This window comes from Pseudomonas sp. NPDC089752 (assembly GCF_044748725.1).
GTDB lineage: Bacteria > Pseudomonadota > Gammaproteobacteria > Pseudomonadales > Pseudomonadaceae > Aquipseudomonas.
In genome coordinates, this window is sequence record NZ_JBIVGP010000001.1 from 438,413 (window position 1) to 549,251 (window position 110,839).

Here is a 110,839-nt window from a genome sequence, read left to right on the forward strand (position 1 = left end):
GTCTGCGCCAATTTCGCCGAAGCCTCGTTGCGCGCCAGTGGCGGCCGGCCTTTTTCGAGCGTGACAGTGGCTTGGGTATTGGCCACCAACTGCTTCTTCACGATGCGCTTGGCATCGGCCTGTACCCGGTCGGTCTCGCCCAGATCCGAATAACGCATGTCCGCTTCGGCCGTGGCCAGGGCCGGGATGATATTGGCTTTCTCACCCGCCTTGGCCAGGGTCCAGTTCACCGTGGTGCCCTTGCTGGCATCGCCCAGGTCGTTGAGCTGGAGCAACTGATGGGCCAGTTCGGTCAGCGCATTGCGCCCTTGCTCAGGCGCAGAGCCCGCGTGTGAGGCACGGCCCTTGACCTCCAGCTTCAGGCGGTTGATGCCGTTGGTGGCGACCGTCACGGCGTCCTTGTCCGGTGGTTCGTAGGAGAACACGTAGTCATGCTGGCGGGCCAGTTCGGCGATGATCTGCTTCGAGCCGGCCGAACCCATTTCCTCGTCCGGGTTGAACAGCACGGTGAGGGTGCGATAACCCTTGAATTCCTGGGCCTGCAGCAGCTTGAGCGCGTGCAGGATCATAGCCACGCCCCCCTTGGCATCGGCCACACCCGGCCCATAGGCGCGTGGGCCGTCGACGCGGAACGGACGTTTAGCCACGGTGCCGGGCACGAACACGGTGTCGTAGTGCACCATGAGCAGGAAATCCTTGCTGCCTGTGCCTTTGAAAGTGCCGACGATGTTGTCGCCCACGGAGGGTTTGGCGGGATGGGTCTGAACCTCGGCATCCAGCGCTTTCAGGCGTTTGACCAGCTCGGCGCTGACCTGCGTCAGGCCAGGTTCGGTACCAGTGCCGGTATCGACGGACACCAGAGTCTTGAGGGTTTCAAGGTAGGCCGTTTGTTCGCCCTGGGCCTGTTGGAGCAGGTCCTGGGGAGAGGGTTCGGCGGCGGTTGCCTGGGTACAGGCGATCAATAGCGCCAGGGCAATGGCGTGGGGAGGGCGGGGCAAAAGCATGGGTTCTTCCTTGTAGGGCTGAACCGTTGAGCCTAGTCCTTCAGACGTAACCCTGCAGCTTCAGTGCAGCCCTTGGCGTAGGCAGGCCTGCGCCAAGGGCCACAACGGGCATCAATGGTGGGCCACTGGGTCATCCTGGGACAGTATCGCCCGGGCCAGCTCTTCATCACTGGCCTGCAGGCCAGGGTTGTCCTTGCGAGCCTGTTCCAGCGCCGACTCCACATAGGCGCCACGGATCGCACCGCCGCTAGCGACGAACGCTGACAGCTCGTCACGGGCGGGGATGATCCGTTTGTCATCCTTGAAGGTCGAATACAGCGAGGCGGAGACACCCGCCGAGGTGGCGACGTCGCCCGCATCGACGCGGGCCAGGGCGGCACCGGCAGGCAGCAGGAGCAGCAGCGCAGGGGCGAGGAATAGGTGGCGCATATCGTGATCTCCAGTAGCGTGAAGCCCAAGGGAATTACCACTCAGTGATTAAGAGGGCACGCGTGGGGTGGTAGTTCCCTTGGGGTGATCAAGCCAACTGGTAAGTGGTCTTCACGCGGGTGAAGAACTGCCGCGCATGCGTGCCTTGTTCACGCGAGCCCAGGCTCGACGCGCCATTGCCGCCAAACGGCACGTGATAGTCCACCCCCGCGGTCGGCAGGTTGACCATCACCATCCCCGCCGAGCTGTTGCGCTTGAAGTGCTCGGCGTGGCGCAGCGAGGTGGTGACGATGCCGGCAGACAGGCCAAACGCGGTGTCCTCGGCGGCGGCGAAGGCCTGCTCGTAGTCGCGCACCTTGAGCACACTCAGCACCGGCCCGAAGATCTCTTCGCGGTAGATGCGCATGTCGGGTGTCACCTCAGTGAACAGCGCTGGGGTGAAGAAGTACCCACCCAGATCATCTTCGATGCGCTCGCCACCACACACCAGAGTTGCCCCCTGTTCGCGACCGCTGGCGACGTACGACAGGTTCTGCTCCAGCTGCCGGCTGTCGACCACCGGGCCGATGTCGGTGCTGGCCTGCAAGGCATCGCCTACCTGCAACGCGCGGGTGCGCTCAGCCAGGCGCGCGACGAAGGCATCAAAGATGCCTTCGGTGACGATCACCCGCGAACTGGCCGTGCAACGTTGGCCGGTACTGAAGAACGAGCCATTGAGGGCCACGTCCACCGCCTGTTCCAGGTCGGCGTCGTCGAGGACGATCAGCGGGTTCTTGCCGCCCATCTCAAGCTGCACTTTCTTCATGCCTTCAGCCGCCAGCCTGGCAATCTGCCGGCCAGTGTTTTCCGAGCCGGTGAAGCTGATGCCATCGACCAGCGGCGAGCGGATGAGGGTATCGCCGACACTGCGCCCCGGCCCGATCAGCAGGTTGAACACGCCGGCCGGCAAACCGGCGCGCGAAATGATCTCGGCCAGCGCCCAGGCAGAGGAAGGCACCAGTTCGGCCGGCTTGAACACCACGCAGTTGCCGAAGCACAGCGCCGGAGCGATCTTCCATGCCGGAATGGCGATGGGGAAGTTCCATGGCGCGATGATGCCGACCACGCCCAGTGGCTGGGTGAACACGTCGATGCCGACGTCCTGGCGCACCGATTGGTACTTTTCTCCTTCCGCACGCAGCGCTTCCTGGGCATAGAACTTGAACGAGCGACCAGCGCGGTCCACTTCCCCCAAGGCTTCGCGAACGATCTTGCCTTCTTCGCGGGCCAACAGGGTGGCCAGTTCCTGGCGGCGGGCGAGGATTTCGCTGCCGATGAAGTCCAGCGCGTCTGCACGCTGCTGCGGGTTGCTGCGCGCCCACGCCGGCTGCGCCCGGCGAGCGGCGGCGATGGCCTGTTCGGTCAGGGCCTGGTCGGCGCGCTCGAAGCGCTCGACCACCTCTGCCGGGTTGGACGGGTTACGGTTTTCCAGTACATCGCTGCAATTGGTCAGCGCGACGAAGGCACCGTCGACGTAACTGCTCTTGGTCACGAGGGTCATGCGCTACGAATCCTTTGCTGGGCACCCTGGCGGGCGACGAAATCGGTGATGTTGTCCACGGCGCTGTCCATCAGCTGTTGCATGGCGTCCTCGCTGCTCCAGGCGATGTGTGGGTTGAGCAGGAAGTCGTCGCGGTCGATAAGTTGGAACAGCGGGTTGCTCGGGTGCAGCGGCTCGTGCTCGACCACATCCAGCGCCACGCCACCGAGGCGGCCGTTGCCCAGGGCGTCGATCAGCGCTGCTTCATTGACGATGCCGCCACGGCCGGTGTTGATCACCAGTGCGTCGGGCTTCATCAGCGCCAGTTGCGCGGCGTCGATCAGGTTGTGGGTGTGCGGCGTCAGCGGGCAGTTGATCGACAGCACGTCGCAGCTGCGCAGCAACTCGGCCAGCGGCCGGCAGTCGGCACCGCGGCGCAGGCCGCCGCGGTCTTCGAACCACACCTGCATGCCGAAGGCGCGCGCAAGTTCCGCAAGGCGCAGGGCAATCGGGCCGCTGCCGATGATCGCCAGTTGCTTGCCGCGCACGTCGCGGATGCGGTGGTCGAAGTAGATGTTCTTGTACTCGGCCTCACCGGCATGCACCTGGCGCATCAGCCGGGTGAAGGCGGCCGGGCGGCGGAACAGTTCGAGGATCATCGCCAGGCTGTGCTCGGCCACGGTATTGGCGGCATAGCCCGGCACGCTGGCGACCTCGATGCCGTGCGCATCACAGTAGTCGACGTCGACGATGTCTCGGCCGGTCAAGGCCAGCGAGATCATCTTCAGGCGCGGCAACTGGCGCAGGTGTTCCTCGCGCAGCGGCACGCTGCAGGTCAACGCCACGGTGGCGTCCTTCAGGTGTTCCAGCACCTGGTCGGGCTGGGTATAGGCGAACTGCTGCCAGCTGTGCTGGCAGTCAGGGCGTTTGAGTCGCGTGGAAGGCGCGAGGCCTTCGTCGTCGAGAAATACGATCTGTTCGCTCACGCTGTCGTCCTTATTTTTTCTGGGCCGGGACGTAACCGGCGGGCGCCATGCCGACCAGCTGGCGGGTGATGAAACCGGCGTTCTGGTCGTGGTCTTCGAGCGATTCCTTGCGTACCAGGGCATCGCGCACCAGATGCGCGCCGAAGAAGCGGAACGGCTCAGGGGGCAGCAGTTTCATCTTCTGGTTGACCAGGCCGCAGTTGGCCCACTCGTCGTTGGCATGGGTGGCCAACGACTTGATGATGCGGCTGGCGAATACCGTGGTGGCCACGCCATTGCCCGAGAAGCCGATGCCGTAGCTGACCGTCTGATGCTGGTCGAGGTAGCCGAAGTTCGGCAAACCTTTCATGGCCCGGTCGATCGGCCCGGTCCAGCTGCTGACCACCGGCACGTCCTGCAGCTGCGGGTACAGGCGGCGCAGCTCGGCGGCGACTTTGTCGGCAGCCGGCGAGGTTTTTTCATACAGGTTGCCGATGCGCCCGGCATAGGCGAACTGCCCCAGCGGCTTGCCGAACACCACCCGGCCATCCGGGGTGTTGCGCCAGTAGTTGAGCACGGTGCGCGAGTCGGTCATGCATTCGCCGCCGCTGAAGCCGATGGCGTCGAGCTTGGCCTTGACCGGCGCTGTGGCGACCATGTCGCTGGACATGATTGCGATCATCCGACGCAACTCGGGGAACTGAGCGCCCCAAGCGTTCAGGGCCAGCACCACATGGTTGGCTTTCACGTGGCCTTTGGCGGTGTGTACCACCGGATGCTTGCCGCGCTGCAAGTGGGTAAAGGGCGACTTTTCGAAAATCTGCACGCCGAGTTTCAGCGCCACTCGACGAAGGCCGCGGGCCAGCATGGCGGGCTGCACAGTGGCGGCGTTAGGGTCGAAGATACCGCCCAACACCAGCGGCGAGCCGACGCGACCGCGGATGGTCTGGCGGTCCAGTTCCTGAAACGGGTTGACGTCGAGCTTTTGCAGGCCGTCAGTGAGCACGCGCCAGGAGTTCATCTGCCGCTGGTTGGTGGCCGTCCATAGCCAGCCATCCTTGCGGTACTGCGCATCGATGCCGTGCTCCTGGCAGAAGCTGCCGATCTCATCGATGGCCGACTCGGCGGCCTCGCAGATGCGCCGCGCTTCAACGTCACCGCAGATGGTGCGCACCGACAAGTACTTGCCCCACCAGTTGGTGGCCACGCCGCCGTTGCGGCCGCTGGCGCCCGAGCCACAGCGGTCGCGCTCGACGATCACGATGGTCTGTTCCGGGTGCGCCTGTTTCAGGCGGATGGCCGACCACAGGCCAAGGAAGCCACCGCCGACGATGCACACATCGGCTTGAATCGAGTCCTGCAGGGCAGGGGCGAGGTCGCTGTCCAGGTCCAGCGCCTGGGCATACCAGAATCCACGGTACATGAGGGGTGCCTCTGAGCATGTTGTTTTGTGTCTACATGATGCTCAGCGCTGCCTGGGGGCCGATATTACAGTCATGACAATTGATAGAACGGCCACGCCTTTTGTCATGGATTTACTATTTGTCGTGCCGCATATGATATGCCGGACGTCGGGCACGCCCTACAATGGCGCTATTCAGCAGGTCATGAGGCCCACGTCCATGGTTGCCCAACAACAATTACAACCGCCGCAAGCGCCCCAGTTACCGCCCCAGGTCAAACCTGAACTGCGCGTCGGTTTCGTGCTGATGAACCAGTTCACTCTGGTGCCGGTGGCCGGGCTGGTCGACTCCCTGCGCTTTGCCGCCGACAAGTCGTTCCGCAGCCAGCAGGTGTACTGCCAGTGGGACTGGATGACCCTCGACGACCAGCCGATCAGCGCCAGCTGCGGCATGCCGGTTTTGCCGACCAAACCGCTCAACCTGTTCGCTCAGTACGACTACATCGTGCTGGCGGGCGGCCTGTTGGGCGAAACCCGCAACCCGCCGGACTGGTTGCTCGATGCGCTGCGGGATGTTCACGCCGCCAACATCCCGATCATCGCCTTGTGTTCAGGGTCGTTCGTGCTCGGCAAGGCCGGCCTGCTCGACGGACGGCGCTGTGCGGTGCACTTCACCTTGCGCGACGAGTTCCGCGAGCGCTTCCCGCAGTCGACCATGGTCATCGACAAGAGCTACGTGGATGACCGCGGTATCATCACCTGCCCGGGCGGCACCGCCATCGACCTGGCCGCCAACCTGATCCGCCGCCACTGCGGCGCGGTGCGGGCACAGAAAGGCCTGGAATACCTGCTGGTGGAAGAACGCGCCGAAGCCGAGGGCCAGCAGGCCGCCAGCGACAGCGTGTACCAGAATGACCGGGTGCAGCGGGCGATCGCATTCATGCGAGCCAACCTCGATGCCTCCATGACCCTCAAGGCAGTGGCCGAGGCGGTGGGTACTCACCCCCGGCAGTTGCACCGCGAGTTCGTCGCCAATACTCAGGAGCCTCCAGCCAACTACTGGCGCAAGCTGCGCCTGGACCATGCGCGCAGGCTATTGGTGAACACCAGCCAGAACATCACCACCATTGCCCTGGCGTGTGGGTTTTCCGACGCGTCGCATTTCATCTTGTGGTTCCGCAAGCAGTATGGCGAGACGCCGTACAGCTTCAGGAAGCGGCGGCATGAGGTGGAGCGCTTTGACTGGCATGGCGACAAGGTGGGCCTTGACCCCGAGTTGTAGTTTTTGCCGGCCCATTCGCGGGCGGTCCGACGTCTCGGCAAGCCCGCTCCCACAAGATTTGCAGCGCTGCAGAACCTGTGGGAGCGGGCTTCCCCCGCGAATGGGCTGCAAAGCAGCCCCAGCGATCTCAGAGCTGCCCGAACGCCTGAATCTCGATGCGATATTCCGCTGCGGCCAATGCAGCCCCCACACACGCCCGCACTGGTGGCTGGTCACCCACCCAGGCGTCATACACCTCATTCATCGCCGCAAATTCGCCCATGTCCGCCAGCCAGATCTGCATCCGAGTAAGGTTGCTTTTGCCAGCACCAATCTGCGCCAGCCATTGCTCCAGCTGAGCCAGTACGCAGCGCGTCTGGACGGCAATATCACCGGGCTCCAGGGCAACGATCCCCGAGGTTTCGATGCGGCCCTCCACGAGCACCATCTGGCTGGCCCGTGGGCCGGGGTTGATACGTTCGATCATCACCGGCCCCTTAGAACAGCACGTAGGTTTTGCGCAGGGTCTCGCGGATTTCCCACACGCCTTCGCAGTTTTCCGGGAACAGCACCGCATCGCCGGCACGCAGTTCCACCGGCTGGCCGCCGTCGGGGGTGAAGGTGCAGTTGCCGCTGACGATGTGACTGAACTCGCGGTTCTTCAGGTGGCGGCGGAACGTGCCAGGGCTGCTTTCCCACACGCCGATGCTGGCGCCCACGGTTTCATCGGTCTGGTCCTGGGCGGTGGCGGCCTGGGCCACCGGTTCACCTATCGGCAGGCGGGCGGGGGCCGGCGTGCCCAGTTGCGAGTCGGCGGCGTTGCGGACAACGGTCAGTACTTGGCTCATGAATTAGCTCCTTCAGGCTTTGCGGGTAACAGGTTTGTATTCGCTAGACGGCGCCGGGGCCTTGTTGCCCAAGGCAGCCGCCTGCTGCAAGTCGAGCTGGCTGGTTTCAGGCGCCAGCCACCAGGAAATCAACGCACCGAACAGCGAGATGATCGCGGCGGCGAACATGGTGTTGGCAACGCCATAGGCGGCCAGCGAGATAGGCACCAGGTAGGTGCCCACCGCAGCGCCGATACGTGACAGCGAGGTGGCCAGGCCCACGGCCGAGGCGCGGATTTCGGTGGGGAACAGCTCGTTGGGATAAACGTACTCGAGCACCTGGGCACCGCCGATCAACACCGCATAGGCGCCGAACAGCACCAGCACAGTGGTGGGCGAGGCGTCGGGGAACACGCCCAGCAGCACCAGCGACAGGCCCGACCAGAGGAAGCTGTGGATCAACATCTTGCGCCGCCCCAGGCGGTTGATCAGCTTGGTCGCCAGCAGGCAGCCGAGGGTGAACAGGAAGGTGATGGCGATCGAGCCGTAGGCCGCCCAGTCACCGGTCAGTTTCAGCGCCAGCAGCACTTTCGGGGCGAATGCATAGATGGCGAACAGCGGCACGATGGCGCAGGTCCAGAACAGCGTGACGAAGGCCATGCGCTTGCCGTAGCCGGAGTGGAACAGCGACCACACCGACACCGGTTTCTGGTTGGCAGGCTCCGGCAGGTCGGCGATGGAATAATCCGGGCCGTAGACCTTCTTGATCACAGCGTCCGCTTCAGCTGTCCGGCCCTTGCTCAGCAGCCAGCGTGGCGATTCCGGTGTGCCGCTGCGGGCAATCAGGAACAGCGCACCCGGCACCAGTGCACTGGCCAGCACCCAGCGCCAGCCTTCTTCGCCACCCACGCGCAGCAACAGTTCACCCACCAGGTAAGCCACGGCGGCGCCGGCGAACCACATCAGCACCATCGCGGCTAGCAGAGGCCCACGCTGTTTGCGTGGCAGGAACTCGGCCAGCAGCGAGGTGGCGATCGGGTAGTCGGCGCCCACGGCGATACCGATCAGCAAGCGCCAGGCGAACAGCGCCCAGGCCGACTCTACCCAGAACTGCGCGACCGAGAAACCGACGATGGCGATCAGGTCGACCAGGTAAAGCACCTTGCGTCCGTACTTGTCGGTGAACCAGCCACCGAGAAAACCACCCAGGAACACGCCGATCAGGGCGGATGCTGCGATCAGGCCTTCCCAGAAGGCCGACAGTTGCAGGGCGTTGGTGATTTGCAGCATGGCCACGCCGATGATGCTCAGCACGTAGCCGTCAAGGAACGGACCGCCAGCGGAATAGACAGTGAGCTTGCGATGGAAAGCGTTGAGCGGGGCATCTTCGACAGAGCGTTTTGCAGTGGACATTCGGCTTACCTCTTGTTGTTATCTGGCGCTTGGGCGCTGCGGCACTATTGCACCGCTTGGATGGGGCTCCCTATAACGGTTGGGACGGGATGTGGAATGCGCTGGCAGGCTGTGCCGAAGGCTTATGCAAGTTGTCATGGGCGTTCTAGGGTGGGGCGGCGAAGCGGCGCGACCATCTGCAGAACAATCACAACAAAGGACCTTTCGCATGCCCCGCCCCTCCCTGGAAACCCTCGACGGCGATCACTACGATGTCGTGGTCATCGGCGCTGGCGCGGTCGGTTGCGCCGCCGCCCGGCAATTGGCCGCGCGCAACTTCCGAACCCTGCTGGTGGACCGTGGTGACATCGGTGCCGGTACGTCGTCACGCTCCAGCCGCATGCTTTATTCGGGACTGGGCTACCTGGCGGCGCGCTACCCGTTGTGGCAAATACCTCTGCGCCCGTTCGACATGTGGCAGCGCCTGCGCTACACCCGCCAGGTGATGCGTTGCCGTGCCGAGCTGGTCAAGGAGATGCCCGGCCATCTGAGCAAACACCGCTTCCACTACCCGTTCCGCAAAGCTGATCGCTACCCGCCATGGCTGGTGGACATGGGCTTTCGCCTGGTCGAGGCGCTGGGTGGCTGGAAAGTGCCGCTGGCCTATCGGCGCCAGTCGGCGCAGCAGGCGGCGGGCGACAGCGCCCTGGCGGCGGGGCTGGGCGGCCCGTTGCGTGGGGTAGGTGTGTTCGAGGAGTACATGTACGCCTGGCCCGAACGCATTTGCGTCGATACGGCGCTGGACGCGCAATGGCGCGGCGCGACGCTGCGTACCTATACCCGGGTCAGCCAGTTGCAGCGTACGCAAGATCAGTGGCAGCTGACGCTCGACGAGCAAGCGCCCGAAGCGCTGGGTCAGGCACAGGTCACGGCGAAGGTGGTGATCAATGCGGCTGGGCCTTGGGTCGATCGTATTTCCGGTGCTAGTGACAGCGGACCGCGAGTACTCGGCATCAAGGGTGTCAACGTGATGGTGCGCCTGCCCGAGGGCTACCGTGGTCAAGGCCTGGAGGCGTTTTCCAGCAAGGGTGAGCCTTACTACGTCTTCCCCTGGCGCGAGTTCCACTTCATCGGCCCGACCGAGTCGCACTTCACGGATGATCCGGACACCGTGCGAGTGGAGGATGGCGAGATCGACTACATCCTCGCCGAGGCCAACCAGCTGTTTCCCGACCTGCATCTGACCCGTGCCGATGTTCAGCACTGTTGGTGCGGCGTACGTCCGACCTCGACCCTGGACGGGCGCAACAGCCACTTGCCGGTGCGATTGAGCGAGGCGGCCGGCAAGCCGGGCCTGCTGACCCTGACGGGCTCGACCATCATGCTGCACCGACACGCGGCGCGGGTCATCGCCCGTGGCGTGGAAGCGCGGCTGGGCAAGCGTGGCCAAGGGCCGAAAGGCATGATCGAGCGCGAAGGTATCGAAGGTGAGGATATTGCGAGGATCATCGCGCGGGAGCATGTGGTGCGGCTGGTGGACCTGGTGCGACGGCGCTTGCCCTGGGGGCTGGACCCGGACCTGGGGCGCGAGCGGGTGGAGCAATTGTCACATCGGGTGGCGGCGGTGATGGGGTGGTCGGAGGTGCGGCGGCAGGAAGAATTGCAGCATTTTGAGGAGGACACTGCTCGGGTGTATCGGCGACCTTAGTTTGATGTTGTGACGACTGGCCCTTTCGCGGGGCAAGCCCGCTCCCACAGAGTATGCGGTGAACCCTATCCTGTGGGAGCGGGCTTGCCCCGCGAAAGGGCCGGAACTGGCGAAAACTACCGCGACCGGTTCAACAACGCATCCAGCACCACCTCGCACGCCGCCCCCCAACTGGCACCCACGGGCTGATGATTGAGCACCGCCAAGCCATCGGCGGTAAACGTCCCCGGTGTGGCAATCGCCTGTCCCAGCGCTTTCAACGTGTACTCCGGCTGCTGCTGCGCACTGGCCACACAATCCTGCAGATTGCCCAGCACCAGGGCGCGCGCCTCGGCAGCCGGCAGGCCCTTGTCGGTCAGCCATTGCTGCAGGTCGTGCAACAGGAAGTAGAACCAGCCATTCATGCACGCCGCCACCGTGGCCAGCTCGAACGCGGCCTCATCCTCAAGCACCACCAGAGTACCCAGCGGCCCCAGGCTCTGCTCAGTCAGCGGATCCGGGGGGCAAACCACTATGGTGGACTGGTTGTACTGCGCCGCATACGACAGCATCACGCGCACGCACTGGGCGCCTGGGAAGGCTGTTTGCAACTGCTCCAGACCCACCCCGGCGGCCAACGACACCAAGCGCTGGCCAGGCCGCACCTTTACCTCGCCCGCCAGCTGCGCCAGTGATTCCGGCCTCACGCCAACTATCACCAGATCAGCTTGGTCAACGACCGCCTGATTGCTCTCCAGCACCACGCAACGCTGCCCAGCCGCCAACGCCTCGGCGCGCTCGGCATTGCGTGGCGACAGCATGATCGCGCCGTCAAAACCGCTACGGCGCAGGCCGATCACTACTTTTTCGGTCAGCTCGCCAACCCCGAGAATACCCAGGCTTTGCATGATGTCTCCTTGTCAGCTTTCCAGGCCGGCGCGACGCTGGCCCCAGTGCAGGTTGAGATTGACCCCCACGCTCAGCAGCGGTTCCGGCGGGTTGCGGTTGGGCCCATCGGAGCCGAGCAGAAAGTCGATCAGTTCGTCACGCTCACCGCTCAGCCAGTCGGCCAGCAACGTGCCGGTAGCGGTGCCGCGGGTGATGCCCAGGCCGTTGCAGCACAGCGCTGCATGCACATTGGACGCAAGGGTGCCGAAGTGCGAGAGGTGGTTGCGTGACAGGCACATCGAACCGCCCCAGGTGAATTCGAATGGTAGGCCCGAGAGCATCGGGAAGCGCCGCTCGAACGACGCGCGGTGCTGTCGCCCGGCGCGCTGCAGGTGGCGTGGGTTGGCACGGCCGTCGGCATTGAAGCTGAAGCTGTTGCGCACTAGAAGGCGCTGATCCGGAGTGCGGCGCAAGGTGCTGCCGAACGGATCGGCCGGGATGATGCCCCAGGTCGCCTTGCCACCCAGGCGTGCCTGTTCTTCCTCAGTCAGGGGACGGGTCATGCTGGCGTAAGTGAAGATCGGCAGCAGCCGGCCTGGGAGGAAGCCGAAGTACGAGGCGAAGGCGTTGTTGGTCAGCAACAGCTGGTCGGCGACGACCTCACCGTTGGCGTGCTTGAGGGTGATGCGCTTGCCCTGTTCGATGCCGGTGATGGTGGTGTGCTCGTACAGCGTGACATTGCCCGGCAGGCTGTCGGCCAGGCCCTTGGCCAGTGCGGCCGGCTGCAGCAACTGGGTGCCCGGGGTGTACAGCGCCTTGCGGTAGAACGAGGTTCCGAAATGCTCGGGCAGGTCGCGGGTGTCGATCATCTGGTAGGGCTGGCCGAGTTTTTCCAGGCCGCTGCGGTAGGCTTCGAGCACCGCCAGGCCCTTGTCTTCGACGGCAGCCTGATACTTGCCATCGGGGCGGATCTGGCAGTCGATGCCATGCTGGCTGATCAGCCCGCGCAGGATGGATTGCGCGCGCAGGTTCAACTTGAGGTTCATCCGCGCCGTGGCCAGATCGCCGATGTAATCGGGGGCGCCGATATCGTGCGGCAGATCGATGGCAAAACCGGAATTGCGCCCGGACGCACCGAACCCGACCTCCTGCGCCTCGACCAGGATCACCTCGTCGTCAGGGTGATGCAGCGCCAGTTGCCGCGCGGCGGCAAGGCCGGTGAAGCCCGCCCCAAGCACCACCCAGCCGGCCTCGCTCCGCCCCCGGTGCGGTGCACGTGGCTGGCGCTTGGGGCTGAGGTGGAACCAGCCGCAACCGTTGTCGTCCGCGGGGGTGGAGGTGTGTCTGTACATGGGGTTTTATCCGTGTTGTTTTCTCCACTGTCGCATGGGGCCTGTGCTGGGCATATAACAACAGGGACAGGTTATGGGAACTTCAGTCCACGCTGTCGCGCAGAAGCCTCGATTCTGGCGCAGTTTCAAGTCGCCCTCACTGACATTTCTACCAGTTTCGCTTGCCCATGTTTGTGCATACGCTTCCTGCTATTACGGGGGGGGGCAGCAATGGCGGACCAGGTATGGGGAGAACTACACGGCGGGACGCCGACAGTTGTAGTCAAGGCCAGCACTGCGCGGACGGCGCTGACCCTTGGTTTCCTTCGTCATCCGAATGAGGTATTTGACGGCATCCCAGCACGGATCCTGCCCGAGCGAAATGAAGCCGATATGGCGGCGCGGACTGAGCGTCTGTTCGGTCCACGACCTCTCGAAAACGATGAGGGTGACCTGATTGCTGACGCAATTTCCATCAGTGCGCTAAGCGGTCAGCCCCTGTCGCTACGGACCGTGGATGGTGATACCAGCTTGACCTTGAATGATGTTGCCGGACGCCCGTTGTGGGGGTGCAATGCTCAAGGGACTGCCACTCGCACACTGTACGAGCCATCCGAGCGTGGTGGTCGCCCGCTGTCCGTCATCGAGCAACCGTGTTCCGGCCAGGCTCGAACTCGGGAATGCTTCCTCTACGGCGCTTGCGATGTTGCTCATGTCCAGCGCAATCTCGTTGGCGTTGTCATTGTGCATCACGACAACGGAGGAAAACTTCGGACGTTATCGGCAGCCTTGACTGGGCAGGTGCTGGAGACCCAGCTGAGGTTGCTTTGTCCCGACGCGCAGCTGCCGGATTGGGACGCAGAAGGCGAGCAGGATCTGGAGGCTCAGGTACTGACTGTGACAGCGTCTCGTGATGCAGTGGGCGCGCAGCTGAAGCAGACCAATGCTGCCAATGTCATTACCATTACAGCCTATGACATCAGCGGCGCGGTGGCACAGACCCAACTGGGAGGCTTCACTGTGCTCGAAGCTGTCGTGCGCCTGGCGAGCGGCGAACCTCTGTCTCAGGTCGCCGGCAACGGCGTGGTCGACACTTATGTCTATGCCCCGCGAACTCACCGCCTGACACAGCACCGCACGGCACGTCCGACCGGTCACCGGCTAGGTGCGCTGATAATCTGCGACTTGCACTACGCCTACGATCCGGTGGGCAACATCCTCGCGCTCAACGATCATAGCGTCGATCCCACCTGGTACCGCAATGCAGTCACCAGCGGCCAACGTGAGTATACGTACGACACCCTCTACCGGCTGGCTTCAGCGACTGGGCGAGAGCGTAGTCCGGTAACACTTGATCCGATGCAATACGCTGGGCGAGCGGGCGCAAGTGTCTGGCGCAGGTACACGGAATGTTATACCTACGATGACGGTAACAACCTCACCTCCCTTAGGCATAACGGCGGGTCAGGTATTCGCACCCGTAATCTCGTCGTGTCGGCGCGCAGTAATCGGGCGATGGTGCAAGGTCACGAGCTGACGCCGGACATGGGCTTTTTGCCGGGTGGGTTGCAGAAACAGTTGGCTGACGGCAGGCAACTAAGTTGGCTGGCGGATAACCAATTGCAACAGGTGCGGTTGGTCAGCCGTGATGTGGAAGAAGTTGATGACACAGAGCGCTATCACTATGCCAACGGAGGTACCCGCACCCGCAAGATCCATTCGGTGAAGAACCTGAGTGGTATGCAGAAGACGGTCACCACCTATGCTGGAGCCTGTGAAATACGCCAGCGGTGGTTGGGAGACCAGCAGCGTCCGCAGAAACATGTCGTCATTACGGAAACGGAGACTGTGCGCTGGTTACAAGACCGTCTAAGCGGCGACGACAATCTGCGCTTCCTGTTCTGCGATCATCTACGAAGTAGCGGCGGGGAAACGGATTGCGATGGCAAAATTATCGCACGCGAAGAGTATGCACCGTATGGCGAGACCACGGGTGTTGATGAAGAGGCGGTGGAAGCCTCGAGCTTGAGCCAACGCACCTTTCGTCATGCGGGCAAAGAGCGAGATGCCACGGGGTTGTATTACTACGGGTGGCGCTATTTCCAGCCCGCTGAAGGGCGTTGGCTGAGTGCGGATCCAGGTGGGTTGATTGATGGCAGTAACTTGTATCGGATGGTGAAAAACAATCCACTAGGTTTTCGTGATTCAGATGGGCTGAGTCCAGATGGTACATTGAGTTCGACAGATAAGCTGGCGCATGATTCAGCAGCGTTGGAAGGAGAACGCGTAGTTGGTATTGGTTTGAACGCTATACGGGAAAAAGATGTTGAGTTTGCCAACGGCCTGTCCCAAGCATGGTCAGAAGCAATGATGGGGATTCTTTATACATTGGAAGTATTGAGGCAGATTAAGGATGGGGTGGCGGAGAAAGAGACCAGTGATGTCGTTGACAAGTATTTTTTTCAAAGGCCTGGAGAAACCTTGTCGCCTGGGCATTTAAGTGATCTGGTAAAGGGATTTGAAAGCATGTTGCATGTGCTTAACGAACTTCCTGATCAGGGAATTGTAGGCGTGACATCAACGGGTTCGCCTGCTGCAGCTTGGACCAATGAGGAGGATGTAACGCCGAGAATCTATATAAAAAACAGACACAGGGACGATGTTTATATGATGAGGTGGCTCATTGTTCATGAGGTTTCCCATCTTGCAATTGGTACAAAAGACATGTGGTACGTAAATGGTCCTGTGCGTGACAGTGATATTGGAAATCTCGCCTTTGAAAATAGTCTGGATGGTATGGTTTCCGGTCAACAGTTATTGGTGCAGCATGGGGCGGTGAGGCGTGGCGCGAAATGGAGTGAGGTTGATGAAATGCGATTTATTTTGGGTGATGCTGATTATATCGTTGATAGGCACTTGAACAATGCAGACTCCGTGACGTTATTTAATCAATATGTCAATCAAAGGTTAGGCGGCCCGTTGAAGTACGGGTCTGCGACTTCCACCTCGGGCCGCTCAAAAAGAGTCAGAGGAGAAGTTTTTTGATCCCTATGAAATGACTCAAAACAGCGGCGCGACGATAAAGCGGTCTAGGTGTGCTGGGATCGAGTTCGGTCAATTTACTCCCTGCGTGCTGAAAACCCGCTCGCTCGGCCAGGCGCTGGCTGGCCTGATTGTCGATACCAGTGGTCAGCCAAACCGGCGTTGCGATGGCATCGAGCAGATGCGTCAATGCCTCACGCAGCAGGCCTTTGCCGCTGAAGGCCTGGCTAGCCCAATAGCCCACTTCGTATTCATCATTGCCTGGACGCAGGCCGATGCATCCAATCACGGCATCACTGTCCGGCTGCAGCACGAAAAAGCGCTTTTCGGCAGCGGGATCAACGAACTCGCTGGCGCTCAGTTGCAGGCTTTCGCGCACTTCGTCCAACGTCCAGTCGGGCTTGGCCCACGCCAGGAAAGGCTGGTGCAGAGCGTAACTGTCGAGCAAGGCTTGGCGTAACTGCTCGGCAATTGCCGGGTCAGGGCGGACCAGTCGCGTGCGCGCAGTGGTCAGGGTCTGGGGCAGAGTGGGGTAGGGCATGGGGGGCCATCCTGGCTGAGTTGTAGGTGCATCATAACCCTGTTTTGCCCGCGGTGAGGTTTGAGTTGACCGTGCTCTGCCAGGCGTGATCTGCTCGGTTTCACAGCCACCCCAGGGAAATGAAGGACCACCATGCCCGACTACAAACTGCATTGCTTCGCCGAATCCGGCAACGCCTACAAAGCCGCGCTGATGCTCGAACTCACCGGCCAGGACTGGCAACCGGTGTTCGTCGATTTCTTCAACGGCCAGACCCGCGATCCGCAATGGCGCGACGAGGTCAATGAGCAGGGAGAAGTGCCGGTGTTGGAACATGCCGGCCAGACACTGAGCCAATCGGCGCTGATCCTCGAGTACCTGGCTGAACGCACCGGGCAGTTCGGCCCGCGCGATGAGCAGGAGAAGCGCGAAATCTGGCGCTGGATGCTGTTCGACAACCACAAGTTCACGGCCTACTACGCGGCGCTGCGGTTCATCTTCTGTTTGAAAGATTCCGGCGAAACGCCTGTGACCCAATTCCTGCGCGAGCGTGCCACGGCAGCCTATCGCATCGTCGATGCGCACCTGGCGAAGACGCCCTACATGGTTGGCGGGCGCCTGACCATTGCCGACCTGTCGCTGGCAGGCTATGTATTCATGCCGGAAGACACTGGCATCCCGCTGGCTGAATTCACCCACATCGAAGCGTGGAAAGCTCGTCTTCAGGCGCAACCCGGCTGGAAGCACCCGTACGACCTGATGCCTCGGGCATAATCAAGGCAGGAGTAACCCATGAACATCATCAACGCACGCTTGCGTGGCAAGGCCGGCCTGTTCCGCATCGAGCTGAGCGGTGATCGTATCGCTGCCATTACGCCCCAGGCTCAGGTGGTGACCCTGACCAAGGCCGACGATCTGGACGCCCAGCAAAACCTGGTGGTGCCACCTTTCGTCGAGCCGCATATCCACCTCGACGCCACCCTGACCGCTGGCGAGCCGAAGTGGAACATGAGCGGTACGTTGTTCGAGGGCATCGAGCGCTGGGCCGAGCGCAAGGCCATCACCACCCACGACGACATCAAGACGCGGTCCAAGAAGACCATCGGCATGCTGGTGGAGCATGGCATCCAGCATGTGCGTACCCACGTCGACGTCACCGACCCCACGCTCACCGCGCTCAAGGCGATGGTCGAAGTGCGTGACGAAGTGCGCGATCTGATCGACCTGCAGATCGTCGCCTTCCCCCAGGAAGGCATCGAGTCGTACGCCAATGGCCGGGCGCTGATGACCGAGGCGGTGGCCATCGGCGCCGATGTGGTCGGTGGCATTCCGCACTTTGAAAACACTCGCGACCAGGGTGTGTCGTCGGTCAAGTTCCTGATGGAGTTGGCCGAGCGCAGCGGTTGCCTGGTGGATGTGCATTGCGACGAAACCGACGACCCGCAATCGCGCTTTCTCGAAGTGCTGGCGGAAGAAGCGCGCGTGCGTGGCATGGGCGCGCGGGTGACGGCGAGCCATACCACGGCCATGGGTTCGTATGACAATGCCTACTGCTCCAAGCTGTTCCGCTTGCTGAAGATGTCGGGGATCAATTTCGTTTCGTGCCCGACCGAGAGCATTCATCTGCAGGGGCGTTTCGACACCTACCCGAAACGCCGTGGCCTGACCCGCGTGGCCGAAATCGACCGGGCGGGGATGAACGTGTGCTTCGGCCAGGACTCGATTGTCGACCCGTGGTACCCGCTGGGCAACGGCAATATCCTGCGCATCCTCGAAGCCGGGCTGCACATCTGCCACATGCTGGGGTACGAAGACCTGCAGCGCTGCCTGGACCTGATCACCGACAACAGTGCGCGCACCTTGAACCTTGGCGAGCGATATGGCATCGCGGTGGGACGCCCGGCAAACCTGTTGTTGCTGTCGGCGCCGGATGATTACGAGATGGTCCGCAGTCAGGGGCATGCGCTGGTGTCGGTGCGCAATGGCAAAGTACTGATGCGACGTACGCCGGCGCAGGTCGAGCGTTTTGCCTGAAGCGTCAAGGCAGACATTGCTGATCAGCTCTGGCATGGTACAGCGCTGATCAAACCACGCCGGCAAGGACCCTCATGGACCCGCTATACCTCATCGCCCTCGGCGCCGTCGTCGCCGGTTTCGTCCAGGGTCTTTCAGGTTTCGCCTTTGGCATGGTCGCCATGTCGTTCTGGGCGTGGGGGCTGGAACCACGCCTGGCCGCGTCGCTGACCGTGTTCGGCAGCCTTGCCGGCCAGCTGATCGCAGTGTTCAGCGTTCGCCGCGGCTTCAGTTGGCCATTGCTGTGGCCGTTCGTGCTCGGGGGCCTGGCCGGCATTCCGCTGGGGGTGTGGGTGCTGCCGTACCTGAACATGCTCTGGTTCAAGGCCGTTTTCGGCACGCTGCTGGTGCTGTGGTGCCCACTGATGCTGCTGGCTCCGCGTCTACCGCGGCTGCCGGGCAACCGTCTGGCCGATGGTGCGGTGGGCATGCTCGGCGGGGCGTTGGGCGGCATCGGCGGCTTCACCGGCACGGTGCCTACCCTCTGGTGCACCCTGCGTGGTTTTGAACGCGATACCCAGCGCGCGGTGATTCAGAACTTCAACCTGTCGATGCTGTTGGTGACCATGCTCACTTACCTGGGCACTGGAGTGGTCACCCGCGACATGCTGCCGTCGTTCGGCGTGGTGCTGCTGGCCATGGCGCTGCCGGCCTTGTTCGGCACACGGGTGTATCTGGGAATCAGCGAGCTGGCATTTCGCCGGGTGGTGCTGGGTTTGCTGACGTTATCCGGCATCGCCATGCTGCTGGCATCGATCCCGGCTTTGCTGAGCCGCTGAACGCTTGCCTGTCGGCGTTGAACTTGGCACCCTTTGGGGCCCTTGAAATCGCCCGTGCAGTGACAGAAGGAAACACACCGTTGAGCTGGGATAAAGTCGGGAAACTTCTTGTAGCCCTGTTGCTTGGCCTGATGATCACGCTGGTGGCCTATGTGGCGCTCAAGGACAACGCGCGCCTCGAGGCCTCCCTGACCTACGCCTACCTCACCTACCCAAGCCAGTTCAGCGAGCGCGTCAGCAAGGCCAGCGAGCAGCTCAAGTACGAGCGCCTGCAGCCGCGGATCAGCGGCATCGGTCAAGGCGCTTTGAATCAGGACCAGGTCGACAGGCTTGTCGACCTGGCTCAGGCACCCTACGTCCAGCTGTTCGCCAAACCGTTCGAGGCCGGCCTGGTGGACCACCGCACTGGCTTGCTGATCGACCTGCGCAACCCCGGGGATGTCGACGTACGCGAGGTCAAGATCCGCTTGCCGATCAAAGGCCTGGTGCAGGTGCGCGACGCTTCCGGCAATGACACGATCATCCAGGCCCCTACGGCCATCGTCGAAATCCCCTCGATCGAGCCGGGCGGGGAGTGCAAGGTCTGGGTCTATTTCGATGCCGACTATTCGCAGATCCGTCAGGGCGGCATCAGCATCAGTCATGCCGATGGCACCACGGATGTGCAGGTTTATCGCGAGTTCGTGGGCTTCCCGGCCTGGGTGGCGCGGTACAGCCGAGCGCTGATGGTTGTACTGGGTGTGCTAGGGCTCTGCGTGCTGGGCCTGGGCTATGCCTGTATCACGCGGCGCCGTGCCTAGGCTATTTCGTACACAGCCTAGGCAACACTGTCGTGCAGGGCCAGGCTCTCGCGCAATTGCTCGACCATGGCCGTGCGCAGGTCTTCAGGTGCCTGCACACGAATCGACCCTGCCTGAGACAACAACCAGCCCATCAGTGCGCGGCTGTCGTCGACCGTGGCATCCAGCGTCGCACCCCCTGCGCCGTGTGGGGCCAGGCGCATGTCATCGGACAGCGGCTGCTGCTCCAGCCGTCGCGCGAGGGCGTCGTCCACCCAGGCGCGCAGTTCGATCTGCTGCGCGGGGGACAACGCATCCGGCTGCAACTGCTGGGCTTCACCCAGGCTCAGCCCCGGCTGCCAGTACCAGCCGTAGGGCATGCCTTTGTTGTTGCAGCGCAGCGGGAATAGCCCCGCGAGCTCGTTGAGGTCGCGTTCGACCGTACGTTTACTGGTCTTGTGACCCGCGCGCGCCAGTGCGGCCTGCAGCTGCGTCGAGCTCAGCCCGGGGTGGCGGTCGGGTAACAGTTTCAGCAATTGCCACTGGCGGGCAATGGTGTGGCGGGTAGGGTGGCTGGGCAAGGGGCTCGTCCTTGAGGTTCATGCGCTGGGTGCACTTGGATGGTGGCAATTGGCTATTGCTGTGAGCATACCCTTTCATCGGATCGGATCCAAGTTCCAGCCGTCTGATACCGTCCCTGTGTTCGCTGGATGGGCGGCAACTATCGGTCCAGACTAGCCTGCAGCGCTTCTATGAACACTTCCTCAGCCCGACTCAACCGCTGTTCCCGGTTCCACAGCAAATGAATATCAACATCCGCAATCCCTTCCTGCGGCGGCAGCTTCCACAACAGGCCTTTCGCCACATCCTCTGCCACGACGTGCTCGGGAAGGCAGCCGATACCAAACCCGGCGATGACCAGTCGGCGTACTTCCTCAAGGCTGGGCGAGGATGCGACGATCCTGCCGGAAAAACCTTGCTGATCGCGGAAGATGGTCAGTGGTGAAAGCATCCCGCCAATCTGGTCGCTGGTGAAACTGACGAAATTCTCCCGCTGCAGATCGCTTTGCGTCTGGCCGAACAGGGCGTGGTGCTTGCCACAGAAAAACGCATAGCGTTGGCGCAGGAACAGGCGTTGCTCCAGGCGGGGTTGCGCCCGACGGTTCAAGCTAAGGCCCGCGGTGGCGGTCTTTTCCTGCAGTGCGGCGACGATATCGGAGCTGCGCATCACGTCTATCTCCACATCCACCCTGGGGTGCTCGCGGTGAAAGTCGGCTAGAAAGTCGTCGAAGCGCTCGCTGACGATACGGCTGATCATCAGCAAGCGCACTTTGCCCACCAGTTCGTCCGCCGGTTGCTCCAGCAGGCCGCCAATCTGAGACATTTGCCCATATACCTCGCCGGCCAGCAGAAACAGTTGCTCGCCCATGTCGGTGAGCACGAAACGCGGCCCGCGCCGGGCGATCAGTTGGCGCCCAAGCTGCTCTTCCAGACGCTTGAGCGCCTGGCTCACGGCCGGTTGGGTCAAGTGCAGGCGCGCTGCGGCGCGGCTGATGGACAACTCCTGGCCGATCACCCGGAAGGTGCGCAGCAGGTTCCAGTCGAGGCGGTCGTTGAGCAGACGGTCGGACATGGCGAGGCTCGATGATAAGCGTGGCTAATAGTGCGAATAATAAATAGAAAATTGACTAATCATAGCCCTGAGACGATAAATCTCAGCCAGGCGCCCCCAGAGCGTCACCGTGTCCCGATCAACTCCTGCCAAAAAAACAAGCAAAGGAGCCCCCATGAAGCCCACCGCTTCGCCCCAACCGCGCCGTGCCGCCGCCGCCGCGTTCATCGGCACCATGATCGAATGGTATGACTTCTACATCTACGCCACCGCCGCCGCGCTGGTGTTCGGTGGGTTGTTCTTCCCTTCCGACAACAGCCTGTTCAGCACCATGGCCGCGTTCGGCACCTTCGCCGTGGGCTTCTTCGCCCGGCCGTTGGGTGGCATCGTCTTCGGCCATGTGGGCGACCGCATCGGGCGCAAGAAGTCGCTGGTCATCACCTTGCTGATGATGGGCATCGTCACCGTGTGCATCGGCCTGTTGCCGACCCATGCGCAGATTGGCGCCGCTGCGCCGGTGCTGTTGATCATCCTACGTGTCATCCAGGGCATTGCCGTGGGCGGCGAGTGGGGCGGCGCGGTGTTGATGGCGGGCGAACATGCGCCCAAGGGGCGACGCAACTTCTTTGCCTCGTTCGCCCAGTTGGGCAGCCCGGCGGGCCTGATTCTTTCGTTGCTGGCGTTCGGCGCGGTCACTCGGTTGCCCGAGGAAGACCTGATGAGCTGGGGCTGGCGCGTGCCGTTCCTGGCCAGCGCACTGTTGCTGCTGGTGGGCCTGGCGATCCGTCTGGGCGTCAACGAATCGCCCGAGTTCATCGCCAGCCGCGAGCAGGCGGCCAAGGCCCAGCGCAAGGAGCAGGCGCCTGTGCTTGAGGTGTTGCGCAGCGCATGGCGCCCGCTGCTGCTGTGCATCGGCGCCAATACCCTGGGCATCGCCGGGGTGTATTTCACCAACACCTTCATGATCAGCTACACCACTCAGCAACTGCACCTGGAGCGTTCACTGATCCTGGAATGCCTGTTCTTCGTGGCGATTATCCAGTTCTGCGTGCAGCCGCTGGCCGCCTGGCTGTCGGAAAAGATCGGCGCCACGCGCTTTTTGGCCCTGGTCGCCGTGCTGGCGATGGCTTCGCCGTACCCGATGTTCGTGCTGGTCAGCTCTGGCCAAGGCCCGCTGATCGTGCTCGGCATCGCCCTGGCGGCGGCGTGCATGGCCTCGTTCTACGCGGTGATCGCCGGTTACGTCAGCGGCATGTTCGAAACCCGCGTGCGCTACACCGCGATCTCCATGGCCTACCAGGTCTGCGGTGCCATCGCAGGCGGCCTGACGCCGCTGATTGGCACCTGGCTGGCCCACACCTTCACCGGCCAGTGGTGGCCGATGGCGGTGTTCTACACCTTGATCGCCACCATTTCGCTGGTCTGCGTGCTCGCCCTGGCGCGCCAGTACGCCCACAGCCAGCACCTGGAACTGGCCTGAATTTTCTGGAGCAATTACACATGTTGAAAAGCAATGGCGAACGCCTGTGGGCGAGCCTGATGGCCATGGCCGAAATCGGCGCCACCGCCCGCGGCGGCAGCTGCCGCCTGGCCCTGAGCGACGAGGACAAGGCCGGCCGTGAATTGTTCAGCCACTGGTGCCGCGAGGCTGGCCTGAGCCTGAGCGTGGATGCCATCGGCAACCTGTTCGCCCGTCGTGCCGGCAGCGACCCGGATGCCGCACCGGTGATGATGGGCAGCCACCTCGACACCCAGCCCGAAGGTGGCCGTTTCGATGGCGTGTACGGTGTTCTGGCGGGCCTCGAGGTGGTGCGCCGCCTCAACGATCTGGGCATTCAGACCTGTAAGCCTGTGGAAATCGCGGTGTGGACCAACGAGGAGGGCGCCCGCTTCACGCCGGCCATGTTCGGCTCGGCGGTGTTCACCGGTTCCCTGGCCCTGGACCAGGCGCTGGCCATACGCGATGCCGACGGCATCAGTGTGGCCGATGAACTTCGGCGCACGGGTTACGCCGGTCAGCGCCCCTTGGGCGGCAAGGTCGATGCCTATTTCGAAGCGCACATCGAGCAAGGCCCGATCCTCGAAGACAACGCCAAGGCCATCGGCGTGGTCAGCGGTGGTCAGGCGATTCGCTGGCTGGACGTAACTGTCGAAGGCATGGCGGCCCACGCCGGCACCACGCCGATGCCGCTGCGCAAGGATGCCCTGTATGGCGCCGCGCAGATGATTCAGGCTGTCGAACAACTCGCCGCCGACTTCACCCCCGAAGGGCTGACCACCGTGGGCGAGCTGTCGATTGCCAAGTCGTCACGCAACACCATCCCTGGTGTGTTGCGCTTCACTGTCGACCTGCGCCACCACCGTGACGCGGCCATCGAAGCCATGGAACGCGAACTCGGCCAGAAACTGCAGGCCATTGCCAGCCAGCGCGGCCTGCAGGTGCGCATCGAGCGCCACTGGGTCAGCCCGGCCACTCCATTCGACGCCGAGTGCGTGGCCGCCGTGCAACAGGCGGTGGACGGCCTTGGCTATGCCCAGCAATCCATCGTCAGCGGCGCCGGTCACGACGCCATCTTGCTGGCCCGTTACTGCCCGACGGCGATGGTGTTCATCCCCTGCGTCGGCGGCCTGAGCCACAACGAAGCCGAAGACGTACTGCCCGAGGACGCCCGCCAGGGTGCCGATGTACTGCTCAACGCCGTGCTTGCCCGTGCCGGCCGTGTAAAAGGAGAAGCCTGATGCGTTGCTATTTCCACCCCGAACAGCTGTTGCACCACCCGCGTAGCTACTACTCGCGAGGTGCCATGCGCACGCCGCAAGAGGTCCCCGAGCGCGCCCAGCGTTTGTTGCAGGCGGCCAAGGATCTTGGTTTCGATATCCGTCAGCCCTCCGACGCTGGTCTCGATCCGCTCAAGGCGGTGCATGGTGAAGCCTACCTGGCGTTCCTCGAAGAAGCCCACACTCGCTGGAAAGAAGTCCCCGAAGATTGGGGCGATGAAGTCATGTCGAATATCTTCGTGCGAGAGCCTAATGCCCTGCGCGGCATCCTCGCCCAGGCCGGACGCTATTTGGCCGACGGCAGTTGCCCGGTGGGTGAGCACACCTGGCATTCGGCGTACTGGTCGGCGCAAAGCGCAGTAGCTGCTGCTCAGGCCATCCTCGACGGCGAACCTGCGGCCTATGCTCTGTGCCGTCCGCCTGGGCACCATGCGCGCTTCGATGCTGCAGGTGGTTTCTGCTACGTCAACAACGCCGCCGTCGCCGCCCAGGCGCTGCGCAGCCGTTATCGCCGAGTGGCGGTTCTCGACACCGACATGCACCACGGTCAGGGAATTCAAGAGATTTTCTATGAGCGCAACGATGTGCTGTATGTGTCGACCCATGGTGATCCGACCAACTTCTACCCGGGTGTTGCTGGGTTCGAGGATGAGCGTGGGAGCGGTGCGGGGGAGGGATACAACCTCAACCTGCCGATGGCGCATGGGGCCAGCGAGGCGGATTTCATGACGCAGTTGGATATTGCCCTGGATGCGGTGAAGGACTTCGGCGCCGAGGTGCTGGTGCTTTCGCTCGGGTTCGATATTTATGAGCTGGACCCGCAGAGCAAGGTGGCGGTGACGACTGAGGGGTTTGCCGAATTGGGTGAGCGGATTCGGGCGTTGCGCTTGCCGTGTGTGATTGTGCAGGAGGGTGGGTATCACTTGGAGAGTCTGGAGGCGAATGCGCAGGCGTTTTTTGCAGATAAGGCGGTTTGGCGGTAAGCGGGAGTTGGGCCGAGACGAGCTAGTCTCACGTTCTTAAGCGATCGTGAAATCGAGCGCCGCCTGCGCGGCGCATCGCGGATAAATCCGCTCCTACAACCCCGCACGCCGCACGTGTTTCACCAGCACCTTCTCGAGCAGCTCCCACATCGCCGGATCGGTGCTGAACGCCACATTGAAGCGCATCCACCCGGTCGGTTTGGCATCGACCATGAACAACTGGCCAGGCCCGAGCATGATGCCTTTCTCCAGCGCATCGTCGAGCAACGCTGCGCTGTCAGGAATCGCCGGGTGCCGGGTCCAGATATACATTCCCTCGTCGGACTCGATGAACAACTCGAACCCCAATCGGTGCAAATGCCGGCCAACTTCCTGATGCGCCTCGGCCAACCGCTGGCGCAAACGCTTCAGGTGCTTGCGCCAGCGCCCGTCGATGATCGCGGCATACACCACGCGCTCCATCACCTGCGAGGTGGTCAGGCCCGAGCGCATCTTCAACTGCAGGAGCTTTTGCATCAGCTCCGGGTTGGCCAGCAGGTAGCCGACCCGTACATTGGGCGAAATGCTCTTGGAATAGCTGCCGACGTAAACCACCTGTTGCAGGTGGTCGAGGCTGGCCAGGCACGGTTGCGGTTCGGCCACCATGTCGGCGTACAGGTTGTTTTCCACCAGGCGGAAGCCATGCTGGCTGGCCAGTTGCAGCAGGCGGTGCAACTGCGGCAGCGGAGTGCGTGAACAGGTCGGGCTGTGCAGGTGCGGCTGGGTGAAGAATGCCGTCGGCCGGTGGTGCGCCAGCAGGTGTTCCAGGTGGTTGAGGTCGTAGCCGTTGGGGGTGCGCGGCACGCCGATCAGGGTGGCGCCCTGGGTGCGCAGGATGCTCATCAGGTTGGGGTAACCGGGGTCGTCCACCAGCACCACGTCACCGGGGCGCACCAGAGTGCGTACGGCCAAGTCCAAGGCTTGGCTGGCGCCGTGGGTGAGCATCAACTGCGCCGTATTGGCGACGATCGACAACTCTTGCTGCAGGTTCTGCGCAGTCAGGGCGCGCAATTCCGGCAGGCCCATCGGGTCGCCGTAGCCTGAAAGCTCCAGCGGGCTGCCCGCCACCTGGCGCAAGCCCCGGCGCAATCCGTCTTCGTACATCCAGTCGTTGGGCAGCCAGCCGCAACCGGGCTTGAACGGCAGCTGGCGGGTCTCGAAGATCTGCTGCAGGTACCACTCGGAGTTGAACGATGGTCGGCTGGTGTCGGCCTCGGCGGTGTGCGTGTCCAGCAGTTCGGCCGCCGCGCGATTGACGAAGAACCCGGCATTGCCCTTGCTCACCAGCAGCCCCTGGGCGACCAGGCGGTCGTAGGCCTCGACCACGGTGAAGGTACTCACCGAGTACGTCGAGGCGAACGCGCGGATCGACGGCACTTTAGCGCCTGGCTTGAGGGTCTGGTTGTCGATCAGCTCGCGCAGCCCGTCGATGATCTGGTTGACCAGCGGCGTCGAGGAGTCTGGATGTAATTCAAGCATTCGGGGGCCTTGAGAGGTGCGTAACGTCAAGCGCCTGCAGGGTGTATTGCATCGTCGACCTGTACAGTGCAGTGCGAGATTCATGCCACTGTGCATGGCTCTATCTGTCGGACATTTTTACATTAGGTGTCAGATATCGCCACATAAAGCATGTTCAGTTCGCCCGAGGGGCAAACCCTGGGGCGCGTCAGCAGGCCGCCACGGAAGGCCTGCGTGTGTAACCGCACACCTCCTGCCCGCATTAGCACTGATGTACAGGTGAAGCCGAGAGCCATCGGGGCTTCACAGTTTTCCTTGGATAAAAAGAAGCACGGGGTACACAACTGATGGACGCAACATCCACAACCACCACCGCGAACAGCGGGCACGAGAGCAAACTCAGTGCCTCGCTCAAGTCGCGCCACCTGACGATGATGTCGATCGCCGGGGTTATCGGCGGCGCCTTGTTCGTCGGCTCCGGCAGCGTGATCCACAGCGCCGGCCCGGCTGCGGTCCTGGCCTACCTGGCCGGCGGCATCCTGGTGGTACTGATCATGCGCATGCTGGGTGAAATGGCGACGTCCTCGCCTGACACCGGCTCGTTCTCCACCTACGCCGACCGCGCCATTGGCCGTTGGGCCGGGTTCACCATCGGCTGGCTGTACTGGTGGTACTGGGTCATCCTCATGGCCTGGGAAGCCTACGTGGCGGGCAAGATCCTGCATGGCTTCTTCCCGGATGTGAGCGTCAACGTGTTCGTGCTGGCCACGACCCTGTTGCTGATCACCGTGAACTTCTTCAACGTCAAGCATTACGGTGAGTTCGAATTCTGGTTCGCGCTGATCAAGGTGATTGCGATCGTCTGTTTCCTGATCGTGTGTACCGCAGCGGTGATGAACGTCTGGCAGTTCGGTGAAGTGCGTGGCATCAGCCACCTGACCGCCGAAGGCTTCATGCCCAACGGCATCACCACGGTGATCGGTGCGCTGCTTGGGGTGATGTTCGCCTTCCTCGGTGCCGAGATCGTCACCATCGCGGCGTCCGAAGCCAAGGACCCAGCTACCCAGATCGTCAAGGCCACCAACTCGGTGGTATGGCGTGTGTGCCTGTTCTACGTCGGTTCGATCTTCCTGATCGTCTGCCTGGTACCGTGGAACGACCCGCACCTGGGCGTCTCCGGCTATGGCGCCTACCGTCGTACCCTGGAGCTGCTGGGCGTGCCTTATGCCGAGTTGCTGATGAACTTCGTGGTGCTGACCTCGGTGAGCAGCTGCCTGATCTCGGGCCACTACACCGCATCGCGCATGCTGTTCTCCCTGGCCCAGCGTGGCGACGCGCCGTCGTTCTTCAAGATCACCCGCGCCGGCACCGGTGTGCCGGTGTACGCGATCATGGGCTCGTGCGCCGTGGCGGTGGTCTGCGCGCTGATCAACTTCAGCGAGACCCTGCGCCCGAAAGACGTGCTGGACACCTTGATGAACACCACCGGCATGATCGCTCTGCTGGTGTACCTGGTGATCGCCTTCTCGCAGCTGCGCATGCGCCGCAAGCTGATTGCCGAGGGCAAGGAAGTACGCCTGAAGATGTGGCTGTTCCCGTGGCTGACCTACCTGGTGATCGCGTTCATCGTCGCCGCGCTGGTGACCATGGCGTTCATGCCTGACTACCAGATCCTGGTGATCTCCACCGGTATCGCCGCCGCCGTGGTGGTGGCCATGGGTGTGGTGCATCAGATTCGCAGTGCCAAGAAACACTAAGCACTAGTGATCGTTGAAAACGGCCGGCTCCTTCGTGGACCCGGCCGTTTCGCGTTGTTGGGTGGGGGAATTCTCCGCAGGCATGTGGAAACGTCCCTTCATCCACGGTGAGCCGAGGAGGGCGGCGGCGGCGATCAGAGCCAGCAAAGCGAGGGCCAGGAATTTTTTCATGGGCATCCGCAGAATGAGACTGACTCGAAGCATAGACTGATGCTGACAGCCTCCTGACGGGCATATGGCTTATGCTGAGCACATTGCCTGCCCAAAGGAGCCCTCCATGGCCTGGTCCGCCACCCAGTATTCCCTCTTCGAAGACGAGCGCACCCGCGCCGTACGCGACCTGCTCGCCGCCGTGCCGCCACGCCCGGTGCGCCATGCCACCGACCTGGGCTGTGGCCCCGGCAACTCCACCGAAGTGTTGCTGCAACGCTGCCCGGATGCCCAGGTGACGGCACTGGACAGCGACAAGGACATGATCGACAAGGCTCGCGAACGCAAACGCCTGAATATCCCAAGGGTCAGCTGCAGGATCGCCAACATCAGCGACTGGGCCGCCCCTGAGCCGCAGGACCTGATCCTGGCCAATGCCTCGCTGCAGTGGGTGCCCGACCACGGCTCGCTGTACCCGCACCTGGTGCGCCAGCTGAGCGAAGGGGGAAGCCTGGCCGTGCAAACCCCGGACAACCTCGACGAGCCGGCCCACCGCCAGTTGCGCGATATCGCCGGTCGCGGCCCGTGGGCCGACAAATTCGCCGACTTCAGCCTGCCGCCACGGCACAACGCGGCGTTCTACTACGACCTGCTGAGCCCGCTGTGCACGCGGGTGGATGTCTGGCGCACCACCTATCACCATCCGCTACCCGGTGGCGCCGAGGCGGTGGTGGAATGGTTCAAGGGGTCGGCCTTGAGGCCTTACCTGGCCAAGCTGGATGAGCAGGAGCAAACGGACTTCCTGCAGATGTACCTGCAGGCCATGCAGCGCGACTACCCCCCGGCCACTGACGGCAAAGTGCTGCTGCCGTTCCCACGGCTGTTTGTGATCGCTACGCGTTAGGCGCGGCGCCAGCGCCAGATCACATACCCGTAGATGCCGAGATTGAGCAGCAGTACGAAGGCGCCCAGCAACCATTGGATCTGCGGCGTCAATCCGGCCGGGTAGATCAGCGGCCAGATGTAGTGCTCGACGAAGCCGCCAGGGTAGCCGGCATCGCCCGCAGCAATGCGCATGCGGTTTTCCCAGTCGGTCAGCGGGCACTCCAGGTGCAGTCCTTCCACCGCCAGGCCCCAGGCCAGGACGGGCAGGTGGATGAGCAGGGCGAGGCGCCACTTGAGCACCAGCAGGCCGCCGAACAGCACCAACAGGATGAAGGCCAGGTGCAGCAGCACCAGGGCGTCGGCGGCTAGACGGAAGAACATGGCAAGGCTTCCTGAACCATCTGCAAGAATGTCGCTACCACCCGCCGCGTACGCTGCTCGCTCAAGCACACCAGCGTCTCGGTCAAATGCCGCTGGCAATCGGTGATCGGCAGCGCACACACCCGCGCATCCGCGCCAAACTCGGCAGCCGATACCACGCCCACGCCAATCCCCACCACCACCGCTTCGCGCGCCGCTTCCCGGCCCTCTACCTGGATGGCTGGGCGAATCCGCAGGCCGGCGCGCTGCATTTCTTCTTCCAGCGTCTGGCGGGTGACCGAACCCGGCTCGCGCAGCACCAGCGGCGTGTCGTCGAGGTCAGCCAGGCTGATCGAGCCACGGCTGGCCCACGGGTGGTTGTGCGACACGAAGGCCACCATCGGGTCGCGGCGCAATGGCACGCAGTGCAGCCGCTCATCGTCGACGTCGCGCCCCAGCAGCGCCAGGTCTGCCTGATAGCTGAACAGCCGGGCCAGCGATTCGTCGGTATTGCCGGTTTCCACCTTGACCTGAATGCCCGGATAGCGCTGGCAGAACCGCGCGATCTGCGGCAGCACGTGCACCGGGGCATCCACTGCCAGCACCAGGCTGCCGGTGTGCAGGGCGCGGGAGTCATGCAGCAGTTCGTGGGCCTCGGCCTCGCAGGCGAACAGGCGCTGGCTGATGCCCAGCAGGCGCTCGCCCAGGTCGGTCAACTGCACCGAGCGCTTGTTGCGGTGGAACAGCAACACGCCAAAGCGCTCCTCCAGCTTGCGTACCTGGTCGGATATCGCCGGCTGGGTGAGGAACAGCTTTTCCGCCGCGCGGGTGAAGCTGCCGTGCACGGCCACCGCGTGGAAGGCCTTGAGTTGCGCGTGGGACACCGACATGGACACTCCAGTAACAAGCTGAGCTTATGTGTGAAATACGATAAATCGATTTTATTTATCAGTCAGCAACTGTTTCCATAGCTTTCAACCCAGGGCCGCCGCTACAAGCGACAGCCGGGCCATGGCGCGTATACCTGCGCCATCTGACCAATGACGCGCCCACGTCATGCAGTGCGCAACACAACAACAAGACAGGCGTTTTTTAACAATCTGCCGGCACACTTGAGCAAGAGGTCAGAATCAACATGAACCAATCCCTAGCCGCGTTCAAACGCTGGCGTATCCAGATTTTCGCAATTACCTGGCTGGCTTACGCCGCCTTCTACTTCACCCGCAAGGCCTTCTCGGTGGCCAAGCTCGGCATCGGTGAAGACCCCACATTCATGCTCGACAAGGCTGCCATGGCCAACCTCGATGCCATCTACCTGGCGGCGTATGCGGTGGGCCAGTTCACCTGGGGCATGCTGGCCGACCGTTTCGGCCCGCGCGTGGTGGTGCTCGGTGGCTTGCTGATTTCAGCAGCGGCGGCGGTGGTGATGGGCAGCTACGCGACCTTCCCGATCTTTGCCACCTGCATGCTGATCCAGGGCCTGGCGCAGTCCACCGGCTGGGCCGGGCTGTGCAAGAACATCGGCAGTTTCTTCCCGGCTTCGCAGCGCGGGCGAGTGCTGGGGCTGTGGAGTTCGTGCTATGCCTTCGGCGGTCTGGTTGCCTCGCCGTTCGCCGGCTGGTGGGCCTACACCCTGGTCGGTACCTGGCACGCGGCGTTCTTCTCCAGCGCCGAAGTGGTAGCCGCGGTGGCGGTGCTGTTCTTCTTCCTGCAGCGCAACAAGCCAGAGGACGTTGGCTTGCCAGCGGTCGAGCCCGAGCCGCAGAGCATGGCACCCGCCGGCAACCTGTGCAGCATCTGGGCGCCGCTGCGCGAAATACTGCGCAATCGCACGGTGCTGACCCTGGGCCTGGCGTACTTTCTGCTCAAGCCGGCACGCTACGCCATCCTGCTATGGGGCCCGGTAATCGTCTTCGAGCAGATGCCCTCGGTGGGCAAGGTCGGCGCAGCGATCATCCCCACGGCGTTCGAACTGGCCGGCCTGCTCGGCCCGATCATCATCGGCCTGGCCTCGGACAAGCTGTTCGGTGCCCGGCGCATGCCCGCCTGCGTGATCAGCCTGCTGTTACTCACCGTGACCCTGGCGCTGTTCATGGCGGCAATGCACAGCGGCAGCATCGTCATGGTGGTGGGCCTGCTGTTCGTCATGGGCCTGACCCTGTACGGGCCGGACTCGATGATCAGCGGCGCGGCGGCCATCGACTTCGGCACGGCCAAGGCCGGTGCCACGGCGGCTGGCTTCGTCAACGGCTGCGGTTCGGTGGGCGCGGTGCTCGGCGGTTTGCTGCCTGGTTACTTCGACAGCGTCACGGTGTTCATCGTGTTCGCCGGCTGTGCGCTGTTCTCGGCCCTTGTGCTGCTGCCGCACTGGAACAGCCGCCCGACCAGCGTGCCCCAGGCCAATGACGTGGCACCCAATACCAGCATGGCGATCAAGCCACTGCGTACCTAAAGGAAAGCGAGCGAATGAGACCCTTCTGGCTGCAACAGGCCCTGGATTCGGAACAGGAGGCGGTGTGCCCGCCGCTGCAGGGCGATGCCCGTTGCGACGTTTGCATCGTCGGCGGTGGCTACACGGGCCTGTGGACCGCGCTGATGCTCAAGGAGGCGGTGCCGGCGCTGGACGTGCTGCTGATCGAGGCGGATATCTGCGGCGCGGGTGCCAGTGGCCGCAACGGCGGTTGTGCATTGTCCTGGTCGGCCAAGTATTTCACCCTCGAACGCTTGTTCGGCGCTGCCGAAGCGGTGCGTCTGGTGCGCGAGTCGGAACGCAGCATCGGTGAGATTGGCGCGTTCTGCGCCGCCAATGGCATCGACTGCGACTATCGCCTGGACGGTACTTTGTACACGGCCACCAACCAGGCCCAGGTCGGCGCCACCGATGCAGTGATCGCGGCGCTGGAACAGAGAGGCATCAATTCGTTCGAGCGCCTGGCGCTCGATGATGTGCAACGCCTGGCAGGTTCCGCTCGGCATCTGGAAGGCTGGTTCTCGCCAGCCGCCGCCACCGTGCAGCCGGGCCGCCTGGTGCGCGGCTTGCGCCGGGTGGCCTTGCAGCGAGGGGTACGCATTCATGAAGGCACGGCCATGACCGGCCTGGAGCACGGCGCCCCGGCGCAGGTGCGCACGGCCCATGGCACGGTGCGTGCCGACCGCGTGGTACTGGGCCTGAATGCCTGGATGGCGCGCGCCTTCCCGCAGTTCGAGCGCAGCGTGGCGATCGTCTCCAGCGACATGGTCATCACCGAGCCGTGCCCAGAATTGCTGCGCGAGATCGGCCTGAACAATGGCATCAGCGTGCTCGACTCGCGCATCTTCGTGCACTACTACCACAACACCTCCGATGGCCGCCTGATGCTCGGCAAGGGCGGCAACACTTTCGCCTATGGCGGGCGCATGCTGCCGGTGTTCGACCAGCCGTCGCCGTATCGGCCGTTGCTGGGCGAAACCCTGGGCGAATTCTTCCCGGCGCTGGCCGAGGTACCGCTTGCAGCCAGCTGGAACGGCCCGTCGGACCGCTCGGTGACCGGGCTGCCGTTCTTTGGCCGGCTGGATGGGCAGGGCAACGTGTTTTACGGTTTTGGCTATTCCGGCAGTGGGGTGGGGCCGTGCCACATGGGCGGGCAGATTCTCTCGTCGCTGGCGCTGGGGCTGGACAACCCGTGGACACGCTCGCCACTGGTCAAGGGCCCGCTGGGCCTGTTTCCGCCGGAGCCGATCCGCTACCTGGGCTCGCTGATGGTGCGCAATGCCATCCGCCGCAAGGAGCGGGCCGAAGACCGCGGCCTGCGGCCACGCCACCTGGACGTGCGCCTGGCGCGCTTCGCGGCGGCGGCGGGCAAGGCCGACAAGGCGTGAGATTTGTTGTCGATCACAGGCGCGAGGGCGTATAAACTGCTCCCACTTTTGGCCGGTCGCTTCCTGAACTGGCCGCTGAAACAAGAGAGTCGACATGGGCGCACAGTGGAAAGCCAAACATAGAGAAACAGCTGCCAATGCCAAGGGCAAGATCATGGGCAAGCTGTCCAAGGAAATCCAGATCGCGGCAAAATCGGGCGCCGACCCCGACATGAACCCGCGCCTGCGCCTGGCCATCGTCCAGGCCAAGAAGGCCTCGATGACCCGCGAGACCCTGGACCGGGCGATCCGCAAGGGTGCCGGCCTGGACGGTGATGCCGTGCAGTACCACGCGGTGAGCTACGAAGGTTTCGCGCCGCACCAGGTGCCGCTGATCGTCGAGTGCCTGACCGACAACGTCAACCGCACCGTCGCGCAGATCCGCGTGCTGTTCCGCAAGGGCCAGCTGGGTGCCAGCGGTTCGGTGGCCTGGGACTTCAACCATGTCGGCCTGATCGAAGCCACCCCTGCCAGCGACGACGCCGACCCGGAAATGGCTGCGATCGAAGCCGGTGCGCAGGACTTCGAGGAAGGTGAAGAAGAGGGCTCGACCCTGTTCATCACCGACACTACCGACCTGGATGCAGTGCAGAAGGCGCTGCCGGAGCAGGGTTTCACTGTGACCTCGGCGAAAATCGGCTACATCCCGAAAAACCCGGTGAGCGCGGCGAGCCTGAGTGCTGAGGCGCTGGCTGAGGTGGAAGCCTTCCTCGAAGCGATTGACGAGAACGATGACGTACAGAACGTTTACGTAGGTCTGACTGCTTAATAAGCGGGGGCCGCTTTGCGGCCCAGTCGCGGGCAAGCCCGCTCCCACAGATACACCACTGGTCTCAATAACTGTGGTGTACCTGTGGGAGCGGGCTTGCCCGCGAATGGGCCAGTGAAATTTCAGCAGGAATGGCAGATGAACCCAACCTTCGCCTCCCTTAGCCTCGCCCACCTGCGCACCCTCGACTGCCTCCTGCAGCTGAAAAACCTCAGCCACGCCGCCGAACGCCTGGGCGTCAGCCAGTCGGCCCTGAGCCGTCAATTGGCCCACCTGCGCGAAGCCTTCGACGACCCGTTACTGGTGCGCCAGGGCCGTGGTTACGTGCTCAGCGAATACGCCGAAGCCCTGGTCGAACCCCTGCGCCAGGTGCTCGAAGAACTCCAGGCCCTGCGCCAACCCGCCGCCTTCGACCCGGCCCGCTGTGAGCGGCGCTTCTGCCTGGCCGCCTCCGACTACGTCGCCGAGCACATGCTGCCGCTGCTGGTGGCCGCGCTGGAGCAGGAAGCCCCGGGCGTGTGCATCGACTACCGCTCCTGGCAGGCCGGCCAGTACGCCTTGCTCGCCAGCGGCGAGATCGACCTGGCCACCACGCTGTTCGACGAATCGCCACCCAACCTGCACGGGCGCCTGCTTGGCGAAGACCGGGCGGTGTGCCTGATGCGCCGGGAACATCCGCTCGCGGCCTGCGACGTGCTGAGTCAGGACGATTACCTGGCCTTCAAGCACGTGCGCATCTCCGGGGGCGGCGACAAGGACAGCTTCATCGACCGCCACCTGCGCGCCCAGGGCCTGCAGCGGCGGGTCAGCCTGGAGGTGCCGTTTTTCTCGGCCACCGTGCAGGTGATCGCCAACAGCCAGGCGCTGGCCACCGTACCCGAGCATATCGCCCGCCAGCTGTGCCGCCTGCATGACCTGGCCTGGCGGCCGTTGGGCTTTGTCGAGCATACCCAGCGCTACTGGGTGGTGTGGCACCAGCGCCTGCAGGCGTCGGCCGAGCACCGCTGGTTGCGCAACCGGGTGTTCGAGCTGTGGCGCCAATCGCAGTTCGGCGTGCAGGGTGGGCATGCGGGTTTGCCATAGCAGGTATGCGCGAAGCGGGGTTATTCGATAGTCGGCAAGCGTCTAGAGTGTCGGAATTGCGGCGCATATGCCGGCCTCTTCGCGGGCAAGCCCGCTCCCACAAGTACTGCGCAGGTCTTGATGTTGCACTTAACCTGTGGGAGCGGGCTTGCCCGCGAAATGGCCGGTACAGGCACTGGACACCCCACAGGAGATCGCGCGTGACCCCCGAACAATTTCGCCAGTACGGCCACCAACTGATCGACCTGATCGCCGACTACCGCCAGACCGTCGGCGAGCGCCCGGTCATGGCCCAGGTCGAGCCCGGCTATCTCAAGGCTGCCTTGCCGACGGGCGCCCCCAAGCAGGGCGAACCGTTCGAGGCGATTCTCGACGATATCAACAAACTGGTCATGCCGGGCCTGTCGCACTGGCAGCACCCTGACTTCTACGGCTACTTCCCGTCCAACGGCACTTTGTCGTCGGTGCTCGGTGACTTCCTCAGCACGGGCCTTGGCGTGCTCGGCCTGTCGTGGCAATCCAGCCCGGCACTGAGCGAGCTTGAGGAAACCACCCTCGACTGGCTGCGCCAACTGCTGGGCCTGTCGGCGCAGTGGAGCGGGGTGATCCAGGACACCGCCTCGACCAGCACCCTGGTCGCGCTGATCAGTGCCCGTGAACGCACCACCGACTACGCGTTGGTGCGTGGTGGCCTGCAGGCGGAGGCAAAACCCCTCATCGTCTATGTCAGCGCCCACGCTCACAGCTCGGTGGACAAGGCCGCGCTGCTCGCGGGTTTCGGCCGAGCCAACATCCGCCTGATCGCTACCGACGAACAGTTCGCCATGCGCCCCGACGCCTTGCAGGCCGCTATCGAGCAGGACCTCGCCGTTGGCAATCAGCCTTGCGCGGTGGTCGCCACCACAGGCACCACGACCACCACGGCGCTGGACCCGCTGCGCCCGATCGGCGAGATCGCCCAGGCTCAGGGTTTGTGGCTGCACGTCGACTCGGCCATGGCCGGTTCGGCGATGATCCTGCCTGAGTGTCGTTGGATGTGGGACGGTATCGAGTTGGCCGATTCGGTGGTGGTCAATGCGCATAAATGGCTGGGCGTGGCCTTCGACTGTTCGATCTATTACGTGCGCGATCCGCAGCACCTGATCCGGGTAATGAGTACCAACCCGAGCTACCTGCAATCGGCGGTGGATGCTGAGGTGAAGAACCTGCGCGACTGGGGCATTCCGCTGGGCCGCCGCTTCCGTGCGTTGAAGCTGTGGTTCATGTTGCGTAGCGAAGGGGTTGAGGCGCTGCAGCAGCGTTTGCGTCGTGACCTGGACAATGCCCGTTGGCTGGCCGAGCAGGTGGAGGCGGCTGCAGAGTGGGAACTGTTGGCGCCGGTCCAGCTGCAGACGCTGTGTATTCAGCACCGGCCAGCAGGGTTGGAAGGGGAGGCGTTGGATGTGCATACCAAGGCTTGGGCGCAGCGGCTTAATGCTTCAGGCGATGCTTATGTGACCCCGGCGACCCTGAATGGGCGGTGGATGGTCCGGGTGTCGGTGGGGGCGTTGCCGACCGAGCGCGAGCATGTCGAGAAGCTCTGGCTGCGGCTGCAGGAAGTGATCAAAGGCTGAAATCGTTGGGGCCGCTGTGCGGCCCATTCGCGGGGCAAGCCCGCTCCCACAGGTTAACTGCAGCGCGCTATCTGTGGGAGCGGGCTTGCCCCGCGAATGGGCTGCGCAGCAGCCCCATGCGATCTATCAGTTGCTCACCGCCTCAAAACTCCCCTTGCGGCTCGCCTCAAAGGCTTCCTTCTCCATCGGCTTGGCCTGGGGATTACCCAGGTCGTCCATCGCCAGACGATGCGTCTCCGGCGCGATGTACGCCGCCAGCGCACACACGCAGGTGATGAAGAACGCCAGGCCACCCACCACCAGCGGAATGTTATCCGAGCCAGGCGGCGCCACCAGGGCGAACAGCGCCGGCAGCATGGCGGTCATCATGGTGCCGATGTTCTGCGCGATGGCCATGGCCGAGACGCGGTAGCGGGTGTGGAACAGCTCTGGGTAAAAGCTTGGGAACACGGCGTTGTAACCCTGGTAGACCATGCCCCACATGACGATCGATGCGGCAAAGGCCAGCGGCACGTTCTGGATGCTGATCGCATACAGATACACGAACGCCAGCAGGCCCGAGCCCAGGCAGCCGGCGATCATGGTCGGGCGACGGCCGATCTTGTCGGAAAGACTGCCGACGAACGGGATCACCAGCACGGCGACGATGTTGCCCACCACCGGAATCCACAAGTACACGCTCTTGTCGAAGCCGATGCCATAGGCCGGCTGTACCGCGTAGGCTGCGCCGAAGATGGTCGCGACCACCGGGATCACGTTCATCAGGGCCATGAACATCACCAGCACCATGTGCTTCCAGCTGTGGCGGAAAGCTTCGCTGATCGGCGACTTGGCCACCTTGTCCTGCTTTTCTTCCTTCACGAACGCCGGGGTTTCGTGCACTTCCTTACGGATGATGAAGCCTGCGATCAGCACCACCGCACTCATCAGGAACGGAATGCGCCAGCCCCAGTCGTTGAACGCTTCGCTCGGCATGAAGTAGGCCAGCGGCAGGAACACCGCAGCCGCCAGCACCTGGCCGGCCTGCACGCCCTGCAAGGTGAAGCTGGCGTAATAGCCGCGCCGACCGAACGGCGCGTGTTCCATGATCATCGAACTGGCACCGGAAATTTCACCGGCCACCGCGAAGCCCTGGACCAGGCGCAGCAGCACCAGCAAGGCCGGGGCGAGCAGGCCGATGTCGTGGTAGGTCGGCAGCAGGCCGACGGCCATGGTCGACACGCCCATCAGGAACATGCACAGCAGCAGCACGTTCTTGCGCCCACGGGTATCACCCCAGTGGCCGAGCACGAACGCGCCGACTGGCCGCGCCAGGTAGCCCACGCCGTAGGTGGCCAGCGAGGCGATGATGGCCATTTTCGGGTCGGTGTTGGGGAAGAAGATCTGCGGGAAAATCAGCGCCGCAGCCTGGGCATAGATGAAAAAGTCGTAGTACTCGAGTGCTGAGCCTATCCAACCGCTGGCGGTCGCTTTCTTGGCTTGAGAGCTAGAGTGGGCCATTGTTGTCTCCGTTGTTTTTGTTGGTGACCGCACAGTTGGCGTTGCCTGGAGGCAGGCGCTGGGAGAGCGATCGCTATCGGGAGTATTTGCTGCGCTGGGTGGCTGTCGAAGTGCCTGCGTGCGATCACATGGTTGTTCAGCGGTGGCAGTGAATCAATTCGCCTAAACGGGTTTTGTGCGGTAATCGAACGCAAAACTAACCGTTCCGTACAAAGTGATTGCTGCCGCGACTTTACCTGCGAATAATCGATCGTGCCAGGAACCCGTCGAGGTTCGGTTTGTTGTCTTTTCAAATAACAAGGAACTCCACCATGCAGCGTTCGATAGCCACCGTGTCCTTGAGCGGCACTCTGCCGGAAAAGCTCGAAGCCATCGCCGCCGCCGGTTTCGACGGCGTCGAGATCTTCGAGAATGATTTGCTCTACTACGCCGGTAGCCCGCGCGAAGTGCGGCAGATGTGCGCCGACCTCGGCATCGCCATCACCCTGTTCCAGCCGTTCCGCGATTTCGAAGGCTGCCGCCGCGACCGCCTGCAGAAAAACATCGACCGTGCCGAACGCAAGTTCGACCTGATGCAAGAGCTGGGTACCGACCTGGTGCTGGTGTGCAGTAACGTGCAGGTCGACGCGCTGGGTGAAGAACAGCTACTGGTGGACGACCTCCGGCTGCTAGCCGAGCACGCCGGTAAACGCGACCTGCGCATCGGCTACGAAGCTCTGGCCTGGGGCCGCCACGTCAGCACCTACCAGCAAGTCTGGAACCTGGTGCGTCAGGCCGACCATCCGGCGCTGGGGGTGATCCTCGACAGCTTCCACACCCTGTCGCTCAAGGGCGACCCGGCCGCGATCCGCGACATCCCCGGCGACAAGATCTTCTTCGTGCAGATGGCCGACGCGCCGATCCTGGCCATGGACGTGCTGGAGTGGAGCCGCCATTTCCGCTGCTTCCCGGGCCAGGGCGAAATGGACCTGGCCGGCTTCCTCGCGCCGATTCTTGCCACCGGCTATCGCGGCCCGCTGTCGCTGGAAATCTTCAACGATGGCTTCCGTGCCGCGCCGCCCCGGCAGAACGCCGCCGATGGCCTGCGTTCGCTGCTGTACCTCGAAGAGCAGACTCGCCTGCGCCTGCAGCAGGAAGGCACCGCCATCGAACCGGGCGTACTGTTCGCGCCGCCCGCCGCCAGTACCTATAACGGTGTGGAGTTCCTCGAGTTTGCCGTCGACGAAGCCGTCGGCGCGCGCCTGGGTGGCTGGCTCAAGCGTCTGGGCTTTGCCGAAGCCGGCAAGCACCGCAGCAAGGACGTGCACTTGCTGCGCCAGAACGACATCAACATCGTGCTCAATGCAGAACCGTATTCATTCGGCCACAACTTCTTCGAGGCCCACGGCCCGTCGCTGTGCGCCACCGCCCTGCGGGTCAAGGACGAGCACGCCGCGCTGCAGCGCGCCACCGATTTTCGCGGCCAGCCATTCCGTGGCCTGGTCGGCCCGAATGAATGCGAAGTGCCCGCCGTGCGCGCCCCGGACGGCAGCCTGATCTACCTGGTGGAGCAGGGCAAGGAAGGCCCTTCGCTGTACGACACCGACTTCCGCCTGGACCCGGCCGCCACCTCCACCGGCGGTTTGCAGCGCATCGACCACATGGCCCTGGCCCTGCCAGCCGAGTCGCTGGACAGCTGGGTGCTGTTCTACAAGAGCCTGTTCGACTTTGCCGCCGATGACGAAGTGGTGTTGCCCGACCCCTACGGCCTGGTAAAAAGCCGCGCTCTGCGTAGCCAGTGTGGCAGCCTGCGTTTGCCGCTGAACATCTCGGAAAACCGCAACACCGCGATTGCCCACGCGCTGTCCAGCTATCGCGGCTCGGGTGTGCATCATATTGCCTTCGATTGCGCGGATATCTTCAAGGAAGTGGCGCGGGCCAAGGAAGCCGGCGTGCCATTGCTGGAGATCCCGCTGAACTACTACGACGATCTGGCGGCGCGCTTCGATTTCGATGACGAGTTTCTCAGCGAGTTGGCCTATTACAACGTGCTGTATGACCGAGATGCCCAGGGTGGGGAGTTGTTCCACGTGTATACCGAGTCGTTCGAGGACCGCTTCTTCTTCGAGATCATCCAGCGCAAAGGTGGTTATGCCGGATATGGCGCGGCGAACGTTGCAGTGCGCTTGGCGGCGATGGCCAAGCGGCGGAGCGGGGCGGTGCGTAAACCAGTACTGTAGTCGAGCTACCTATCTTGAAACCAGTATGACCCCAGTGGGAGCGGCTTCAGCCGCGAAGCGAGCGACGCGGTGTATGGCACCGGCTTCGCCGGTGTTCGCGGCTGAAGCCGCTCCCACGGGGTGGTGCGTCAGCGACGGAGCAGGCGATTAAGCACCAGCACAATACCTGCGCCCACTGCCAGCGCAGTGAGTGGCTTCTCCTTCACGAACGTGGATACGGTGTTCACCGCATCACCATAGCTCTTCGTAAGCTGGCCCGACGCTTGCCGCGCATCACCCTCGGCTTCCAGGGACGGGTCTTCGAGCAACTGCCCTGCTGCACTCTGTGCCTTGCCTGCAGCTTTTTCTACAATTCCTTCGATCTGTTCACGCTTCATGGTTGGAAACCTTCCTGTGATTTAGCTGTGGGCCTAACGCAGGATTAGGGGGCAGGACCTGTCGATAAGTTCAAATCGGTGCCATGCGCCATCCCCAATCCTGACCACTCGACCAACAGCGCGCTTCCCTGCGCCGCCCGCCTCACGGATAATCCCTGGCAAATCCCAATAAACACCCCGTGAGCAGCCATGAGCCACCCCGTAGCCCCCCTCGGCCAGCCCGAGACCGAAGGGACACGCAAATCGCGCAAGAACAACCCCGAGAAAACCCGCGAGGACATCCTCCAGGCCGCCATCAACGAGTTCGTCCAACAGGGCCTGGCCGGGGCGCGGGTGGATGCCATCGCCGAGCGCACGGCCACCTCCAAGCGCATGATCTATTACTACTTCGGCAGCAAGGAGCAGCTGTACGTCGAGTGCCTGGTCAAGCTCTACGGTGACATCCGCGAGACCGAGCATCGCCTGGACCTGGAGTCGCTGCCGGCCGAGCAGGCGATCCAGCGCCTGACCGATTTCACCTTCGACCACCACGACCGCAACGTCGATTTCGTGCGCATGGTCTGCAACGAAAACATCCACTACGGCGAATACGTGAAGAAAACCCCGGCCATTCGCGAGATGAGCAGCCTGGTGCTGCAGGCCCTGGGCCGCACGCTGGAGCGGGGTGTGCAGGAGGGCGTGTTCCGTCCGGGCATCGAGGTGATCGACCTGCACATGCTGATGAGCTCGTTCTGCTTCTATCGGGTGTCGAACCGCCACACCTTTGGCGACATCTTCCAGATCGACCTGTTCGACGAGCAGATCAAGCTGCGCCACAAGGCAGTGATCTGTGAAGCGGTGATGCGCTACATCAAGGCCTGACTGCCGTTCACTCGCCCAGCCGTTGCTCGCGGGACGGCGGGTAGCCGAAGTACGCCGCATAGCACTTGCTGAAGTGCGACACCGAGACGAAGCCGCAGGCCACTGCCACCTCCATCACCGAAAGGTCGGAATACTGCAGCAGGCGGCGGCTTTTGGTGATGCGCAGTTCCATGTAGTAGCGCCGCGGCGAAGTGCCCAGCTGGGCCTGGAACAGGCGGTCGATCTGCCGGCGTGAGCGGCCGCTGTAGGCGGCCAGCTGGTCGAGACTGAGGGTTTCTTCGAGGTTGTTCTCCATCAGCTCGACGATGGTGCGCAGGTGCAGGCTCATGGACTTTTTCGCGCCTGGGCCGACCTGGCGGTAGCGCGCGCCGGAGAACGAAAGGATTTCTTCGACGCCTTCGGCCAGGCCGTCGCCATACAGCCGGCGCACCAGGCCAAGCATCAGCTCCATGGCGCCGTTGGGGCTGGCGGCGCTGAGGCGGTCGCGGTCGAGGGTGAAACTGGCCGGGGTGATGTGCGTTTGCGGGCTGCGCTCGGACAGGCTGGCGCGCTGTTCGGGGTGGATGCTGCAGCCATAATCGTCCAGCACCCCGGCGCGGCCAAGGAACCAGGCACCGTTCCACAGCCCGCCCAACGCTTTGCCGTGGGCGGCGCAGTCATCCAGCAGGCGGTCGAGCTCCGGATACTTGAGCGGGGTACGCAAGCCGCCGCAGACGATCAGCAGGTCGAGTTCCTTCAATTCGCTGGCGGCAAGCTCGCTGGCTACCAGCTCCAGGCCCAGGTCACTCAGCACCCGGTCACCGTCCAGCGACAGCGGGGTGAATGCGAAGCTGTCGGCGCGCAGCAGATTGGCGGTGACCAGCACGTCCATGGCCACAGTGAAACTGGCCATGGAGAAGTGTTTGAGCAGGACGAAGTCGACCCGGTAGGGCGCCTGCGGGCTGCCGGTCACGGATTTGAGCCGCAGCATGTTGCTGGTGCTAGTCTTCTTACTGAACTGACGTGGGGTGGGCACTCTGGACTCCGCTTCCTGGCTGGCCGTGAGAGTGTGGCGGGTGGCCGGGGGAAAGACAATCGCCAGGGTCGGTGTGTCGTGTTCCAGGTCGTGTTGAGGCAAGTGGGCTGTGGGAGCTTGCCTTGGGCGGTGTGGCGCAGGCGTAACTGGCCGAAGGTAGACCGTAGGAGCGGATTCATCCGCGATGCGCCGCGCGGGCGGCGCTCGATCTCAAGAGCGCCGAAGCAATCGCGTCAAGCACGCGATGGGGCTGTAAAAATCCGAATGAACCCTCACAGCATAAAGCGACCCAACCTAGTACATGCCTACGGGAGAGTGCTAATGGAAATCGGAACGATCTGGATCATTGTCGCAGCCTTGGTCATCCTGTTGGAGATCTTCGCCATCTGGCACATCATCGGCAGCGACAGGCGCGCCGAGCGCAAGATGCTGTGGGTCGTCTTCGTGGTCTATGCACCGCTCCCCGGTTTGCTGTTTTGGGCATGGCGCGGGCCACGCGCGGTGAAGGGCAGGGCGGTGTTGCAGGAGAAATGACGGGCCAGGCATCAGGTGCAGGGCGCCTGATGCCCGCGGCGAGCGTCAGGGAATCTCCACCTCGATGGCATCCTCCAGGTCGTTCACCATGAGGCTGCCTGTGAAGCTGATGAGGTGATCGACCTCAAGCGTTTTGAAAGCTTCCTTGATTTGCTTGCGCATCACGTTACGGGCCTCGTTACGCTTTTGCTCGTTGGTCCCGGAAGCGAGGGGGATGTGGCCGAGTAAAGTGGTCTGAATGGTCTCGTGTGGAGTCCAACCCATATGGTGTCGCATGTGATACCGCGCTGCATCGGCTTGTGATTCGTGAATCTTTTTGTGCGGTTTGATGGTGTAAGCGAGTTGGAACGCGTGTGGTTTGCTCATGGTGTTTCCTTTTTCGAAGGTGGCCTCCTTGCCGGATTCTGCAATCTAGCGGGCAATCCGAGCGGCGAAAATAGACGCGTTGTTCACTCCGCGCCGTGGCCATTGCGAAAATGACTACAACACGCTGCCTGGGTGCGCACATGAAGCCGGCTTGTACGCTGATCCCGGTGCCGCGTCTGGCGTTGGCTGGGATGTTGGTTGAGATTGAGGCGGTTGCAGCGATAATGACAGAGCACCAGCCCTAGAATCGCACTTTCATCCGAGCCCGCCCCATGCTGCCCATCGAACTGCTCCCGACCACCGCCGACCAGGCCGAACTGATCCGTAACCTCTACCAGTTCTACGCCTACGAATCTTCCGACTGGGAGCAGGAAGATGTCGAGGTGGACGGGCGCTTCTACGTCCATGAAGAGCACCTGCAGCGCTACTGGCAGTCCGCAGGCTGGAGCGCCAGCCTGGTGCTGGTGGACGGGTTCATTGCGGGCTTCGTGCTGGTCGAGCGTAGCGAGCTGCCAGGCTTCGACGCCAGCGAACTGGCCGATCTGTTCATCCTCAGGCGCTATCGTCGCCAGGGCATCGGCCGCGCCGTGGCGCAACAGATGCTTAGTGCGCCGGGCGATTGGCTGCTGCGCTGCTACGCGCCGGACCCGGTGGCTGTCGCCTTCTGCACGGCCGTGGTGGCCGACCTGCCGCGGCGGGTGCAGCAGATCGTGCTTGACGACGACCCGAACCTGCTGACCTACAAGGTCAGCGCCGCGCTGCATTGAGCGCGCAGTAAATTTTGTGAGCTACTTCACAAAATCAACCTACACGGCATAATGCCAGCACTATCTGATCAAGGCCCAGCCGCTCTGGACTGGGGTTCCTTTTCGTGCGCGTCGCAGGTTCAGGGAAAATTCATGTCGCTAGTCGCAAGCCCCGACATCATGTACCGGCTGTTGATCCAGAGCGTGGTGGACTATGCCATCTACCTGCTCACCCCAGACGGTATTGTCGCCAACTGGAACCCTGGCGCCCAACGAGCCAAGGGGTACCTTGCTGACGAGATCGTCGGCAAGCATTACTCGCTGTTCTACAGCGAAGCCGAACGTGCCGCCGGCCTGCCCGAACAGAATCTGGAGCAGGCACGCCACACTGGTCGCTTCGAGGAAATCGGCTCGCGCCTGCGCAAGGACGGCAGCGCCTTTCACGCCCATGTGGTGATCGATGCCGTTCGCGATGACAACGGCCAGCTGGTCGGCTTCGCCAAGGTCACGCGCGATATTTCCGAGCGCCGCCAACAGGAGCTTGAGCTGTTGCAGGCCAAGGAACTGGCCGAGCAGTACAGCCAGGAAATGGCCAAACTGTCGCAGTTTCTCGATTCGGTGATCGCCAACATCCCCGCCAGTGTCATCGTCCAGGATTTGGAAAGCCAGCGCATCCTGTTGGCCAACCAGCAGGCAGAACGCCTGTTCGGCGGGGGTATCACCAGCATGATCGGCCGTTTGCCCGGCGAATGCCTGGCACCGGCCGCCGCTGATTACCTTGAGCAACAGCTCAGCCGCGGCGCGCGCAATGCCAAGGGCTATGCTGCTGAAACCCGGGTCGATACCGCCTGCGGGCCGCGTACGTTGCGCAGCCGTGCGCTGCTAAGCCAGCACCGCGAGGGGCAGGCCGACTATGTGCTGTTCGTTGCTGAAGACGCCACTGAAGAGCTGGCCGCCCACGCGCAGATCCATCACATGGCGCACCACGACGCGCTCACCGGCCTGCCTAACCGCACGCTGTTCAACGAGCGTCTCAAACAGGCGCTGCTGCGTGGCCACGAGGGCGACAAGCTGACCGCCGCGTTGTGCCTGGACCTGGACAATTTCAAGAACATCAACGATTCACTCGGCCACGCCTTCGGCGACAAGCTGCTGCGCGCCCTCGGCAAACGCCTGCGCCGTGAGTTGCGCGAGCATGACACCCTGGCCCGCCTGGGCGGTGACGAGTTTGCCGTGGTGCTGACCCACCTGGATAACCGCGAGGGCGCCTGCAATACCGCGCAGCGCCTGATCGACGCGATCTGCCCGCCGTTCCAGATCGACGGCCATCAGTTCACCGTGGGCGTGAGCATCGGCATCGCGATTGCGCCCGATGACAACGAACAGGCCGAGCAACTGCTGGGCTATGCCGACATGGCGCTGTACGAGGCCAAGCGCAACGGCCGCAACCGGTACGAGTGTTTCCAGGTCGAACTGGATGTTGCCGCACGCCAGCGCCGCCTGGTTGAAACTGACCTGCGCACGGCGCTGCACCTGGGCCAGTTGCATCTGCACTATCAGCCGGTAGTGGATCAGCAGACCAGCAGCGTGACCGGTTATGAGGCGCTGCTGCGCTGGGAGCACCCGACCCGGGGCATGGTCATGCCGATGGACTTCATCCCCATCGCCGAGGAAACCGGGCTGATCCACGAACTGGGTATCCGCGCGCTGAATCTGGCGTGCCAGGAGGCGGCCACCTGGGACAGCGAGCAGACGGTGTCGGTCAACCTGTCACCGGTGCAGTTCAAGAATGCCAACCTGGTGCATACCGTGGCGCTGGCTTTGGCCGATTCGGGCTTGCCGGCACGGCGCCTGGAGCTGGAAATCACCGAATCGGTATTGCTCGGCAACAGCGAGGAGAACGTGCGCACCCTGCGTGCATTGAAGGACCTGGGCGTGTCGATTTCCCTGGACGACTTCGGCACCGGCTATTCCTCGCTGGGTTACCTGCGTTCGTTTCCCTTCGACCGGATCAAGATCGACAAGTCGTTCGTGCATGACATGTGCGACAGCCGGGAGGCGATGTCGATCATTCGTGCTATCACCGAGCTGTCCAACAGCCTGATGATCAAGACTACGGCCGAGGGCGTCGAGTCTGAAGAGCAGATGCAGCGGTTGAGGGCGGAGGGGTGCTCGCACTTCCAGGGGTATCTGTATGGGCGACCGGTGCCTGCCGGGGAGCGGTTGAAGCAGGTGGCAGTGGCTTGAGTGGTGATGGGGCTGCTTTGCAGCCCATGCGCGGGACAAGCCTTGCCGGGAGCAGAAACTGGTCGATCAGCGAACGAAAAACACTGTGCCCTGAACCGGCGCGTCAATCGGCCTTCCTCAAGTTGTCGTATCTCTTCTAGAATCCCTGCTGTCGCACCTGCCTTCACCTGGCGCTGCATGCCGCCGCGCCGCCATCGAGAACGCCATGAGTTCCAGCACACCGCTGTCCGGAGTCAACCACCCCCTGCGCGGCATCGTCCTGGTGGTGGTGGCGACGTTCCTGTTCGCCAGCCACGATGCCTTGTCCAAGTTCCTCGGTGGCCTGTACCCGATCGTCATGGTGGTGTGGGCCCGCTATGTGGTGCACACCTTGCTGATGGCCGGGATCTTCCTGCCCAAGTCCGGCCTCAATGTGTTGCGGACCCGGCGGCCGGTGTTGCAGACCTTGCGTGCGTTGAGCCTGCTCAGCACCAGCCTGCTGTTCACCACCGGCCTGCAATACCTGCCGCTGGCCGAGGCGACATCGGTCAACTTCCTCGCACCGGTGCTGGTCACCGCGCTGTCGGCGCCGCTGCTCAAGGAGCGGGTGACCATAGGGCAGTGGGTGGCGGTGGTGCTGGGTTTCATCGGCGTGCTGGTGGTGGTGCACCCCGACGGCGCGATGTTTACACCGGCCATCCTGTACCCGTTCGGCTCGGCGCTGGGGTTCTGCTTCTATCAGTTGCTGACGCGCATCCTTTCGGCCTACGACAGCCCGACCACCAGCAATTTCTACGCGGGGCTGTGCAACACCCTGGTGATGAGTGCGCTGGTGCCATTCTTCTGGGAACTGCCGCGTTGGGACCACGCGTTGCTGATGCTGGCCTTGGGCGGCTTCGGCATGAGCGCGCATTTGCTGTTGACCCAAGCCTTTCGCCATGCCGCGCCGGCATTATTGGCACCGTTCAGCTACTGCCAGATCGTGTTTGCCGGGTTGCTGGGGCTGCTGATCTACGGCCAGGTACCGGACAGCGCCAGCCTCGCGGGCATTGCCATCATTTGCGTGAGTGGCTTGGGTGCAGCCTGGATGCAGCGCGGCAAATGAACCGCTACCGCGCCATGAACTGCAGAATCCGCTCGCGCAGCCAGCGCTCGGCCGGGTCGTTGTCCTGGGCGCCGCTCCAGACCATCGACAATTCCGCCTCGGTGATCTCGAACGGCGCAGGGTCCGCGCGCAGGCTGCCATCGTCGGCCAGGGCGCAGGCGGCGTAGTCCGGTACGGTGGCGATCATCTCGGTGTTGCGCAGCAAGGCGCGCAGGCTGCCAAACTGCGGCACCGCCAGTACGACCTTGCGGCAACGGCCGATGCGCGCCAGGTCCAGGTCGATATTGCCGCTCATGTCACCGGAGAACGACACCATCACATGTGGCCTGGCGCAATATTCGTCGAGCGTCAGCGGGCCTGGGCGGTCGTCGGCGCGCAGCACGCGCACGCCGATGTCGCGCAGTTTGCGGCGCTTGGCGGTGGCGGGCAGGTCGGTGGTGTAGCTGACGCCGACCGAGATCTCGCCGCTGGCCAGCAGGCTGGGCATCAACAGGAAGTTGGCCCGGCGCACCACCACGCTGATCTCCGGTGCTTCTTCGCGCAGGGCCTGCAGCAGGGCTGGGAACAGGCCGAACTCGGCATCGTCGGAGAGCCCCAGGCGGAACACGTTGCAGCTGTTGGCCGGGTCGAATTCCCGTGCGCGGCTGATTGCCGATGAGATCACGTCCATGGCCGGGCCGAGCTCGGCGAAAATCTGCATCGCTCGCGGGGTCGGCTCCATGGCGCGGCCGCTGCGGATCAGCAGCGGGTCGTCGAACAGCTCGCGCAGACGGGCGAGGGCGGCACTGACGGTGGACTGGGTGATGAACAGCTTTTCGCCGACGCGGGTGAGGTTGCGTTCGATCATCAGGGCTTCGAAAAGCACCAGCAGGTTCATGTCGACGCGGCGCAGGTCGTTGCGGTTCATGGGGCTTGGCTCACGGGGATAGGTTGGCGGTGTATTGAAGCACGGAGCTGGTCCTTGTGCCTTGTATGGATGTGCGGGCCTCTTCGCGGGGCAAGCCCGCTCCCACAGGTAGCTCATTGTATTCGGCTGCAGTGGAGTATCTGTGGGAGCGGGCTTGCCCCGCGAAGAGGCCCGAACAGGCTCACCGACAGAGCCAACCTATCAGCCACTAATACCCACTCTATTAGAAGTCTGCCCAAGCTCGACTAGTCTTCACTCTGGCCCTGTGACCGTGACCGACCTGACCTGATGAGGGGTAGGCATGAGCCCATGTGCTCGGCTGAAAGAACACCTGGCATAGACCGGAAATCTGGATAACCGACCCAAAGGTAACAGCAGATGTCGAACGAATCGAAATGCCCGTTCCATCAAACCGCGGGTGGCGGCACCACCAACCGTGACTGGTGGCCTGACCAGCTCAACCTCAGAATCCTCCATCAACACTCGTCCAAGTCCAGTCCCGACCCGGACTTCGACTATGCCAAGGCGTTCAAGAGCCTCGACTTCCAGGCGTTGAAACAAGACCTGACCGCCTTGATGACCGACTCCCAGGACTGGTGGCCGGCCGACTTCGGCCACTACGGCCCGCTGTTCGTGCGCATGGCCTGGCACAGCGCCGGCACCTACCGCATCGCCGATGGCCGTGGCGGCGCCGGCTCAGGCCAGCAGCGCTTCGCCCCCCTCAACAGCTGGCCCGACAACGTCAGCCTGGACAAGGCCCGGCGCCTGCTGTGGCCGATCAAGCAGAAGTACGGCAACAAGATCTCCTGGGCCGACCTGATCGTGCTCACCGGTAACGTCGCCCTGGAGTCGATGGGCTTCAAGACCTTCGGCTTCTCCGGCGGCCGCGCCGATGTCTGGGAGCCGGACGAAGACGTGTACTGGGGCTCGGAAAAAGTCTGGCTGGGTGGCGACACTCGCTACGGCAAGGAGCAGGTCAAGGCGCAGCCGCCAGGGCAGGGTGACCTGGTTGCGGAGCCGGAGAAACATCCCGAGGAACAGAGCCGCGACCTCAGCGCCGAGCGCAACCTGGAAAATCCGCTGGCCGCCGTGCAGATGGGCCTCATTTACGTCAACCCGGAAGGCCCTGAAGGCGAACCCGACCCTGTGAAATCGGGCAAGGACATCCGCGAAACCTTCGGCCGCATGGCCATGAACGACGAAGAAACCGTGGCCCTGATTGCCGGTGGCCATGCCTTCGGCAAGACCCATGGTGCCGGCCCGGCCGACAACGTCGGCCCCGAGCCAGAAGCAGCAGGCCTGGAGCTGCAGGGCCTGGGTTGGCCCAACAAGCTGGGCAGCGGAAAGGGCGCCGATACCATCACCAGTGGCCTCGAAGTGACCTGGACCTCGACGCCGACCCGGTGGAGCAACGAGTACCTCAACAACCTGTTCAATTTCGAATGGGAATTGACAAAGAGCCCGGCCGGCGCCCACCAGTGGCGGCCCAAAGAGGGCAAAGGTGCGGGTACCGTGCCGGATGCCCACGACCCGAGCAAAACACACGCGCCGTCCATGCTCACCTCCGACCTGGCACTGCGTTTCGACCCGATCTACGAGCCGATCGCTCGGCGCTTCAAGGAAAACCCCGAGCAGTTGGCGGACGCCTTCGCCCGTGCCTGGTACAAGCTGATCCACCGCGACATGGGCCCACTGGCGCGTTATCTTGGCCCGGAAATGCCCAATGAAGAACTACTGTGGCAAGACCCGCTGCCCAAAGCCGACCAGGCACCGCTGAGCGAGCAGGATATCGCTGCGCTCAAGTCGAAGATTCTGGATTCGGGCCTGAGCGTGGGCGAACTGGTCTCCACGGCGTGGGCTTCCGCCTCGACCTTCCGCGGCTCCGACAAACGCGGCGGGGCCAATGGCGCCCGTCTGCGTTTGGCGCCGCAGAAGAGCTGGGCTGCCAACCAGGGCGTTGACAAGGTGCTGGCGGCGCTGGAGAAAATCCAGGGTGAGTTCAACAACGGTGGCAAGCAGGTGTCCCTGGCCGACCTGATCGTGCTGGCCGGTACCGCCGCTGTCGAGAAGGCGGCCAAGGGCGCCGGTTACAGTGGCAGCGTGGGGTTCCGGCCAGGCCGTGTCGACGCTTCTCAGGAGCAGACCGATGTCGAGTCGTTCGCCGTACTCGAACCGCTCGCCGACGGCTTCCGCAACTTCACCAAGGCCCGGTACAGCGTCAAGGCCGAGAAACTGCTGCTGGACAAAGCCCAGCTGCTGACCCTCACCGCCCCCGAGCTGACCGCGCTGATTGGCGGTCTGCGGGTGCTGGGCGCCAACCATGGTGGCAGCAAACATGGCGTGTTCACCGACAAGCCGGGCACCCTGAGCAACGACTTCTTCCGCAACCTGCTGGACATGAGCGTGGAGTGGAAGCCGACGTCAGCCGACAACGAAGCCTTCGAAGGGCGGGATCGCAAGACTGGCCAGGTGAAGTGGACGGGCAGTCGTGTCGACCTGGTGTTCGGCTCGCATGCCCAGTTGCGGGCGCTGAGCGAGGTGTATGGCAGCAGCGACGGCAACGACAAGTTCATCAAGGACTTCGTCGCGGCTTGGGTTAAAGTCATGGAACTCGATCGCTTCGATCTGAAATAGCAACAACCGGGGTGCTCTGCACCCCTTTTCGCGGGCAAGCCCGCTCCCACAGGTACAGTGCCAGGGCAAAATATGGCACTGTACCTGTGGGAGCGGGCTTGCCCGCGAATGGGAGCACTACAATCAGCGTGACCGCCAGGACGGACCTGATTGCAGACAAAGGTGACTATATTTGAACCCCGAATCCATGCTGACGGCGCTGTCAGGTTTCGCCATCGCCCCTGAGGCGATCCAGGTACTACCTGATGCCGCGGCCTATCGTACCTGCCTGCTTGAACGCATCGCCACGGCAACCCGGCGGATCGTTATCGTTGCCCTGTACCTGCAGGAGGACGAGGCCGGGCAGGAAGTGCTCGATGCCTTGTATCAGGCCAAGGCCGCGCGGCCGGGCCTTGAGATCGTCATCGTGGTCGACTGGTTCCGTGCCCGCCGCGGCCTGCTGGGGGCAGGGCGTCAGCCTGGCAATGCCGCCTGGTACCAGGCCCAGCGCCAGATGCGTGGACTGGATGTGGTAATCCATGGCGTGCCGGTGCAAACCCGCGAGCTGTTCGGCGTGCTGCACCTCAAAGGCAGTGTGATCGATGACTGCGTGATCTACACGGGCGCCAGCCTCAACAATGTCTACCTGCACCGGTTCGACCGCTACCGCCTGGACCGCTACCACCTGTTCCAATCGGCGGGGCTGGCCGATGCCATGGTCGATCTGGTACGGCGCCTGCTGCACCACACCGCCACACCGCGCCTGGACCTGCCTGCGCCACCCGAAACCCGCAACCTGCGCGGCGATATCCGCCGCCTGCGCGCGCGGTTGCGGCGCATGGCGTATAAGGCGCCGGCTGCCGCGCCGGGGCAGGGCCTGCGGGTGGTGCCGTTGCTCGGCGTCGGCCGTGGCAACCCCCTCAACCGCGCCCTGTGTGCGCTGCTGGCTGCGGCCCGTTCGCAGGTCATCATCAGTACGCCGTATTTCAACCCACCTCGGGTGGTGATGCGCGAGATCGACCATGCGCTGGACCGTGGGGTGCGGGTCGAGCTGATTGTCGGTGATCGTACCGCCAACGACTTCTACATCGCCCCCGGCGAGCCGTTCAGCGCCAGTGGTGCGTTGCCTTACCTTTACGAAGACAACCTGCGCGCCTTTGCCCGGCGACGCCAGGCCGGTATTGCCAGCGGCCAGTTGACGGTGCGGATCTGGAACGACCCGGGGCACACCTTTCATGCCAAAGGCGTGTGGGTCGACCAGCGTTTTTCGCTGTTGACCGGCAACAACCTCAACCCGCGCGGGTTCAACCTGGACCTGGAAAACGGCTTGCTGATCGACGACCCGCAAGGCCAGTGGACTGTGCCGCGCGAGGTCGAACTGGAAGGCATTCGCCGGCATGCGCCGAAGATCGCCTCGGCCGAACAACTGGGGGTCAAGGCAGAACATCCCAAGGAAGTGCGCAAGCTCCTGCGCCGTCTGCGTTTCAGCCGCCTGGAACCGTTGATCAAGCGGGTGCTTTGAGCCGTTATTACCTCTCTGAAAAGTCATGGCAAACGAATACAATCAGCCGTTTTCCACGTTAACCAGATAGGCCAACACTTTCATGGCGCTTGATCCACCCACGATGCTCACCATTACCATCGCCCTGGCTGCCGCCGCAGCCCTGTACCAGGCGATCGAGTGGCGCAGCGTCCGCGAATCCTTGCTGCTGTACTGGAGCGCGGGGTTCGCCACCATCACCATCGGCTCGACCCTGGCCCTGCTGCGCGGTATCGGCTTGCTGCTGATCGGTATCTGGTTCGCCAACGGGCTGCTGGTGGTGGCGCATGCATTCTTCCTGTTGGGCGTGGTGCGGTTTACCCAGACCCGGCTGTCACGGGCATGGCTGTTGATCGTGCCGCTGTGGTTCGCCTTGCTGCTGCTGCCACCGGGGCCGGAGTGGTCGAAAGTCATGCTGATGGCCAACTCGCTGCTGGTGGCGCTGCTCACGCTCAAGGGCAGCCTGCTGTTGCGCCCGCATGGCAAGTCGTTGAGCGTGGGGGCGGTACAGTTGCGTTATGTACTGCTGATCCATGGCCTGTTCTACGTAGCCAAGGCGGTCATCGCGATCACCCCCGGCACGCTGATCGACCTGGCGACGTTCGGCGGCCTGATCATCCAGATATCGCTGGTGGAAGGGGCCATGGCCATCATGCTGATCGCCCTGTCGATGACCGGCACCGTGCGCTACCGCCGTGAAGAACGGATTGCCCGCCTGGCCGCGCGCGATCCATTGACAGCGCTGTACAACCGCCGTGCGCTGGAGGTCCGTGCTACGCACTTGTTCAAGGATGTGAGCCCGGCCCGGCCTGGCGCCTTGCTGCTGATCGACATCGACAACTTCAAGCTGGTCAACGACCTGCACGGCCACGCCGCCGGTGACCGCTTGCTTGTCGCACTGAGCGAAATGATCCGCACGGTGCTGCCGGAGCGGGCACTTGCCGCGAGGCTGGGGGGCGATGAGTTCGTCATTCTGCTGCGCGATGCCAGCAGTGAGCGGGTGGTGGAGCTGGGCAGTGTGTTGCGCGGCCAGTTCCAGCAATTTGCCGAGCAGGCCATGCCCACGCCGCAGGCGGTGACTCTGAGTATCGGCGCCAGCCTGTTCGACCAGCCGCCGGCAAGCCTGGCGGCGTTGATCGAGCAGGTGGATGTGGCGCTGTATCAGTCCAAGCGCGGTGGGCGTGACAGCATTCGGCTGGTTGACCGGACCGAGGTGAGCCCGGTCAGGTAATGGGGTGCCTGCTGGCCTCTTCGCGGGGCAAGCCCGCTCCCACAAGGTCGGTGCCAGTCGCTCTGTGGGAGCGGGCTTGTCCCGCGAAATGGCCCGTCAGGTCACAACCTGATAGCAGGGCACATACGCCGCACCACCCGGCAATTTCATCCGGTGCTGGTCGACGAAAGCCTGCAGCAATCGCCCCAACGGCTCCAACACCGCACTGTCGCCACGGATCTGATACGGCCCGTGCTCTTCGATCAGGCGGATGCCCTTGTCCTTGACGTTACCCGCGACGATCCCGGAAAACGCCCGGCGCAGGTTGGCCGCCAGCTCATGCGGTGGCAGCTCGCGGCGCAGGGCCAGTTCGGCCATGTTGGCGTGGGTCGGGTCGAACGGGTGCTGGAAGCCCTCGTCGATCTTCAGCAGCCAGTTGAAGTGGAAGGCGTCGTTGCGCTCGCGGCGGAACTGCTTGACCTCCTTGAGCCCCTCGACCATGTGCCGGGCCACCTCGGCCGGGTCATCGATGATGATCTGGTAGTGACGCTGGGCGGCTTCGCCGAGGGTGGCGCCGACGAAGGCGTGCAGCTGCAGCAGGAACGGCTCGGCACTGCGCGGCCCGGTCAGTACCACCGGGAAGGGCAGGTCCTGGTTGTCCGGGTGCATGAGGATGCCCAGCAGGTAGAGGAACTCTTCGGCGGTACCGGCGCCGCCGGGGAAGATGATGATGCCGTGGCCGACACGGACGAAGGCTTCCAGGCGCTTCTCGATGTCCGGCAGGATCACCAGTTCGTTGACGATCGGGTTGGGCGCCTCGGCGGCGATGATGCCCGGCTCGGTCAGGCCCAGGTAGCGGCTGCCGTGCATGCGCTGCTTGGCGTGGGCGATGGTCGCGCCCTTCATCGGGCCTTTCATCACGCCAGGGCCGCAACCGGTGCAGACGTCCAGCTTGCGCAGGCCCAGCTCATGGCCGACCTTCTTGGTGTACTGGTACTCCTCGCTGCTGATCGAGTGGCCGCCCCAGCACACCACCATTTTCGGCTCCACGCCCGGGCGTAGGGTGCGGGCGTTGCGCAGCAGGTGGAAAACGTAGTCGGTGATGCCCTGGGAGCTTTCCAGGTCGATGCGCTGGCTGGCCAGCTCGCTTTCGGTGTAGACGATGTCGCGCAGGGCGCTGAACAGCATCTCGCGGGTGCTGGCGATCATTTCGCCATCGACGAAGGCGTCGCCCGGTGCGTTCAGCAGCTCCAGGCGCACGCCACGGTCTTGCTGGTGGATCCGTACCTCGAAGTCCTTGTAGGCCTCGAGGATGGTCTTGGCATTGTCAACGTGCGCGCCGGTGTTGAGGATGGCCAGGGCGCACTGGCGAAACAGGGTGTAGAGCGTACCGGTACCGACTTCACTCAGTTGCTGGACTTCACGTTGCGACAGCGTCTCCAGGCTGCCTTTGGGGCTGACGGATGCATTGATGACATGGCGTTGGGGCATCTAAGTCTTTCCTGTGCAGGTAAAACATCCTTCTTTCCAACACCATAAGTCATGCGAACAGCTTTTGCACACCCAGCGTAATTGCAACGCCGCCGCCCAGCAGCCACAGGTTGAGAATCGCCCCGGTGATCAGCGCCCGCGGGCCGGCCTGGCGAATCTGGCTGAAACGGGTTTCCATGCCCAGCGCGGTCATTGCCATGGTCAGGGCGAAGGTGTCGAGGTTGTTGACGACATGGGTCACGCTGCCCGGCAGCACCTGCAGCGAGTTCACCAGTACCAGGCCGAGGAAGCCGAAGGCGAACCAGGGCATGGCGATGCGGCCGTTGCCCTGGGCCTGGCCTGGCTGGCGCGAGCGGCTGATCCACAGGCCGACCACCAGCAGTACCGGCACTAGCAGCATTACACGGGTCATCTTGACGATGGTGGCGATGTGCGTCGCCTCAGGGCTGACGTTGCTCGCCGCGCCCACCACCTGCGCCACTTCGTGGATCGTGCCACCGAGGAACAGGCCGGCGCCCAGGGTATCCAGGTGCAACCAGCCGGCATTGATCGCCAGCGGGTAGAGGAACATCGACAGGGTGCCGAACAGCACCACGCTACCGACCGCCATGGCGCTTTTATGCGGGGCGCTGCGCAAGGCCGACTCGAATGCCAACACCGCAGCGGCGCCGCAGATAGCGCTGCCAGCGGCGGTCAGCAAGGCGGTGTCGCGGTCCAGCTTGAGCACTTTCATGCCACACCACAGGCCGATCAGCAGGGTGCTGACTACGACCAGTATCGACACCGTCAGCCCGGACCAGCCGACTTCGGCGATTTCCTGCAGGCTGACGCGCAGGCCAAAGAATGCCACGGCGATGCGCAGCAGGCCGCGCGCAGAGAAGTTGATGCCGGCTGCCCAGCTGGCGGGCACGCCGTCACGCAGGGCATTGCCGTACAAGGCGCCAGCGACGATACCGACGATCAGTGGGCTGATGCCCAGGTTGGCGATGGCAGGCAGTGCAGCCAGTTGGGTGACCGCGAACGCGAACAACGCGACGAACAGAATGCCGTTGAGCCGCCCGCGGGTGGAGAGGGTAGGGGCAAAGGCGGGGTTGGACGGAACCGTGGCCATGTGAGTCCTCCGGAAAAGGTGTTTCGACAGGGCCTATTTTATTTTGGTTATAAGCTTATAAAAAATCGTAATTCAGGATGCCAAGTATCCGAGCAACTGATATTTTTATGAAATGACCCCGGAACAGCTGATAACTTTCGCCACCGTTGCCGAGCATGGCAACATCAGCCATGCGGCCCTGGCCCTGCATTTGTCGCAGCCGGCTGTCTCCGGCCAGCTCAAACTGCTGCAGGAAGCGTTTGGCGAGGCCCTTTACCAGCGCGCCGGGCGAGGCGTGCGGCTCACAGCGGCAGGTGAACAGTTGTTGGCCCACGCCGAGCGTCTGCGCGAAACCTTTCGCCAGGCCCAGGCGTTGCGCGAGGCCATGCGCGGGCTGGAGCGTGGCACGCTGCGGATCGGCGCCAGCACCACGCCTGCCAGTTACCTGTTGCCGTATTTGATTGCCGATTTCCATGCGCGTTATCCCGAAGTCATGGTGTCCACTTCCCACGGCAATACCGCCGAAATCGTCGCGGCGCTAGACAGCGTCGATATCGCCTTGATCGAAGGTCCACCCGGCCAGGAATTGCCGCTGGGCACCAGGGTGACGCCGTGGCGCGAGGACGAGATCGTCGCCATCGTACCCAGCGGCCATCCCTTGGCGGCTGTTGAGCATCAGACCCTGGAATCGCTTGGCAGCCACCCCTTGGTACTGCGCGAAAGCGGTTCGGGCGTCCGGCAGATCGTCGAGCGCGCGTTTGCGCGCAGTGGTGTGGCAATGCGCGTGGCGCTGGAAATTGCCGGTGTGGAAGGCGTGAAAGAGGCGGTACGGGCGGGGATGGGCATCGGCTTTGTATCAGCGATGTCCATCAGGCATGAGGATGGTGCGTTACGGCGCTTGCATATCGCGCCAGAGCCGCTGAAACGGCGCTTTTCCATTTTGTTGCCCCATGCAACCACGCCGTCGCGAGCGGCGGCGCGGTTCATGGAGTTGTGCGAAGGCCAGGGCGCTCCCTCAACCCTGGCCTGAGATGATCAGCGTTCGTCCTTGCTCATGCCGCTGTCTTCTTCGTCATTGACCTGAGTGCCAAGGTCCATGCCTTGCTCACGGTCGCTTTCAGATTTGCTACCCGCGCCACGGCCGCCCATTCCACCTTGTTGACCCGCGCCGCCTGAACGCTGGGAATCCTTTTCCCATTGATCATTTGGGGTCTGGCCACCTTGACGGCCTGTGTCCCACTGTTTATTCGGATTATTCGGATCATTGGTAACCTGATCCGGATTCTCTGGCATGCCGCCTTGTTGTCCACCTTTGCCTTGATCGTTAGCCATGATCTTGCACCTCGTGAAGTTCACACAGGAAGGCTGTGTACAGTTCAGAGGCTGGCAGTTGGCGGCTTGCTCCCACTACTTTCGTATTACCGGACGGGGTGCACGAAAGGATTAATAGCCGGATGTATTGCGTCGTAAAAGCCTCAAGGCCAACAAGCCGGGCTACGTCACTTTGAACAATCGCTGTCGCTCATAGGCGGGCTTCCCTGATCAGAGAGAGCTGGTGGTCGAGTGCGGCTTCGTCGCCGCAGAGGATGACGCCCTCGGCCGCCAGTGCTCCGCAGGCAGCGATGGCACCTTCCTGGGTCAGGGCTCGGCAGGCGGGCAGGTACAGCAGTACCTGGAAGCCGGCCTGGCGCAGCTGGTGGGCGGTGGTCTTGACGCAATAGTCCAGAGCCAGGCCGCCGACGATCACCGCGCCTACCTGCTGCACCTTGAGGTACTCGATCACGCCGGTGGAGCGGCGTTCGGCCAGGTCGTGGTAGCAGGCGCCATAGGGGTGCAGGTCGGGTTCGACGCCTTTCCAGACGAAGTAGTCGTAGTCGATGGGGGCGGGCAAGCCGGGCAGCAGTTCGAATCCGGGAGTACCTGGTACGCAGTGGCTGACCCAGGTCAGGTCGGCATTGGCCAGCGCCAGCGGTTGCAGCATCTGCTCAGGTTCTGTGACCACCCAGGCAGCGTTGGCGGGGTGGGCGTCCTTGCTGCCCAGGCGCAGGTCGGCACGCAAGGCCATCGCGTTGAGGTCGGCGGCGATTTCATTGCCCTCTGGCACTGGCAGTTCCTGTGGGGCATTGGTGGTGAAGCCGTTTTGCGCATCGACATCGAAACTGGCGATTTTCATGAGGCTCTCCTCGCTGGAATGCCTACATACTTTGCTAGATCCGCAGCAACAGGTCGAGGGCGAGCAGTTGGCGTTTTCCACCTGGACAGTGTGTTGGGCCGCAAGAAGCTGCTGCCGTTCGACCACAACCTGCTGGTGGAGCGTGCCCGCGAGCGGCTGGCCAGCAAGACGGTGTACAGCAGCCTGCCGCTGAAGCTGCTTGGCGACAAGTTCACGGTGCTGGGTGCGTTGGGGGCGGTGCAAGCGTGCCGAGCGGCCGTTCATGTTCGACCGCAGCCTTTTACCTGAGGGTGTTTGAACACCTACCCTGTGGGAGCGGCTTTAGCCGCGAAGCAGGCGCTGCGGTGCATGGCACCGGCTTCGCCGGTGTTCGCGGCTGAAGCCGCTCCCACAGGGTGGCCGTGAGTGGCACAAATCAATGCGCACAGCGGCTGGTATCACCTTGTTCGGCAGGCGCCTTGCGTGCTGCCGCCAGGATGGTGGCCAGCACAATCAGCCCGGCACCCACCGCCATGCGCACGCTCGGTTGCTCACCGAACAGCCACCAGGCACCGAGGATCGCGTACACCGGCTCCAGCGCGATGATCATGCCGGCAGTTCGCGCCTCCAGCCCTTCCAGGCTCTTGACGAAGAGAAACTGCGACAGCCCGGTGCAGAACACGCCCAACAGCGCCAGGTTGATCCAGTCGTTGCCGCTCAGGCTGGTGCTGGCCAGGTGAGTGAAAGCGAACGGCGCCACCAGCGCGGCCACCACCACGTTCTGCCAGAACGCCACCTGCATGGCGTTCATGCTCGATGCATTGCGCCGGTTGGCCACGGTCAGCACGGCGAAGGCCAGGCCCGAGCCCAGGCCCCAGAGCAGGCCGACGGTGCCGCTGTCGAGCAGGTCGAAGGACGGCACCACCATGACCAGACCCGCCGTCACCATCAGCAGCAGCAAGCCTTGCACGGCGCCAATGCGCTGGCCGAACACGCCGCGTTCGATCATCGCGATAAAGGCCGGGAAGCTGGCGAAACCCAGCGTAGCCACTGCCACTCCACCCACCTTTACGGCGATGAAGAAGGTCACCCAGTGGGTGGCCAGCAGCGCCCCGGTCAGGCCGAGAATCGGCAGGTTGCGCAAGGTCAGCGCATCGAGCAGGCGGGTGCCCTTGAGTCCGGCGACAAAGCCCAGGGCAATGAAAGCGAAGGTGGCGCGGCCGAAGGTGATGATGCTGGCGTCGGCCTCGATCAGGTGACCGAGGATACCGGTCAGGCCGAACAGCACAGCGGCGATGTGGGCAACGAGCAGGGCGTTACGGTGGCCGGTGGCAGCACCGGCTACGGGGATTGAAGTCGCGATCATGGCAGTCAAGTCTTCACAATGTGGCGCGCGCAAACACTCCCGGCTGGCGCGGCGCGGGTCTCTAATACTGGGAGTTTTATCGTTATGAGCCCGGACGAACTGCCCGGTGCAAAAAGGCGCCACAGCGTTGGAATTGTGAAGCGAGGCTGCTTACTCGCAAATACCGCGTCGACCAGCCCACGGCGCGGGGCGGGTCGATGCGTGTATTATTTTTGTATACAGGGTCGTGAAGCCGATCACGGGCGACGTGTGCTTGTCTGATCGCGACATCAGTCGTTGTCGCACTGCGCCGCCCCTGCAATCCGGGGTATTAAGCGGCAGCTGCCAGCTTGGCACTCATCTGCCGACGACGATAGGCACTGTCCCGGCTCGCCAGCCACCAGTACAGCGGCGAAGTGATCAACAAGCCCACCAACCACGACAGGTCAGCCCCATTGATGTGCTCGGAGATCGGTCCGACATACAGCGGCGTATTCATGAACGGGATCTGCACCACGATCCCTACGGCGTAAGCAATCAGCGCCTGTGGGTTGTAGCGCCCGTAGATCCCGCCATCGACCTTGAAGATCGACTGGATGTCGTAGTCACCCTTGTGGATCACGTAGAAGTCGATCAGGTTGATCGCCGTCCACGGCACCAGCACCACCAGCAGCACCAGGACCATGTCGACGAAATGGCCGATGAAATCCGCCGAAGCGAACACGGCCACCACGCAACAAGCCGCCAGCACGATCAGCGACAGCACCGCGCGGCTCTTGGCGGTGGGGATCCAGCGGTAGGCGAAGGTCTGGATCAGGGTGATGATCGACAGCACCGCGCCATACAGGTTGAGGGCGTTGTGGCTGATCACGCTGAGCAGGAACAGCACCAGCATGACCGGGCCAAGGGTGCCGGTGGCCAGTTTGACCGCGTCCATGGTGTCCATGCCGGCCGGAATCGCCAGCACTGCAACAGCGCCGAAGATGAATGACAGGCTGGAACCCAGGGCCGAGCCCAGGTAGGTGGTCCAGAAGGTCGAGCTGACTTTCACGTCGGCCGGCAGGTAGCGCGAGTAGTCCGAGACGTAGGGGGCGAAGGCGATCTGCCACAACGCCGCCAGCGACACGGTGGCCAGCCAGCCGGCCAGGTTGAAGCCGCCGCGGGTCAGGAAGTCGTCGCTCTGCACATGGCTGAAGATGTAGCCAAAGCCGACCACGATGCCGATACCCAGTACCCAGGTGCCGATGCGGTTGAGTACGTGGATGAAGCGGTAGCCGATGATGCCGATGATCCCCGAACCCAGCGCGCCGACGACGATGCCGACCGGTACCGGTACGGCGTCGACCACGCCATGCAACGACTTGCCAGCGAGGACGATGTTGGAGGCGAAGAAACCGATGTACATGACGCCTGCTATCACCACCACCAGCAATGCCCCGAGCGAGCCGAACTGGGCGCGGCTCTGGATCATCTGCGGAATGCCCATCTGCGGGCCCTGGGCCGAATGCAGCGCCATCAGCACCCCACCGACGAGGTGGCCGACCAGGATGGCGACGATGCCCCACACCAGGTTCAGGTGAAACAGCTGCACGCCGAGCGCGCCGGTGACGATGGGCAGCGGCGCGATGTTGCCGCCGAACCACAGGGTGAACAGATCCCTTACCTTTCCATGGCGGTCCTGCGGGGGCACGTAGCCGATCGTGTGTTTTTCTATGAGGGGTGCCGAATTGGCTGCACTGGTCATGACTGACTCCAAGGCAAGGTTGGGCATCGGGTGCTGCCCGGGTGCGTGCCGGCGAAGGGCGACGCGTTCTTGTTGGAGCGATGATGCTGCGTGCGGGGGGAACGAGAAATTAGTAAATATGTGCCCATAAACCTTAAAAAACCTAAGGCTGACAAAAGGTTAAGGGACGAGTGGTAGCAAGGAGCGGGCCACCGGGCTGCAAGGCCCGGGCTTGGCGTGTTCGAGCGGGGAGCAGGCCGAACGGATGTGTCGTGATGGTGCGGGGTGCGCGATTGAAGTGCAGGCTACATGGGCAACAGGCGGTCCTGGATCACCTCTTTCATTACCAGCGTCGAGCTCAAGCGTTTCACATTGGGAATGCTCTGGTCAGCTGTTCGTCATACAGCTTCTGAAACGCCGGCAGGTCCTTGGCCACCACATGCAGCAGGTAATCCGGGTCGCCGAACAGCCGCTGCGCTTCGACGATCTGGGGTATCTCGGCCAGTGCCGCTTCGAAATCCGCCACGGGCTGGCGGGTGACTTCGCGCAGGGTGACGAACACCAGCGCGGCGAAGTTCAGCCCCAGCGCGGCAGGCGCCAGGCGCGCGTGGTAGCCAAGGATGGCGCCGGCCTCTTCCAGCGCCTTCAGCCGCCGATGGCAGGGCGACAGGCTGAGGCCCACGCGGTCGGCGAGCTCGGTGACCGAGAGGCGACCATCTTTTTGCAGCTCGGCAAGGATCTTGCGGTCGGTTCTGTCCACTGAGGAGAATCTTCCAATATTTGATGTCGATTGGGAAATATACGAAAGATAATCCCCCGTTGGAATCCGTACGCTTTCTTCATCCCGAAATCGTGTGAAGGAAGACTCAAGTGGCAATCAGTGTGCTGACGGCGTTCTGGGCCGTGTCGTTGCTGTTCGTGATCACCCCCGGTGCCGACTGGGCTTACGCCATCTCGGCCGGCATGCGCGGGCGCTGGGTGATGCCGGCGGTGGCAGGCATGTTGTCCGGGCACTTCCTGGCCACCCTGGTGGTGGCGGCGGGGGTAGGCAGCCTGCTGGCCGGGCACCCGCTGGCGCTGATGCTGCTGACTCTGGCGGGCTGCATTTACCTGCTGTGGCTGGGCAGTAACCTGTTGCTCAGCCCGGCAGTGCCGGAAGCCGGGCAGGGCGGTGCGGGTGATAGCGGCTCGCGCTGGGCATTCAAGGGCTTTTGCGTGAGCGGGCTCAACCCCAAGGTATTTCTGCTGTTCCTGGCCTTGCTGCCGCAGTTCACCGACCCGCAGTCGAGCTGGCCGGTGCCGCTGCAGATCCTGCTGCTGGGGTTGGTGCACCTGTGCAGTTCACTGGTGATCTATTCGCTGGTGGGCTACGGCGCCAAAGCCGTGTTGAGTACCCGGCCGGAGGCGGCGAAGGTGGTTGGGCGCGTGTCGGGGCTGGCGATGATCCTGGTGGCTGGGGTGTTGATTGCCGAGCAGTTTGCTTGATGCAAGGCGCTCATTCGCGGATACACTTGGCGCTCCTCACCCCCTGACAGCGACCTGCCTCATGCCCGAAACCACCCAGCTGTTGACCTTCGCCCTGATCTGCCTGGGCATGGTCCTGACTCCCGGCCCTAACATGATCTACCTGATTTCCCGCTCGATCTGCCAGGGCCGCCAGGCCGGGTTGATTTCGCTCGGCGGTGTGGCCCTGGGTTTTGTCATCTATATGTGCAGCGCCGCTCTGGGCATTACCGCATTGATGATGGCAGTTCCGTTCGCCTACGACGCGCTGCGCATTGGCGGCGCGCTGTACCTGCTGTTCCTGGCCTGGCAAGCCCTGCGCCCTGGCGGGCGCTCGCCGTTTCAGGTGCGCGACCTGCCAGCGGATAGCCCGCGGCGGCTGTTCGGCATGGGCCTGGCGACCAGCCTGCTCAATCCCAAGATCGCCGTCATGTACCTGTCACTGATGCCCCAGTTCATCGTGCCAGGCCACGGCAGCGTACTGACCCAGTCGCTGGTGCTGGGTTCGACGCAGATCGCGATCAGCGTCACGGTCAATGCGCTGATCGCGATCATGGCCGGTTCCATTGCCGTATTCCTTGCCGGGCGACCGTTGTGGCAGCAGGTCCAGCGCTGGTTGATGGGCACTGTGCTGGCCGGGCTGGCGTTGCGCATGCTGGCCGAAGGGCGCCGTTGATCAAGCGATGTAATACTGTGGAACGAACCGTTGATTACACATCTCCTATCCTCAGATGGATGGCAATGTGGCCGGGATTTCGCAGACATGAACGTGTTTCAACAACCTGATACCCAGCATCCGCCACTGCACTTTCTGCTCAACGGTGGCGCCATCGGCAGCCTGCTGCAATCGATGGACTGGAACGATTCGCCGCTCGGCCCCCCCGCAGCCTGGTCGCCGCACTTGCAGGCGGTCATGGCCACCTTGCTGCCGGCCCAGGCACAGTTCGTGCTGTTCTGGGGGGCGGATTATGTGGCGCTTTACAATGATGCCTATGCGCCGACCATCGGTACCAAGCATCCCCAGGCTCTGGGCCGGCCCGGCAAGGAAAACTGGCGTGAGCTGTGGGACGACCTGGAACCGCTGCTGCGTGGCGTGCGCGAGACTGGCCAGACGTTCTCGGCCAAGGATCGCCCCTTCTACATAGAGCGTCGTGGTGTGGGTGAGACCGTCTACTTCGATGTGTCCTATTCCGCCGTGCGCGAGGCTGATGGCAGTGTCGGTGGCGTGCTGTGCCTGGTCACCGAAACCACGGAGCGCGTGCGCTTCCAGCGGCGTCAGGCCTTTCTGCTGGAGCTGGGCCGGACCTTGCCGGGGCTGGGGGAGGCAGAGCGTATCGAGGCCTATGCGGTATGTCGCCTGGCCCAGCACCTTGGCGCGGCGCAGGTGTATTTCGGTGAGGACCAGGGCGACGGCGTAGGCTTCAAGGTGGCGTGTGAGTGGGCCGAACGTGTGCCTTCGATGGTTGGCCTGCACCGCTATGCGACTTACGGACCCTCACTGCGCGAGCAGCTGGCAGTGGGGCAGGTGGTACAGCAGGTTTCAGGCAGCGGCCAGCGCACCACCCTGCATGTGCCGGTACTGCGCGCAGGCCGGCTGGAAGCGGTCCTTGCCGTGCACTTTCACACGCCGCATCCGTGCATCGAAGACGAATGCACGCTGGTGGAGGACGCTGCCAAACAAGCATGGGCCGCCATTACCCACGCCCGCGCCGAGCGTGCCCTGCACCTGCTCAACGAAAGCCTGGAGGAGCGCGTGGCAGCTGCATTGGCCGAGCGTGAGGCGGCGCTGCTGCAACTGCACGAAGCGCACAAACTGGAGATGATCGGGCAGTTGACCGGGGGTATTGCCCATGACCTCAACAACATGCTCACGCCAATCATCGCTTCGTTCGAGCTGATGCGCAGGCATCCCCAGTCCGAGCGCGCTCCGCGCCTGATCGACGGCGGGCTGCAGGCCGCCGAACGGGCGCGCAACCTGGTCGGGCGCTTGCTCAGTTTCGCCCGCCGCCAGACCCTGAAGCCCCAGGCCGTGTCGCTGGCCGCTTTGGTGGAAGACATGCGCGAGTTGATGGCGCGCTCGCTCGGCCCGACCCTTGCCGTGCAGGTGTGGATCGACCCGGCGTTGCCCGCAGTGGTGGTCGATCCGCACCAACTGGAACTGGCGGTGCTCAACCTGGTGATCAATGCCCGCGATGCCATGGCCGACGGCGGTGCGCTGAGTATTGCCGCCGGCCTCGATGACGATGGGCCTCCCAGACCTGTGGGGTTGGCAGCGGGGCGGATGGTCTGGTTGCAGGTGCGCGACAATGGTAGCGGCATGAGCGAGGAGCAATTGCGCCGATGCATCGAGCCGTTCTACTCCACCAAAGGCGTAGGCAAGGGCACCGGCCTTGGTTTGCCAATGGTGCAGGGCCTGGCCGTGCAGTCGGGCGGTGGTTTCCAGATCAGTTCGCATCAGGGCGAGGGGACTGTGGCCACGTTGTGGCTGCCAGTCAGCGATGTCGCGGCAGTCTGCCGAGACGGTGAAATGGCCGACGTGCCGCTGGCCGCCCGTGCCAGCCGGGTGTTGCTGGTGGACGATGAAGAAATCGTGCGCCACGCAACGGCGCTGCAACTGCGCGATCTGGGTTACCAGGTGACCGAGGCCGCCAGCGCCGCGGCAGCACTGCAACTGGTAGAGCAGGGCTGGCTGCCGGACGTACTGGTGACCGACCACGTCATGGCGGAGATGACCGGCGTTCGTTTCGCCCAGCTTATGCGCGAGCGTCAGGCAGACTTGCCGGTGTTGATCATCACCGGCTACGCCAACCTGACGCCCCGGGAGCTCAAGGGCTTCGAGGTGTTGCGCAAGCCCTACCGTCGCGCCGAGTTGGCGCAGAGTGTGGCGAGCTTGCTGGCTAACCTGCGTTGACGGCTATTCAGCCACCCAACACGTTACCAAGCATCTGGCACACCTGTTCGGCCGAATACGGCTTGGCCAGGAAGGGAAATCCCTGGTGGCCGCCTTCGGCAATTGCGTCGCTATAGCCCGACGTCAGGATCACCGGCAGCTGCGGGCGCTGGCGCCGCAGCTCGCGGGCGAGCGCCAGGCCGCCCATGCCTGGCATCACGACATCGGAAAAAACCGCATCGAACTCTCCTGCCTCGCCGGCCAACTGTGCCAAGGCGTCTTCCGCCGATTTTGCCCAACTGATCCGGTAGCCGTGGTCTTCAAGAATTTGCGCAGTGAAGGTGCCGAGGTCGGGGTTATCTTCAACCACCAGGATCCGCCGTCGCTCACCGCCCATCTCGGGCTGGCTGGGGATGACGGCCGTATCGGCGGGTTCGGTCGGCGGCGCCGCTTGTGGCAAGTAAAGGGTGAACGTCGTGCCCTGACCCTCGACGCTGGTCACCTCGACATCGCCACCGGACTGCTTGGCAAAACCGAACACCTGCGACAGACCAAGCCCGGTTCCCGCGCCGGGTGCCTTGGTGGTGAAGAAGGGGTCGAAGATGCGATCGAGCAACGCTGCCGCGATGCCGACGCCACTGTCCATCACCGAAATGGCCGCGAATGGCCCTTCTTGAGCAGGCTGCCCACGTAAGCCCGGCATGAGCTGGTCAGCTTGCAGACGCAGACGCAAGATACCTTCGCCGGCAATTGCATCGCGGCCATTGAGCATGAGGTTGATCACTGCGGTCTCGAGCTGGCTGAGGTCGGCACGGATGTGGCAAGGGACTGCTGGTAATTCCAGCTTTACCTGGATTCGCGCTCCGGTGGCCGTATCGATCATGTCGGCCATGGCCTGTAGCCGTGGCCCGGCCTCGAACACTTGCGGGCTCAAGGCCTGCCGGCGGGCGAAGGCGAGCAGTTGCCCGGTCAGCTTGGCACCGCGGTCGACGGTGTCGGCCATGGTCTTCAGGTAACGCTCGCGGCGGGCTTCGTCGAGGTTTGGGCGCTGCAGGAAGTGCAGTGACGAACGGATGATGGTCAGCAGGTTGTTGAAGTCATGGGCAACGCCGCCAGTGAGCTGGCCGATGGCTTCGAGTTTCTGCGCTTGGCGCAGGATAGCCTCGGTGTGCAGCAGCTGGGTGGTGCGTTCTTCGACACGATGCTCCAGCGTGGCATTGAGCGCCTCAAGCGCCGCCATCGCCTCGCGCACTTCGGCATGGGCCTGGACCCGCTGGATGTGCGACCAGCAACGTTCGGTCACTTCGCTGATCAAGCGCAGGTCATAACCGGTCCAGACCCGCGCCACCTTGTCGTGGATCGCCATCAGTGCGGTCAGCCGACCGTCCTTGATCAGCGGCATGCAGATGGTCGCGGTGATGCCAATGGCCTGGAAGGTGGCGGCTTCATCGGCGGGCAGTTCGGAGAGGTTGTCATTGATTACCAGTGCCTCGCCGGCCCGCAGACGGCTGACGGCCAGGCGACCGAAATCGGCCAGGCGATACTGGCCGATCAATCGCGGTGAGCCGGTGGCGACCGCGTCGCCACAGATATTGAAGCCATCCTGGTCGGCATCCATCACCGCATAGGCGCAGCTGGACAATTGCAGGTGCTCCACCAGCTTGCGTGTGGTGATGGCCATGATCCGCTCCGGATCGGTGGCGTTGGCCACTTCCCGGCCCAGGCTGTCGAGGAAGTTCAGGCGCTGGCTGTTGACCACGCTGGTGGTGGTCTCGGTCACTGTGTCGAGCATGCCCAGCACGCTGCCGTCCTCGCCACGGATCGGGCTGTAGCAGAAAGTGAAATAGGCACGCTCCGGGCCACCATTGCGGTCGATGATCAGCGGGAAATCTTCGATGTACACCGCTTCGCCGGCCAGGGCGCGGTCGGCCATGGCGCCGATGTCGGACCAGGCTTCTTGCCACACCTCGCTGAACGGGCGGCCCAGCGCCAGCGGTTTGCAGCCCAGGATCGGTGCGAAGGCGTCGTTGTACAAGGTGATCAACTCTTCGCCCCAGAGCACCGCTTGCGGGAAGCGCGAGGCCAGGCACAGGGCAACCGTTGTCTTGAGTGTGCCTGGCCAGGCCTCCAGCGGGCCAAGCGGGGTGCTGCTCCAGTCGTGCTGGCGGATGCGCTCGGCCATGAGCCCGCCGCCGTCTAGCCATTTCGCCATGTGTTTTCGCCGATCCTTTGCCTGGGAGGATAAGGGTGCACTGAGAATGGTGAATTGGCGAGGGGTTTGTGTCGTCTGGGCGGGCCTCTTCGCGGATGAATCCGCGCCTACAGGCGCGGAACCCGTAGGAGCGGATTCATCCGCGAACAGGCCCGCCCAGGCTCAGCGAATAAAATGCACCTTGCCGGTATCGTCATTGCCCATGTAGATCCCATAGACCCCAGCCTGACGCTCAAGGATGTAGCGCTCGAGAATCTGCCGAATCGCCGGGTAGTAGATCTCTTCCCAGGGAATCTCGTCCGGCGCGAAGAACTTGTAATCAAGCGTTTCCGGCCCGTACTGCCCGGTCTCTTCGGTGGCGATGGCGCGGAAGATGATGTAAACCTCGCTGATCTTCGCCACGCTGAAAATGGAGTAGGGCGAGACGATTTCACCGCGCACGCCGCTTTCTTCCCACACCTCGCGCAGCGCCGCCTGCTCGGTGGTTTCGCCGGCCTCCATGAAGCCGGCGGGCAAGGTCCAGGTGCCTGGGCGTGGCGGTATCGCTCGCTGGCACAGCAGATACTTGCCATCGCGCTCGATGATGCAGCCGGCGATGATCTTCGGATTGATGTAGTGGATGTAGCCGCAACCGGCACAGTGCAGGCGTTCGTGGGTATCGCCAGTGGGAACGCCCCGGGCCAGTTCCGTGGTGCAGTGCGGGCAGTAGCGCGGGGCGTTGGGCATGATCAGCGGCCTATGCGGGTCTTATATACGTGGATCCTTCAGGGCCAGGGGCTCGACCATGTCGCGCACCTTGGTGTTGTCGTCCTGCTTCTGGCGCAGGTAGTCCAGGGCCACTTTCGCGGCGGCGCGGACGTGATCGACCGAGGCCTGGTGGGCTACCAGCGGGTCGCCGCCCTTGATTGCCTCGACGATCTTTTCCATTTCACGGTTGCTGGCGCCGCGGCGGTTTTCCTGCGACACCGAAGTGGCGCGCAGGTAGCTGATGCGTGCCTGCAACTGGCGCAATTGCTGAGCCGCGACCTGGTTGCCGGAGCCTTCCAGGAGCACGTCGTAGAAGCCTTGCACCGAATCCAGCACCTGCTGCAGTTCGCCTTCTTCCAGCGCCTCGCGGTTGAGCTCCAGCGCCCGCTCCAGTGCCCGGATGTCCTTGGCCTTGGCGTTGAGGGTGAACAGCTGCACGATCAGGCCTTCGAGCACGCAGCGCAGCTCGTAGATGTCGCGGGCGTCTTCCAGGGTGATGATGGCAACGCGCGGGCCTTTGGCGTCGGCGAACTCCACCAGGCCTTCGGACTCCAGGTGGCGCAACGCTTCGCGCACCGAGGTGCGGCTGACGCCAAGGCGGTCGCAGAGATCGCGCTCGACCAGGCGGTCGCCTGGGAGCAGATGGAAGTTCATGATCGCGCCGCGCAGCTTGTCGAGCACGATTTCACGCAGGGTAACGGGGTTGCGGTTGACCTTGAAGCTGTCGTCGAGTGGCTGGCGTTTCATCAGGTGCGCTCTTTATGAGGCTGTTGCGCCAACATCGCGGAGCCCCCTGAACCGAGGCACTCCTTGCAGTGGTTCGAACAGCCCGTTGTTAACGGGTTGACTCCGCATCGGCTTCAGCGAACGCCTCGCGGGCCAGGCGGAAACTGTCCACCGCCGCGGGCACGCCGCAATAAATGCCGACCTGGAGCAGGATCTCGCGAATCTGTTCACGGCTCAGGCCATTACGCAATGCGCCGCGAATGTGCAGCTTGAGCTCGTGGGGCCGGTTGAGCGCGGAAATCATGGCCAAGTTTATCATGCTGCGCTCTTTGAGCGACAAGCCATCACGGCCCCAGACATGGCCCCAGCAATACTCGGTGACCAGCTCCTGCAACGGCTTGGTGAATTCGTCGGCGTTCTGGATCGAGCGGTTCACATATTCTTCGCCCAGCACCTGGGTGCGGATCTGCAGGCCTTTCTCGTACTTTTCGTTGCTCATTGCCTAGCTCCGAATCAAAACAGGGGCCGCAACCAAGGGTGAGAAGGTCGCGCGGCCCCTAAAAACAGGGGGATCGGCGGTGGCTTCTTCGCGGGGCAAGCCCGCTCCCACAGGTACTGAACAGTTCTCGAAACCTTTGCAGTACCTGTGGGAGCGGGCTGGTCCCGCGAAAAGGCCCGCACGGTGTATCAGCCAAGCGGGGGCAGGGCGCCCAGCTTGCCTTTGTGGTAGACCATCGGCGTGGCGGGGTCGGCCGGCAGCACCAGGTTCTTCACCGCGCCGACGATGATCGCGTGATCGCCGCCGTCGTACTCGCGCCACAGTTCACACTCGATGATCGCCGTGGCCTTGGCCAGCAACGGGTTGCCCAGCTCGCTAAGGTGCCAGTCGATGCCGTTGGCCTTGTCCTTGCCCTTGCCGGCGAAGGCATAGGCCTCGGCGGTCTGGTCGGCGGACAGCAGGTGGATCGCGAACTGCTTGCTGTCACGCAGGATCGGGTAGGTGTCGGAGGCGTAATTGGGGCAGAACAGCACCAGCGCCGGGTCGATCGACAGCGCGCTGAACGCGCTGGCGGTGATGCCGACGATGCCGCCGTCGGCGTCCAGGGTGGTGACCACCGTGACCCCGGACGGGAAGGAGCCCATCACGTCTTTGTAGATGCCGGGTTCGATCATCTTGTATTACCTCTTAGCGCATCACGAACGGGTCGGGCATCGGCGCGGTGGAAAGGTTGATCCACACGGTCTTCAGCTCGGTATAGGCGAGCACCGAATCGATGCCGCTTTCACGGCCGTAGCCGCTGTTCTTGAAGCCGCCGATCGGCGCCATGGCCGACACCGCGCGGTAGGTGTTGACCCAGATGATCCCCGAACGCACGTCGCGGGCCAGGCGGTGAGCACGGCCCAGGTCGCGGGTCCAGATGCCGGCGGCCAGGCCGAACTGCGAGTCGTTGGCGATCTCCAGGGCTTCTTCTTCGGTCTTGAAGCGGATGACCGCCGCGACCGGGCCGAATACCTCTTCCTGCATGATGGTCATCGAGTTGCTGTCGCACTCGAACAGGGTCGGCTCGTAGAACCAGCCGTCACCCTCGACCTCGGCGCGCTTGCCGCCCAGGTGCAGCTTGGCTCCTTCGGCCTTGGCGGCGGCGACCAGCCCTTCGACCACGGCCAGTTGCTGGGCGGTGGCCATCGGGCCCATTTCGCTGGCGTCATCTTGCGGGTTGCCGATCTTGATGCGCTTGGCGCGCTCGACCAGGCGGGCGACGAATTCGTCGAAGATCTCGTCTTGCACCAGCAGGCGCGAGCCGGCCACGCAGCTCTGCCCGGAGGCGGCATAGATGCCGGCCACCGCACCATTGATGGCGCTGTCCAGGTCCGCGTCGGCGAAGATGATGTTGGGCGACTTGCCGCCCAGCTCCAGCGACAGCTTGGCGAAGTTCTCGGCGCTGCTGCGCACCACATGGCGGGCGGTGGCGGCGCCGCCGGTGAAGGCGATCTTGCGCACCAGCGGGTGGCGGGTCAGCGCCGCGCCGGTGCTTGGGCCGTAGCCGGTGACCACGTTGACCACGCCTGGCGGGAAGCCGGCTTCCAGCGCCAGGCGGGCCAGTTCGAGGATGGTCGCCGAGGCATGCTCGGACGGCTTGAGCACGATGGTGTTGCCAGCAGCCAAGGCCGGGGCCAGCTTGATCGCGGTCAGGTACAGCGGGCTGTTCCACGGGATGATCCCGGCCACAACGCCGATTGGCTCGTGCACGGTGTAGGCGAACAGGTCCGGCTTGTCCAGCGGCAGGGTGCCGCCTTCGAGCTTGTCGGCCAGGCCCGCGGTGTAGTGGAAGAACTCCGGCAGGTAGCCGACCTGGCCGCGGGTTTCGCGGATCAGCTTGCCGTTGTCACGGCTTTCCAGCTGGGCCAGGTGTTCTTTGTTTTCGGCAATCAGATCGCCCAGGCGACGCAGCAGTTTGCCCCGCGCGGTGGCGGTGATGCTGCGCCAGGCCTTGCTGTCGAAAGCACGCTGGGCGGCCTGCACGGCCAGTTCCACATCGGCTTCGTCGGCGTCGGGCAGTTGCGCCCAGGCTTGGGCGCTGGCCGGGTTGAGGCTGTCGAAGGTCTTGCCGCTCTGGGCATCGAGCCATTGGCCGTCGATGCACATCTGGAAACGAACGAGGGTCATGCAACAATCCCCTTGGCGGATTCGGTGAGGGTGCGGGCTTCTTTAAGGAAGTCCAGCAGCATCTTGTTGACTTCGCGCGGAGCTTCCACCGGCATCATATGCCGTTGCTCGGCGAGGACCACGCTCTGCGCGCCGGGAATGCTGGCGGCGAGCTGGCGGGTCATGGCCGGCGTGGAGCCCGAGTCGAGTTCGCCGGTGGCGATCAGCGTTGGCACCTGAATGCTGCCCAGGTCGCCTGCGCGGTACATGTCCTGGGTGGCGAACAGCGAGTAAGTGGTGTGATAGCCCTGCGGGTCGTTGCTCGCCAGCACTTGGCGAATCGCGGCGACCTGCGCCGGGTTGGCGGCCTTGTATTCACGGCTGAACCAGCGGTCGAGGGCGGCATCGACATTGGCGTCAGGGCCTTGTTCGGCAGCCTGGGCGGCGCGGGCGATGACGCCGGCGCTCTGTTCCGGGGTGCGGTTGAACACGCTGTTGAGCACCACCAGCGCAGACAGGCGCTGCGGGTAATTGAGTGCAAAGGCGCGTGCAACCAGGCCACCCATGGAGAAACCGATCACGGTCGCCTGGGTAATCTGCAGGTGGTCGAGCAGCTCCGCCAGTTGCGCGGCGTAGCCTTCCAGACCGGTGTCGGCGGCAGGCAGCGCGCTCTGCCCGTGGCCGAGCATATCGTAGGCGATGACGCGGTAGTCGTTGGCCAGGCCCACGAACTGCCCGCCCCACATTTCCTTGTTCAGGCCCACGCCGTGGATCAGCACCACGGGTTGGCCCTGGCCTTGGACCAGGTAGCTGGTGCCGGCCGGTGTACGTTCAGCGACAGGCTGAATCATGGAGGGCGCTCCTTGAAGGTCGGGCGCGGCGGGTATTCACGCCACGCCCAGGCCCGTCTTGGTTGTTGTTATTGAGCGTTGGCTTTTTCGGCAGCCAGTTCTTCCAGGTCGATGTAGCGGTTGCCGATGCGTGGGTGCAGGCGGCCACCGTCGGCGGCGCCCAGGACCACGACGATTTCGTCGGCACGCGGGGCGTCTTCGATCTGCATTTCCAGGGTGATGTAGTGCGAACGCAGGCCTTCGTCGTCCTTCTGCATCATCGGGATCTGGATCGAGGTGCCCGGGCCGCCGCGCTTGTTGGTGAAGCTCAGGTAGCTCTTGGCTTGCACCGCTTCGCGGTAGTGGTTGCCGAAGCGCAGGGTGTGAATGACCGCCGAGGCGTGTTCGATTTCGCCATCGGCGCCGACCACGGCAGCTTTACCGTAGGCTTCGATCTTGTCGGCACCGCCGATGGCGGCGGTCAGGCGCTCGACCATCAGCGCACCCAGCTCGGAGCAGTTGGCGCGGATTTCCGGCTTCAGATCTTCAACGAAACCGCGACCGGCCCATGGGTTCTTGATGACCACGGCCAGGCCGACCATGGTCACCGGCTTGTCGGTGGCCTTGCCGCCTTCGATGCGGGTCTCTTCGGAGTAGGTGACGATCTTGCGGATTTCGAAACTCATGGGTGGCTCCTGGTGAGGGTTATCAGCTCTTGTTGTCTGATGGTATACCATAATATTTGTTGTGCAAGAGGGGGGTGGAAAAATCTCTTGCTGGGGGACGAAAGGCTGGCGTTTGTTAGTAATGGCCTGGCTTGGGGTTTGCGGTGGTGCATAGATCGAGCGCCGCCCGCGCGGCGCATCGCGAGCAACGCTCGCTCCTACGTTTGTTTCTGGCCAGTAACGCCTGTGACAGACGTGCGCGAACCCTTTGATTGTGCGACTCGATTACGCGTCAGCACCAAGGCGGTCGCGCACAAATTCCACAGACGAAATTGGCCAGAAACAAACGTAGGAGCGAGCGTTGCTCGCGATGCGCCGCGCGGGCGGCGCTCGGTCTCAATCACCCTGCAAAAACCCAAGGCATACACCCCAAAAAAACGCCCGCTCACGAGGGCCACGCGGGCCGCCGGGAGCGGGCTGATCCCGCAACTACTTCAGGCAATGGGAATTCAGGCGAACGCCGGCACCACTTCCTTGATGAACAGTTCGAGCGACTTCTTCTTCTCGGCGTGGGGCAGGCTGTTGTCGCACCAGAAGCTGAACTCGTCGACGCCCAGTTCCTGGTAGTACTTGATGCGCGCGATGATCTCTTCCGGGGTGCCGATCATGGTGTTCTTGCGGATGTTCTCCAGCTGGAACGCCGGCACTTCGGCAAACTTGGACTCAGGGCTCGGCTCCAGGAAGCCATTGACCGGCACGGTCTTGTTGCCGAACCAGGCATCGAAGGTGCGGTAGAACCGGGAGATGGCCTGGGCGCCGACTTTCCAGCCCTCGGGCTCGGATGGGCTGTGCACGTGGGTGTGGCGCAGCACCATCAGTTGTGGGCGCGGCACATCTGGGTTGTTGTCCAGCGCGGCCTGGAACTTGTTCTTCAGGTCCAGTACTTCTTCGTCGCCCTTCATCAGCGGCGTGACCATCACGTTGCAGCCGTTGGCCACGGCGAAGTTGTGCGAGTCCGGGTCACGGGCGGCGATCCACATCGGCGGCGTGGCGTTGAACGGCTTCGGTACGCTGGTAGAGGTAGGGAACTTGTAGACCTCGCCTTCATGGGCGTAGTCGCCTTCCCACAGCTTGCGCACCACCGGGACCATTTCACGCAGGGCCTTACCGCCGTCGGTGGCCGGCATGCCATTGGCCATACGGTCGAATTCGAACTGGTAGGCGCCGCGGGCCAGGCCCACTTCCATGCGGCCATTGCTGATCACGTCGAGCAAGGCGCATTCGCCGGCCACGCGGATCGGGTTCCAGAACGGCGCAATGATGGTGCCGGCGCCCAGGCGGATCTTCTCGGTACGCGCGGCGAGGTAGGCCAGCAGCGGCATCGGGCTGGGCGAGATGGTGTATTCCATGGCGTGGTGTTCGCCGATCCACACGGTGCTGAAACCGCCGTGCTCGGCCATGAGGGTCAGTTCGGTCAGGTCTTCGAACAGCTGGCGATGGCTGACCTGTTCATCCCAACGTTCCATGTGCACGAACAACGAAAATTTCATGGGGCATTCCTCGGAGCTTGAAAGTCTCGCCTGGCGCACCAGGCGTCAGTAATTAGGCTAGGCGCTTCAGGCGAAGGCGGGCAGGCTGGCCATCTTGCCGCGGCAGTACACCATCGGCCGTGGGGCTTGCTCTGGGACGATCAGGTTGTGCACCTTGCCCACCATGATGGCGTGGTCACCGCCTTCGTATTCACGCCACAGCTCGCATTCGATCACGGCGGTCGCACCGGCCAGGATAGGGTTGCCCAGCTCGCTCAGGGTCCACTCGATGCCGGCGGCCTTGTCCTTGCCTTTTTTGGCGAAAGCGTAGGCTTCGGCCTGCTGTTCACCGGAGAGCAAGTGAATGGCAAAGCGCTTGTTCTTGATCAGCACAGGGTAGGAGTCGGAGCTGTAGTTGGGGCAGAACAACACCAGCGGCGGGTCCATCGACAGGGAAGAGAAGGCGCTCGCGGTGAGGCCGACGATCGAGCCGTCGTCGTCCAGGGTGGTGATGACGGTGACGCCGGACGGGAAGGAGCCCAGGACGTTCTTGTAGACGGTTGCGTCGATCATGGCGTGTACCTCGAATGGGGCAGCGGTGGGCCGCTTTTTATCGTTGATGTGTCTGATGGTATACCGTAATACTCGATTTGCAAGCGGAATTTTCCAGCGCGACAGAATCACGATGAATGGCGCAAAGCCGCATGGATAGGGGCCTCTAACAAACTGTCGGGGCTTGGCGGCGGTTGCTGAACCGGATCAGTTACAGTTTTTTAAGCCGAAGCAGTGTTGTCAAAAGTTTGGAATACCATAATATGGTCCGCAGCTGAGAGGCCGCCTAGACGCGGTTTCCTTACAAAGATAAAAACGACCTTTCGAGCTGAAAACCATGTCCCAACCGTCATCGCAACACCAGTTTGTCGAGAATCACACGGTCGATTACGTTCCACCTGCCGAGCGCCACGGGAAGGCGCGCGACCTGTTCACCCTCTGGTTCAGCACCAACATCGCGCCACTGCCCATCGTCACCGGCGCCATGGTGGTCCAGGTATTCCACCTGAACCTGTTGTGGGGGCTGATCGCCATCGTGCTGGGCCATCTGATCGGGGGCGTGGTCATCGCCCTGGCGTCTGCGCAGGGACCGCAGCTGGGCATTCCACAGATGGTGCAGAGCCGCGGCCAATTCGGCCGTTACGGCGCCTTGCTGATCGTGTTCTTCACCGCGTTGATCTATGTTGGCTTCTTCATTTCCAACATCGTCCTGGCCGGCAAGACCATCCACGGCATCGCCCCAAGCGTTCCGATGTCGGGGGCGATCGTGATCGGCGCCCTGAGCGCGACGGCCATCGGTGTGATTGGCTACCGCTTCATCCATATCCTCAACCGTATCGGCACCTGGGTGATGGGCTCGGCGCTGCTGGCCGGCTTCATCATGATGTTCATCCAGGAGCTGCCGGGCGACTTCTTCAGCCGTGGTGCGTTCAACCTGTCGGGCTTCATCGCCACCGTATCGCTGGGCACCATCTGGCAGATCAGCTTTTCGCCCTACACCTCCGACTACTCGCGTTACCTGCCCAAGGAAGTGGGGATTGCCAAGCCGTTCTGGGCGACCTATTTCGGCGCCACGTTGGGCACCATCCTGTGCTTCAGCTTTGGTGCGGTGGCGGTGCTGTGCGTGCCAGAAGGCACTGATGCGATGGACGCGGTCAAGCAGGCCACTGGCTGGCTGGGCCCGATCCTGATGGTGCTGTTCTTGCTCAACATCATCAGCCACAACGCCCTCAACCTGTATGGCGCGGTGCTGTCGATCGTTACCGCGATCCAGACCTTTGCGGCGCAGTGGACGCCCAGCATCAAGGTGCGGGTGGTCTTGGCGACGGTGATTCTGGTGGCGTGTGGCCTGGTTGCGCTGAACGCTTCGGCAGACTTCATCGGCCAGTTCATCGGCTTGATCCTGGCACTGCTGCTGGTGCTGGTGCCGTGGGCTTCGATCAACCTGATCGACTTCTACCTGATCAAGAAGGGCCAGTACGACATTGCCTCGATCTTCCGCGCCGATGGCGGGATCTATGGGCGCTTCAACCATCACGCGATCATTGCCTATGCGTGCGGGATTCTGGTGCAGCTGCCGTTTGCCAATACGGCGCTGTATGTGGGGCCGTATTCGAATATTGTCGACGGGGCGGATTTGTCCTGGCTGTTTGGGTTGATCGTAACGGTGCCGCTTTATTATTGCCTGGCTACGCGGAGTAAGGCTGAGAAGGCTGTGCGGGCTGTTAGCGTCAACGATTGAGGCCAATGATGGGGCTGCTTTGCAGCCCATTCGCGGGGCAAGCCCGCTCCCACAAGTGCCCCACAGTCCTGGAGATTGCGCGGTATCTGTGGGAGCGGGCTTGCCCCGCGAATGGGTCGCAAAGCGGCCCCAGCTGTTTTAGATCAAACCTTGAACTGCGCCACCATCCCGTTCAAATCCACCGCCAAACGCGACAAATCCTGCGCCGCCGCACTGGTCTGGTTGGCCCCCGCCGAGGTCTGCATCGCCAGATCGCGAATGTTCACCAGGTTGCGATCCACCTCCCGCGCCACCTGCGCCTGTTCCTCCGAAGCACTGGCGATCACCAGGTTGCGCTGGTTGATCGACGCGATGGCCTCGGCAATTACCTCCAGCGCCTGCCCGGCACCCTGTGCCACTTCCAGCGTGCCGGTTGCCCGGCCCTGGCTGCTGTGCATGGCCGTCACCGCACGCTCGGTGCCATTCTGGATCCCGGCGATCATCTGCTCAATTTCCGCAGTGGACTGCTGGGTGCGGTGGGCGAGGGCACGCACCTCGTCAGCGACCACGGCAAATCCACGGCCGGCCTCACCAGCACGCGCGGCTTCGATGGCAGCGTTAAGCGCCAACAGGTTGGTCTGCCCGGCAATCGCACCGATCACATCGAGCACGCGGCTGATCTCGTTGGCATTGCTGGCCAGCTGTTCGATCTCGGCAGAGGTGCCGGTGACGTCATCGACCAGGTGCTGGATCGAGGCCAGCGCCTGGTTGACCTGTTCGCGGCCATCGCGGGTAGTGCGGTCGGCGCCCTGGGAGGCGTCGGCAGTGCTCACCGCATTGTTCGCCACTTCTTCGACGGCTGCGGTCATCTGGTTGACAGCGGTGGCCGCCTGATCGATTTCCGCGCTTTGCTGGTGCAGGCCGCGGCTGGTGTCTTCCGTCACGGTGTGCAGCTCTTCCGAGGCTGAGGCCAGTTGGTCGGACGAGGCGGCGATCTTGCGCAGGGTGTCGCGCAGGCTGGCCTGCATGCGGCTCAGGGCACGCAGCAGCAGGGCTGGCTCATCGCGGCCGATGACCTGGATGTCCTGGGTCAGGTCGCCGGTGGCCACGCGTTCGGCCACGGCCACGGCATCGGCCAACGGCACGACGATGCTGCGGGTGAGGGCGGTGGCAATGGCGGCCAGGGCGAGCATGATCACCAGCAGCGCGCCAATGACGGCAATAAAAGCTTCATCGGCCACATCACTGCTGCGCTGTGAGGCTAGTTCGGCACCTTTGCCGTTATAGGTGATCAGCGCGCTCATGGCTTTCATCATGCTGTCGGCGTACTGGGAGAGTGGGCCGGCGATCTGCTGCTTGGCTTCGGCCATGCGGCCGGCAGCGATGTCCTGCAGCACCCTGGACTGCAGGTCGAGGTATTGCTGGTGGGCGGCGTTGAAGGCGTTGAACAAGGCACGGTCATCAGCGGCGATGATGGTGGCCTCATAGTCTTTCAGGCCATCGTTGAGCTGTTGGTTGATGCCTTTGAGCAGGTCGATATTGCGCAGGCGCTCGCTGGGGCTGTCATCCAGCGCGGCGCGCAATGTGACGGCGCGGGCGCGGCCGAGGTTGGTGCTGATTTCACCGAGGGCGACCACGGCGGGCATCCAGGTCACGCGGATTTCATCCGTGGCCTTGTCCATCTGCCGGGTCTCGTAGAGTGCGGTAAGGCCCATGGACAGGACAAGAACGCCCAACAGGGCGAATGCGCTTGCCGCGCGAGTGCCGATCTTCATATTCCGTAACATGGAATGCTCCTTGACGGTGGCGTGCAGGCGTCAAGAGCATGGACGGAAGGCCGGGTCACCGGGGTGATGCCAGGCTCTCGATGCGCTGCGGATTTAAGTGTGTGCCTCACCCTCTTGAACAGTTTTTGATTTGAATGATGCCATATGGCCACCATTATTGACCAGTCATTCAATGTAACGACCAGAACTGACAAAACCGTCATTTGTTGACGGTTTTGTCAGGAAATTGCCGTTAAACGATGGCGATTGCCGGATTTGCGGCCGCCAGGGCCAAGGCGCGATCAGCAGCTGGCGGGTAGATCCAGATGCCGTTGATCTGGCGCTTGAGAGTCTTGCCTTCCTGGCCTTCGAGTTTCAGCTCGCGCTCCCAGCCTTCGCTGAACGCCGCGCCCCAGCCACCGAGGTCCAGGCAGGTGACGTACTTGGGCTGGCGGTAGATCACCGGCTGTTCGCCGAGCAGGTCGGCCATGGCGTTGTTGCCAGAGTGGCGGCCCATGGGGATGGCGTGCTGGCAGGTCATCAGGGCATGGTTGCCCAACTCGTCGACGGCGGCCCAGGCGGTGTCGCCGGTGGCGTAGATGTGTGCCTGGCCGATGACCTTGAGGTGGTCGTCGACCTTGAGGCGGCCAAAGTGGTCGCGCTCGCCGGCCACCTGCGCAGTCAGCGGGCTGGCCTTGACGCCCACGGTCCAGATGACGGTCTTGCTGGCGATGTACTCGCCGTTGTCCAGGGTCACGCCACCGGCATCGACTGCGACCACCGAGGTACCAGCCAGCCATTCGACACCCGCCTGCTCGCAGGCGGCGACGATTGCTGGGGTGATGCCCGCGCCCAACGCTGCGCCAACCTTGGCGCCACGGTCGACCACCAGCACGCGCACGGCGGCGTCGCCGAGCACGGCACGCAAGCGGTCCGGCATTTCAGTCGCGGTCTCGATACCGGTAAAGCCACCGCCGCACACCACCACGGTGTTGCGTGCCGGCGAGGCGGGCAGGGCAGCCAGGCCTGCCAGGTGCTGCTCAAGGCGCACGGCCGACTCCATCTGGTCGACATCGAAGGTGTGTTCGGCCAAGCCTGGGACTGCCGGGCGCGCCACCTGGCTGCCGGCGGCGAGGATCAGGCGGTCATAGGCGATCTGCTGCGGTTGGCCGTTGGCGTCGGTGAAGCTGACGCTGCGCGCTTCGCTGTCGATTTCCTGGGCATGGCCTTCGATGAACTCTACGCCCACGGCTTTGAACAACTCACCCAGCGGCGCCTTCATGCCATGCACGTCGGCTTCGTAGAAGCGCGGGCGGATGCGCAGTTCCGGCTGAGGGGCCAGCACGCTGATGCTCAGGTCGTCGCGCTGGGCCTGGTCGAGCAGGCGGGCGGCGCTCAGGGCGCTCCATACACCGGCAAAGCCGGCACCGATGATCAGGATGTTCGATTTCATGAAGGTGCTCCTTGGGTAATGGGGCATCGAGGGTTTATGTGTCTCTCGAATAACTACGACTGTATTGATCGTAGTTATGGGCTGCAAGCTTTTTTTGCATCGAGCGCTTGGCCCTGCCTGCGAGGAAATCGCCGAAAAGCGCATTTTGTAGGGCTTACGAGGTGCTTTTGCTGGGTTTGCATGGCGACGAGCGGGGCTTTTACACTTTGCCAATGTGTAGGGATCAGCGTACTATTTGCGACAAATCTAGTCGGAGATTGATATGTCGCTCTACAGTGCGGGTGTCGAATACGGCATCCATTGCCTGCTGTACCTGGTGGACGAGCGCGGGGATACCCGCGAGTCCAGCGTGCGCGATCTGGCCGAGCTGCAGGGCGTGCCCCAGGAGTACCTGGCCAAGGTCTTCACCAAGCTGGCCCGTGCCAAGCTGGTCGCTGCGACCGAAGGGGTGCGTGGCGGCTTTCGTCTGGCCCGGCCGTCGGACGAGATCACCGTGCTGGATATCGTCAATGCCATCGATGGGCCGAAGAAGATCTTCGACTGCCGTGAAATCCGCGGCCGCTGCACGTTGTTCGAAGGCTCGCCACCCGGCTGGGCGACCGAAGGCACCTGTGCAATTCATGCCGTGATGCTGGGGGCGCAGAAGCGTATGGAAGAGGCGCTGGCGCAACAGACCATTCTCGACCTGGCGCGGCGCTTCGGGCGCAAGGCGCCTGCGGAATTTGGCCAGCAGGTCAATGACTGGATGGGCGAGCGGCGGATCCCTGCCAGCCAGTCTTGAAAAGGCGGTGAGCCCTCAGCGCGCCTCGTGCTGCCTGCGGTACGCCCCTGGCTGCACGCCCACCGCTTTGGCAAACGCGCGGGTGAATGCCGCCACCGACTGATACCCCACCTGAGCACCCACTTGCTCAACGGTGTTGCCCGCCTGCAGCAATTGACAGGCATGTCGCATGCGCAAGGCCAGCAGCACCTGCCCCGGTGACTGCCCGGCCACATCCACGAAGCGTTTGAAAAACGCCGACCGTGACAGGCCCGTGCACGCCGCCATGCTTTCCAGTGTCCAGGCCTGCCCAGGTTGTTCGATCAGTTGCGCCAGCAACCCGGCAAACGCTGGTTGGCGGGCGAGGGCGACCAGCCCGCCGAGCGCCTGCCCGCCATGCACCTGCTGGCGCAGCACATACAGGAACAGCAGGTGGGTCAGGCGCTCCAGCAATGTCTGCGAGGGCGAGCGTCGGCATTCTTCCAGGATCAGTTCGAACAACGCACGTGCGGCATGTGCGTCCGGCTCATCAGCGCGCAGCACGATCCAATCAGCCAGGCCCTCGACGATCAGTGATGACAGCCCCGGGCGAAAATCGAAGAATCCACACACCAGCCCCACGCCATCACCGGCGTCGGCATTCAGCACCTGCATCGTTTGCCGCGGCTGGGCGCAAGCACTCAGCGGGTCTTGGTCGCTGGACAATCGATAAGCCAAGTCACGCAGCAGAAACACCGCATCCCCGGCCTCCAGGCGCACGGCATCAGCCTTCCCGTCGATGTGCAGCCAGCAATGCCCTTGTACCACCAGGTGAAAACTGGCGCGGCCCATGCCTTGGGTACTGGCGTGCCAGCCACCGCAATAGCGCCCGACATGGAACAGGCTGGCGTCGAGCTCCAGCCCTTCTAATAACCAATCGACGAGGTGGCTGGATGAAATCATCTAATTCAAAGACTCTGGAGCAAGGAAAGGCGACTGATGAATATGGAGGGTAATTCTTATAACCAACAGACTGTAGGGACACCCACCGAAGGAGTCCACTCCATGTCCTCGCGCATTACTTTACACACGCTGCACAGCGCCCCGGAAGCGGCCCGTCCGTTCCTTGAGAACGCCCAGAAGAACTCAGGCTTCATCCCCAACCTGCTCGGCGTGCTGGCCAATGCCCCGGCGGCGCTGGAAACCTACGTGACCGTCTCGGCCTTGAACGGCAAGTCCGAGCTGACCCTGGCCGAGCGTGAAGTGGTGCAACTGATCGCTGCTACCCAGCACGGCTGCGACTTCTGCGTGGCCGGCCACACCGCCGTGGCCCTGAACAAGGCCAAGCTGCCGCAGGAAGTGGTCGACGCCCTGCGTGCCCGGGGCGAACTGCCGGACGCCCGCTATGAGACCCTGGCCGCATTCGCCCGCGAAGTCATCGCCACCCGTGGCAATGTCAGCGAAGGCACTTACCAGGCGTTTCGCGAAGCCGGCTTCACCGAGGGCAACGCGCTTGAAGTGATTCTGGGTGTGAGCCTCGCAACCCTGTGCAACTTTGCTAATGTGTTCGCCCAGACGCCGCTCAACGACGAGCTGAGCAAGTACCGCTGGCAGCCTGCGTAATCCGCACAGAGCGCCACGGCGCCTGCTTATCAAAAGGAGTAGGGATATGCTTGATGCTGGATTTGCGCAGTGGCTGGATGCCAATGCCGAAGCAATCGACCAGGGCCAGTGCGACCCGCACCTGGTGCTGGCCCAAATCGCCGAGTCGCAGTTGCTGCGCGTGGGTGTCGACCCGGCACTGGGAGGCAGCGGCGGTGAAGTGACCGACGCGGTCGAGGCGATTGCCGCCATCGCCAGCCATTCACTGGCCTCGGCGTTCGTTTGCTGGGGCCAGCGCGCCTTTATCGAATACCTGCTGCAAAGCCCCAACCAGGCGCTGCGCGAGCGCTTGATGCCGGGCCTGCTGACGGGCGAGCAGGCGGGCGCCACCGGTCTTTCCAATGCCATGAAATTTCTCTCCGGCATCGAAGCACTGCAGGTGCGCGGCCGCCCGCAAGCCGATGGCTGGGCGCTCGAGGGGCGCCTGCACTGGGTGACCAATCTGCGCAAGAGCGGCTTCGTGGTTGCAGCGGCCATCGAAGATGATGCGGGCGGCACGCCGTTCGTGCTGGCTATCCCGTCCGACGCCCACGGCCTGGAACGTTCGGACGATCTGGCGCTGATGGGCCTGCAATCGAGCAATACCGCCGCATTGGCATTCCATCAGGTAGATCTGAGCCGCGACTGGCTGCTACACGAAAACGCCCGAGAGTTCCTGCCCAAGGTTCGCCCGGCATTTCTGGCCCTGCAGTGCGGCATGGCCATCGGCCTGGCGCGGCGCTCGCTGGACGAGGTGCATGAACACCTGCATGGGCGTCTTTCGTTCCTCGAAGAGCACCGCCAGGTACTCAAGGAGCGCCTGGAAAACACCGTGGCCGCTCTCAAGCACGGCGTGCTTGAAGGGCGCTTTCAGACCCAGCCGGCCGCGCTGTTCAAGCTACGCATCACCCTGGCCGAATGTGCCTCCGATGCCGTCCAACTAGAGCTGCAGGCCAGCGGTGGCAAGGCTTACCTGGACGAATTCGGTGCCGGTTTCGCGCGCCGCTGGCGTGAGTCGGCGTTCGTGCCGATCGTCACCCCGAGCCTGGTGCAACTGCGCGCCGAACTGCACCGGCAGGCGGCCAACGTATGAGCCAAGCGTTGCTCGAAGCACGCGATATCAGCCTGGGCTACCCACGTGTCGGCGGCTGGCAGGAGGTGCTGGCGCGCTTCGACCTGCAGCTGGCGCCGGGGGAGGTGGTGACCATCCTCGGCCCCAGCGGGGTCGGCAAGTCCAGCCTGTTGCGGGTGCTGGCCGGCTTGCAGCAACCACGCGGTGGCAGCGTAAGGCTGCACGGCGAACCCCTGCAAGGCCCTCACCCACGCCTGGCGGTAGCCTTCCAGGACCCCAGCCTGCTGCCCTGGCTGAGCCTGGAAAAGAATGTCGCCTTCGGCCTGGATTTTGCCCGCCAGCCCAAGCTGGCCGCGGCCGAGCGCCGCGCGCGCATCGATCATGCGATCGCCGCCGTGGGCCTGGCCCATGCGCGCAGTCAATACCCGGCGCAGTTGTCGGGCGGCATGGCTCAACGCACCGCGCTGGCCCGTTGCCTGGCCCGCCAACCCGAGGTGCTGCTGCTCGATGAGCCCTTTGGAGCATTGGACGAGGTGACCCGTGCCGACATGCAGCAGTTGCTCTTGCAATTGATCGCCACGCACAACACCGCAGCGGTACTGATCACCCACGATATCGACGAAGCCTTGCTGTTGTCCGACCGGGTTCTGCTACTGGGCAACCACCCCGCGCAGGTTCTCGGCCAATGGCACATCGACCTGCCGCAGCCGCGGGCGCAGCGGGTCGAAGAACTGGGCGCGTTGCGCATCGACATCCTCAAAACCCTTCGGCGGGCAAGCCGCACAGCCGAACCTTCCTCTCCCTCGTTGCCCTCGGAGGCTGTCCATGTGCATGGATGACTGCTGCTCCACTTCTTCGCGTCGCGATTTCCTCAAGCTCAGTGCCATGCTCACCGCCGCCGGCGCCTTGCCGCTGCTGTCGAGCCTGCAGGCGCGCGCGGCCGCCGAGCCGGACGCGCCGGTGCGCATTGGCTACCTGCCGATCACCGACGCCACGCCGTTGCTGGTGGCGCACAACAACGGCCTGTTCGAGGCCGAAGGCATCAAGGCCGAGCGACCGGTGTTGCTACGCAGTTGGGCGCAGGTGATCGAGGCGTTCATTTCGGGCCAGGTCAACGTCATCCACCTGTTGTCGCCGATGACCGTGTGGGCGCGTTATGGCAGCAAGGTGCCAGCCAAGGTGGTGGCCTGGAACCATGTCGGCGGTTCGGGCCTGACCGTGGCGCCGGACATCACCGACATGAAGCAGCTGGGCGGCAAGACCGTGGCCATTCCGTTCTGGTACTCGATCCACAACGTGGTGCTGCAGCAGATGCTCAACGACAACGGCCTCACGCCCGTGTCCAAACCGGCCAACGCAGCGCTGGGCGCCAACGAGGTCAATCTGCTGGTGCTGCCACCGTCGGACATGCCCCCGGCCCTGGCCAGCAAGCGCATTGCCGGCTACATCGTCGCCGAACCGTTCAACGCCCTGGCCGAGAACCTGAAGGTCGGCCGGGTGCAGCGCTTTACCGGCGATGTCTGGCGCAACCATGCCTGTTGCGTGGTGTTCATGCACGAACATGACCTCAACAACCGCCCCGAGTGGTCGCAGAAGGTGGTCAACGCCATCGTCAAGGCCCAGCACTGGACCCGCGACCACCGCGCCGAAGCGGCGGCGCTGCTGTCCAAGGCCGGCCCCAACAAGTACACCCCGCATGAGCCGGCGGTGCTGGCGAAGGTCTTGGCACCGGCCGCAGAAGACCGAGCCGGTTACATCGCCAGCGGGGCCATCCAGCATCAGCAGTGGGACGAGAAGCGCATCGATTTCCAGCCGTACCCGTTCCCCAGCTACACCGAGGAACTGGTCAAGCGCCTGAAAGGCACCCTGATCGAAGGTGAAAGCGGTTTCCTTGCCGGCCTGGACCCTGCGCAGACTGCCCGCGACCTGGTCGACGACCGCTTCGTGCGCAACGCCATTGCCGCCGTCGGTGGGCCGTCGGTATTCGGCATCGCCGACAGCTTCGAGCGTAGCGAGGAGTTCGTGGTCTGATGCGCAAGCACGTCGTACATGCAGGCCTGGGTTTGGCTGGGCTGCTGGGATTGATGGTGTTGTGGTGGGCCGGGGTGCGGCTGTTTGGCGAGGTCGATGGCCTGTCGGCACGCTTCTCGCCCCAGGCGACCTTGGCCAGCCTCGCCGAGTTGTTGGGGCAGGGCGAGGTCTACGGGCATATCTGGGTCAGCCTCAAGCGCATTCTGATTGGCCTGTTGCTGGCGTTGTTGATCGGCGTGCCGCTGGGCCTGCTGGTGGGCAGCTACCGGCACCTGGAGGCGGCGACTACGCCGGCGTTCCAGTTCCTGCGCATGATCTCGCCTTTGTCGTGGATGCCGGTGGTGGTGATGCTGATGGGCGTAGGCGACCAGCCGATCTATTTCCTGCTGGCGTTCGCGGCCCTGTGGCCGATCCTGCTCAACACCGCCGCTGGCGTGCGCCAGCTCGACCCGCGCTGGCTGCAACTGAGCCGCAGCCTGAGCGCCACGCGCTGGGAAACCTTGTGCAAGGTGATCATCCCAGGGGTGATCGGCCATGTGCTGACCGGCGTGCGCCTGGCCATCGGCATCCTGTGGATCGTGCTGGTGCCGTGCGAGATGCTGGGGGTGAGTGCCGGGCTTGGGTATTTCATTCTCGATACCCGTGACCGCTTGGCTTACTCGGAACTGATGGCGATGGTGCTGCTGATCGGCGTGCTGGGGTTCATGCTCGATGCCCTGGCGCGTGGGTTGCATCGGCGTTGGGTGCATGGCTAAAGGGCCAATGTGGCCTCTTCGCGGGCGGTCCGACGTATCGGCAAGCCCGCTCCCACAGGTTCACCACTGCCCTCAGGTGCTGAGGTGATTCTGTGGGAGCGGGCTTGCCCCGCGAAGAGGCCATCAGATCAATGTACGGTCTTGCGTTGCCGCACACACTCCCTGGCCAACTCCGCCAACTCATCCAGCCAGTCATCGCGCTGCTGCTCTGCACCGATCATCGCATCCTCACCATGCTGATTGAGCAGGTAGGTATGGATCTGATGCACCTCGGTGGTCTGGTAGATCGGCGCGATATCCAGCCGCCCGATCAACGCACCGCTGGCCTGCCCGGTGCTGCTCATCAACACCTGCGGCCCACTGGCGGCCACCACTTGCATACCCATCGCTTCGAACCAAGGCACCCGGTTGACGGGAGCGTTCAGCTCGACGCTGGCAAAGCGCGCCTGCACATCCGCCAGCAAGGCGCGGGCGACGCCCTGGCGGCGCTGCTCGGGCACCACGGCGAGAAACGCCAGCGCGCAGGCTTGCGGGTTGTCCTGGGCCGGCAGGGTCAGGGCGAAGCCGAGCATCTGGTCCGGCGCATCGGCGGCCAGGGCCAGGGTGAGTTGCACGGCCAGACCTCGGGTGCCGTCCATGGCCTGCAGGTATTGATGCACCTCCATGCCGACACCGTACTGGTACAGCGGGTACAACGGGTTGTCGGCTCGAATGGCGACGCTGCTCAGTTCGCCGACGTGGTGGATCACCAGTTCGCGGATCTGGTTCTGGAAGGACTCGGGCGGCACGCTGTCGAGGCGGCTCAGGATGAACATCGGTGGACGGGCTCCGGCTGCGGTGGAATCACCCCGCGCCGGATTGGCGCGGGGTGCACAGTCTAAACCCTTTTTGCGCGATCAGCCTTGTGCCTGCATCGCCGCGAGCATCAGGTCGAGGTTCTGTACCGCCGCTCCCGAGGCGCCCTTGCCGAGGTTGTCGAACACGGCCGTGAGCAGCACCTGGCCGTGCTCGGGGTTGGCGTACAGGGCCAGGCGCAGGTCGTTGCTGTCGTTCAGCGCCTCGGGGTCGAGCGGCGTGGCGGGTCCGTGCTGATGTAGTGGCATGACCTGAACGTGACGGGCGCCCTGATAGTGCTGCTCGAGGCACGCCTGCAGCTGTTCGGCGCTGGCCTGCCGAGGCAGCAGGCGCAATTGCAGCGGGATGCTCAGGACGATGCCCTGACGGTAGGCCGCATAGCCCGGCAGGAACATTGGCCGGGCCGACAGACCCGCGTGTAGCTGGATTTCCGGCACATGTTTGTGTGCAAGCTCAAGGCCATAAATCTGCAAGATTGGCGCCTGCTCCGCCTCGGGCTGCTCATGCCGCTCGACTGCCGCGCGGCCTCCACCGGAATAACCGGAGATGGCGTGGATGCTCAGCGGGTAGTCCGCCGGTACCAGGCCAGCCTTGACCAGCGGGCGCAGCAGGGCGATGGCGCCAGTTGGGTAGCAGCCGGGGTTGCTGACGCGCTTGGCGTGAGCGATACGCTCGGCCTGTTGTTCGTCCAGTTCCGGCAGGCCGTACACCCAGCCGGAGGTGGTGCGGTGTGCGGAACTGGCATCGATTACTCGCACGGCCGGGTTGTCGATTGCCTCGACGGCCTCTCGGGCAGCGGCGTCGGGGAGGCAAAGCAGGGCGATGTCGGCGCTGTTGATCGCCTCGCGTCGGCGTTGTGGGTCTTTGCGCTCGGCGTCGGGCAAGGTCAGCAAACGCAGGTCGTCGCGGCCGTGCAGGCGGGCGTGGATCTGCAGGCCGGTGGTGCCTTGGTCGCCATCGATGAAGACAACAGGGGTGTGCATGGTCGGGATCCGGTCAAAGGTGGGTGGCCTATGCTCGCCTGTGGCATCGGTAAATAAAATTTGATTATCATGATGCTGTTGTTCAGTTTTTCTGAACCTAATGACTTGGATCCAGCCCATGCGCGAAATCAGCCTCGACCGCCTCCGCACCCTGGTGGTCATCACCGACCAGGGGTCATTCGCCGAGGCCGCCAGGCAACTCAACCTCGCGCCGCCGACCATCAGCTTGCACATCGCCGAGTTGGAGGCGCGGGTCGGTGCACCGCTGCTCACCCGCAATCGTAATCAGGTACGCCCGACGGCCATTGGCGATACCCTGCTGGCGCGTGCCCGGCGCCTGCTGGCCGACGCCGACCTGGCGCTGGATGAAGTCCGTCGCCAGGTCGAAGGCCTGACCGGGCGGGTGCGCCTTGGTGCCTCGACCGGAGCCATCGCCCACCTGTTGCCCAAGGCGCTGGAGCACTTGCGTACGGCCCATCCGGGCATCGATGTGCACGTTCAGGTGCTTACCTCCCAGGCGTCCCTGGCGCGATTGCGCGAAGGTGCCCTGGATATTGGCCTGGTGGCCCTCCCGCAGGTGGCGGGCAAAGGCATCAAGCTCACCCCCTGGCGGCGCGACCCGATCCTTGCCTACGTGCCTGCCGACTGGCAGCCGCCGGCCAGGGTCACGCCGGCCTGGCTCGGGCAGCGGGCGCTGATCCTCAATGACAGCAGCACCCAGCTGTCGCGGGTGACCGGTGAATGGTTCGCGGCGGCCGGGTTATACCCCGAGCCACGCATCGAACTGAACTACAACGATGCCATCAAGAGCCTGGTGGGCGCGGGCTATGGCGCCACCTTGCTGCCCCAGGAAGGCGAGGTAGCCGAGCTGGACCCACGCATCGCCCGCCGGCCGCTGCGCCCGGGGTTGTGGCGGCAGCTCGGTATTGCCTGCAGGGAAGGGCAGACCGAGCGGGCCACCGGGTTCGTGCTGCAGGCGTTGGAGCAATTGCGCGCGCCGCATACCCTGTGGGAGCGGCTTTAGCCGCGAAGCAAACGACGCGGTGGCTGGCACCGGCTCTGCCGGTGTTCGCGGCTAAAGCCGCTCCCACAGTCGCATGCTGAATCAACCGCGCTCGCGCCGCCTCACTGCAGTCACTGTCTCGCCGCCCACTCCCCAATTATCCGTCGGCACTTCCTCGATCACCACGAAGGTACTGGCCGGCGGCTTGCCCAACACCTGCTGCAGCAACTGCGTGGTGCCTTCGATCAATTGGCGTTTGTGCTCGGCGCTGACCCCTTCGTCGGTCACGCGAATATGGACATAAGGCATGGCTGTTCGCTCCTCTGCTCAGTGCCAGGTGCCAGCGGTGCTACCGCCGTCGACCGGTAGGATGACGCCGCTGACGAAGCGCGCGTCGGTCAGGTACAGCACGGCGTCCACCACATCCTGCGGCGCCCCGGTACGGCCACTGGGGGACAGCGCGCCCAGGCCTTCGACATTGCCGCTGTGCAGCGGGGTATCGATGATGCCGGGGGCCACCGCATTGACTTGCACGCCGCTGGCGGCCAGTTCCAGGGCCAGGCCTTTGACCGCCTGGTTCAGCCCGCCTTTGACCAGCACCGGCAGCAGCGCCGGGACGCGGGTATCCGGCTGCAGGGCGATGGAAGCCGTGATGGCGACGATGTGCCCGTGGCCTTGCTCGGCCATGATCCGCGCTGCGGCCTGGGCCGGGTAGAAGAAACCCTTGAGGTTGGTGCCGACCAGTGCGTCGACATCGGCTTCGGTGTAGTCGGTGACCGGTTTGGGAATGAAGATCCCGGCGTTGTTGATCAGGATGTCTACGCTCCCGAAACTCTCGATGGCGGCGGCGAACAGCCGCTTGGCGGTGTCGGCCTCGGCGATGTCACCGGCAACGCCGATGAAGCGTTGGGGTTGACCGAGACGGGCGGCAGCCTGGTCAAGGCGTGCCTGGCTGCGGGCGTTGCCGACCACGTTGTCGCCACGTTCGAGGAAGGCCTCGGCAAGGGCGAAGCCCAGGCCACTGGAGGCCCCGGTGATGATGACGGTTCTTGGCTGGGTCATGCTTGCGTTCTCCGAAAAGTGAGCCGGCGGCTCGTTGTGAGAGCCACTTTAGGCCGCAACACAGGCTTGAAAAATGAGCCGTATAGCATTTCAATTCATACATCATGTAATCAATAGAGCCGCCATGACCCGCCATTTCGATGACCTGCAACTGGGTAGCCTGGAGCTGTTCTGCCTGGCCGCCGACTGCGGCAGTTTTACCGCTGCGGCCACGGAGGCAGGTGTCACGCCGGCTGCGGTAAGCCGCAGCGTGGCGCGCCTGGAAGAGCGCCTGGGTGTGCGCCTGTTCGTGCGCACCACCCGGCAGATGCGCCTGTCCGAAGCGGGGCAGGCGTACTACCAACAGTGTCGCCAGGCACTGGGGCAACTGGTCGAGGCCGAGCGCCAGGTCACGGGCGGGCAGGCCGCCCCCAGCGGTCGCTTGCGCATCAGCGCGCCCACGCCTTATGCCCATCACCGCCTGCTGCCGTTGCTGCCGACTTTTCGCCAGCGCTATCCGCAGGTGCAGGTGGACGTGCATGTCAGCAACCGTAACGTCGACTTCGCCGAGGAGCCTTTCGACCTCGCCATCCGCGGCCGCGAGCCTGCGGACTCACGGCTGGTGGCCAGGCGCCTGGAGAATGCGCCGCTGGTGGTGGTGGCTACTCCCGAATACCTCGCACGCAAGGGCACGCCGAAGGTGCTGGAAGACTTGGTCGAACATGACTGCATCCAGTTCGAGCTGGCCAGCACGGGGCGTCGCCCGCCGTGGAGTTTTCGCCGGGATGGCTGCGTTGTTGAAATCGAGACGCAAGGCAACTTCACTTGCCTGGGCGACTTTCTCGCCACCACGACGCTGGTTCGTCATGGTGGCGGTCTGATGCAGGCCTATCGCTTCACCGTGCAGGACGCGCTGGACAGCGGCGAGCTGGTGGAGGTGCTGGGCGAATACGGCGGCACCTCACGGCCGTTCATGCTGATCTACCCGCAGGCCCGGCACATGCCGCAGCGGGTGAGGGTGTTCATCGATTTCCTGATCGCCGAGGGGAGATGATCCAAAGCGCGGGGACGCCTGGCCGACTATGCTGGTTGCTGCATCGAGCCGATGTTTCTCGATGACCCGTCCGATTTCCCAGGAGAACGCTCCATGAAATCCATAGCCCTACTGGTATTAGCGTCTGTGTTGAGTGTTGCCGCCCATGCTGATCCGAAGACCAACTGCGATGCGAAGATCAATGAGCTGGAGAATGACCACAAGGCCAGCGGCCAAGCGATGCATGGTGGCATGGCCCATGACTTCAAAGTGAAATGGCAAGAAGCCAAGAAGGCGCGGGATGCGGGGGATTTCACTAACTGCCAAAAGGCAGCAGACCAGGCTAAAACCATCTACAACAAGGCGCGTAGCAAGTAGCGATATATGAGTGCCGGCCTCTTCGCGCCAAAGCGTCGCGAAAAAGCCGGCACAGCCAACCTCAGAACCAGCGATCGTTCTTCTTCCGCCCTCGGGTCAGCGCTGGCAGGATCAACCCCATCAGCAATCCCGCGCCAGCGATGCTGCCGCCATACACCATGTAGCGCATCATCACCTGCTTGTTCTCGTCGCCCAGACGTGCCTGGGTGTCCCGCAAGGTCGACTGAGTCTGGTCAAGCTGCTCGTTCAGCGCCTTGTTGCGCGCTTCCAGTTCATCGACCAGCTGCTTGCGCGAATCGAGGGTTTCCTGCATGCCCTGCACGCGGTTCTTCCAGCTATCGTCGATGGTCTTGAGCTGCCCGGACAGCTCGGCCACTTGCGCATCGAGCTGTGGCAGGCGTTCATTCTGGCCCGGCACTGCTTGCAGATCGCTGGAGAGGATCCACACCACGTCGCCGTTCTGCCCGCGCACCTGGCTGTAGTTGCCCTGGCTGCCGACCAGGGTCAGCTTCTGCCCCGACTTGAGGGTGCCGACGATGCGGTGGCCGTCGGTCGGGCCGCTGCGCACGTAGGTGCTCAGGCTGTCACTGACCCAGCGCGCATCACTGGCCGGCTCTTCGGCATGCACAGGGGCGGCGAGGGCCACCAGGGCGGCGATCAGGCTGCCGCGCAGGGCAGGGAGGGCAAGGGAGGCTGGGCGGGATTCAGGCATGTTGGGTCTTCGCTGCAACAGGAAAAATAGGCCCTCCAGACTCGGCGTCGTTGGAGGGCCGGCGAACCGGTCGGTGAATTGACCGCCAGCGAAAGACCGCATTTTTGTAAGCAGGTTCACTGCTTGGCGTAGGAATTGTCTGCAGAATGTTGCAAGCGGCGCGCTAGAGCACCTCAGCGCACGGGCTGTTTCGTGCGCGCCATGCAGTCCTTGCAATTGACGATGGTTTCCTTGTCACCGCTCTGCACATGCACCAGGGTCGAGCCGCAGTGTGCGCAAAACTCCGTACGGGTGCTGGCCGAGGCAACCGGTTTCGGACGCGGTAGTTGCTCGATGTACTCGGCGATCTTGCGCTCAAGACCGTGATCGTCCTGTTTCAGTGTCACGTCGAACAGCACGTGGTTGAGGCTGCATCGCGGGGCGTTGTTGTCGTAGCCAGACGCGTTGAACTGCCACTGCTCTCTGACGGCTCGCTCGGCCATTGCCAGCATGTTACCGGGTATGGTGTTGCTGGCATGCAGACGGGTGACCTGGCTGCGTGCAATGAATGCCAGCGCGCCACGCACCGCCGTGCTGGCCAGTGACCGGATATGCCGCAGCGGATGCATGCCGAGCAGTTGCGTGGCCACTTCCGCGGCCTTTTTCCTGGCTTCGAAGGGCAGGCCATGTTCGGTACATCGCGAGGCGATGCACGCGCAGACCTCCTCGATCGACAGTGTCTCGATGGCCTCGGCCAATTCATCGCGCCATTGCGGTTGCGGCCCGCTGGCCAGGACCTCGTGCAGCGCGCGGTGCAGCGACGTCAGGTTGGCGCGTTGCCGGCCGTCCAGGCTGATATTGGCTACCCAATAAACCTTGTCACGCCAAGCCTTGGGTGTGGGGTCGTCGCTGAAGGCATCCTGCGGCGAATCGGGGTCGGGCAACAGCACCAGGTCTTCGTGCAACGCCTGCAGGATGGCCCCATCCATGGCCGATGAAGGGCTGACCCGTGCGTCCCCGGTGGGCTGTTCCGCCGGGATCAAACGCTCGCCTTGGCTGTCCATGCGCACTTGAAGCATGGCCATCAGTTGCAGCTTGCGGGTGATCGAGAGGCTCTGTAGCGATACAGGGGCCCGCTTGGCCAACGCCCAGTGCTCCTTGATGCGCGTGCGCTGCAACGCTTGCTGATCCAGCACGGCCTGCTGACGCGCTGCCAGGCATGGCTGGCACGCGCAATCGCGCCGCCAGCGGGAGGGCCCCGGAAAGTAATGGCGATGCGCGCAGGTTTTGCAGAACGCCATGTGTTCCTGGCGGCTGGTGGCGGTCTTGCTTTTGCGTCGCGCATACAGGCTGGCCTGGCAGTAAGGGCATCTCAAGCTCGCACAAGGCACCGGGGGGAAAGCTTTGATCAAGCTACTGGGGGGCACGTCGATGGCGTAGCGTTCGAGCAGTAGCGCAATTCGTTCACCGCCGATGTATTCGCTGTACAGCGCTTCGATCTGTACAGCGGTGAGGTGCTGCAGTTTTGCTTCGAAGTCCGACAAGGCTGGATCTCCCTGTGTTAAGTCGGTAATGACGCACCCTGGGAATGATCGTGCCAGTCTGTTGGCCATGGGAAGTTGGTGGGGGCTGGAAAATTCTCTGATATGTGTAGTCCTTTTCTGGTTTATTCCGGCCGGGCCATGTCTTCGGTTGTATCCAGGCGACGAAGCGCCATGCCTCCCCTCAGCTGGAGTGGCTCGAGGGGCTAGACTCAAGGTTCCCAGCTCGTCCATGGAGCCCCGCCATGACTGCCAAGAACACGATCTGCCTGTGGTTCGATCACGACGCGCAAGACGCCGCCCAGTTCTATGCAAGCACCTTCCCCGACAGCAGCGTGGTCGCGGTGCACCAGGCGCCGAGCGATTACCCGTCGGGCAAGGCGGGGGATGTGATCACCGTCGAATTCACTGTCATGGGCATTCCTTGCGTGGGCCTTAATGGCGGCAAGGCGTTCAGCCATAGCGAGGCGTTTTCGTTCCAGGTCAGCACCGAGGATCAGGCTGAGACCGACCGGCTGTGGGATGCCATCGTCAGCAATGGCGGCGAAGCCAGCGTTTGTGGCTGGTGCAAGGACAAATGGGGGATTTCCTGGCAGATCTGCCCACGGATCCTCATCGAAGCCATCGGCAACCCGGACCGGGCCGCAGCCAAGCGGGCGTTCGACGCAATGATGGACATGGGCAAGATCGACGTGGCCGCGATCGAGGCTGCATTGCGCGGCTGAGTGTTACCAGTTGCCGGTCAGCCATGTCGCGCTCGTGCAATGTGAAGGTGATTCTGGGCACGTTGGCTGCCCGGCGATGGCGCAGCATCGAAGCGCAGTTTCCACATAATAAAACCAGGGAAAACCGCCAGCCATGATGACCTCGCCGTTCTCGATTCCCGCCCATGCCCGCCGCATCGATCCGGCCCGTCAGCGCGCCGCCGCACTCAAGGCCGATGGTTCGGTCGACGACAACGACCGTACCGAAATCGGCCCCACGCCGCTGGCCTTCGCCGAATGGGCCGCGCTCGGCCTGCCCGCACCGCACCTGCCAAGCATGCGTGAGTACCGCCTGCAGCGTATCCGCGAACAGCTGATCGCCCGAGACCTTGGCGGCATCCTGCTGTTCGACCCGCTGAACATCCGTTACGCCACCGACACCACCAACATGCAGCTGTGGACCACCCACAACCCGGCCCGCTCCTGCTTCGTCGCCGCCAGCGGCCATGTGGTGCTCTGGGATTTTCACGGCTGCGACCACCTGTCCGCGCACCTGCCGCTGGTGAGCGAATTGCGCAGTGGCGCCTCGTTTTTCTACTTTGAGACCGGTGACCGTACCGACGAACATGCCAAGCGTTTCTGCGCACAGGTCGACGAGCTGTTGCGCACCCATGCCGGTAACAATCGTCGCCTGGCCGTGGACCGCATCGAAGTCGCCGGGTTGCGAGCGCTCGATGCGCTGGGCGTGCAGGTGCACAGCGGGCAGGAGGTCACTGAATTCGCCCGCCTGATCAAAGGCCCTGACGAGATCCTCGCCATGCGCTGTGCGGTCGCCTCATGCGAAGCCTCGATCGCCGAAATGCGCCAGGCCATGCGCGCTGGCGCCACTGAAAATGATGTCTGGGCCGCCCTGCATGCCGGCAATATTCGCCGGGGTGGCGAGTGGATTGAAACGCGTATTCTCAGTTCCGGTCCGCGCACCAATCCTTGGTTTCAGGAATCCGGACCGCGCGTGCTCAGTGACGGTGACCTGCTGTCCTTCGATACCGACCTGATCGGCGTGTACGGCTTCTGCGTGGACATGTCGCGCAGCTGGATCTGCGGTGGGCTGGAACCCACGGCGGAGCAGAAGCGGCTGTACCGCATCGCCCATGATCACATCCATCACAATGCCGAAATGGTCAAACCCGGCGTGCGTTTCACCGAGCTGACCCGCAATGGCCACCGCTTGCCGGAAAGCTGCCGGGCGCAGCGCTATGGCGTGATGTTCCATGGGGTAGGGCTGTGCGATGAATACCCGAGCATTCGTTACCCGGAGGACCTGGATGCCTATGGTTATGAAGGCGAACTACAGCCGGGCATGGCGCTGTGCGTCGAGGCGTATGTGGGTGAGGTGGGTGGGCGCGATGGCATCAAGCTGGAGAACCAGTTGCTTGTCACCGAAAGCGGGTACGAATTGCTCACTCATTACCCGTTCGAGGACAGCTTCCTTCGGGACTGACGCGCCTTCAACTGCTGACTACCGCCCACGCCGTCGCGAAATCCTCGCCTCGATATTCTTGCGGCCGATCAGCAGCGGTGGTTTTTCCACCACCGGCTCATCCGCCAGCCACTTGTACATCACCAGGCAGTCCACCAGCCCCAGGCGCGCGTGGCGGTAGGCCTTGGGCAAGCGGCCCACGGTCTCGAAGCCCAGTTTGTGCCACAGCGCCACGGCCACTTCATTGCTGGCCACCACCGAATTGAACTGCAGCGCCAGGAAGCCTTCCTGGCGTGCCAGTTTCTGCGAATGCTCGCACATCAGCCGGGCGACGCCACGGCCACGGGCGGCCTCGGCCACCATGTAGCCGCAATTGCCCACATGGGCGCCGGGGCCGGCGGCGTTGGCCTTGAGGTAGTAAGCACCGAGCAACGCGCCTTCATCTTCGGCCACCAGCGTGCGCAGCGGCAGCTCCAGCCACAGCTGGCGCGCTTGCTCGAAGCTCAAGTCGGGATCGTAGGCGTAGGTTTCGCGGGCCTGGACAATGGCCTGGAAGGTGGGCCAGAAACGCTCGAAGTCGTCGGGCGTCATGGGGCGGATGTGGATCATGGCGGTACCTGCTAGGGCTAGGCCGCCAAGTCTGGGTGGCGCGGCGCCGTTGCGCAAGGGCAGCGACGCCGCTTTGGCTCAGCCGTTGGCCTTGCCGACCGCATCCATGGCGCGGGCCGAGTAGACAAGTGCCGCACCGGCATTCATCGCCACGGCCACGCCCAGGGCTTCGGCGATTTCTTCGCGGGTGGCCCCTTGTTTGACCGCCTGCTGCGAATGCACGGCGATGCAGCCGTCGCAGCGGGTAGTGACGGCCACCGCCAGGGAAATCAGTTCGCGGGTCTTGGCGTCCAGGTGGTTGGTCTTGGCACCGGCACCGCTGGCGGTCATGTAACCGGCCACGGTGTCGGGGGACAACTGCTTGAGATCACCGATGCCGGCCATCAGCTGCTTACGGTAGGCGTCCCAGTCCATCATGCTCATCGTCTTCACCTTGGGGAGGTTGCGAGTGGAGCTAACAGGCTAGTTCAACATGGGTGAATGCACCGGCCTCTTCGCGGGGCAAGCCCGCTCCCACAGAGTTCGCAGTGCTGCGGTCATTGTGGGAGCGGGCTTGCCCCGCGAAGAGGCCGGTACAGTCAATCAGATATAGATGAAAACCAGCACCAAAGCTGCCACCACCGCCCACTTCTCCAGGTAGTAACGCATGCGGTTGCGCTTCTTCAGCGCCTTGCCACGCTCGCGAATCTTGTAGATGCGGGTGAACAGGCGGTTGATACCGCCGGTCTTGTCGTTGGCATTGTTCGGCGCGGCCGCCGCAGCCATCACGTTGCGGCTGAACCAGCGGTTGAACGCGGTGGCCCAGCGATACTTCAGCGGGCGCTCGATGTCGCAGAAGAGGATGATGCGGTTGTGCTCGGTGGTGTTGGCGGCGTAATGGATGTACGTTTCATCGAACACCACGGCTTCGCCGTCACGCCAGGAATACTTCTCGCCATCCACATCGATGTAGCAGCCATCGTCGTTCGGCGTGTCCAGGCCCAGGTGGTAGCGGTAGGAACCGGCATACGGATCGCGGTGACGCACCAGTTTGGCACCTGGCGGCAGTGTGGCGAACATCGCCGCCTTGACCGTACCGATACCCTGCAGCAGTTCGGTGGTGCGCGGGCACAGGTTCATCGCCGACGGGTGGCTCTCGCCGTACCACTTCAAGTAGAAGCGCTTCCACCCTGTCTTGAAGAACGAGTTGAAGCCGACGTCGTCGTAGTTATCGGACTTTTTGATTTCGCCCACATGCAGCAACTGCTGGGCTTCCTCGCGAATCTCCTGCCAGTGGTCCTTCAACGGCTGCAGCTCGGGGAAGGCTTCGACCGGCAGGTAGGGCTTGGCCGGGTGCTGGGAGAACAGATAGAGGAAGCTGTTGACCGGAGCCAGGAAGCTGGAGTGGTCCCCCAGCTGACGGGTCAGCTTGTGACGTACCCGACCGCGCAGGTGAACATAGGCGATCGAGAGGGCGAAGATCAGTACGAGTGCTATTTTCATGGACGTTTACTTGTCGAAAAATGGCCATGCGCCATGGCATAAGCCCGCCAGCATAAACAATCGTCGGGGTAGTTTGGAAATATTGTTACGTGAATACCGGGCGACTTAGGTGTAATGGCCTACAGGCCGCGCAAACGTTTCAGGTTGAGGAGTGCCCATGGTTCAGGATATTCGCCCGAGTGGCGCCCCCTTCAAACGGCTGTTTTTCGCGTTGCCCGTGGGCGATGCCCAACGCCGCGCCATTGCCCAGTGGCGGCGGGGCCTCGAGTTGCGCAGCGGCAAGCCGGTGCCCAGCGAGAATTTCCACCTGACTTTGCTGTTTCTTGGTGATGTGGACACTGCGCAGGTGCCAGCGATCTGCGCAGCGGTGGACAACCTGCTCCGGCCCGAAGCGCCGTTGCGCTTGCTGCTCGACCAACTGAAGGTTTGGCCGCGCGCCAGCGCGCTGGTGCTGGAGCCGCAGGAGACGCCGGCAACGTTACGCCAGTTGGTCTATGGGCTACAGCAGGTAATGTTGCCCATGGGCGTTGCCGAGCAGGCCCGTGAGTACCGGCCGCACCTGACCCTGTCACGGAACTTTCGCGGGCAGGTGCCGGAAGCGAGCGTGGTGCCGGACTTCTTCATCACAGCCCGGCATTTCACGCTCTACGAGTCGCGCAAGGGCCAGTACTGGCCACTGGCGCAATGGCCGCTGACGGGCTGATGCGGCTCAGAACTGCGGCGTGTACTTGACCGTGAACATGAAGTTACGCGGTTCGCCGTAGTTGTTGCTGCCATTGAGCTGGTTGAAGCCGGCCACCCAGTACTTCTTGTCGAACAGATTGTTGCCGTTGATCGCCAGGTTGACCTCAGGTGTCAGCTGATAGGCCAGGCGCGCGCTCCACACGGTGTAGCCGGGCACGGTGTAGGTGCGCTCGTAGCCCAGGGTATGGCTCTGGGTGGTGAAGCCCAGGCCGGTGCTCCAGCGCTGGCCGTCCACTGGCAAGGTGTAGTCGGCCCAGGCGCGCAACATGTGCTTGGGTGTCCACTGGCTGAACACGCGACCTTCGTTTTCCGGGTCGTCGAGGAACTTGGTGGTGTTGTAGGTGTAGCCGGCGAACAGCTGCAGGCCGCTCAGCACTTCGCCGCTGATCTCGGCCTCGATGCCCTGGCTGCGCACCTTGCCCGATGCGGTGGAGCAGTACCAGTCATCGCAGGCGAAGCCCGACGCCACATCGGTGACAGCACGGTTTTCCTGGTCGTAGCGGAACAGCGCCAGCGAGGCGTTGACCCGGCCGTCCAGCAGTTCGCCCTTGAGGCCTGTCTCGTAGTTGCTGCCGACGATCGGCTTGAGCGGCGCGTTGCCCACGGCGCGCTCGGTCTGCGGCACGAACACGTTGGTATAGCTGACGTACCAGGCCCACTCGCGGGTCAGGTCGTAGACGAAACCGGCGTAGGGGGTGACTTCGCCCGACTCGGTCATGCGGCTGGTGGGGTAGCGGGTGCCCGGGTCGGTCAGGCTGTTGAAGTCGATCGAGTCCCAGCTGTAGTCGAACCAGCTGACGCGCGAGCCGACGATCAGGGTCAGGTCTTCGATCGGTTTGACCCGCCACACGCCATACAGGCCTTTTTGGCGGACGTCATAGCTGGCCCGGTTGGAGCGTGCCAGTTCGCCGTCGAAGATGCTGTCGCGGCTGGGCTCCGGGCGGTTGTGGTCGATGTCGAAAATGTTGTCGTCGGAGGCGTCGAAGTTGCGCCAGTAGGCATCGTCGGATTTAAGCTTGGCGTAGTTGCCGCCGACGGTGATTTCATGGGCCACGGAACCTGTGTCGAAGTGGCCTGCCACGTTCATGTCCAAGCCCAGCTTGGTGTTGTGAAAATCGGTGATCCAGTCGGCGTAGGTAATGCCGCTGCCATCTGGCTCGACGCCTTGGCCGGTGGTCTGCACACGCTGGTGGGTGGAGGTGTTGGTCTCATCCATGCGCACGGCGGCGGCTTTGAACGCCCAGTCGTCGTTGAAGCGGTGCTCCAGGTCCAGGTAATAGGTGGTCACGTCGGTTTCGGCGCGGCTCCAGCGGGCGCCGGTGTAGGTCGAGCGCGGCAGGTCGATCGGGCTGCCATCGGCGTAGCGGGGCAGGCCGCGCAGCATCGGGCGTGACTGCTGGCGGTTGTAGCTGATGCCGGCGCCGACCGTGGTGGCATCGTTCAGGTCGATGTCCAACGCACCGTACAGTGAGTGGGTCTTGCTCCACTGATAATCGATGAAGCTGTCGCTCTGGTCTTCGTCGGCGACCAGGCGGCCGCGCACGCGACCGTCGGCGGTCAGCGGGCCACCGGCGTCCAGTTGCAGGCCGTAGTGGTCCCAGGAGCCGGCCTTGCCGGTGACGGTGACCGTGGGCGTGGCCTGGCCGCGCTTGCGTACCAGGTTGATCGCGCCGCCAGGGCTACCGGTGCCTTGCAACAGGCCGGAGGCGCCGCGCAGCACTTCCACGCGGTCGAAGAACACCAGGTCCTGGGTGGCCCAGTTGCCCAGCGAGTAGTTGTTGCGCTGGATCGGCACCCCGTCGTACTGCCAGTCGTCGATCTGGAAACCGCGCGAGGTTACCACCATGCCTGGGCCGATGCCCTGCGCGCCAACGATGCCGGTGGTGTGGTTGAGCGCATCCTGCAGGTCGGTGATGCCCTGGTCATCGAGCTGCTTGCGGGTGATCACCGTCACCGACTGCGGGATCTCCTTGAGGGTGTGCGTGCCTTTGCCCAGGGTGACTGCACGGGCGGCATACGAGCCGCTGCCTTCGCTGGTGGCGTCGAGGTACTGGTCGGTGATGCTGGTGCTCCCCAGCTCCAGTGCATCACCGCCTTGGCTGGCCGGGGCCACGCTGAAATGCCCACTGCTGGTCACCCGCAATTGCAGGCCGCTGCCGGCCAGGGCAGCCTGCATGGCTTGCTCGGCGCTCATCTGGCCGACCACGGCCGGCGCTTGCTTGCCGCGCACCAGTGCCGGCTCCAGGGCGATGATGGTCCCGCTCTGGCTGGCAATGCGGTTTAAGGTGGCGGCCAGGCTCGCTGACGGCAGGTTGAATGACAGGGTCTGCGCCTGGGCAAGAGTAGTGAAGCTGGTCAGGGCGGCGACCAGGGGCAGGGCGCGGGGCCAGAGGTTGTGCACGGAATTCTCCCGATTGTATTGGCTTGTCAGGAGATAGGTGGGATGAGAAATGAAAACCGGACACGCTTGCGAATGATTTTCATGATTTTTTTTGCTGAGCCTGTTGCGGGCCGATCAGCGTCAGCCACGGGCTGTAGTGTTCGATGCTGATCGGCAGGGTTTCGGCCAGCGCTGCCAGCGCCTCTTGTGGTTGATCGAGCGGGAACACCCCTTGCACCCGCAGGTTGCGAATAGCAGGGGCCACACGCACATAGCCGCGATGGTAGGGGCGCAGCGCATCGATCACCCTGTGCAATGGTTCGTCGAGTACCTCCAGACGCCCATTCACCCAAGCGGCACGCTGCTGTTGATCGTCGGTCAGCGGCTCGATGGTGTTGCTGCGTAGCAACGCCGCCTGGCCCTGTTGCACGTCGAGCCAGCGGCCATCGGGCAGGCTGGCGCGCACGCTGTGCTCCTGCACCACGACGCGCGTGACGGCGTCCTCCTGGCACACCAGAAAACGCGTGCCTAGGGCTTGGACCTGCCCCTGCGCCGTGCGTACGCGCAAGGGGCGTCGTGGGTCGGGCGCGACCTGAATCAGCAACTCGCCCCGGCGCAGCACCAGCAGGCGTTGCGCGGCGTCGAAGTACAGGTCGACGGCGCTGGCGCTGTTCAGGCTCAAGCGGCTGCCATCTGCAAGGGTGAAGCTGCGGCGTTCGCCGCTGCCCGTGTGCAGATCGGCCAACCAGTTTTGCGCCGTATCACTGCGCCATCCGCCCCACAGGGCACCCCCGAACAGGCCGACGCTGGCCAGCGCGGCCAGCACTTCGCGACGCGAGTGGGTGGGTTGCAGCAGCACCTTGCGTGCCTCGGCGGCCTGGCCGGGGGCGCGTTGCTCCAGCGCGCGCAAAGTGGCGAGGGGGCGGCCCAGGCGGCGCTCCAGGCGTTCCCAGGCCTGCTGGTGGGCAGGGTCCTGCTGCAGCCATTGGCTCAGGCGCTGCAGCAGGGCGTCGTCGGGCGTGCGGGCATGGAGCGCCACCATCCAGTCGATGGCCTGTTCGCTGATCGCGTCCAGCGGCTGGCTGCTCATGGCTGCACCTCGCACAAGTAACACTGGCGCAGGGCCTGTTTCATATAGCGGCTGACAGTGCGTTCGCAGATCTGCAGCTTGCTGGCGATATCGACATAGCTCATGCCGTCGAGCTGGCTGTACAGGAAGGCGGCCTTGACGATGGCGGGCAGGCCGTCGAGTACCTGGTCGATGGTAACCAGGGCTTCGATCAGCAGCAGTTGCTCTTCGGCGGAAGGCGCCACGGGTTCAGGTAGCTGCGCCAGGCGTTCGAGGTAGGCCTGCTCCAGTTGCCGGCGGCGGTGGCGGTCGAAGATCAACCGCCGCGCAATGGTCGACAGGTAAGCGCGCGGCTGCTGGATGCTGTCGGGGTCGACCCGGGCGCCGAGCATCTGGCAGAAGGCTTCGGCGGCCGTATCCTCGGCGTCGGCGCGGTTGCGCAGGCGCTTGTGGATGTGCTGGAGCAGCCAGCGGTGATGGTCGCTGAAGAAAAAGCCCAGCTTGCGGGTCGAAGAGCTATCCAACGCCTGGCATCCAGTTGTGAGTGTGAATCGTTCTCAATATTAGCCGGGTCGCTGGATGCCTCGCAATGGGGCGTCGCTGAACAATTGCTCGCCCAGTTGCCGAGCCGTGGGCAGCAGCAGGGCTGCGGCCGGGCCTTCGCTGTCTTCCAGCAGGGTTGAGCTGAGCACTTCGGCCCCGCAGTAATCGAAGATGCCGTGCTCGATCTGCACGCGCATGGCCTCGCCATAGCCGTGACGCACGAAGGTACCGGCATCGGCGCCAGCGATGCCGACTAGGTGCACCTTCATGCCGTGCAGCTTCTTCACTGTCCTGCCTTCTTGATAATCGAACGCCCAGCCATTGCTGAACACGCGTTCGACCCAGCCTTTGAGCAAGGCCGGCAGCGACCACCAGTAGATCGGATAGACCAGCACCAGTGCATCGGCGCGTTCGATGCGCGCCTGCTCGCGCAGCACATCGGCCGGTGGCGCAGCGCGGCGGCGGTGCACGGCATGGTCGGCGAGGCTGAATCGCGGGTCGAAACCTTCGCTGGCCAGGTCGGCGACTTCACTGGTGTGGCCGGCACTGGCCAGGCCTTCTGCAAGTTGCCCGGCGAGGGCGTGAGTGAGGGAAAGGGGGTCATGGTGACCGACGACGATCAAGGCGTGCATGGTGATTCTCCTAAGGCAAGGATGCGTTGATGCCTTGAGCGCTATATACTCAAGGTAAGTTACGATTAGTAAGTTACTTTTGGTAGGTAATCGATGTCAAGCGATCAACCAGATCAACCGCGCAAGCGACTATCCCGTGAACAGCGCCGCCGGCAGCTACTCGATGTGGCCTGGCAACTGGTGCGGGAAGAGGGCACCGATGCACTTAGCCTTGGGCGTCTTGCCGAGCAGGCCGGTGTGACGAAACCGGTGGTTTACGACCACTTTGAAACTCGCACTGGTCTGTTGGCGGCGCTTTATCAGGATTACGACGCGCGCCAGTCGCTCATGCTCGAGCAGGCCCTGGGACGTTGTGAGGCGACGTTGGCCAGCCGTGCCAGGGTGATTGCCGAGGCCTACGTGGACTGTGTGATGACGCAGGGGCGGGAGATGCCAGGAGTGTCGGCTGCGTTGGCCGGTTCGCCGGAGTTGGAGGCGATCAAGCGTGATTACGAGCAGCCGTTTCTCGACAAGTGCCGGGCGGCCTTGGGCGGTTTCGCGCCGAGCGGTGATATTGGCGCGGCGGGGATGCGCCTTATGGTGGGAGCGGCTGATGCGTTGTCGCAGGCGGCGGCGACGGGGGAGCTGGAGGCGAAGCAGGCCAAGGATGAGTTACAGGCTGCCATCGTCGCCATGGTCGGGCGGCAGTGATTGGGGCCGCTTTGCGGCCCATTCGCGGGGCTAGCCCGCTCCCACAGATCTGCGCCAAACCCCATCCTGTGGGAGCGGGCTCGCCCCGCGAATGGGCTGCAAAGCAGCCCCCATCACACAGGCAAACTCTGATACGGCAGTTCATCCCCCGGGCTGCGGGCAAACTGGCGCTTGTATTCGCGGCTGAACTGCGAAGTGCTCTGATAGCCCACCCGGTGCGCCGCCTGCGCCACGCCCAGCCCTTCGCCAATCAGCATCTGCTGCGCCTTGAGCAACCGCAGGCGCTTGAGGTATTGCATTGGCGCCATGTCGGTGCAGCGCTTGAAGTGTTCGTGGAAGGTCGACACGCTCATGTTCGCGCACGCGGCCAACGCCTCCACGCTCAGCGGTTCGCTGTAGTGCTCGCGCAGATGGGCGAGGGCGGCGCCGATGCGGGCGAAATGCCCCTGCTGTTCGACCAGCGCCCGCAGCACGCCGGCCTGCGGACCGCGCAGCGCGGTGTACAAGACCTCGCGGACTCGCGCAGGGCCCAGCACCTTGGCGTCGACCGGGTCCTGCAGGCAATGCAGCAGGCGTTCTACGGCATCGCGCATCGGCCCATCGAGCGCCGCCGAGGTCATCGATTGCGGCGTCTGCGCCTGCACCCCCGCGTCGGGTGCCAACGCCATGCTCTGCACCAACTCACCGAGCACGCCGCGGTCGATGTCCACCGCCACGCCCAGCAACGGTTCGTCGGGCGTGGCGAAGGTTTCGCACATGAACGGCACCGACAGTGCCTGCACCAGGTAATGCCCGGCACCGTACTCCAGGGTTCGCGGCCCCAGGCGCGCAAGCTTGCTGCCCTGGGCCAGGATCATCAGGCTCGGTTCGTAGATCTGCGGGCTGCTGGCCACATAGTGATCCCAGCTCAAGACCTGCACCTGAGGCAGGTGCGTGGGGACGAAGCCTGGGCGAGTGGCAAGGCTGCGGATCAGCGTGCACAGCGGGGCGTTGGCGTCGACGTGGCGGGTCAGTTGCATGATGAACCAGGGCAGAGAATCAGACAGTCGCATCATCGCAGATTGGCAAGCCAGCGCTAGATGGAGCAGTGAAGGTCCGGAGGATCAGGCATGCATACCGGAGAATCTGCCGTGGGCACGGCAGGCACGGGCGCGCAGAATGCGCCGCCTGAATCGTTTCACTTCTTCGCGAGGTCCCGCATGTATACCGCCATCGGTTACGCCGCCCAAACCCCAACCAGCCCGCTGGCCCCCATGACTTTCGAGCGCCGCAGCCCGCGCCCGGACGATGTCGCCATCGAGATCCTCTACTGCGGCGTATGCCACTCCGACATCCATCAGGCCCGCAACGAGTGGGGCATTGCCGTGTACCCGCTGATGCCTGGCCACGAGATCATCGGCCGTGTCACTGCAGTGGGCGACAAGGTTTCGGCGCACAAGGTCGGCGACCTGGTCGGTGTTGGCTGCATGGTCGACTCCTGCCGCCACTGCGAAGCCTGCGCCAAGGACCTGGAGCAGTACTGCCTGGAAGGCCCTACCATGACCTACGCCACCCCTGACCGGGTCGACGGCAGCAACACCCTGGGTGGTTATTCCAGCAGCATCGTGGTCAGCGAGCACTTCGTGGTGCGCATCCCTGCAGGCATGGACCTGCCCAGCGCAGCACCCATTCTCTGCGCCGGTATCACCACCTACTCGCCGCTCAAGCACCATGGCGTCGGCCCCGGCCACAAGATCGGCATTCTCGGCATGGGTGGCCTGGGCCACATGGGCATCAAGCTGGCCAAGGCGCTTGGCGCCGAGGTGACCTTGTTCACCCGCTCCCAGGCCAAGGCCGAAGAAGCCCGCCGGCAGGGCGCTGACCATGTGATCGTGTCCACCGATGCCGAGCAGATGCGCGCGGCCGCCGGCCACTTCGACTTCTTGCTCGACACCATTCCGGTGCAGCACGACCTCAATCCGTACCTGGAAACGCTGAAGTTCGACGGTGTTCACATTCTGGTGGGCCTGATCGAGCCGATCGACCCGGCCGTGCACGCCGCCAACCTGGTGATGAAGCGCCGAGTGCTGGCCGGTTCGTTGATCGGCGGCATCGCCGAGACTCAGGAAGTACTGGATTTCTGCGCCGAGCACGACATCCGCTGCGACATCGAGATGCTCGATATCCGTAACATCAACCAGGCCTACGAGCGCATGATCGCCGGAGATGTGAAGTACCGCTTCGTGATCGACATGGCCACACTGCAAGGTTGATCGCTGGCTGCGCTGACGTAGCAGGCATCGTGGCTTGTGAGGCGGGATATGGACGCGTACCATGCCGGCATTCCCTCCAATAACAAACCCGTGCCTCAGCGCGGCCGCTACTTGGCCCCTGACGCGCGTCCTTTCGCCTTGCCTGCGGAGAACAGACAACCACCCATGAACGGACCCATCCCCACCGACCTGCCGCCGGCTACGGGCGGCGGCAGCTGGCTGAGCGTGATCGCTTTGGCCCTGGCGGCCTTCATCTTCAACACCACGGAGTTCGTGCCGGTGGCGCTGCTCAGCGACATCGGCAGCAGCTTCGACATGACCACCGCGCAGGTCGGCCTGATGCTGACCATCTATGCCTGGGTGGTGGCGCTGGCTTCGCTGCCGATGATGCTGCTGACGCGCAACATCGAGCGGCGGCGCCTGCTGTTGTTCGTGTTCCTGGTGTTCATTGTCAGCCACCTGCTGTCGTGGCTGTCGCAGAGCTTTGCCATGCTGTTGGTGAGCCGTATCGGCATCGCCCTGTCGCATGCCGTGTTCTGGGCCATCACCGCTTCGCTGGCGGTACGCGTGGCACCGCCGGGTCAGCAGGCCAAGGCCCTGGGTTTGCTGGCGACCGGTACTACCTTGGCGATGGTCCTCGGCATCCCGCTGGGACGGGTGGTGGGCGAGGCGCTGGGTTGGCGGGTGACCTTCCTCAGCATTGCCGGGGTGGCGTTGGCCACCATGCTGTGCCTGATGAAATCGCTGCCGCTGCTGCCCAGCCAGAACTCAGGCTCGCTGCGCAGCCTGCCGATCCTGTTCAAGCGCCCGGCGCTGGTGATCACCTATGTGCTGGTGACGCTGGTGATCACCGCGCAGTTCACCGCCTACAGCTACATCGAGCCGTTCGCCCTGCATGTGGCGCAGATCGGTGGCGAGCGCACCACGCTGTTGCTGCTGCTGTTCGGCGGCGCCGGTGTGTTTGGTTCGCTGCTGTTCAGCCGTTACAGCGACCGCTTCCCGCATGGCTTCCTGGTTGGCTCGATCGGCCTGCTGGCGGCTTGCTTGCTGTTGCTGCTGCCGCTGTCGGGTAACTTCTACCTGTTCGCTGCGCTGAGCATGTTCTGGGGCGTTGCGATCCTCAGCTTCAGCCTGTCGCTGCAGTCCAAGACCCTGAAGCTGGCTTCCGATGCCACGGACGTGGCCATGGCGCTGTTTTCGGGGATCTACAACATCGGCATCGGTGGCGGGGCGCTGCTGGGGAGTATCGTCAGCAGCCAGATGGGTGTGGCCGATATCGGCATGGTTGGCGGGAGCGTGGCGGTGGTCGGTTTGCTGCTGGCCATGGCCAGCACCCGGCGGTTTCGCGACGCCTTGAAAGGGTGATGGTCAGCACCGGCCCCTTCGCGGGGCAAGCCGGATCGCCGGACCGCCGCCCCCACAGGATTTCCACATTCCTCAAGGGCAGAGTGATTCTGTGGGAGCGGGCTTGCCCCGCGAAAGGGCCGGCACAGCCACATCCATTTCAGCCAAGCAGCGCCGCCCAGGCCGACACCAGTAACAACCCCGCCAAGCCCCGGTTGAACCACAGCAACCGCCCCGGCGCCTGCAGCCAGCGCGCACTGCCCACCCCCAGCAACGCCCAGGCCGTCATGCAAGGCAGGGCGATCAACAGAAACACCAGCGCCAACTGCCATACCGGCAGCTGGGGTGCCGCAAACACGCCAATCACCGCCACCGCCATCATCCACACTTTCGGGTTCACCACCTGCAACGACGCTGCACTGAGCGCACCAAATGGTCTGGCTGCGCTGACGTCCAACGGCTGCCCTGCGCTGCGCAGGATGCGCCATGCCAGCCAGCTCAGCCACAGCACTCCGGTCCAGCTCATCAGCTGCTGGGCCAGTGGGTGACGCAATAGCAACTCACCCAGCCCCAACCCCACCAGCAGCACGACCGCCGCCGCTGCGCCACAGCCTGCCAGGATCGGCGCCAGGCAGGCGCGCATGCCGTTGCGTGCGCCGTGGCCAAGGATCAACAGATTGGTCGGCCCCGGGCTGATGCTGGCGACCAGGGCAAAGAGGATGAAGGGCAACAACGCGTGTGACATGCTGAGCGGCTCCGAGTGAACAGAGCACCATGCTCAATCATTGCTGCGTCTCAGTCTGGAAGGTTTGTGCAGCGGCGCCGATAGTCCGCTGGCGTCAGCTGGTACGCACGGCGGAACCAGCGGCCCAGGTGGCTCTGGTCAGCAAAGCCCAGGGCCATTGCCACCTCGGTCGGTGTCTGGCCCTGGGCAAGCAGGCGCCGTGCACGGGCCAGGCGCAGCTGGATCAGATAGGCGTGCGGCGCCAGGCCGAAGGCGGCCTTGAACGCCCGGGTCAGGCGGAAACGGTCGATGCCGCAGGCGTGCGCCAGGTCATCGAGGCCGATGTCCTGGTCCAGATGGGCATGCAGGTAATCGCGCGCACGCTGCGCGGTCAGTGGCAGGCGCGGGTCGGGGTTGAGGCGCTTGCGCCAGTGCAGATGGCCGGTCAGGCAGCTGAGCAGGTCGTCGGTGGCGGTTTGCCGGACTATGCGCAGTTCTGCGCCATGCACGCCCTGGAATGCCCGCGCGGTGGCACCGACCAGGCGCGGGTCATGGCACAGCGGGTCGGCAATGCTCGGCAGGCTGTCGCTGGGTGCCTGCTCGAACAGTGCGCGCAATTCGGCTTCCAGCCACGTTGGCTCAAGGTACAGCGTGGAATAGGTGAAGCCTTCTTCGGTCGGCGCGTGGCCGTTGTGAATGTCACCGGGTTCGAGCAAGAAAACATGCCCGGGCGTGCTGCGGTGACGCACCCGGCGGCAATCGAACTGCTGCACCCCCTGTTCGGTGTAGCCGACCAGAAAACTGTCGTGCCAGTGCGGGTCGTAGGCGTGGCCGACGAAATGCGCGCGGACCGACTCGATGCCGGTGTCGGCGTCTTGCTT

General features: G+C 63.5%; 103 protein-coding genes and 3 pseudogenes (2 of these 106 cut by a window edge). 48 read left to right on the forward strand and 58 right to left on the reverse strand.

All coding sequences use genetic code 11. The annotated features are described in order from the left end of the window. The 5 genes from ACIPZF_RS01975 to ACIPZF_RS01995 form a co-directional block, all read right to left on the reverse strand. On the reverse strand, positions 1-1,004 hold the 5' portion of the coding sequence (locus ACIPZF_RS01975) for a M20/M25/M40 family metallo-hydrolase (protein ID WP_400794705.1). Its footprint begins 229 nt before the window's first position; the window shows 1,004 of its 1,233 coding nt (coding positions 1-1,004); it begins with the start codon at positions 1,002-1,004; the stop codon falls past the left edge of the window. 111 nt (positions 1,005-1,115) lie between these two features. Beyond that, positions 1,116-1,433, reverse strand: a complete 318-nt coding sequence (locus ACIPZF_RS01980) for a DUF2388 domain-containing protein (RefSeq protein ID WP_346613007.1) — start codon at positions 1,431-1,433, stop codon at positions 1,116-1,118. A gap of 88 nt (positions 1,434-1,521) precedes the next feature. Continuing rightward, complete coding sequence (locus ACIPZF_RS01985; protein WP_400794707.1) at positions 1,522-2,973, reverse strand: aldehyde dehydrogenase family protein; 1,452 nt, start codon at positions 2,971-2,973, stop codon at positions 1,522-1,524. Continuing rightward, on the reverse strand, positions 2,970-3,938 hold the full coding sequence (locus tag ACIPZF_RS01990) for an NAD(P)-dependent oxidoreductase (protein ID WP_400794709.1): 969 nt from the start codon (positions 3,936-3,938) through the stop codon (positions 2,970-2,972). The genes ACIPZF_RS01985 and ACIPZF_RS01990 overlap by 4 nt, the downstream gene beginning before the upstream one ends. Positions 3,939-3,948: 10 nt before the next feature. Then, a complete protein-coding gene (locus ACIPZF_RS01995) occupies positions 3,949-5,340 on the reverse strand; it encodes an NAD(P)/FAD-dependent oxidoreductase (RefSeq protein WP_400794711.1) in 1,392 nt (463 codons plus the stop codon). Between the two features lie 199 nt (positions 5,341-5,539). Between ACIPZF_RS01995 and ACIPZF_RS02000 the strand changes: the two genes are divergently transcribed. After that, positions 5,540-6,601, forward strand: a complete 1,062-nt coding sequence (locus tag ACIPZF_RS02000) for a GlxA family transcriptional regulator (RefSeq protein WP_400794713.1) — start codon at positions 5,540-5,542, stop codon at positions 6,599-6,601. A gap of 127 nt (positions 6,602-6,728) precedes the next feature. On the opposite strand, the gene ACIPZF_RS02005 is transcribed toward ACIPZF_RS02000, so the two are convergent. The 3 genes from ACIPZF_RS02005 to ACIPZF_RS02015 are packed head-to-tail and all read right to left on the reverse strand — an operon-like array spanning position 6,729 to position 8,820. Further along, the gene (locus ACIPZF_RS02005; protein WP_400794715.1) at positions 6,729-7,067 is read right to left on the reverse strand and encodes a RidA family protein; all 339 of its coding nucleotides are present in this window, start codon (positions 7,065-7,067) and stop codon (positions 6,729-6,731) included. A 10-nt stretch (positions 7,068-7,077) separates the two neighbouring features. Continuing rightward, positions 7,078-7,428 (reverse strand): cupin domain-containing protein, encoded by a 351-nt coding sequence (locus ACIPZF_RS02010; RefSeq protein ID WP_400794717.1) that lies wholly within the window; start codon positions 7,426-7,428, stop codon positions 7,078-7,080. A 12-nt stretch (positions 7,429-7,440) separates the two neighbouring features. After that, the gene (locus tag ACIPZF_RS02015) at positions 7,441-8,820 is read right to left on the reverse strand and encodes an MFS transporter (protein WP_400794719.1); all 1,380 of its coding nucleotides are present in this window, start codon (positions 8,818-8,820) and stop codon (positions 7,441-7,443) included. A 208-nt stretch (positions 8,821-9,028) separates the two neighbouring features. Between ACIPZF_RS02015 and ACIPZF_RS02020 the strand changes: the two genes are divergently transcribed. Next, the gene (locus tag ACIPZF_RS02020) at positions 9,029-10,507 is read left to right on the forward strand and encodes an FAD-dependent oxidoreductase (RefSeq protein WP_400794721.1); all 1,479 of its coding nucleotides are present in this window, start codon (positions 9,029-9,031) and stop codon (positions 10,505-10,507) included. 116 nt (positions 10,508-10,623) lie between these two features. Here the strand turns inward: ACIPZF_RS02020 and ACIPZF_RS02025 are convergent, their stop codons facing one another. Both ACIPZF_RS02025 and ACIPZF_RS02030 read right to left on the reverse strand, forming a co-directional pair. Continuing rightward, positions 10,624-11,394 (reverse strand): NAD(P)-binding domain-containing protein, encoded by a 771-nt coding sequence (locus ACIPZF_RS02025; protein WP_400794723.1) that lies wholly within the window; start codon positions 11,392-11,394, stop codon positions 10,624-10,626. 12 nt (positions 11,395-11,406) lie between these two features. Beyond that, the gene (locus ACIPZF_RS02030; RefSeq protein ID WP_400794725.1) at positions 11,407-12,726 is read right to left on the reverse strand and encodes an NAD(P)/FAD-dependent oxidoreductase; all 1,320 of its coding nucleotides are present in this window, start codon (positions 12,724-12,726) and stop codon (positions 11,407-11,409) included. 210 nt (positions 12,727-12,936) lie between these two features. Here ACIPZF_RS02030 and ACIPZF_RS02035 point away from each other — a divergent pair, with 210 nt between their 5' ends. Then, a complete protein-coding gene (locus ACIPZF_RS02035) occupies positions 12,937-15,750 on the forward strand; it encodes an RHS repeat-associated core domain-containing protein (RefSeq protein ID WP_400794727.1) in 2,814 nt (937 codons plus the stop codon). Here ACIPZF_RS02035 and ACIPZF_RS02040 read toward each other — a convergent pair. Next, complete coding sequence (locus ACIPZF_RS02040; RefSeq protein WP_400794729.1) at positions 15,731-16,288, reverse strand: GNAT family N-acetyltransferase; 558 nt, start codon at positions 16,286-16,288, stop codon at positions 15,731-15,733. The two genes, ACIPZF_RS02035 and ACIPZF_RS02040, sit on opposite strands and share 20 nt — an antisense overlap. A gap of 132 nt (positions 16,289-16,420) precedes the next feature. Here ACIPZF_RS02040 and ACIPZF_RS02045 point away from each other — a divergent pair, with 132 nt between their 5' ends. The 4 genes from ACIPZF_RS02045 (at position 16,421) to ACIPZF_RS02060 (ending at position 19,919) form a co-directional block, all read left to right on the forward strand. Further along, entirely contained in the window at positions 16,421-17,041 is a 621-nt protein-coding gene (locus ACIPZF_RS02045) for a glutathione S-transferase family protein (RefSeq protein ID WP_400794731.1), read from the forward strand. Between the two features lie 18 nt (positions 17,042-17,059). After that, on the forward strand, positions 17,060-18,301 hold the full coding sequence (gene codA, locus ACIPZF_RS02050) for a cytosine deaminase (protein ID WP_400794733.1): 1,242 nt from the start codon (positions 17,060-17,062) through the stop codon (positions 18,299-18,301). Positions 18,302-18,375: 74 nt separating this feature from the next. Beyond that, positions 18,376-19,119, forward strand: a complete 744-nt coding sequence (locus tag ACIPZF_RS02055) for a sulfite exporter TauE/SafE family protein (protein WP_400794735.1) — start codon at positions 18,376-18,378, stop codon at positions 19,117-19,119. Positions 19,120-19,199: 80 nt separating this feature from the next. Then, on the forward strand, positions 19,200-19,919 hold the full coding sequence (locus ACIPZF_RS02060; RefSeq protein WP_400794737.1) for a hypothetical protein: 720 nt from the start codon (positions 19,200-19,202) through the stop codon (positions 19,917-19,919). A gap of 17 nt (positions 19,920-19,936) precedes the next feature. Here ACIPZF_RS02060 and ACIPZF_RS02065 read toward each other — a convergent pair whose 3' ends face one another. Both ACIPZF_RS02065 and ACIPZF_RS02070 read right to left on the reverse strand, forming a co-directional pair. Beyond that, on the reverse strand, positions 19,937-20,479 hold the full coding sequence (locus ACIPZF_RS02065; RefSeq protein WP_400794739.1) for a WYL domain-containing protein: 543 nt from the start codon (positions 20,477-20,479) through the stop codon (positions 19,937-19,939). Between the two features lie 140 nt (positions 20,480-20,619). Continuing rightward, positions 20,620-21,531: a LysR family transcriptional regulator gene (locus tag ACIPZF_RS02070; protein ID WP_400794741.1), complete on the reverse strand. Its 912-nt coding sequence runs from the start codon at positions 21,529-21,531 to the stop codon at positions 20,620-20,622. A 154-nt stretch (positions 21,532-21,685) separates the two neighbouring features. Between ACIPZF_RS02070 and ACIPZF_RS02075 the strand changes: the two genes are divergently transcribed. The 3 genes from ACIPZF_RS02075 to ACIPZF_RS02085 are packed head-to-tail and all read left to right on the forward strand — an operon-like array spanning position 21,686 to position 25,271. After that, on the forward strand, positions 21,686-22,990 hold the full coding sequence (locus tag ACIPZF_RS02075; protein WP_400794743.1) for an MFS transporter: 1,305 nt from the start codon (positions 21,686-21,688) through the stop codon (positions 22,988-22,990). 20 nt (positions 22,991-23,010) lie between these two features. Then, positions 23,011-24,249: a Zn-dependent hydrolase gene (locus ACIPZF_RS02080; RefSeq protein WP_400794745.1), complete on the forward strand. Its 1,239-nt coding sequence runs from the start codon at positions 23,011-23,013 to the stop codon at positions 24,247-24,249. Then, positions 24,249-25,271, forward strand: a complete 1,023-nt coding sequence (locus ACIPZF_RS02085; RefSeq protein ID WP_400794747.1) for a histone deacetylase family protein — start codon at positions 24,249-24,251, stop codon at positions 25,269-25,271. The genes ACIPZF_RS02080 and ACIPZF_RS02085 overlap by 1 nt, the downstream gene beginning before the upstream one ends. 93 nt (positions 25,272-25,364) lie before the next feature. Here the strand turns inward: ACIPZF_RS02085 and ACIPZF_RS02090 are convergent, their stop codons facing one another. After that, complete coding sequence (locus ACIPZF_RS02090; RefSeq protein ID WP_400794749.1) at positions 25,365-26,789, reverse strand: PLP-dependent aminotransferase family protein; 1,425 nt, start codon at positions 26,787-26,789, stop codon at positions 25,365-25,367. Positions 26,790-27,115: 326 nt separating this feature from the next. Between ACIPZF_RS02090 and ACIPZF_RS02095 the strand changes: the two genes are divergently transcribed. Further along, positions 27,116-28,525, forward strand: coding sequence for an amino acid permease (locus tag ACIPZF_RS02095; RefSeq protein WP_400794751.1), 1,410 nt, complete (start codon positions 27,116-27,118; stop codon positions 28,523-28,525). A gap of 3 nt (positions 28,526-28,528) precedes the next feature. On the opposite strand, the gene ACIPZF_RS02100 is transcribed toward ACIPZF_RS02095, so the two are convergent. Further along, positions 28,529-28,708 carry a hypothetical protein gene (locus ACIPZF_RS02100; protein WP_400795018.1) on the reverse strand — a complete coding sequence of 60 codons (180 nt, stop codon included), beginning with the start codon at positions 28,706-28,708 and terminating at the stop codon, positions 28,529-28,531. A 94-nt stretch (positions 28,709-28,802) separates the two neighbouring features. Here ACIPZF_RS02100 and tam point away from each other — a divergent pair, with 94 nt between their 5' ends. Next, complete coding sequence (tam, locus tag ACIPZF_RS02105) at positions 28,803-29,579, forward strand: trans-aconitate 2-methyltransferase (protein WP_400794753.1); 777 nt, start codon at positions 28,803-28,805, stop codon at positions 29,577-29,579. Here the strand turns inward: tam and ACIPZF_RS02110 are convergent. Then, positions 29,576-29,941 (reverse strand): DUF2784 domain-containing protein, encoded by a 366-nt coding sequence (locus tag ACIPZF_RS02110; protein WP_400794755.1) that lies wholly within the window; start codon positions 29,939-29,941, stop codon positions 29,576-29,578. The genes tam and ACIPZF_RS02110 overlap by 4 nt on opposite strands. Further along, positions 29,926-30,810, reverse strand: coding sequence for a LysR substrate-binding domain-containing protein (locus ACIPZF_RS02115; protein ID WP_400794757.1), 885 nt, complete (start codon positions 30,808-30,810; stop codon positions 29,926-29,928). The genes ACIPZF_RS02110 and ACIPZF_RS02115 overlap by 16 nt, the downstream gene beginning before the upstream one ends. Positions 30,811-31,055: 245 nt before the next feature. Between ACIPZF_RS02115 and ACIPZF_RS02120 the strand changes: the two genes are divergently transcribed. The 5 genes from ACIPZF_RS02120 to ACIPZF_RS02140 all read left to right on the forward strand — a co-directional run bounded on the left by ACIPZF_RS02120 (position 31,056) and on the right by ACIPZF_RS02140 (position 37,282). Next, a complete protein-coding gene (locus tag ACIPZF_RS02120) occupies positions 31,056-32,372 on the forward strand; it encodes an MFS transporter (protein WP_400794759.1) in 1,317 nt (438 codons plus the stop codon). 14 nt (positions 32,373-32,386) lie between these two features. After that, complete coding sequence (locus tag ACIPZF_RS02125) at positions 32,387-33,778, forward strand: FAD-dependent oxidoreductase (protein ID WP_400794760.1); 1,392 nt, start codon at positions 32,387-32,389, stop codon at positions 33,776-33,778. 94 nt (positions 33,779-33,872) lie between these two features. Next, the gene (locus ACIPZF_RS02130; RefSeq protein WP_400794762.1) at positions 33,873-34,586 is read left to right on the forward strand and encodes a YebC/PmpR family DNA-binding transcriptional regulator; all 714 of its coding nucleotides are present in this window, start codon (positions 33,873-33,875) and stop codon (positions 34,584-34,586) included. 138 nt (positions 34,587-34,724) lie between these two features. Beyond that, positions 34,725-35,669 carry a LysR family transcriptional regulator gene (locus ACIPZF_RS02135; RefSeq protein WP_400794764.1) on the forward strand — a complete coding sequence of 315 codons (945 nt, stop codon included), beginning with the start codon at positions 34,725-34,727 and terminating at the stop codon, positions 35,667-35,669. Between the two features lie 200 nt (positions 35,670-35,869). Then, positions 35,870-37,282 (forward strand): DOPA decarboxylase, encoded by a 1,413-nt coding sequence (locus ACIPZF_RS02140; protein ID WP_400794766.1) that lies wholly within the window; start codon positions 35,870-35,872, stop codon positions 37,280-37,282. 126 nt (positions 37,283-37,408) lie between these two features. On the opposite strand, the gene ACIPZF_RS02145 is transcribed toward ACIPZF_RS02140, so the two are convergent. Next, entirely contained in the window at positions 37,409-38,782 is a 1,374-nt protein-coding gene (locus ACIPZF_RS02145; protein ID WP_400794768.1) for an MFS transporter, read from the reverse strand. Positions 38,783-39,093: 311 nt separating this feature from the next. Between ACIPZF_RS02145 and quiC the strand changes: the two genes are divergently transcribed. Next, on the forward strand, positions 39,094-41,001 hold the full coding sequence (gene quiC, locus ACIPZF_RS02150; RefSeq protein WP_400794770.1) for a 3-dehydroshikimate dehydratase QuiC: 1,908 nt from the start codon (positions 39,094-39,096) through the stop codon (positions 40,999-41,001). A gap of 128 nt (positions 41,002-41,129) precedes the next feature. Here quiC and ACIPZF_RS02155 read toward each other — a convergent pair whose 3' ends face one another. Then, a complete protein-coding gene (locus ACIPZF_RS02155; protein WP_400794772.1) occupies positions 41,130-41,378 on the reverse strand; it encodes a CsbD family protein in 249 nt (82 codons plus the stop codon). Between the two features lie 189 nt (positions 41,379-41,567). On the opposite strand from ACIPZF_RS02155, the gene ACIPZF_RS02160 reads away from it, so the two are divergent. After that, positions 41,568-42,239, forward strand: coding sequence for a TetR/AcrR family transcriptional regulator (locus tag ACIPZF_RS02160; protein WP_400794774.1), 672 nt, complete (start codon positions 41,568-41,570; stop codon positions 42,237-42,239). A 7-nt stretch (positions 42,240-42,246) separates the two neighbouring features. Here ACIPZF_RS02160 and ACIPZF_RS02165 read toward each other — a convergent pair whose 3' ends face one another. After that, positions 42,247-43,254, reverse strand: a complete 1,008-nt coding sequence (locus tag ACIPZF_RS02165) for a GlxA family transcriptional regulator (protein WP_400794776.1) — start codon at positions 43,252-43,254, stop codon at positions 42,247-42,249. 321 nt (positions 43,255-43,575) lie between these two features. Here ACIPZF_RS02165 and ACIPZF_RS02170 point away from each other — a divergent pair, with 321 nt between their 5' ends. Further along, positions 43,576-43,788, forward strand: coding sequence for a PLDc N-terminal domain-containing protein (locus ACIPZF_RS02170; protein ID WP_400794778.1), 213 nt, complete (start codon positions 43,576-43,578; stop codon positions 43,786-43,788). Between the two features lie 45 nt (positions 43,789-43,833). On the opposite strand, the gene ACIPZF_RS02175 is transcribed toward ACIPZF_RS02170, so the two are convergent. Next, complete coding sequence (locus tag ACIPZF_RS02175) at positions 43,834-44,154, reverse strand: hypothetical protein (RefSeq protein WP_400794780.1); 321 nt, start codon at positions 44,152-44,154, stop codon at positions 43,834-43,836. Between the two features lie 122 nt (positions 44,155-44,276). Between ACIPZF_RS02175 and ACIPZF_RS02180 the strand changes: the two are divergent. From ACIPZF_RS02180 to ACIPZF_RS02195, 4 genes and pseudogenes are all read left to right on the forward strand, one after another. Beyond that, a pseudogene (locus ACIPZF_RS02180) lies at positions 44,277-44,399 on the forward strand (RidA family protein); the annotation flags it as partial. 27 nt (positions 44,400-44,426) lie between these two features. Continuing rightward, positions 44,427-44,921 carry a GNAT family N-acetyltransferase gene (locus ACIPZF_RS02185; protein ID WP_400794782.1) on the forward strand — a complete coding sequence of 165 codons (495 nt, stop codon included), beginning with the start codon at positions 44,427-44,429 and terminating at the stop codon, positions 44,919-44,921. A 132-nt stretch (positions 44,922-45,053) separates the two neighbouring features. Further along, the gene (locus tag ACIPZF_RS02190; protein WP_400794783.1) at positions 45,054-47,147 is read left to right on the forward strand and encodes a putative bifunctional diguanylate cyclase/phosphodiesterase; all 2,094 of its coding nucleotides are present in this window, start codon (positions 45,054-45,056) and stop codon (positions 47,145-47,147) included. A gap of 205 nt (positions 47,148-47,352) precedes the next feature. Continuing rightward, on the forward strand, positions 47,353-48,231 hold the full coding sequence (locus tag ACIPZF_RS02195) for a DMT family transporter (RefSeq protein WP_400794785.1): 879 nt from the start codon (positions 47,353-47,355) through the stop codon (positions 48,229-48,231). A 4-nt stretch (positions 48,232-48,235) separates the two neighbouring features. On the opposite strand, the gene ACIPZF_RS02200 is transcribed toward ACIPZF_RS02195, so the two are convergent. Next, a complete protein-coding gene (locus ACIPZF_RS02200) occupies positions 48,236-49,138 on the reverse strand; it encodes a LysR family transcriptional regulator (protein ID WP_400794787.1) in 903 nt (300 codons plus the stop codon). 378 nt (positions 49,139-49,516) lie between these two features. Between ACIPZF_RS02200 and katG the strand changes: the two genes are divergently transcribed. The 3 genes from katG to ACIPZF_RS02215 all read left to right on the forward strand — a co-directional run bounded on the left by katG (position 49,517) and on the right by ACIPZF_RS02215 (position 54,522). Continuing rightward, entirely contained in the window at positions 49,517-51,772 is a 2,256-nt protein-coding gene (gene katG, locus ACIPZF_RS02205) for a catalase/peroxidase HPI (RefSeq protein ID WP_400794789.1), read from the forward strand. Positions 51,773-51,944: 172 nt separating this feature from the next. After that, positions 51,945-53,273, forward strand: a complete 1,329-nt coding sequence (gene pssA, locus ACIPZF_RS02210) for a CDP-diacylglycerol--serine O-phosphatidyltransferase (RefSeq protein ID WP_400794791.1) — start codon at positions 51,945-51,947, stop codon at positions 53,271-53,273. Positions 53,274-53,355: 82 nt separating this feature from the next. Next, entirely contained in the window at positions 53,356-54,522 is a 1,167-nt protein-coding gene (locus ACIPZF_RS02215) for a GGDEF domain-containing protein (RefSeq protein WP_400794793.1), read from the forward strand. 96 nt (positions 54,523-54,618) lie between these two features. Here ACIPZF_RS02215 and ppnN read toward each other — a convergent pair whose 3' ends face one another. Both ppnN and ACIPZF_RS02225 read right to left on the reverse strand, forming a co-directional pair. Beyond that, positions 54,619-55,992 (reverse strand): nucleotide 5'-monophosphate nucleosidase PpnN, encoded by a 1,374-nt coding sequence (ppnN, locus tag ACIPZF_RS02220; RefSeq protein ID WP_400794795.1) that lies wholly within the window; start codon positions 55,990-55,992, stop codon positions 54,619-54,621. A gap of 49 nt (positions 55,993-56,041) precedes the next feature. Further along, positions 56,042-57,103: a YeiH family protein gene (locus ACIPZF_RS02225; protein ID WP_400794797.1), complete on the reverse strand. Its 1,062-nt coding sequence runs from the start codon at positions 57,101-57,103 to the stop codon at positions 56,042-56,044. 112 nt (positions 57,104-57,215) lie between these two features. Here ACIPZF_RS02225 and ACIPZF_RS02230 point away from each other — a divergent pair, with 112 nt between their 5' ends. After that, a complete protein-coding gene (locus ACIPZF_RS02230) occupies positions 57,216-58,112 on the forward strand; it encodes a LysR family transcriptional regulator (protein ID WP_400794798.1) in 897 nt (298 codons plus the stop codon). Between the two features lie 5 nt (positions 58,113-58,117). Here the strand turns inward: ACIPZF_RS02230 and ACIPZF_RS02235 are convergent, their stop codons facing one another. Then, a complete protein-coding gene (locus tag ACIPZF_RS02235) occupies positions 58,118-58,414 on the reverse strand; it encodes a stress-induced protein (protein WP_400794799.1) in 297 nt (98 codons plus the stop codon). 190 nt (positions 58,415-58,604) lie between these two features. Further along, positions 58,605-59,255: an isochorismatase family protein gene (locus ACIPZF_RS02240; protein WP_400794801.1), complete on the reverse strand. Its 651-nt coding sequence runs from the start codon at positions 59,253-59,255 to the stop codon at positions 58,605-58,607. Positions 59,256-59,286: 31 nt separating this feature from the next. On the opposite strand from ACIPZF_RS02240, the pseudogene ACIPZF_RS02245 reads away from it, so the two are divergent. After that, positions 59,287-59,504: pseudogene (locus ACIPZF_RS02245) on the forward strand (NUDIX hydrolase); the annotation flags it as partial. A gap of 166 nt (positions 59,505-59,670) precedes the next feature. Here the strand turns inward: ACIPZF_RS02245 and ACIPZF_RS02250 are convergent. From ACIPZF_RS02250 to ACIPZF_RS02260, 3 genes and pseudogenes are all read right to left on the reverse strand, one after another. Next, complete coding sequence (locus ACIPZF_RS02250; RefSeq protein WP_400794803.1) at positions 59,671-60,600, reverse strand: DMT family transporter; 930 nt, start codon at positions 60,598-60,600, stop codon at positions 59,671-59,673. Between the two features lie 310 nt (positions 60,601-60,910). Further along, a complete protein-coding gene (locus ACIPZF_RS02255; RefSeq protein ID WP_400794805.1) occupies positions 60,911-62,323 on the reverse strand; it encodes a purine-cytosine permease family protein in 1,413 nt (470 codons plus the stop codon). A gap of 284 nt (positions 62,324-62,607) precedes the next feature. Further along, a pseudogene (locus ACIPZF_RS02260) lies at positions 62,608-63,062 on the reverse strand (Lrp/AsnC family transcriptional regulator). Between the two features lie 110 nt (positions 63,063-63,172). On the opposite strand from ACIPZF_RS02260, the gene ACIPZF_RS02265 reads away from it, so the two are divergent. The 3 genes from ACIPZF_RS02265 to ACIPZF_RS02275 all read left to right on the forward strand — a co-directional run bounded on the left by ACIPZF_RS02265 (position 63,173) and on the right by ACIPZF_RS02275 (position 66,716). Then, the gene (locus ACIPZF_RS02265) at positions 63,173-63,787 is read left to right on the forward strand and encodes a LysE family translocator (protein ID WP_400794807.1); all 615 of its coding nucleotides are present in this window, start codon (positions 63,173-63,175) and stop codon (positions 63,785-63,787) included. 61 nt (positions 63,788-63,848) lie between these two features. Further along, positions 63,849-64,481 carry a LysE family translocator gene (locus ACIPZF_RS02270; protein WP_400794809.1) on the forward strand — a complete coding sequence of 211 codons (633 nt, stop codon included), beginning with the start codon at positions 63,849-63,851 and terminating at the stop codon, positions 64,479-64,481. An 87-nt stretch (positions 64,482-64,568) separates the two neighbouring features. Further along, the gene (locus ACIPZF_RS02275) at positions 64,569-66,716 is read left to right on the forward strand and encodes an ATP-binding protein (protein WP_400794811.1); all 2,148 of its coding nucleotides are present in this window, start codon (positions 64,569-64,571) and stop codon (positions 66,714-66,716) included. Between the two features lie 7 nt (positions 66,717-66,723). On the opposite strand, the gene ACIPZF_RS02280 is transcribed toward ACIPZF_RS02275, so the two are convergent. From ACIPZF_RS02280 to ACIPZF_RS02325, 10 genes are all read right to left on the reverse strand, one after another. Further along, entirely contained in the window at positions 66,724-68,907 is a 2,184-nt protein-coding gene (locus tag ACIPZF_RS02280; RefSeq protein WP_400794813.1) for a response regulator, read from the reverse strand. 162 nt (positions 68,908-69,069) lie between these two features. Next, positions 69,070-69,633: an NUDIX hydrolase gene (locus ACIPZF_RS02285; RefSeq protein WP_400794815.1), complete on the reverse strand. Its 564-nt coding sequence runs from the start codon at positions 69,631-69,633 to the stop codon at positions 69,070-69,072. Positions 69,634-69,654: 21 nt separating this feature from the next. Next, complete coding sequence (locus ACIPZF_RS02290; RefSeq protein WP_400794817.1) at positions 69,655-70,401, reverse strand: GntR family transcriptional regulator; 747 nt, start codon at positions 70,399-70,401, stop codon at positions 69,655-69,657. An 88-nt stretch (positions 70,402-70,489) separates the two neighbouring features. Further along, entirely contained in the window at positions 70,490-70,879 is a 390-nt protein-coding gene (locus tag ACIPZF_RS02295) for a carboxymuconolactone decarboxylase family protein (protein ID WP_033697320.1), read from the reverse strand. Positions 70,880-71,067: 188 nt separating this feature from the next. Continuing rightward, entirely contained in the window at positions 71,068-71,553 is a 486-nt protein-coding gene (locus ACIPZF_RS02300; RefSeq protein ID WP_400794819.1) for a flavin reductase family protein, read from the reverse strand. A 13-nt stretch (positions 71,554-71,566) separates the two neighbouring features. Then, complete coding sequence (locus ACIPZF_RS02305; protein WP_400794821.1) at positions 71,567-73,048, reverse strand: aldehyde dehydrogenase; 1,482 nt, start codon at positions 73,046-73,048, stop codon at positions 71,567-71,569. Further along, on the reverse strand, positions 73,045-73,878 hold the full coding sequence (locus ACIPZF_RS02310; RefSeq protein WP_400794823.1) for an alpha/beta fold hydrolase: 834 nt from the start codon (positions 73,876-73,878) through the stop codon (positions 73,045-73,047). Before ACIPZF_RS02310 ends, ACIPZF_RS02305 begins: the two co-directional genes overlap by 4 nt. Before the next feature lie 68 nt (positions 73,879-73,946). Continuing rightward, entirely contained in the window at positions 73,947-74,543 is a 597-nt protein-coding gene (locus ACIPZF_RS02315) for an amino acid synthesis family protein (protein WP_003256068.1), read from the reverse strand. A gap of 488 nt (positions 74,544-75,031) precedes the next feature. After that, positions 75,032-76,072, reverse strand: a complete 1,041-nt coding sequence (locus ACIPZF_RS02320) for an LLM class flavin-dependent oxidoreductase (RefSeq protein WP_400794825.1) — start codon at positions 76,070-76,072, stop codon at positions 75,032-75,034. Positions 76,073-76,138: 66 nt separating this feature from the next. Continuing rightward, positions 76,139-76,624: a flavin reductase family protein gene (locus tag ACIPZF_RS02325; protein ID WP_400712560.1), complete on the reverse strand. Its 486-nt coding sequence runs from the start codon at positions 76,622-76,624 to the stop codon at positions 76,139-76,141. A 316-nt stretch (positions 76,625-76,940) separates the two neighbouring features. Between ACIPZF_RS02325 and ACIPZF_RS02330 the strand changes: the two genes are divergently transcribed. Further along, a complete protein-coding gene (locus tag ACIPZF_RS02330) occupies positions 76,941-78,344 on the forward strand; it encodes a purine-cytosine permease family protein (protein ID WP_400794827.1) in 1,404 nt (467 codons plus the stop codon). 143 nt (positions 78,345-78,487) lie between these two features. Here ACIPZF_RS02330 and ACIPZF_RS02335 read toward each other — a convergent pair whose 3' ends face one another. Then, the gene (locus ACIPZF_RS02335) at positions 78,488-80,110 is read right to left on the reverse strand and encodes a methyl-accepting chemotaxis protein (RefSeq protein WP_400794829.1); all 1,623 of its coding nucleotides are present in this window, start codon (positions 80,108-80,110) and stop codon (positions 78,488-78,490) included. Between the two features lie 232 nt (positions 80,111-80,342). Beyond that, positions 80,343-81,542 (reverse strand): NAD(P)/FAD-dependent oxidoreductase, encoded by a 1,200-nt coding sequence (locus ACIPZF_RS02340; protein WP_400794830.1) that lies wholly within the window; start codon positions 81,540-81,542, stop codon positions 80,343-80,345. 262 nt (positions 81,543-81,804) lie between these two features. Between ACIPZF_RS02340 and ACIPZF_RS02345 the strand changes: the two genes are divergently transcribed. Beyond that, complete coding sequence (locus ACIPZF_RS02345; RefSeq protein WP_400794832.1) at positions 81,805-82,323, forward strand: RrF2 family transcriptional regulator; 519 nt, start codon at positions 81,805-81,807, stop codon at positions 82,321-82,323. A gap of 15 nt (positions 82,324-82,338) precedes the next feature. Here the strand turns inward: ACIPZF_RS02345 and ACIPZF_RS02350 are convergent, their stop codons facing one another. Continuing rightward, the gene (locus ACIPZF_RS02350) at positions 82,339-83,244 is read right to left on the reverse strand and encodes an AraC family transcriptional regulator (protein WP_400794834.1); all 906 of its coding nucleotides are present in this window, start codon (positions 83,242-83,244) and stop codon (positions 82,339-82,341) included. Positions 83,245-83,346: 102 nt separating this feature from the next. Between ACIPZF_RS02350 and ACIPZF_RS02355 the strand changes: the two genes are divergently transcribed. Genes ACIPZF_RS02355 through ACIPZF_RS02375 form a run of 5 tightly spaced genes read left to right on the forward strand, consistent with a single transcriptional unit; the run spans position 83,347 to position 87,780 of the window. Next, entirely contained in the window at positions 83,347-83,904 is a 558-nt protein-coding gene (locus ACIPZF_RS02355) for a carboxymuconolactone decarboxylase family protein (protein ID WP_400794836.1), read from the forward strand. Positions 83,905-83,950: 46 nt separating this feature from the next. Then, positions 83,951-85,015: an acyl-CoA dehydrogenase family protein gene (locus ACIPZF_RS02360; protein ID WP_400794838.1), complete on the forward strand. Its 1,065-nt coding sequence runs from the start codon at positions 83,951-83,953 to the stop codon at positions 85,013-85,015. After that, positions 85,012-85,833, forward strand: coding sequence for an ABC transporter ATP-binding protein (locus ACIPZF_RS02365; RefSeq protein ID WP_400794840.1), 822 nt, complete (start codon positions 85,012-85,014; stop codon positions 85,831-85,833). Before ACIPZF_RS02360 ends, ACIPZF_RS02365 begins: the two co-directional genes overlap by 4 nt. Then, positions 85,820-87,025, forward strand: coding sequence for an ABC transporter substrate-binding protein (locus tag ACIPZF_RS02370; RefSeq protein WP_400794842.1), 1,206 nt, complete (start codon positions 85,820-85,822; stop codon positions 87,023-87,025). The genes ACIPZF_RS02365 and ACIPZF_RS02370 overlap by 14 nt, the downstream gene beginning before the upstream one ends. Next, a complete protein-coding gene (locus ACIPZF_RS02375) occupies positions 87,025-87,780 on the forward strand; it encodes an ABC transporter permease (protein WP_400794843.1) in 756 nt (251 codons plus the stop codon). Before ACIPZF_RS02370 ends, ACIPZF_RS02375 begins: the two co-directional genes overlap by 1 nt. A 128-nt stretch (positions 87,781-87,908) precedes the next feature. Here ACIPZF_RS02375 and ACIPZF_RS02380 read toward each other — a convergent pair whose 3' ends face one another. Then, a complete protein-coding gene (locus ACIPZF_RS02380; RefSeq protein WP_400794845.1) occupies positions 87,909-88,595 on the reverse strand; it encodes a GNAT family N-acetyltransferase in 687 nt (228 codons plus the stop codon). Between the two features lie 81 nt (positions 88,596-88,676). Then, positions 88,677-89,618 carry an N-acetyl-gamma-glutamyl-phosphate reductase gene (gene argC / locus ACIPZF_RS02385; RefSeq protein WP_400794846.1) on the reverse strand — a complete coding sequence of 314 codons (942 nt, stop codon included), beginning with the start codon at positions 89,616-89,618 and terminating at the stop codon, positions 88,677-88,679. A 118-nt stretch (positions 89,619-89,736) separates the two neighbouring features. Here argC and ACIPZF_RS02390 point away from each other — a divergent pair, with 118 nt between their 5' ends. Beyond that, positions 89,737-90,642, forward strand: coding sequence for a LysR family transcriptional regulator (locus ACIPZF_RS02390; protein ID WP_400794848.1), 906 nt, complete (start codon positions 89,737-89,739; stop codon positions 90,640-90,642). Positions 90,643-90,723: 81 nt separating this feature from the next. On the opposite strand, the gene ACIPZF_RS02395 is transcribed toward ACIPZF_RS02390, so the two are convergent. Then, complete coding sequence (locus ACIPZF_RS02395) at positions 90,724-90,930, reverse strand: 4-oxalocrotonate tautomerase family protein (protein WP_400794850.1); 207 nt, start codon at positions 90,928-90,930, stop codon at positions 90,724-90,726. Between the two features lie 18 nt (positions 90,931-90,948). Continuing rightward, on the reverse strand, positions 90,949-91,683 hold the full coding sequence (locus ACIPZF_RS02400) for an SDR family NAD(P)-dependent oxidoreductase (RefSeq protein WP_400794852.1): 735 nt from the start codon (positions 91,681-91,683) through the stop codon (positions 90,949-90,951). A gap of 124 nt (positions 91,684-91,807) precedes the next feature. Between ACIPZF_RS02400 and ACIPZF_RS02405 the strand changes: the two genes are divergently transcribed. Next, positions 91,808-92,716, forward strand: a complete 909-nt coding sequence (locus ACIPZF_RS02405) for a LysR family transcriptional regulator (RefSeq protein ID WP_400794854.1) — start codon at positions 91,808-91,810, stop codon at positions 92,714-92,716. A 93-nt stretch (positions 92,717-92,809) separates the two neighbouring features. After that, on the forward strand, positions 92,810-93,073 hold the full coding sequence (locus ACIPZF_RS02410; protein WP_400794856.1) for a hypothetical protein: 264 nt from the start codon (positions 92,810-92,812) through the stop codon (positions 93,071-93,073). Between the two features lie 61 nt (positions 93,074-93,134). Here ACIPZF_RS02410 and ACIPZF_RS02415 read toward each other — a convergent pair whose 3' ends face one another. Beyond that, on the reverse strand, positions 93,135-93,785 hold the full coding sequence (locus ACIPZF_RS02415) for a TIGR04211 family SH3 domain-containing protein (protein WP_400794857.1): 651 nt from the start codon (positions 93,783-93,785) through the stop codon (positions 93,135-93,137). A gap of 173 nt (positions 93,786-93,958) precedes the next feature. After that, complete coding sequence (locus ACIPZF_RS02420) at positions 93,959-95,308, reverse strand: hypothetical protein (RefSeq protein ID WP_400794858.1); 1,350 nt, start codon at positions 95,306-95,308, stop codon at positions 93,959-93,961. A 242-nt stretch (positions 95,309-95,550) separates the two neighbouring features. Between ACIPZF_RS02420 and ACIPZF_RS02425 the strand changes: the two genes are divergently transcribed. Both ACIPZF_RS02425 and dddP read left to right on the forward strand, forming a co-directional pair. Then, positions 95,551-96,030, forward strand: a complete 480-nt coding sequence (locus ACIPZF_RS02425; protein WP_400794859.1) for a VOC family protein — start codon at positions 95,551-95,553, stop codon at positions 96,028-96,030. Between the two features lie 133 nt (positions 96,031-96,163). Continuing rightward, positions 96,164-97,510: a dimethylsulfonioproprionate lyase DddP gene (gene dddP / locus ACIPZF_RS02430; protein WP_400794860.1), complete on the forward strand. Its 1,347-nt coding sequence runs from the start codon at positions 96,164-96,166 to the stop codon at positions 97,508-97,510. An 18-nt stretch (positions 97,511-97,528) separates the two neighbouring features. Here dddP and ACIPZF_RS02435 read toward each other — a convergent pair whose 3' ends face one another. The 3 genes from ACIPZF_RS02435 to lpxO form a co-directional block, all read right to left on the reverse strand. After that, a complete protein-coding gene (locus tag ACIPZF_RS02435) occupies positions 97,529-98,098 on the reverse strand; it encodes a GNAT family N-acetyltransferase (protein WP_400794861.1) in 570 nt (189 codons plus the stop codon). Between the two features lie 78 nt (positions 98,099-98,176). Beyond that, positions 98,177-98,521, reverse strand: a complete 345-nt coding sequence (locus tag ACIPZF_RS02440) for a carboxymuconolactone decarboxylase family protein (protein WP_400658582.1) — start codon at positions 98,519-98,521, stop codon at positions 98,177-98,179. Between the two features lie 159 nt (positions 98,522-98,680). Beyond that, a complete protein-coding gene (gene lpxO / locus ACIPZF_RS02445; RefSeq protein WP_400794862.1) occupies positions 98,681-99,580 on the reverse strand; it encodes a lipid A hydroxylase LpxO in 900 nt (299 codons plus the stop codon). A gap of 157 nt (positions 99,581-99,737) precedes the next feature. Between lpxO and thpR the strand changes: the two genes are divergently transcribed. After that, positions 99,738-100,283, forward strand: coding sequence for an RNA 2',3'-cyclic phosphodiesterase (gene thpR / locus ACIPZF_RS02450; protein WP_400794864.1), 546 nt, complete (start codon positions 99,738-99,740; stop codon positions 100,281-100,283). A 6-nt stretch (positions 100,284-100,289) separates the two neighbouring features. On the opposite strand, the gene ACIPZF_RS02455 is transcribed toward thpR, so the two are convergent. The 4 genes from ACIPZF_RS02455 to ACIPZF_RS02470 all read right to left on the reverse strand — a co-directional run bounded on the left by ACIPZF_RS02455 (position 100,290) and on the right by ACIPZF_RS02470 (position 104,948). Further along, the gene (locus ACIPZF_RS02455; protein ID WP_400794866.1) at positions 100,290-102,725 is read right to left on the reverse strand and encodes a TonB-dependent siderophore receptor; all 2,436 of its coding nucleotides are present in this window, start codon (positions 102,723-102,725) and stop codon (positions 100,290-100,292) included. 79 nt (positions 102,726-102,804) lie between these two features. Continuing rightward, the gene (locus ACIPZF_RS02460) at positions 102,805-103,794 is read right to left on the reverse strand and encodes a FecR family protein (RefSeq protein WP_400794868.1); all 990 of its coding nucleotides are present in this window, start codon (positions 103,792-103,794) and stop codon (positions 102,805-102,807) included. Beyond that, positions 103,791-104,297: a sigma-70 family RNA polymerase sigma factor gene (locus tag ACIPZF_RS02465; RefSeq protein WP_400794870.1), complete on the reverse strand. Its 507-nt coding sequence runs from the start codon at positions 104,295-104,297 to the stop codon at positions 103,791-103,793. The genes ACIPZF_RS02460 and ACIPZF_RS02465 overlap by 4 nt, the downstream gene beginning before the upstream one ends. Positions 104,298-104,336: 39 nt before the next feature. Then, a complete protein-coding gene (locus ACIPZF_RS02470; RefSeq protein WP_400794872.1) occupies positions 104,337-104,948 on the reverse strand; it encodes an NAD(P)H-dependent oxidoreductase in 612 nt (203 codons plus the stop codon). A gap of 93 nt (positions 104,949-105,041) precedes the next feature. Between ACIPZF_RS02470 and ACIPZF_RS02475 the strand changes: the two genes are divergently transcribed. After that, entirely contained in the window at positions 105,042-105,638 is a 597-nt protein-coding gene (locus ACIPZF_RS02475; protein ID WP_400794874.1) for a TetR/AcrR family transcriptional regulator, read from the forward strand. Between the two features lie 113 nt (positions 105,639-105,751). On the opposite strand, the gene ACIPZF_RS02480 is transcribed toward ACIPZF_RS02475, so the two are convergent. Then, on the reverse strand, positions 105,752-106,657 hold the full coding sequence (locus ACIPZF_RS02480; protein WP_400794876.1) for an AraC family transcriptional regulator N-terminal domain-containing protein: 906 nt from the start codon (positions 106,655-106,657) through the stop codon (positions 105,752-105,754). A gap of 180 nt (positions 106,658-106,837) precedes the next feature. Here ACIPZF_RS02480 and calA point away from each other — a divergent pair, with 180 nt between their 5' ends. After that, positions 106,838-107,890 (forward strand): vanillin reductase, encoded by a 1,053-nt coding sequence (calA, locus tag ACIPZF_RS02485; protein WP_400794878.1) that lies wholly within the window; start codon positions 106,838-106,840, stop codon positions 107,888-107,890. A gap of 165 nt (positions 107,891-108,055) precedes the next feature. Continuing rightward, the gene (locus ACIPZF_RS02490; protein WP_400794880.1) at positions 108,056-109,255 is read left to right on the forward strand and encodes a sugar transporter; all 1,200 of its coding nucleotides are present in this window, start codon (positions 108,056-108,058) and stop codon (positions 109,253-109,255) included. A 139-nt stretch (positions 109,256-109,394) separates the two neighbouring features. Here ACIPZF_RS02490 and ACIPZF_RS02495 read toward each other — a convergent pair whose 3' ends face one another. Next, on the reverse strand, positions 109,395-109,979 hold the full coding sequence (locus ACIPZF_RS02495; protein ID WP_400794882.1) for a LysE family translocator: 585 nt from the start codon (positions 109,977-109,979) through the stop codon (positions 109,395-109,397). Positions 109,980-110,029: 50 nt separating this feature from the next. Continuing rightward, positions 110,030-110,839: the 3' portion of an AraC family ligand binding domain-containing protein gene (locus ACIPZF_RS02500; protein ID WP_400794884.1), read on the reverse strand. 21 nt of this gene lie beyond the right edge of the window; the window shows 810 of its 831 coding nt (coding positions 22-831); its start codon lies off the right edge, out of view; the stop codon is at positions 110,030-110,032.

Excerpts from the sequence above, each read along its gene's own strand:
- ACIPZF_RS01980 (WP_346613007.1), bottom strand. The coding sequence starts at position 1,433 with ATGCGCCACCTATTCCTCGCCCCTGCGCTGCTGCTCCTGCTGCCTGCC.
- ACIPZF_RS01985 (WP_400794707.1), bottom strand. The coding sequence starts at position 2,973 with ATGACCCTCGTGACCAAGAGCAGTTACGTCGACGGTGCCTTCGTCGCG.
- ACIPZF_RS01995 (WP_400794711.1), bottom strand. The coding sequence starts at position 5,340 with ATGTACCGTGGATTCTGGTATGCCCAGGCGCTGGACCTGGACAGCGAC.
- ACIPZF_RS02000 (WP_400794713.1), top strand. The coding sequence starts at position 5,540 with ATGGTTGCCCAACAACAATTACAACCGCCGCAAGCGCCCCAGTTACCG.
- ACIPZF_RS02005 (WP_400794715.1), bottom strand. The coding sequence starts at position 7,067 with ATGATCGAACGTATCAACCCCGGCCCACGGGCCAGCCAGATGGTGCTC.
- ACIPZF_RS02010 (WP_400794717.1), bottom strand. The coding sequence starts at position 7,428 with ATGAGCCAAGTACTGACCGTTGTCCGCAACGCCGCCGACTCGCAACTG.
- ACIPZF_RS02015 (WP_400794719.1), bottom strand. The coding sequence starts at position 8,820 with ATGTCCACTGCAAAACGCTCTGTCGAAGATGCCCCGCTCAACGCTTTC.
- ACIPZF_RS02020 (WP_400794721.1), top strand. The coding sequence starts at position 9,029 with ATGCCCCGCCCCTCCCTGGAAACCCTCGACGGCGATCACTACGATGTC.
- ACIPZF_RS02025 (WP_400794723.1), bottom strand. The coding sequence starts at position 11,394 with ATGCAAAGCCTGGGTATTCTCGGGGTTGGCGAGCTGACCGAAAAAGTA.
- ACIPZF_RS02030 (WP_400794725.1), bottom strand. The coding sequence starts at position 12,726 with ATGTACAGACACACCTCCACCCCCGCGGACGACAACGGTTGCGGCTGG.
- ACIPZF_RS02035 (WP_400794727.1), top strand. The coding sequence starts at position 12,937 with ATGGCGGACCAGGTATGGGGAGAACTACACGGCGGGACGCCGACAGTT.
- ACIPZF_RS02040 (WP_400794729.1), bottom strand. The coding sequence starts at position 16,288 with ATGCCCTACCCCACTCTGCCCCAGACCCTGACCACTGCGCGCACGCGA.
- ACIPZF_RS02045 (WP_400794731.1), top strand. The coding sequence starts at position 16,421 with ATGCCCGACTACAAACTGCATTGCTTCGCCGAATCCGGCAACGCCTAC.
- codA (WP_400794733.1), top strand. The coding sequence starts at position 17,060 with ATGAACATCATCAACGCACGCTTGCGTGGCAAGGCCGGCCTGTTCCGC.
- ACIPZF_RS02055 (WP_400794735.1), top strand. The coding sequence starts at position 18,376 with ATGGACCCGCTATACCTCATCGCCCTCGGCGCCGTCGTCGCCGGTTTC.
- ACIPZF_RS02070 (WP_400794741.1), bottom strand. The coding sequence starts at position 21,531 with ATGTCCGACCGTCTGCTCAACGACCGCCTCGACTGGAACCTGCTGCGC.
- ACIPZF_RS02075 (WP_400794743.1), top strand. The coding sequence starts at position 21,686 with ATGAAGCCCACCGCTTCGCCCCAACCGCGCCGTGCCGCCGCCGCCGCG.
- ACIPZF_RS02080 (WP_400794745.1), top strand. The coding sequence starts at position 23,011 with ATGTTGAAAAGCAATGGCGAACGCCTGTGGGCGAGCCTGATGGCCATG.
- ACIPZF_RS02085 (WP_400794747.1), top strand. The coding sequence starts at position 24,249 with ATGCGTTGCTATTTCCACCCCGAACAGCTGTTGCACCACCCGCGTAGC.
- ACIPZF_RS02090 (WP_400794749.1), bottom strand. The coding sequence starts at position 26,789 with ATGCTTGAATTACATCCAGACTCCTCGACGCCGCTGGTCAACCAGATC.
- ACIPZF_RS02095 (WP_400794751.1), top strand. The coding sequence starts at position 27,116 with ATGGACGCAACATCCACAACCACCACCGCGAACAGCGGGCACGAGAGC.
- tam (WP_400794753.1), top strand. The coding sequence starts at position 28,803 with ATGGCCTGGTCCGCCACCCAGTATTCCCTCTTCGAAGACGAGCGCACC.
- ACIPZF_RS02110 (WP_400794755.1), bottom strand. The coding sequence starts at position 29,941 with ATGTTCTTCCGTCTAGCCGCCGACGCCCTGGTGCTGCTGCACCTGGCC.
- ACIPZF_RS02115 (WP_400794757.1), bottom strand. The coding sequence starts at position 30,810 with ATGTCGGTGTCCCACGCGCAACTCAAGGCCTTCCACGCGGTGGCCGTG.
- ACIPZF_RS02120 (WP_400794759.1), top strand. The coding sequence starts at position 31,056 with ATGAACCAATCCCTAGCCGCGTTCAAACGCTGGCGTATCCAGATTTTC.
- ACIPZF_RS02125 (WP_400794760.1), top strand. The coding sequence starts at position 32,387 with ATGAGACCCTTCTGGCTGCAACAGGCCCTGGATTCGGAACAGGAGGCG.
- ACIPZF_RS02130 (WP_400794762.1), top strand. The coding sequence starts at position 33,873 with ATGGGCGCACAGTGGAAAGCCAAACATAGAGAAACAGCTGCCAATGCC.
- ACIPZF_RS02135 (WP_400794764.1), top strand. The coding sequence starts at position 34,725 with ATGAACCCAACCTTCGCCTCCCTTAGCCTCGCCCACCTGCGCACCCTC.
- ACIPZF_RS02145 (WP_400794768.1), bottom strand. The coding sequence starts at position 38,782 with ATGGCCCACTCTAGCTCTCAAGCCAAGAAAGCGACCGCCAGCGGTTGG.
- quiC (WP_400794770.1), top strand. The coding sequence starts at position 39,094 with ATGCAGCGTTCGATAGCCACCGTGTCCTTGAGCGGCACTCTGCCGGAA.
- ACIPZF_RS02155 (WP_400794772.1), bottom strand. The coding sequence starts at position 41,378 with ATGAAGCGTGAACAGATCGAAGGAATTGTAGAAAAAGCTGCAGGCAAG.
- ACIPZF_RS02160 (WP_400794774.1), top strand. The coding sequence starts at position 41,568 with ATGAGCCACCCCGTAGCCCCCCTCGGCCAGCCCGAGACCGAAGGGACA.
- ACIPZF_RS02170 (WP_400794778.1), top strand. The coding sequence starts at position 43,576 with ATGGAAATCGGAACGATCTGGATCATTGTCGCAGCCTTGGTCATCCTG.
- ACIPZF_RS02175 (WP_400794780.1), bottom strand. The coding sequence starts at position 44,154 with ATGAGCAAACCACACGCGTTCCAACTCGCTTACACCATCAAACCGCAC.
- ACIPZF_RS02185 (WP_400794782.1), top strand. The coding sequence starts at position 44,427 with ATGCTGCCCATCGAACTGCTCCCGACCACCGCCGACCAGGCCGAACTG.
- ACIPZF_RS02190 (WP_400794783.1), top strand. The coding sequence starts at position 45,054 with ATGTCGCTAGTCGCAAGCCCCGACATCATGTACCGGCTGTTGATCCAG.
- ACIPZF_RS02195 (WP_400794785.1), top strand. The coding sequence starts at position 47,353 with ATGAGTTCCAGCACACCGCTGTCCGGAGTCAACCACCCCCTGCGCGGC.
- ACIPZF_RS02200 (WP_400794787.1), bottom strand. The coding sequence starts at position 49,138 with ATGAACCGCAACGACCTGCGCCGCGTCGACATGAACCTGCTGGTGCTT.
- katG (WP_400794789.1), top strand. The coding sequence starts at position 49,517 with ATGTCGAACGAATCGAAATGCCCGTTCCATCAAACCGCGGGTGGCGGC.
- ACIPZF_RS02215 (WP_400794793.1), top strand. The coding sequence starts at position 53,356 with ATGGCGCTTGATCCACCCACGATGCTCACCATTACCATCGCCCTGGCT.
- ppnN (WP_400794795.1), bottom strand. The coding sequence starts at position 55,992 with ATGCCCCAACGCCATGTCATCAATGCATCCGTCAGCCCCAAAGGCAGC.
- ACIPZF_RS02225 (WP_400794797.1), bottom strand. The coding sequence starts at position 57,103 with ATGGCCACGGTTCCGTCCAACCCCGCCTTTGCCCCTACCCTCTCCACC.
- ACIPZF_RS02230 (WP_400794798.1), top strand. The coding sequence starts at position 57,216 with ATGACCCCGGAACAGCTGATAACTTTCGCCACCGTTGCCGAGCATGGC.
- ACIPZF_RS02235 (WP_400794799.1), bottom strand. The coding sequence starts at position 58,414 with ATGGCTAACGATCAAGGCAAAGGTGGACAACAAGGCGGCATGCCAGAG.
- ACIPZF_RS02240 (WP_400794801.1), bottom strand. The coding sequence starts at position 59,255 with ATGAAAATCGCCAGTTTCGATGTCGATGCGCAAAACGGCTTCACCACC.
- ACIPZF_RS02250 (WP_400794803.1), bottom strand. The coding sequence starts at position 60,600 with ATGATCGCGACTTCAATCCCCGTAGCCGGTGCTGCCACCGGCCACCGT.
- ACIPZF_RS02255 (WP_400794805.1), bottom strand. The coding sequence starts at position 62,323 with ATGACCAGTGCAGCCAATTCGGCACCCCTCATAGAAAAACACACGATC.
- ACIPZF_RS02270 (WP_400794809.1), top strand. The coding sequence starts at position 63,849 with ATGCCCGAAACCACCCAGCTGTTGACCTTCGCCCTGATCTGCCTGGGC.
- ACIPZF_RS02275 (WP_400794811.1), top strand. The coding sequence starts at position 64,569 with ATGAACGTGTTTCAACAACCTGATACCCAGCATCCGCCACTGCACTTT.
- ACIPZF_RS02280 (WP_400794813.1), bottom strand. The coding sequence starts at position 68,907 with ATGGCGAAATGGCTAGACGGCGGCGGGCTCATGGCCGAGCGCATCCGC.
- ACIPZF_RS02285 (WP_400794815.1), bottom strand. The coding sequence starts at position 69,633 with ATGCCCAACGCCCCGCGCTACTGCCCGCACTGCACCACGGAACTGGCC.
- ACIPZF_RS02290 (WP_400794817.1), bottom strand. The coding sequence starts at position 70,401 with ATGAAACGCCAGCCACTCGACGACAGCTTCAAGGTCAACCGCAACCCC.
- ACIPZF_RS02295 (WP_033697320.1), bottom strand. The coding sequence starts at position 70,879 with ATGAGCAACGAAAAGTACGAGAAAGGCCTGCAGATCCGCACCCAGGTG.
- ACIPZF_RS02300 (WP_400794819.1), bottom strand. The coding sequence starts at position 71,553 with ATGATCGAACCCGGCATCTACAAAGACGTGATGGGCTCCTTCCCGTCC.
- ACIPZF_RS02305 (WP_400794821.1), bottom strand. The coding sequence starts at position 73,048 with ATGACCCTCGTTCGTTTCCAGATGTGCATCGACGGCCAATGGCTCGAT.
- ACIPZF_RS02310 (WP_400794823.1), bottom strand. The coding sequence starts at position 73,878 with ATGATTCAGCCTGTCGCTGAACGTACACCGGCCGGCACCAGCTACCTG.
- ACIPZF_RS02315 (WP_003256068.1), bottom strand. The coding sequence starts at position 74,543 with ATGAGTTTCGAAATCCGCAAGATCGTCACCTACTCCGAAGAGACCCGC.
- ACIPZF_RS02320 (WP_400794825.1), bottom strand. The coding sequence starts at position 76,072 with ATGAAATTTTCGTTGTTCGTGCACATGGAACGTTGGGATGAACAGGTC.
- ACIPZF_RS02325 (WP_400712560.1), bottom strand. The coding sequence starts at position 76,624 with ATGATCGACGCAACCGTCTACAAGAACGTCCTGGGCTCCTTCCCGTCC.
- ACIPZF_RS02330 (WP_400794827.1), top strand. The coding sequence starts at position 76,941 with ATGTCCCAACCGTCATCGCAACACCAGTTTGTCGAGAATCACACGGTC.
- ACIPZF_RS02335 (WP_400794829.1), bottom strand. The coding sequence starts at position 80,110 with ATGTTACGGAATATGAAGATCGGCACTCGCGCGGCAAGCGCATTCGCC.
- ACIPZF_RS02340 (WP_400794830.1), bottom strand. The coding sequence starts at position 81,542 with ATGAAATCGAACATCCTGATCATCGGTGCCGGCTTTGCCGGTGTATGG.
- ACIPZF_RS02345 (WP_400794832.1), top strand. The coding sequence starts at position 81,805 with ATGTCGCTCTACAGTGCGGGTGTCGAATACGGCATCCATTGCCTGCTG.
- ACIPZF_RS02350 (WP_400794834.1), bottom strand. The coding sequence starts at position 83,244 with ATGATTTCATCCAGCCACCTCGTCGATTGGTTATTAGAAGGGCTGGAG.
- ACIPZF_RS02355 (WP_400794836.1), top strand. The coding sequence starts at position 83,347 with ATGTCCTCGCGCATTACTTTACACACGCTGCACAGCGCCCCGGAAGCG.
- ACIPZF_RS02360 (WP_400794838.1), top strand. The coding sequence starts at position 83,951 with ATGCTTGATGCTGGATTTGCGCAGTGGCTGGATGCCAATGCCGAAGCA.
- ACIPZF_RS02365 (WP_400794840.1), top strand. The coding sequence starts at position 85,012 with ATGAGCCAAGCGTTGCTCGAAGCACGCGATATCAGCCTGGGCTACCCA.
- ACIPZF_RS02370 (WP_400794842.1), top strand. The coding sequence starts at position 85,820 with ATGTGCATGGATGACTGCTGCTCCACTTCTTCGCGTCGCGATTTCCTC.
- ACIPZF_RS02375 (WP_400794843.1), top strand. The coding sequence starts at position 87,025 with ATGCGCAAGCACGTCGTACATGCAGGCCTGGGTTTGGCTGGGCTGCTG.
- ACIPZF_RS02380 (WP_400794845.1), bottom strand. The coding sequence starts at position 88,595 with ATGTTCATCCTGAGCCGCCTCGACAGCGTGCCGCCCGAGTCCTTCCAG.
- argC (WP_400794846.1), bottom strand. The coding sequence starts at position 89,618 with ATGCACACCCCTGTTGTCTTCATCGATGGCGACCAAGGCACCACCGGC.
- ACIPZF_RS02390 (WP_400794848.1), top strand. The coding sequence starts at position 89,737 with ATGCGCGAAATCAGCCTCGACCGCCTCCGCACCCTGGTGGTCATCACC.
- ACIPZF_RS02395 (WP_400794850.1), bottom strand. The coding sequence starts at position 90,930 with ATGCCTTATGTCCATATTCGCGTGACCGACGAAGGGGTCAGCGCCGAG.
- ACIPZF_RS02400 (WP_400794852.1), bottom strand. The coding sequence starts at position 91,683 with ATGACCCAGCCAAGAACCGTCATCATCACCGGGGCCTCCAGTGGCCTG.
- ACIPZF_RS02405 (WP_400794854.1), top strand. The coding sequence starts at position 91,808 with ATGACCCGCCATTTCGATGACCTGCAACTGGGTAGCCTGGAGCTGTTC.
- ACIPZF_RS02410 (WP_400794856.1), top strand. The coding sequence starts at position 92,810 with ATGAAATCCATAGCCCTACTGGTATTAGCGTCTGTGTTGAGTGTTGCC.
- ACIPZF_RS02415 (WP_400794857.1), bottom strand. The coding sequence starts at position 93,785 with ATGCCTGAATCCCGCCCAGCCTCCCTTGCCCTCCCTGCCCTGCGCGGC.
- ACIPZF_RS02425 (WP_400794859.1), top strand. The coding sequence starts at position 95,551 with ATGACTGCCAAGAACACGATCTGCCTGTGGTTCGATCACGACGCGCAA.
- dddP (WP_400794860.1), top strand. The coding sequence starts at position 96,164 with ATGATGACCTCGCCGTTCTCGATTCCCGCCCATGCCCGCCGCATCGAT.
- ACIPZF_RS02435 (WP_400794861.1), bottom strand. The coding sequence starts at position 98,098 with ATGATCCACATCCGCCCCATGACGCCCGACGACTTCGAGCGTTTCTGG.
- ACIPZF_RS02440 (WP_400658582.1), bottom strand. The coding sequence starts at position 98,521 with ATGAGCATGATGGACTGGGACGCCTACCGTAAGCAGCTGATGGCCGGC.
- lpxO (WP_400794862.1), bottom strand. The coding sequence starts at position 99,580 with ATGAAAATAGCACTCGTACTGATCTTCGCCCTCTCGATCGCCTATGTT.
- thpR (WP_400794864.1), top strand. The coding sequence starts at position 99,738 with ATGGTTCAGGATATTCGCCCGAGTGGCGCCCCCTTCAAACGGCTGTTT.
- ACIPZF_RS02460 (WP_400794868.1), bottom strand. The coding sequence starts at position 103,794 with ATGAGCAGCCAGCCGCTGGACGCGATCAGCGAACAGGCCATCGACTGG.
- ACIPZF_RS02470 (WP_400794872.1), bottom strand. The coding sequence starts at position 104,948 with ATGCACGCCTTGATCGTCGTCGGTCACCATGACCCCCTTTCCCTCACT.
- ACIPZF_RS02475 (WP_400794874.1), top strand. The coding sequence starts at position 105,042 with ATGTCAAGCGATCAACCAGATCAACCGCGCAAGCGACTATCCCGTGAA.
- ACIPZF_RS02480 (WP_400794876.1), bottom strand. The coding sequence starts at position 106,657 with ATGCAACTGACCCGCCACGTCGACGCCAACGCCCCGCTGTGCACGCTG.
- calA (WP_400794878.1), top strand. The coding sequence starts at position 106,838 with ATGTATACCGCCATCGGTTACGCCGCCCAAACCCCAACCAGCCCGCTG.
- ACIPZF_RS02490 (WP_400794880.1), top strand. The coding sequence starts at position 108,056 with ATGAACGGACCCATCCCCACCGACCTGCCGCCGGCTACGGGCGGCGGC.
- ACIPZF_RS02495 (WP_400794882.1), bottom strand. The coding sequence starts at position 109,979 with ATGTCACACGCGTTGTTGCCCTTCATCCTCTTTGCCCTGGTCGCCAGC.